Source organism: Pararhizobium capsulatum DSM 1112 (assembly GCF_030814475.1).
Taxonomy (GTDB): Bacteria; Pseudomonadota; Alphaproteobacteria; order Rhizobiales; family Rhizobiaceae; genus Pararhizobium; species Pararhizobium capsulatum.
In genome coordinates, this window is sequence record NZ_JAUSVF010000001.1 from 2,374,344 (window position 1) to 2,487,407 (window position 113,064).

Sequence of the window (113,064 nt, forward strand, 5' to 3'; positions counted from 1 at the left end):
TGATGATCGTCGGTTACTCGCTCAACGACACGGTCGTCGTCTATGACCGCATCCGCGAGAACCTGAAGCGCTATCCGCGCATGCCGCTGCCGATCCTGATTGACACGTCGATCAATCAAACGCTGTCGCGCACGGTGCTGACCGGCGCGACGACCATTCTCGCGCTTGCTGCCCTGTCACTGTTCGGCGGCGAGGCGATCCAGTCCTTTGCCTTCGTCATGCTCTTTGGCATCGCGGTTGCGACCTTCTCATCGATCTATGTCGCGGGGCCGGTGCTGATCCTGTTCAAGCTGCGCCACGGAACGCCGGATGGCAACGCGGATCACCATCCGACTTCTGGACAGACGACCACAAAAGGGGCATGAGGAGCCCATGCGCAGACCAATTGAAATTCGCAAGGCACATTACCCGGGCCGGGCTCCGATCGACAGCTATGGCAATGGCGGTTTCCGGTTCGCTGACATGTCGCATCGCGGGTCACTTCTCATGCTTCCATCAGGCATCTACGGATGGGATCTCGTCGAAGGCGATCCGCTGACACAGGATGCGTTCCAGCGTGTTTTCGAAGAAGCCGCCGACATCGAAGTGATGCTGGTGGGGACCGGACGCGAGATCCGCCCGTTGCCGGCCGATCTCAAGGCGATGTTCCGCGAAAACGGCATCTCCTCCGATCCTATGAGCACTGGAGCCGCGGTGCGGACCTACAATATCATGCTGGCCGAATCCCGCGCCGTTGCAGCCGCTTTCATCGTCGTGTGACATGACAACGCCGACAAACAACGCCGAGCCGATGGGCTCCTATGCCTTCAGCCTCGCCGCCTTGCGCGACAGCGACAAGGATCGTTACCTGGCTTGTCTCCTGTCGCCGGAGGACAAACGCGGCCCGCTGTCTGCGCTCTATGCCTTCCATGCCGAGATTGCCCGCGTGCGCGATACCGTACGGGAGCCCTTGCCCGGTGAAATCCGGCTGCAGTGGTGGCGCGATCTGCTCGACAGCCGCGATGACAGTCACGGCGAGGGACATCCGCTCGCGACAGCCTTGCTCGGCGCGATCCGCGAACATGCCCTACCGGTCGCCGTGCTTCATGACATGATCGATGCGCGTGTCTTCGATCTTTATGATGATCCGATGGAAAGTCGCTCCTCGCTTGAAGGCTATGCGGGGGAAACGGCGTCTGCGTTGATTCAGTTCACCTCGCTCGTTCTGGATCCGCAGGCAGCGTCTGCCTCGGCGGAAACCGCCGGTCATGCCGGCGTCGCCCAGGCGATCGCCGGCCTGCTCCTCCTTCTACCGCTGCATCGACGTCGAGGACAGGTCTACCTGCCGGCCGAGATTTTGGCCGCAACCGGGCTGGATCGGGATGGTTTTCTTGCGGGGGAAGATCGCGACGCCGTCAGTCGCGCCATTCGTGCCTTCACGGGTCTTGGTCGCGACCATCTCTCCAAGGCGCGTGCGGTCGCTTCCGGAATTTCCCGTGCAAACCGTGCGGCATTCCTGACCGTCGCCATGGCGCAGCCTGTATTCGATCGGGCTGAAAAGGCCGGCGCCGATCTTTTCGAACGCTCGATCCAGCCCACCCAATGGCGCAGGCAATGGTGGATGTGGCGATCCCTTCGAACCGGTCGCTGGTAACAGCGTGCTATAGAAGCTCGCCCGCCAACATCACGGTGGCGGCAAACTCGCGCAAGTTTGGCTGGTTAGGGTGCGATCCAAAGCTGCCCCTGCGGCGAAAGGATCGTCATGGCCTGGATCATCGTTATCGTGTGCGTCGTGCTCGCTCTGTCGTTCTACACGCGAATGAAAGCACGCGCCGAGGCTGACCGCCTTTCACCGGACGCCGGTCAGGCGCTTCTCGATTTTGGCCGTGCTTTTCCGAGCGAGGCGATCCGTGCCATCCATTCGACACGCAATGATCAGGCGTATTTCGTTCGATTGCACGATGGCAAGGCTGGCTTCATGGCATCCCACGGGACACACTTCGTCTGCCACCTGATCGAGCCGGGGCGGGTCCAGGTGACGACGACCGAAAGCGGACGCGGCCTGAAAGTGCATTTTTCGGAATTAGCCCATCTCGATGGCGACTTCGAATTTCGCTCGGGGGAAATTGCCGCGGAAGTTGCCCTATGGCTGCTCGGCAGTTTCCAGCCACGCTCGGAATTTACACCGCAAGCCTAGCCGGCTTTGCGGCGTATCTGTTCACTAGCTGCTCGTTGTTGCGAGCCATGCGGAGCAATCCGAAAGGGCGCGCGCCGCCGTCATCTGCTTCTTAACGATTGCCTTGTCCTTGCCGCGGAAACGCTTGACGCCTTCCGGTTTGGTGATCGAGCCGGGATCGAGCGGCGGAAACAGGCCGAAATTGACGTTCATCGGCTGGAAGGAGCGCTTTCCCGGCTCGTCGTCAGAAACGATATGCCCACCGGTGATGTGGTTCAGAAGAGCACCAAAGGCGGTCGTTGCAGGTGGCGCAGCAAGCGTTTCGCCTTTCCGGTCAGCCGCAGCGAAGCGACCGGCAAGCAAGCCGATGGCAGCGCTTTCCACGTAACCTTCGCAGCCGGTGATCTGGCCGGCGAAGCGGATATCCGGCCGCGATTTCAGGGCCAGCGTGCGGTCGAGCAGCGTGGGAGAGTTGATATAGGTATTGCGATGCAGGCCACCCAGTCGGGCGAACTCCGCGTTCTGCAGGCCGGGGATCATGCGGATGACCTCGGCCTGTGCGCCGTATTTCAGTTTCGTCTGGAACCCGACCATATTGTAGAGCGTGCCGAGCGCATTGTCCTGCCGCAGCTGCACAACGGCATAGGCCTTCACAGAAGGATTGTGGGCATTGGTAAGGCCCATCGGCTTCATAGGCCCGTGGCGCAGCGTTTCGCGCCCGCGCTCTGCCATGACTTCGATCGGCAGGCAGCCGTCGAAATAGGGGGTGCCTTCCCATTCCTTGAAGCCTGTCTTGTCGCCAGCGATCAGTGCATCGACGAAGGCATTGTATTGAGCTTCATCCATCGGGCAGTTGATATAGTCCTTGCCCGTACCACCCGGCCCAATCTTGTCGTAGCGCGACTGGAACCAGCAGATGTCGATGTCGATGCTCTCGGTATAGACGATCGGTGCGATGGCATCGAAGAAGGCGAGGGCATCGGCGCCGGTTTCGCTCTGGATCGCTTGCGCCAGCGATGCTGCGGTCAGCGGACCGGTCGCAATGATCGAGAGGCCCCATTCCTTCGGCGGCAGACCGGCAACCTCTTCGCGAACGACGGTGATCAGCGGGTGACCATCAATCGCACGGGTCACGGCCGCAGCAAAGCCTTCCCGGTCAACGGCAAGCGCTCCACCGGCCGGCACCTGGTTGGCATCCGCAGACGCCATGATCAGCGAACCTGCCAGCCGCATTTCGGCATGCAGGACGCCGACGGCATTGGTAGTGGCGTCGTCCGAGCGGAAGGAGTTGGAGCAGACGAGTTCAGCGAGATCATCTGTCTTGTGCGCATCCGTGCCGCGCACGCCGCGCATTTCGTGAAGAATGACCGGAATACCGCCCTGTGCGATCTGCCAGGCAGCTTCAGAACCGGCAAGACCGCCGCCGACGATATGGATTGGGGAAAAGCTTGTCTCTGTCATGCGGCGTTCTTACTGCATAATTTCGCAAACCGGAATCAATTTCCGGACAAATTCCGCTGAATATGAAGATGCGTCGGAGCCTCTGTACGGAAGTGAGGGCGCGGGCTCTGCCGATGAGGCGATCGGCTATGCGGTCGCCAGAAACGAAAACGGCACCAGATTGGTGCCGCTTTGGGTGTTTGAAGCTCGGTGTCCGATTAACGGAACGAGCGGGCCGCAATGTTGCGGATGTCGAAACGGGTGATGCCGATGTCCGACAGCGCGTGGTTCGAGAGGTTGCCGAGTTCGGCAACGGTGCGACGGTAGTTGATCCAGCTCTTGGCAATGCGAATCGGGTTCATGATGATTTCCTCAGATAAAGATGAGCGCGACAAGATCGTCCGCTTCGTTGAGGGTGTTATACGCCCGAGTGCGTTAATGTTGCAGTGCAAAGAAAAGGCACCTGCTATGCATTTGTGCAGACGTCTGCACGTTTTGAGGGCACTATTGGCGTCTGCTGACAAAAGCGCCATGAGTTAATGATGGATTAAAATCGAGACAAGGGATTGTTTTCGAATAATTTATTCTCGAAGCGGGATTTGGGTGTTCATAAGCTGAGCCGATAGTTGGGCGGCAACGGGTTGGTGCTCATATAAGCAGCAAACGGGAGTGCGTCGTTGGCGCGGGCGGTCTGCATTCTCGCCCGAGGGCCCGGCACAACCGTGGACGGAGATGGGAAGAGGTGTCGCTACTCTTCGTCAGTTAGACCAGTGCTTTTTCTGTCGGAATAGAGTTCTGGACAAAAGAAAACGCCCGCCGGGTGGGTGCCGGAGGGCGTTTGTCAAACACACTGACCAGACAAACTGGTTCATGCGGCTGAGGTTGTCGCTGGCTTACTTGACGGCCTGGCGAGCAACGTAGGCGATATCACCGCGGCCAATGCCGAGATCACTGAGTTCGCGGTCGGTCATGCGGCCGAGTTCGCTGACGGTATGACGATACTTGCGCCAGTTATTGAAAGAGCGGGTAAGGTTCATGGTCGTGTCCTTTGGGATAGCAGATCGGCGATCGGTTCGCCGTGTTGATTTCATGATCGGAATATACGCTCGAAGCGATCCGTTTTGCAGACCTAATGCTGCATCGCACCCATGCGGTTGGTGCAACCCTCTCACGAACCGCAGCACGCTTCTGCGCAAAATCTGTGCGAATTCGCATCTGGGAGAAGAGAAAAAACAACAGCGCCCGTCGAGGGAGGAGGTCCGACGGGCGCTGCCTGTTCCGATTGGCAACTGGGAGGAGGAGTGTTGCCAATCCCATCAAGGTGCGCTGGGAGGAGGAGTGCGCTGCCTCGAAGTATGAAAAGTAATATAATTGAGAAAGCCGCACGTCGGTAGAGACAATGCCGAATGGCACCTATGCCGATGCCGCATGGCTGGCGAAAAAATGAGGCGCAAGGCTGGTCGAAAAATATGCATATGCCGACGCGGCGGGCGTATCCTGCTGAAGGATTTAAGGAAACGCAATCTCGGAAAAAATAACGCCCGCTGGGGGAGGAGATCCAGCGGGCGTCATTTGAAGTGACAGGCAACCGGGAGGAGGAGTGTCGCCTGTCGTATCGGGGAGCGCTGGGAGGAGGAGTGCGCTTGCCCGAATTCCTTGCATCAAGCCGTTATGGCTCCCAGACCTTTTTCTCATTAACGAGAAGGGTTGATCTGGCCCCTGGAGCGTCTGCCATTCCGGCGCCGTTCCGATGACTAAGATATAGAGACGGCACGTTCATTTGTGCAGTGCAATAATTTCATGGAAGCCATGCGCTCGTTGCATGAACTTTCAACTCTAATTCTGCACCTATTTTATCCCTCAAATATTCACGAAGCGTTAACGACGATGTCGGCTCGGCCAGCGCTAGGAAAGCGCCTCGACTGTGATATGTGTTTGCCCACTATCGCATGCAAGGAGAGGCCATGTACCGGGCGCGAATAGAGAAAGATTTCAATCTCTGGGTCGAAAAGGGATTGGTGGGACGCAGTGCCACGGATGCCATGCTTGCCGAATATGATGCTCGTCCTTCAAGCTTCAGCGCAGGCCGAGTGCTGATGACCCTTGCCGGCGTCCTGTTGGCGGCGGCGGTCCTTCTTCTTGTTGCCGCCAATTGGGAAGCTATTCCTCGTATCGCGCGTGTCGTCGGTATCATCGGGCTCATCTGGACGTTTTATCTTGGCGCTGCATTTGCGGTGACACGCGGCGCGAATGCGATCGGCGCAGCGCTGCTGGTGATGGCAACGATCAGCTTTGGCGGCGCGATCGCGCTGGTAGGGCAGATGTACCATCTCTCCGGCGATGCGGCAGACGCGCTGATCGTCTGGTTCCTTGCCGCCTGCGTGGCGACGGTTCTTTTCCGCTCGGCGCCGCTCGCTGTGATATCAGGCGTGCTCAGCTGGTGGATCTTTATCGAGCTGATCTTCGAAAGCGACGCGAGCCTGGAGGGCAACGGCTACATCTTCCTTGTGCCGATTCTTGTCGTGGTGACCGTGGCGCTCGTTCGCTACACTGGCGCAGGCTTGGCCCGCCATCTCGCCTATCTGCTGGCGCTCGGCTGGCTTGGTTGGCTTTATACCGAGGCTCCTGAGGCATGGCTGGCTGCGACCTACTTCATTGTCGGTCTGATAGCTTTCCTGCTGGCCGCACTTCCGGTCTCGCCCTTGCGGCGCTTGGCGCTGGAAGCGGGGGCTGCCCCTGCCTTTTACAGTTTCGCGCTTGCTCTGCTGGGGCTTGTAGCCCTGCACATGGAAATGGAAGCTCTTTGGCAGGATGGCGTCATCGGTGCTGTAGCTCTGGGCCTTTCGCTTGTCGGTATCGGGGTCGCGGGTCGGTTGAATGGCGCGGTTCGCTTTCTCGGCTACGCAGCCTTTGCCGGCGAACTGCTCTTCCTTTCATCCGAAACTATTGGCAGCATTTTGGGTACCTCCGGTTTCTTCCTGATCTCCGGCGTGGTCGTCGCCGTCATCGCATTTGCCGTCATCCGGATAGAACGGAAGCTCTCGACAACGCCGGCTGCGACGGAGGTATGAGATGATCAAGGGACTTCTCTCCAAGCCATCCTTCTTCAATCCCTGGGTCGCTGCGGTCATTGTCGCTGTCATGCAGACGGCGATACTTGGTTACATGATCGAAAGCCGCGCCTCGATCCTGCGCGAGGGCAAGGATGTGGTGCTGAAAACAGTGCCGGTCGATCCACGCGATCTTCTGCGCGGCGATTATGTCGTGCTTTCCTACGAGATCTCCTCGATTCCGTTCGACAAGCTTGTCGATAAGCCGCCGACAGAAGAAGCGGACGCCCAGCTCTCCGTGCGGCTTTCCCAAGGCGCGGACGGTTTCTGGACCGTCGCGGAGGCTGCGTTTGGGGCGCTTGAGGCGAGGGACGACGGAACGGTGATCGCCAAGAGCCAGCCATTCTATTTCTATCCCCAACCCGGAAACGTCGAGGTGCCGCTGTCGGTGGAATACGGCATTGAGCGCTACTATGTTCCTGAAGGCGAAGGGAAGGTTCTGGAGGAGGCTCGCAATGCGCAGGCTCTTTCCGTTGCTGCGCGTGTAGACACCGCCGGTCGCATGCAGATTCGCACGATTTCGATTGATGGAAAGCCGCTCGACGAGGAGCCTCTCTACTGACAAACCGGTCGATAGCAGCAGATCTGGGCAAATTCACTGTGTTTCATGCCGTATTTTTCCTTTGATCCGCAGGAAACGGGTGATATAGAGACGCCGCGCTCGGGACGCCCTGAACCCGGTGGATGCTTCGCTTATGCTGTTGCTTTCCGCCGCCGAGATCAGGCGAGGCGGCTTTCTGAACGCGGGTATGGTGAAATTGGTAGACACGCCAGATTTAGGTTCTGGTGCCGAAAGGCGTGGGAGTTCAAGTCTCTCTACCCGCACCAGAATATACGGACGCGAAAGCTCTATCTTCGCGTCGATCAGGAAGAGTGCGCCATTTTGCTTGCAAAACGGTGACGGATTTGCGTAAAGCCACTCCCGGCAATTGGATCGGCTCACGTGCTCGATAAACGAACACCGACAGAGCCCTGTCAACGTGAAATGAAGGTTTGAACATGCAGGTTATCGAAACGCTCGCTGAAGGGCTGAAGCGCGAACTCAAGGTCGTCATTCCGGCCAAGGACATGGAAGCTCGTATGAACGAGCGCCTGGAAGATGCCAAGGGCAAGGTCCGTATCAACGGCTTCCGTCCGGGCAAGGTGCCCTTCGCTCATCTGAAGAAGATGTACGGCAAGTCGATCATGGCCGAGCTGGTCAACGAGATCGTCCGCGAAAAGCCGACCGAAATCCTGTCCGAGCGCGGCGAAAAGTCCGCGACGCAGCCGGAAATCGCCATGACCGAGGACGAGGCGGAAGCCGACAAAATCCTCAACGCAACGGCCGACTTCGAATTCACGCTGGCTTACGAAGTCATCCCGGCGATCGAACTCAAGGACGTTTCGGGCATCACGGTAACCCGCGAAGTCGTCGATATCGATGAAGCCGAAGTCAACGAGCGGATCCTCAAGATCGCCGAAAGCGCTCGTACCTACGAAACCAAGAAGGGCAAGGCCGCCAACGGCGATCGCGTCACCATCGATTACCTCGGCAAGGTCGACGGCGAAGCCTTCGACGGCGGCAAGGACGAGGACGCAGAGCTGGTTCTCGGCTCTAACCGCTTCATCCCCGGCTTCGAAGAGCAGCTGATCGGCCTGAAGGCTGGCGACGAGAAGGTCATCACCGTAACCTTCCCGGCCGACTACCCGGCCGCTAACCTCGCCGGCAAGGAAGCCACCTTCGACATCACCGTCAAGGACGTCGCTGCTGCCGCTGAAGTCGAAATCAACGACGAGCTGGCCACCAAGCTCGGCCTCGAATCGGCTGACAAGCTGAAGGAAGTCGTTCGCGGCCAGATCGAAAGCCAGTACGGCTCGATGACGCGCCAGAAGGTCAAGCGTCAGATCCTCGACCAGCTGGACGAAATGTACCAGTTCGACACTCCCGGCCGTCTGGTCGATGCCGAGTTCGAAAACATCTGGCGCCAGATCAACACCGACCTGCAGCAGGCCGGCAAGACATTCGCCGATGAAGACACGACCGAAGAAGAAGCCCGCGGCGAATACCGCAAGCTTGCCGAGCGTCGCGTTCGCCTCGGCCTCGTCCTCTCCGAAATCGGCGAGAAGGCCGGCGTCCAGGTTTCCGACGACGAGATGCAGCGTTCGCTCTTCCAGCAACTGCGTCAGTTCCCGGGCCAGGAAAAGGAAATCATCGACTACTTCCAGAAGACCCCGGGTGCCGCCGCTTCGCTGCGCGCTCCGCTCTTCGAAGAAAAGGTCATCGATCAGCTCCTTACCGAAGTGAAGGTCACCGACAAGACCGTTAGCAAGGAAGAGCTAATGGCCGACGACGAAGAAGAAGGCAAGGCTGACGCCAAGAAGGCTTCTCCGAAGAAGAAGGCTGCGAAGGCTGAAGCTGCTGAAGGCGAAGAAGCCGCAGCACCGAAGAAGAAAGCTCCGGCCAAGAAGAAGGCTGCTGACGACAGCGCCGAATAAGCCTTTTCCTCATCGAACCATTATCGAAAAGGCCGCCTTCGGGGCGGCCTTTTTGCGTTGCGGGCTTGATTGTTTTTGGGCTTGGGAGTTGGGTCCGTTCTCAGGCCGGCGCACCGATCCTTCGGGCCGCAAAGAGAGAAATGCCGGCAAGGGCGATCACGCCCGCCCCGAAGATATATGCGGTCTGCGCCAGGCCGATATCCCGCGCCAGCAGGCCCGCACCGATCGCCGGCAGGGCAAAGGCGAGGTAACTATGCACGAAAAAGGCGGAGAGAAGCCCCGCTCGGTCGTCGTTGTGGGCAAGCGGCAGGACGATCCGCAGGATCGCCGAAAAATTGCCGCCGAAGCCTATGCCGACGATCATCGTGCCCGCAAAGAGCAACACCACCTGCTGCAGGTTTACGCCGATCAGGGTCACGGCAACGCCGATCAGCAGTGAGAGCGTGCCAACGGGTAGCACCCGCGTTGCCGGAGCGTTTCTGGTCAAGAGCACCGTTGCCGTCGCCACCAGCATCAGCACGGAAACAACCGACGCGCCCACGAGGGGCGAGCGTATTCCGGTCGCTGCTGTGACCAGGGAGGGCATCAGCGACAGGTAGAAGCCGCCCAGCGCCCAGCCGGCGACATTCACCGGGCTGGTGCGCAACACTGCGGATCGCGCGCTGGCGGGGATTGCGACATGCGGGCGCAGAGACGCGAGCGCCCCCGGTCGCCTGCGCGTGGTTTCCGGCATGGCAAGAAGCAGCAGGATCTCGAGAAGCGTCATGACCAGCAGAACAACGAAGACGAGATGCGCCGGGTCCGGTGCGTAGGTCACCAACAGACCAGCGAGCAGCGAACCGGCCGTCAGTCCGATGAAAGGCGTAATGCTGTTGAGCATCGGGCCGCGCTCATTGTCCGTGTCGAGAATGGTGGCGCCCAGCGTCGGGATCGCCATTCCCATGGCAAGCCCCTGCATGACGCGCGCCGCAATCAGCATTCCACCGCCCTCCGCCAGAATGAACAGCGCCATTGCCAGCGCATTCATGGCGAGCGATGCGCAGATCGCGGGCTTGCGACCGATATGGTCTGAAATCGAGCCGAACGTCAGCAACGTTAAGAGAAGGCTTACGGCATAGGCCGCGAAAATGATGGTTACGACCAGCGGCGATAGGCCGAAGTGCTCCTGGTAGAAATGGTAGAGCGGCGTCGGCGCGCTCGAGCAGGCGGAAAACGTTGCGGCGGCGACGACACCGAAAGTCGTCATCCGCCGATAGGATGGAGAGGAGGGCATGGCGTTTCCTAACGCTAAAAATTTGCGTTAAAGCAGAATACTCGACTTTGACCTTAATGCAATATCTTTGCATTAACGCCGGATAATTCGTATGATACCGCTTCCGGCATCATAGCCGGAAAACAGGCCGGAGGTGTGACGGATGGTAAAAGAGATGCTGCGGCAAGGCGGACGGAGCGCCCGCATTCAGGTTGCGGTCCATTCTGCGGTTGAAGAGCTTGCGGTCGAAGTCGGACGCGAAGGGCTTGCCGTGCCGTTGATCGCAGAGCGGGCAGGCGTGACGCCCTCGACGATCTATCGGCGCTGGGGAGACCTCGCGGAGCTTCTGGCCGATGTGGCGGTACAACGACTGCGCCCGGTAAGCGACCCGGATGATACAGGTGCGCTCGCCTCCGATCTCGAAGCTTTCGTATTGCAATATGCCGAGGAAATGTCCTCCAAGGTGGGGAGGTCCCTGCTGCTCGACGTGCTCGCAGCGTCGGGAAACGATCCAGGGCCTGCCGGCCGCTGCTGCCAATATACGTCGCAGCATCTGGAAACCATTCGAGCAAGGGCGATCGCGCGCGAAGAAGATGTCTTCGAAGTCGATATCGTTATCGACGTGGTGATCGCGCCGATCGTCTATCACATCCTGTTCGGCGACCGGGAGCCGGACGCGGCCTATTGCCGGGCGTTGCTCGCCCGGCTCTGAGACGATCGATTATTTGCTGACCGGTTCGCCCATCCGGTTCCAGGCGTCGAGGCCGGCAATCTTGTAGGCCTCTGCAAGCGTCGGGTAGTTGAAGGTATTCTCGACGAAATATTCGACCGTGCCCTTCAGGTTAAGCACGGCCTGGCCGATGTGAACGAGTTCGGTTGCGCCTTCGCCGACGATGTGGACGCCGAGCAGGCGACGGGTCTTCAGTGAGAAGATCAACTTCAAGAGACCCGAATCGAGACCCATGATGTGACCACGCGAGGTTTCGCGGAAGCGGGCGATGCCGCATTCATAGGCAATACCGCGTTCCTTGACCTCTTCTTCCGTCAGGCCGCAGGTGGAGATCTCAGGAACGGCGTAGATTCCGTAGGGGAAGAACTTCGGCGGTTCCTTGGCAATGGCGCCGACGGCGACACGGGCCGCGACGCGGCCCTGTTCCATGGAGGTTGATGCAAGGCTCGGGAAACCGACGACGTCGCCGGCCGCGTAGATGTTCGGCACCGAGGTCTGGAAGGTTTCCGGATTGACCTTGAGGCGTCCGCGATTGTCGGCCTCAAGCCCGGCGGCTTCCAGGTTGAGCGTATCGGTTGCGCCCATGCGGCCAGCGGCAAACAAAACCATTTCGCAATGGATGATGCGGCCGCTATCGAGCTTGATCTCGCATTTGCCGTCAGGCGTGCGTTCGACCTTCTCGGCTTTCTGGCCGAGGTGAAGCTTCATGTTGCGATCGCGAAGCTGGTAGGTGAAGTCCTCGACAATTTCCTTGTCGATGAAGTCGAGCATCGTCGCCTTCGGGTCGATCAGGGTGATCTGCGTATCGAGCGCGGAAAAGATCGTCGCATATTCGATGCCGATGACGCCGGCGCCGATCACGGCCATCGAGCGCGGCAGGTCCTCGATTTCGAGAAGTTCATCGCTGTCGATGACGGTTTTTCCATCGAAGGGAATGTAGTCCGGACGGAACGGCTTGGTGCCGACGGCAAGCAGGATGCTGGTGCCCTGAACCTGAATGACCTCGCCATCATCTTTCACGACCTGCATCGTCGTCGGATTGACGAAGCTCGCCTTGCCGCGGATGTGCTGGACCCGGTTGCGCGCGAACTGATGTTCAAGGACCTCGACTTCATGGTCGAGCGTGATGAGCAGGCGCCGCCGCAGATCTTCCGCTGATATCTCCTGTTTGACGCGATAGGCGCGGCCGTAGAAGCCACGTTCACGCCAGCCGGAAAGGTTGAGAGCCGTTTCGCGTAGCGTCTTAGAGGGGATGGTACCGGTGTGAACGGAAACGCCGCCGACGCGTTTACCCTGCTCGATGACGAGGACCTTCTTGCCGAGTTTCGCGGCCTGGATAGCGGCGCGACGGCCGGCAGGTCCGCTGCCGACAACGACGAGATCGTATTGGTTCATGAGACGTGTCCGATAATGAAAGGAATCGTTGTGCGCTGCGGTAGGCAGATCATTGTCCTATATCGTCAATCTTACAATTTAATAAAGCCTTATGTGTCGTCCTTAAGGTTATGGATGCCGGTTTCCGACAATATGGGATATGCTGGAAGGAATGCGCTGAAACTGAGCGGCGCTTGCATGGGAGACTCTGATGGTCCGGCACGAAGGCAAGGAAAGCTTCGCCGTTGACAACAAGGCTGGCAAGAACGGCGCAGACAGCAATCGGCTGCACGCCCCCGAGGCACGGCCTGGTGTGATTGCTGCGGCGGTTTATCAGAACGGCAAGCGTATTTGCGATATTCCGATCGGTGATGCCCATCACTGGCGCCAGAAGGAAAACACCGTCATCTGGATCGGTCTGCATGAGCCCGACAGTGTCCTTCTTGCAGAGGTCCAGAGCGAATTCGATCTGCATCCGCTGGCGATCGAGGACGCCAGTCACGCGCATCAGCGGCCGAAACTTGAAATCTATGGGGATGCGATGTTCGTCGTGGCGCGCACAGCGCACATGATGGATGGCGAAATCATCTTCGGAGAAACGCATCTCTTCGTTGGCCGGGGTTATATGGTCTCCGTCCGCCACGGCCCATCGACGTCCTACAATCTCGTGCGCCAACGCTGCGAGGCATCGCCCGCTGCGCTCGCCCACGGCGAGAACTACATTCTCTATTCGATCCTGGATTTTATCGTCGACAACTACATGCCGGTGGTCGAAGGGATCCATGAGGAAGTAGAAGAACTGGAAGAAAGAGTTCTGCGCGACATGCTGGACAAGAAGGACATCGAGCGGCTTTACCTGCTGCGCCGAAGCCTTCTGCGTCTGCGCAATGCCATCGTGCCGCTCGTCGATGTCTGCCGACGCCATGAACATCTGGAACTGCCGGGCATGGACGCAACCTTGCACACGCTTTTCCGGGATGTGACCGACCACGTGCGACGCGTCCAGGAGGATATCGATACGCTGCGCGAGGTGCTGGCCTTCACTTTCGAGGCCAGCTTGATGATCGGTCAGTCGGAGCAGACGGAAATCACCCGAAAGCTTGCGTCCTGGGCGGCGATCCTGGCGGTGCCAACGGCAATCGCCGGCATCTACGGCATGAATTTCGTCGATATGCCGGAACTGCATATGCGATACGGCTACTTCGCTGTCCTCGCCACGATTTTCATCGTCTGCGGCGGACTATATCGCTTCTTTAAAAAGGCAAGATGGCTATAACCCCTCATTGGAGAGGCCTAGATAAGCCGCAATCCCTTCAGGCTGGCATGCCCGTCACGGCCGATGATGATGTGATCATGGACCGTAATGCCCAGCGGCTTTGCCGTGTCGATGATGGTCTTGGTCATGTCGATATCCGCCCGCGATGGTGTCGGGTCGCCGGACGGATGATTGTGGACGAGGATAAGGGCGGTGGCGGATAGTTCCAGCGCGCGCTTTACAACCTCGCGCGGATAAACCGGCGTGTGATCGACGGTACCAGTTTGTTGTACTTCGTCGACGATCAGGGCGTTGCGCTTGTCGAGGAAGAGAATGCGAAACTGTTCGCGGGTCTCATGCGCCATGGCGGCGTGGCAATACTCGATCACGGATGACCATGACGCGAGAACCTGCTTCCCGCGCAATTCGCTTTTGAGTGTCCGGTGTGCGATCGCGGCGATCAACTTCAGGTCGAGCGCAACGGCTTCACCGATGCCTTTAACCTCCTGCAGCAGGGCAGGTTGCGCGCCAAACACGCCGGAGAGGGTACCGAAGCGATCGAGAAGCGCCTTTACGATCGGCTTCGTATCCCGCCGTGGGATCAGACGAAACAACAGCAGTTCAAGAATTTCATAGTCGGCCAGCGATCCATCGCCGCCATCCCGAAACCGGTTGCGCAGCCTCTCCCGATGACCGTGGTAGTGAGCCAAGTCCGATGAGCCTGCGAGACCGGAGCCTTGGCCCTGCTGCTCGCTGAAGAATCCCGCCTGCTCCGGCGGTTGCCAATTGCTTTGGCCCGGCGGAACGGGAGTTTTCTTCATGCTGCGCTCAAAGGGGGAAGGCCTGGACGGTCGAGACCACTTGGAGAGAGGGTAAAAATCTCGCAGCCAGTGGCGGTGACGCCCACGCAGTGCTCGTATTGAGCCGAAAGCGAACGATCGCGGGTGACGGCCGTCCAGCCGTCAGCCAGCACCTTCACATGCGGGCGGCCAAGATTGATCATCGGCTCGATGGTGAAGATCATGCCCTCGCGCATTTCCGGGCCTTCATTGGCTCGGCCATAATGCAGGATATTCGGCGCGTCGTGGAAAAGCCGGCCGACGCCATGGCCGCAGAAGTCGCGCACGACCGAGCACCGCTCGGTTTCCGCATAGGTCTGGATTGCTTCTCCTATGGCGCCCGTGCGTGCGCCGGGCTTTACCGCCGCAATCCCAAGCATCAGGCATTCGTAGGTGACTTCGAGCAAGCGCTCGGCTGCGCGTTTGATCTCGCCCACCGGATACATGCGGCTGGAATCGCCATGCCATCCATTGATGATATAGGTCACGTCGATATTGACCACATCACCGTCGCGTAGCGGCTTGTCGTTGGGAATGCCGTGGCAGACGACGTGATTGATCGAGGTACAGGAGGACTTGGTATAGCCGCGATAGTTCAAGGTCGCGGGCAGGGCGCCGTGATCCATCCCGAAATCGAAGACGAAACGGTCGATCTCGTCGGTCGTGACGCCCGGCTGAACGCGGCTTGCCAGTTCATCGAGACAAAGCGCGGTCAACTGACAGGCGCGCTTGATGCCGGCGAAATCTTCAGGCGTGTAGAGGCGGATGACGCCGGTGTTTTTATAAGGCGCAGATTCGGCCTCGATGTAGGTGACCATGCTCTAAAGCTTTCAGTTGTCTTTGCCTGATGTCATAAACCGGCCGGGCCTGTTTCGTCCATGGCGATCAAGCTATCCGCAACGATTTGCGTCGCCGAAACGCGACAACGCAGTGCGAAAGCCTCGACGCCACGTGCCTGTGCTCTCTTGAACGCCCGCGCATAGTTCGGGTCGAGATCGTCGCAGATGCGCAGGCGGTCGCAATCGGCGCGCTGCACGAGGTAGATCATCACACCGCGATGACCCTCTGCCACCATGTCGCCCAGTTCTTCCAGATGTTTCGCTCCTCGAGCGGTGGGGCTGTCGGGAAATTCAGCCAAGCCAGGCGTGCGGCTGAAATGCACGTTCTTGACCTCGACATAACAGCGCCGTCCATCGGCGGGATCCGACAACAGGAAGTCGATCCGCGAATTCTTGCCGTATCGCTGTTCCCGCTGCAGCACCGGATAGTCTGCGAGATTGCCGACCAGCCCGGCCCGGACCGCCTCTTCGGCAAGCTTGTTGGGAAGGCCGGTATTGATACCGATTGCCACGCCATCGACCTCCACCAGTTCCAGCATATGCTGATATTTGCGGGTAGGACTGGCATGCTCCGAAAGCCATATGCGCGAACCCGGCGTCGTCAGGCCGCGCATCGAGCCGGTGTTCGGGCAGAAACCGGTGATCGTTCGCCCATCTTCGAGAAGGGCATCGAACAGAAAACGCTTGTAGCGTTGGATGAGCGTGGCCGGAACGAGCGGGCTTTCGAAATTCATGCCTTGGAAATCCGGCCGACCGCTGCTTCAGGCACGAACGCGCACATAGGAGCCGGGAGCATCCTCAATGGAATTCAGAGAACCACCAGTGTGCCGTGCCGGTACTCGGGTCTTATCCAGGTTCTCGATCCAGTTATGCCAGTGCGGCCACCAGGAGCCGGGCGTTTCTTCGGCGGACTTCACCCAGTCCTCGAATTCACCGGTTGGCTTGCCACCCGTCCAGAACTGGTATTTTCCCTTGGCGGGGGGATTGACGACGCCGGCGATGTGGCCGGAGCCCGACATGACATAGGTCACGTCGCCCCCAAAGAAGCCGCTGCCTACAAAGACCGACTTTGCCGGAGCAATGTGGTCTTCCTTGGCTGCGAGATTGTAGATCGGGATTTTGACGTCACCGAGGGACAGGCGTTTTCCGGCCACGACCATCTCACCCTGCGTAAGCTTGTTCTCCAGATAGCAATTGCGCAGGTAAAAGGAATGGTTGGCCGCCGGCATGCGGGTGGAATCGGAGTTCCAGTAGAGCAGGTCGAAGGGCGGCGGTTCCTGGCCTTTCAGGTAGTTGTTGACGAAGTACGGCCAGATCAGATCGGAGGCGCGCAGCATGTTGAAAGCCGTCGCCATTTTCGAACCATCGAGGTAGCCCGTTTCCTTCATGCGCTGTTCAAGCAGTGCAATCTGGTCGGCATCGACGAAGACCTTGAGGTCGCCGGCATGGGTAAAATCGACCTGGGTTGTGAACAACGTCGCCGATCGAATGCGGGTATCGCCTTCCTGCGCATGCAAGGCCAGCGTAGCAGCGAGCAAAGTGCCGCCGACGCAGTAACCGATCGCGTTTACTTCATCCTCACCCGTCGCCTTATTGATCGTATCGAGCGCGAAACCGACGCCTTCCTGCGCATAGGCTTCCCAATCCTTATTCGCATGACGCGCGTCAGGGTTGACCCAGGAAATCACGAAGACGGTATGTCCCTGTTCTACCGCCCAGCGGATGAAGGATTTTTCCGGGTTGAGGTCGAGCACGTAGAACTTGTTGATCCAAGGCGGGCAGATAAGGAGAGGGCGCTTGAGTACCGTCGCGGTCGATCCATCATATTGCAGCACCTGGCAAACGTCGTTCTGGGCAACGACTTTGCCGGGGCTCATGGCGATGTTTTCGCCGATGGCAAACTTGCTGGAATCTGTCTGGCGCAGCTTCAGATCGCCGTCACCGGCGATAATGTCCTCGGCCAGCATCTTCATGCCTTTGACCAGATTGGCGCCGCTGGAGGCGACGGTTTCCCGGTAGAGCTGCGGATTGGTCGTGACGAAATTGGCGGGCGACAAGGCACTCGATATCTGGCGCACGTAGAAGGCGGCCTTGTGCCGCGTATGGGCGTCAAGCCCCTCGGCATTGCTGACCATCCGGTCGGCCCAGTCCGATGTCACGAGATAGGCCTGCCGAAGGAAATCGAAGAATGGATTGGCAACCCAATCCGCATCGCTGAATCGTTTATCCGGGCGGACAGGTTCCTCAGCGGTTGCTGTCGGATCGCCCGTCATCTTCTGCAAGGTGCGGGTCCAGATCGAGAAGAAGCTACCCATCAACTGGGTTTGCGCCTCAAAGGTGCGTTTGGGGTCCGAGAGCCAGTATTCGGAGACTTTCGACAGGGTTTTCACCATATCGACAACGGGGTCAGCGATGAAATCTGTTTTGACACCTCTTTCACGGGGAGCGAGCCAAGCCGAGGCTGCCTGGCCCAGTTGCTCGACCGTCCGGGCCATGTTCATCGCAAGGGCTTCGGGATCCTTGACGATGTAGGGCTCGACCGATTTCGGGTCGAAACCCGCAAATCCCTCGCTCTTTCCATCGGCTTGGCCTGCGTTGCCCTTGCCTTCTGCCACCCGGATTCCTCCACAGATGTTTGTTTGTTTTGTCTTTTTACATTCTGCCTTAAAATGATTACAAGTGCCAGCGCGAGGCATGTTCTTCACAGCAGATGCCGCGAAAGACCGAACCGGACGGGGACGACATGAGACATTCGCTCAAGGTGGCGACACGACTTTGTACGCTGACGGCTTGCGCCGTTTCCATGGCTCTTGTTGCCGGTTGCTCCTCCACTACGCTCGACGATCGCTCGTCCACCTATACGACGACGATGGCCCGCCCGGTCGCGGCGGATGTCTATCCCGTTATTGAGGGCAAACGGCCCGCTGCTGCAGTACAGATGAGCAATGATGAGGCCGCGTCGCTCTCCGCACGGCTCACCTCCCTTTCCCACGCGCGCAGCTCCGGCCAGATTTCGGAAGCCGAATACCAGCGTCGGCTGAAGGAATTGCAGGCGCTTGCCGCCAACCACGGCAGCGACACCCTGAAAGAGATACAGAATTAGCACTTGCGTTTCGACGAGTTTGGACGCAAAGCCTTTGTGGCCGCGTGGGCCGATTGCACCGCGCGCGTTTCCTTGCACCCTTGATTCGCTGCTCGTGGGACGCGCAAGACGAGGTTTAGAGATGGAAGAGTTTCACAAAGTCCGGCGTCTGCCGCCTTACGTTTTCGAACAGGTCAACCGTTTGAAAGCAAGCGCGCGAGCGGGTGGCGCTGACATCATCGACCTCGGCATGGGCAATCCTGATCTTCCGACGCCCACAGCCATCGTCGACAAGCTCTGCGAAGTGGTTCGCGATCCGCGCACCCATCGCTATTCATCGTCCAAGGGCATTCCCGGCCTTCGCCGCGCCCAGGCCGCCTATTACGCCCGCCGTTTCGGTGTGAAGCTCAATCCTGACACCCAGGTCGTCGCAACCCTGGGCTCGAAGGAAGGCTTCGCCAATATGGCGCAGGCGATCACGGCGCCGGGCGATGTCGTGCTTTGCCCGAACCCCACCTATCCAATCCATGCCTTCGGCTTCCTGATGACCGGCGGCGTCATCCGTTCGATCTCGGTCGAGCCGGACGATACCTTCTTCCCGCCGCTCGAGCGGGCGATCCGCCACTCGATCCCCAAGCCGATCGCGCTGATTATCAACTACCCGTCGAACCCGACGGCGCATGTTGCGACGCTCGATTTCTACAAGGAAGTCGTGGCCTTCGCGAAGAAGCACGACATCGTCATCCTCTCGGATCTGGCCTATTCGGAAATCTACTTCGACGACAACAATCCTCCTCCTTCGGTTCTCGAAGTGCCGGGCGCGATAGACAACACCGTCGAGTTCACGTCGATGTCGAAGACCTTCTCCATGCCCGGCTGGCGCATGGGCTTTGCCGTCGGCAACGAGCGGCTGATCTCCGCTTTGACGCGGGTGAAGTCTTACCTTGATTACGGTGCCTTCACACCGATCCAGGTGGCGGCGACCCATGCGCTGAATGGCGATGGTTCGGACATCGCGGAAGTGCGCAGCATCTATCGCCGCCGCCGCGACGTTCTGGTCGAGAGCTTCGGCAAAGCGGGCTGGGATGTTCCGCCACCGGCTGCCACGATGTTCGCGTGGGCAAAGATTCCGGAGAAGTTCCGTCATCTCGGCTCGTTGGAGTTTTCCAAGCTGCTGGTGGAGAAGGCCGATATCGCTGTTGCTCCGGGTGTTGGCTTTGGTGAACTGGGCGACGATTATATCCGCATCGCGCTCGTCGAGAACGAACACCGGATTCGCCAGGCGGCGCGCAACCTGAAGAAATTCCTTTCGACGGCGGATGATACGCTTCACAACGTCATCTCGCTCAACGCCCGTCGCTAAGCATCAGCGACAGTACAACTCAACTGTCTCAGTCTCAATGCCCCGTCAGCCGACGGGGGCGCTTTCGATATGTTAGGAAATTACAATGGCAGATGCCCTTAAAATCGGCATTGCGGGCTTGGGTACCGTCGGTGCCTCGCTCGTGCGTATTCTCCAGGAACGTTACGATTCACTCGCCACGACCTGCGGACGCGCCATTGAGATTACCGCCGTTACCGCCCGCGATCGCACACGCAACCGCGGCGTGGATATTTCTGATTTCGCCTGGTTCGATGACGCGGCAAAGCTTGCCGCCGAAGCGGATGTCGACGTTTTCGTCGAGCTGATGGGGGGTTCAGGCGACCCGGCCTATTCTGCGGTCAAGGTAGCGCTTGCGCGTGGCGTGCATGTCGTGACAGCCAACAAGGCGCTTCTGGCCGCGCATGGCGTTGAACTCGCCGAAATCGCCGAATCGCATGGCGCTCTGCTGAACTACGAAGCGGCCGTTGCAGGCGGCATCCCGATCATCAAGGCACTGCGCGAATCGCTAACCGGCAACACGGTTTCCCGCGTCTACGGGATCATGAACGGTACCTGCAACTACATCCTGACCAAAATGGAGAAGGAAGGCCTGTCCTTCGAGGCTTGCCTCAAGGAGGCCCAGCGTCTCGGTTATGCCGAAGCCGATCCGGCCTTCGACATCGAAGGCAACGATACCGCCCACAAGCTGTCGATCCTCACGAGCCTCGCCTTCGGAACGACGATTGCCGCCGATGATATCTATCTCGAAGGCATTACCAATATCTCGATCGACGACATCCATGCGGCGGCAGACCTTGGTTACCGCATCAAGCTGCTCGGCGTTGCCCAGCGTACCGACAGCGGTATCGAACAGCGCGTGCACCCAACCATGGTGCCGCTCGATTCGGTTATTGCTCAAGTGGATGGCGTGACGAACGCTGTTGCAATCGAATCCGACATCCTCGGCGAGTTGCTGATGGTCGGCCCCGGTGCCGGCGGCAATGCGACGGCATCTGCAGTGCTTGGTGATATCGCAGACATCGCCAAGAGCCGCCCCGGCGCCCAGCATGTTCCGGCCTTCGGTCGCCCGGTCACAGCACTTCTGCCCTACACACGCGCCCAGATGCAGAGTCATGAAGGCGGCTACTTCATCCGCCTCAAGGTTGTCGATCGCGCGGGTGTTTTCGCGAGCATAGCAACGCGCATGGCGGAGAACCGGATATCGCTTGAATCGATCGTCCAGCACTCCAAGCATCCTGTCGAAGCCGACGAACCGCAGACCATCATTCTCGTCACCCACGCGACGATGGAGGATTCCGTACGCAAGGCCGTAGCCTCGATCAAGGGCGAGGGCTATCTGGTCGGCGAACCGCAGGTTATCCGCATCGAGCGCCCCAAGGCTGCTTGATCACGTCTGATACAATCAACACGGCCCCGTCCGGCTTCAGCCAGGCGGGGCCGCTTTCGTTTCCGGTTTGTCGATGACGCGCAAACACGCTACGAACAGGCCGGTTTCAAGGATAACGACATGAACGAACTGCCAGATCCGGTCCAGCGTGCGTTTCTCGGTGTGGAAGTGTCGGCCAGCGGCCAGCGCTGGATATCCCGGCTCGATCAGGCCGGCCAGAATCGCGCGCTTGCCATCAGCCAAGTTCACGGTTTATCCGATCTCCTGTCGCGTGTGCTCGCAGGCCGCGGCGTCACACAGGAAAACGCTGTTGCATTTCTCGATCCGACTATCCGCTCGTTGATGCCGGATCCGGACACGCTGACTGACTGCGCCAAAGCCAGCGACCGATTAAAGCAAGCGATCGAGCGCCGCGAGGCCGTGGCTATCTTCGGCGACTACGACGTCGATGGCGCGTCCTCCTCGGCGCTGCTCTATCGCTTCCTCCATCATTTCGGCATCGATGCAACAATCTACATTCCCGACCGGATTTTCGAGGGATACGGCCCCAACCCCGCAGCCATCAACCAGCTCATCGATAATGGTGCGACGCTGATCGTGACCGTGGATTGCGGCTCCGTCAGCCACGAATCGCTTGCCGTCGCTCGGGATAGAGGCATCGACGTCGTCGTGATCGACCACCACCAGGTCGGTACAGACCTGCCTCCGTGCCATGCACTCGTCAATCCGAATCGGGAGGATGATCTTTCTGGACAGGGGCATCTTTGTGCCGCAGGTGTCGTCTTCATGGTGGTCGTCAACACGCTGCGACGGCTCCGCCAAAGCGGCGACCGCCGCGTCGCGGATTTAGATCCCTTGGCCTTGCTCGACCTCGTGGCGCTTGCGACGATCTGCGACGTCGTTCCGCTGAAGGGCTTGAACCGCGCCTATGTCGTCAAGGGGTTGATCGCAGCGCGGCACATGAACAATCCCGGCCTGTCGGCTCTGTTGCGCAAGGCGGCCATTGGCGGGCCGGTGACGGCCTATCATTTCGGTTTTCTGGTCGGGCCGCGGATCAATGCCGGCGGGCGCATCGGTGATGCGGCGCTCGGCAGCCGTCTCCTGACCTTGGAAGATGGCGCAAAGGCGGACGAGATTGCAACGCAGCTCGATATCCTCAACCGCGAGCGGCAGGCAATTGAGGTCGCGATGCTTGCGGAGGCCGAGGCCGAGGCGCTTGCCGAATATGGAACGGGTGAGGGGGCGTCTGTCATCGTGACGGCGCGCGAAAACTGGCATCCCGGCGTCGTCGGCCTGCTGGCGTCGCGCCTGAAGGATCGTTTCCGTCGCCCCGCATTTGCCATCGCATTCGATCCAAACGGCAAGGGAACGGGCTCCGGGCGATCGATCACGGGCTTCGACCTCGGCCGCATGGTGCGCGGCGCAGTGGACGCCGGGATACTGGTCAAGGGTGGTGGCCATGCGATGGCGGCGGGTTTAACTGTCGAGCGGTCAAATTTGGGCCGGCTTCGAAGTTTCTTCGAGGAGAAGGCCGAAGCACCCGTTGGTGAGCTCGTCTCATCGGAAACGCTGAAGATCGATGGCGCGCTCGGCGCATCCGGAGCGACGTTAGCACTGGTGGACCAACTCGAGCAGGCCGGTCCCTATGGTGCAGGCCATCCGCAACCAGTCTTCGCGCTCCCGGCACACAGGGTAAAGGATGTCCGGCCCGTCGGTGTCAACCACATAAAGGTCACGCTTGAGGGGCAGGACGGTTCGCGAATGGAGGCGATAGCCTTTCGCGCGCACGAGACACCGCTTGGTGATCTGCTGCTCTCGTCGCGAGGCGAAGCCCTGCACGTCGCGGGGTGCATTTCCGCTGACCATTGGCAGGGGACACGCCGGATCCAGCTGCGCATCCTCGACGCCGCAAGGGCGCTCTGACGCGCGATGCACGCGTTTTGCGGGATGCTTCGGCTAAGCGGAGAGATGGTACGCCCTAGGGGAGTCGAACCCCTCTTCCCAGAATGAAAATCTGGTGTCCTAACCGATAGACGAAGGGCGCACACGGTGGCTGCCTTATAGGCAGGTAACTCCAAAGTCGCAAGCGCCAATCTCTGGATTTTCAATGGTTTTTGCGTCTTTCGTAATCGAATTCGGCCAGCAGCCGAACTCCACGTAACCGCCGTCCATTTGACGACAGACTGCATGCGGATTACCGAACAAGGGTGGACCGCAACTTCATATTTCTTCGAGTAGGAAGGTCACAGGATGGTACGCCCTAGGGGAGTCGAACCCCTCTTCCCAGAATGAAAATCTGGTGTCCTAACCGATAGACGAAGGGCGCACGCGCTGTGTGGGCGTCTTATAGTCAGGAGGTTCCAAAGCCGCAAGCGCCAATCTTCGGATTTTCATGCTTTTCTAAAGATAATTTGACCCGCCGACAGTGCATGCAAGTCGTTGGGGGAGATCATACAAAAACCGGGTACACGACAAAATCCGGCTCTCGAAAAGCTACTTGAAATCATGTTTGGGGAAGTCACAGGATGGTACGCCCTAGGGGAGTCGAACCCCTCTTCCCAGAATGAAAATCTGGTGTCCTAACCGATAGACGAAGGGCGCACGCGCTGTGTGGGCGTCTTATAGTCAGGCGATCCGATAACCGCAAGCCGCAATTTTCATTTTTCTGTAAAAAAGTGGCTGGCTGGAGACAGCGCTGTGAAAACCTGAAAAACGATGTGAAAACATTGCTTTGTCAGGTCTTGGCTTGGCAGCCCCAGTTCCAGTCACGCGGCCGGCCGACGTCGACGTGGACAGATTGTGTGTGACAGTACGTGCCGACACCGCCGCGACCGGGGAGGGTGCGCAGATAGGAGGCAAGCTCCCATTTGGTGATGCCGGGCACCTGGATATCAGCGGCTTCGCAGGTAATGTGACGTGATCGCGGCGCGCCACCCACGGCGACATTATGCGCGACGTCCCGATGGCCCGAGGTTACGAGCACCTTCTGTCCGTAGCGTTTTTCGACCGACTTGAGGATGCCCATCAACTCCGGTTTGAAGCAGCCGGTCTCGACCTTTTCGGTCTGCAACCACAGACCGTTCGGCGCGAGGCGAGCAAGTCCGGGCAGCGAAGCCATCTCGATGGCAGGGCTCTCGTCGTCGTGACTCGGATCGTTATCGTCAACGGTCGCGAACATGGAAATCGCGCGGCTGCTCGGCCACGCCGTATAACCGAGTGCGGCCACCTGGTCGTGGGGCAGTTCCGTTTGTGCTGCGCCAGCACGCGCCTTTCGTTTTGCTCCGAAAAGCCCGCCGAGTGAAAGAGCTTCGGCAACGTCTGCCGGGGCTTCCCTACCGGTACCTCCTGTTTTCGGTTGAGCAACATGCTGAACCGTGGCGACCTCATTTTCCGCCGATGTGGTTGGGATAGGGGAGGCCGCGCTCACCTCGTCTTCGCCGGCGGTCTTGGATTGGCTCGATTCGCCGTCCTTGCCAGGAATGGGGCCGGCTTTCCCCGGCACGATAACCTTTTTGGCCGCACCATCATCGACGGAATCTGGCACGGGTTCCTGCGGCATCTGCCCGGTATTGAACAGGCTGTTGGAGGCGGGCGTCGCCCCTCCGGGCGTCTGTTGCTGCATCGGTACCAGTGCGCGGGCGGGCTGGGTGGAAAAAATGCTGTTGGAGGTTGCCTTGAGGCTCGTGCTTTGCAGGACGATCGGACCTGGTTGTCCATCGTTCCCCTGCATCATCGCGGTTTGCGTGGGATAGCCGGCTTCCTGCTGGGCGGCGCCGACTGCTGCAACCTGCTGGTCCTGAGGACCTGCGGCGGCTTGTGTTTCAGTGGTGCCGTCCGATGCAGTCGCAATATCCGCTTGCGCCACGTCTTCCAGCAGGGAATCCAGGCCTGCCTTGGAGGGCGTTGTCGTCGACGTGCAAGCGCTTACCATCAGCAGCGATGCAGCAAATGCCACGCCGCTACCAAGATGGCGCAGGCCTTTCATGGACCCATGAACTTGAAACACCGTCTGATCCCCGCTCTAAGCTGGAGTGTCTGCTGCCGGTTGCTGGATGACCGGCTGGCGAGCAGCAGGGCGCATCAGGCCGAACGATAGAGCGAGGTATCGCCCGGCCGGATTGTGCGGGGCTTACCAGACGCCGGTGTTACCCATGGAAAGCCATGGCTCCTGCGGCGCAAGGCTTTCGCCCTTCTGCAGGATTTCGATGGAAATACCGTCCGGCGAACGCACGAATGCCATGTGACCGTCGCGCGGCGGACGGTTGATTGTGACGCTGTTGTCCATCAGGCTCTGGCAGATGGCGTAGATATCATCGACTTCATAAGCGAGGTGACCAAAGTTCCGGCCACCGGTATAGTCTTCGGTGTCCCAGTTGTAAGTGAGTTCCAGGCAGGGTGAGAGAGCCGACTTTGCTTGGTCGAGATCGCCGGGTGCTGCAAGGAATACCAGAGTGAAACGGCCCTTTTCGTTCTCGTACCGCTTGATCTCGGTCAGCCCGAAGAGATCGCAATAAAAGTGAAGAGCGGCGTCCAGATCTTTGACGCGAACCATGGTGTGCAGATAACGCATTGTTATATCCTTGTTTTGGCGAAGGTGGCTATATTTAGCGGACGGCCAGCCAGAGGCAAGCCTCGGCAACTATGGTGAATCGAAGGCAAAATTCACCGAAACCCTTGCGCAGATGCGCCTGGTGGATGTTATCTTGCTTCAAGAATCAGTTAACCGTATTGATGTGACGCGTAATCGAGGGGCTGGCAGGGAATGGCGGACAGAATATCAGCTAAGGGCGTTACGCCGGGCGATGATTTTGGCAGCGATGCGCTCGACCTGATCGAGATTACCGGTGTTATCAAGTGGTTTGATGTCGCCAAAGGCTTCGGCTTCATCATTCCCGATAACGGTATGCAGGATGTTCTGGTTCATGTCACCTGTCTGCGCCGGGATGGATATCAGACTGTTCTCGAGGGCGCCCGGGTCGTAGCGCTCATCCAGAAGCGCGATCGCGGATATCAGGCCTTCCGTATTCTTTCGATGGATCAATCCACCGCCGTCCACCCCTCGCAGATGCCACCGGTGAAAACCCATGTTCAGGTTACCCCGACGAGTGGCCTTGAGCGTGTTCTCGTCAAGTGGTTCAACCGCACCAAGGGCTTCGGCTTCCTGACCCGCGGCGATGGCACCGAAGATATCTTCATTCACATGGAAACGCTGCGGCGCTTCGGTCTTACGGAGTTGCGTCCGGGCCAGACCGTGCTCGTGCGCTTCGGCGATGGCGACAAGGGACTGATGGCTGCCGAAATCCATCCGGATGTTCCGATGCCGACAGGGCGTTCGCACTGATGCGGCCGTTTGCCAAAATTGCAGCAAGCGCCCTCGCGGCGCTTTTTTTGTATCTCGCGGCGATGGCCGTGCTTGCTGCCGATGTCACCTTTGATGTTGCACCACTCACCATTGTCACCGCCGATGGCCACAAGCACGATTTCACCGTGGAGCTTGCCGTTGACAGTGATCAGCGAGCGCTAGGCCTGATGAACCGGCGCGAGATGGCTGATAATCATGGCATGCTGTTTGATTTTGGCCAGACGCGGCAGGTGATGATGTGGATGAAGAACACCTATCTTCCACTCGACATGCTGTTCCTCCGTCAGGACGGCAAGATCGCGACGGTCCGCGAAAATGCCGTGCCACTGTCCGAAACGATCATCGATTCCCGGGAGCCGGTCGCCTTCGTCGTTGAATTGAATGCGGGAACGGTGAAAAGGCTTGGCCTGGCGGAGGGCGACACGGTCGTTTCAGATCGTATCAAAGGGCAATAAGGTTCTCTCAGCCTGCTCGCGGTGCGAAAAGAATGATTGCGGATGCGACCAGCGCCAGCGCCGAACCGGAAAGATCCCAGCGATCAGGCTGTTGTCCCTCGACAAGCCAAAGCCATAACAACGACGCAACAATGTAGATGCCGCCATAGGCAGCATAGGCCCTGCCGGCGGCTGAGCTTGGAACCAGCGTCAGAAGATAGGCAAACGCGATCAGCGACAGCATGCCGGGTGCCAGCCACAAAACCGATCTCCCCAACTTCAGCCACGCCCAGAATGCGAAGCAGCCTGCGATCTCGCACAAAGCCGCGGCTGCGAAGATTGTACCGGTGGAAGCAAAAACGGGCATTCGACCTCGCGAGATTAGTGGCATGCGGCACAGCAACGTTTCGCGCCGCATCACATTCGCCGCGCGTCGAACGTAAACTATCGATCTCACGTACAGATAACGGGAAAATGGCGACCCCTGCTGGATTCGAACCAGCGACAACCTGCTTAGAAGGCAGGTGCTCTATCCAACTGAGCTAAGGGGCCTTGCGACAAGGTCTTTCCACCTCGCCGGAATGTCGATGACCTCAGTGGGTCCAGGGCTGCATGCGGCTGTAACGGAAGTTATCGCTGTAGGATACGTTCTTGCGGGTCGGTTCTTTCGGGGCGATGACGCGGTATTCTATGCCATTGCGTTCCGCATAGGCAACGGCCAGTTCTGCCGATTCAAAGGTCAGCTTGACCTGTTGGCGGGTGTCGCGCGAGCTCGTATAGCCCATCATCGGATCGATAGTCCGCGGTGTTTCCTGATCGAATTCGAGCACCCACAAATGCGTCTTTGCCTGGCCCGACTGCATGGCGGTTTTTGCCGGTCGATAGATTTTGGCGGACATATCTCGAACTCTTTCCAGCTTCCTTCTGTCGCCGGATCGCTGATCCGGTCGCTGATCAAGCCATAACGCAGAACAGGTTAAAACGGAATGGCTTTCATGGCGCCAAAACGCGGATTTTCTTACAAACCTGGCTGGTTGCACCGCGATGACGTGTGTTTCCCCGCGGGAGCAGGCTGCGTTCGGCGACAATGGCCTGTGGGTAGATAAGAACGATCCAGAATTGGCGCTTTTCTGTGCCGCGTTTTTTTGCTCAAACAACCCCGTCGGGGGAGATATGAAAATTTTTGGTTTCAGATTCGGCAAGCTCTTCTGGTGCGGGGCGGTGGTTGTTTCCGTTGCCTATGGGCTTGCTATCCATCATCTGCTGACAGCCGGTGGCATCTACGGTCGGGAAACCGGCTACCCGCTTTCCTTCTCCTTCATTGCTGTTATGGCGGCCCTTTCTTCCGCAGGCGCTTGGGTTTCCGCCAGCGGCGTGCGCCGCTCGCGCGTTTATGCCGTCGGTCCAACCACGCAGAATTGATTTGAAAACAAAGGCAAGGGCTGCTTAGTTGCCGGCATGAAGATATTGATTTTCGCTGTTGGCCTGCTGCTGCCCTCGACGAGCTTTGCCGCCGATGCGCTGAACATAAATGCGCGTGATCATGATTGCGCCGCGATCGGCAAAATTATCCGCGACAACAAAAAGGTATTTGTCCGCACCGGCTTTGGCGGTCGCAGCTTCCGTTATCCGCCTGCTCGTTGCAACCTCGGAGATATGTATACGACCGTTACCGTTCGCGATGCGAAAGGACAGCAGTGCGTGCTCAAATATGCCTGCATCAACGATCCGTCTTCGTTCTACAATTTCAGTTTCGATCGTTAGTTTTTCGCCTCAGCTTCGATCCGTGACGGCAGGCAATCCTAATCCGCTCATCGAAACGGGCCGGTAATAGGAATTGTAAAGCAGAAGCAGCGCCGCGGCGCAGAACATGCAGATCATCGCAAACAGGATATTTCTCGCGGTCATGGGGCAGAAGTCCTCGCTTGAATGCGCGCGGCAATGCCGCTTGTCACGAAGAGAACAATCGTTGAGGAGGAATGTTCCTCAACTGTGCGCTTGATTGCAGCGAGGGAATGCCATGCGGTGGCTGCCAGGAGCGTCGGTTATGGCTGGGCAAGGGTGAGCGGACGCTTCAATTCACCGCCCTTCGGGCCGTCTGCAGCGTTTCAGGGGAACTTTAAGATACAAACCAATTCAATGATGATGGTCGGAGTGGAGAGATTCGAACTCCCGACCCTCTGGTCCCAAACCAGATGCGCTACCAGACTGCGCTACACTCCGTATCTTTCGATGGCGGGGAGATACACGCTTCGCCGGGGTGCTGCAACCTATAAAGCGATTGCCCATCACAAAATTGCGCATCATTGAGACATGTGACACTTTGGACGGTGAAAAATCAGATTTTCTCCGCGTTAGAGGACGAAGAGACCGATGATGGCTGCGACGGGGACGGGGACGCCGACGACCCAGATCAGAAGTTCGCGAATCATGAATTGCCGGTAGTCTGAGGCCGCGGTGTCGTTTTGCGTCAGCGGCTTTATGGATTCTTTTCCAACTGTGTGCACACTCTGCATGCCGGCCTCCAGATGTCCGTTCTGACCAGGGTTTCCTGGCCGCGGAAGGTCGATCCGTTAGAGCATGCCAATGTCGGACTGCATGTGACAGGCATGCAAACTTATCAGGAGCCTGTGCACAACGCGTGACGGGCTCGGCGAGTTCATGATGTTTGGTATCAAGTGCTGCGTTTAAGCTCCCCAAACGTCCCAAAGCGGCAATCGTTCCAGGCCGTTTTTTTGAGGGAGATGGGGCGTCCGAAGTCTCGGTGGAACCAGGGGGTATATCGGGCGTTTCAAGGCTTATGGATGCCATTCTTGCTGATATTTTTCCCGAAACGCAGATTTCCTACCCTGTAATGATCGCGCGATTCTGTGGTGCGCTGTTTTTTGGTGCAGTCATCGGGTTTGAGCGGGAAGCGCGCGACAAGGCCGCAGGGTTGAGGACGCATATGCTTATCAGCCTGGCGGCCTGCTTGTTCGCGGTGATTTCTATTGAAAGCGTTCACATGCCCGGCCTGTCTGACGAGCAGGTTCGAATTGATCCCCTGCGTGTTGTCGAGGCGGTAACTGCAGGCGTCGCTTTTCTTGCGGCCGGCACGATCGTGCTTTCAAAAGGCGAGGTTAGGGGGCTGACCACGGGCGCGGGCATGTGGCTTGCAGGCGCGATCGGGCTCGCGCTTGGGTTCGGCCACTGGCTGATTGCCGCGTTTGCTGTGACGGCCGGTATTGTCGTCCTCTTTCTTGTGGCGCGTATTCAGCATGCTTGGCGTGTGGCAGATAAACGTCCAGAGCCCCAGCGTCTGAGGCGCCCCAAGAATCAGCTCGTATCCGCGAATAAAAAAACGGGCCGCCGGCGTTGCACCGTACGGCCCGGCCGGTAGATGGTCGGACTGGGGGAATTCGCTGCTCCGCAAATGAGCGGCATTGAAAGCAGCGTCTTTCGACATAAACATGATGCCTGAAGTCCCCATGCGCATTTGACATTGATCGCAGAAAATTTGACATTTTCCGCATGTCGTCTTTTACCAGCCCCTCAGAGGCACACTATGCCACGCAAGCCTTGGAGGTACTGGTAGTTTTGCTGCCGGAATCTTCTTTGATGTCGATGGCCTGCGTCTTAGATCCGATGCGCGCAGCAAACCGGGCGGCCGCTCGGCGGCTCTTCCGGTGGTCCATCAAATCGCCAAGCGGGGAGGCGGCCCTGTTGACGGCAGGCATAGACGTTCCGGTCGAAGGTGCATTCACGGGGCAGGAGCGTGGCGATCTGCTGATTGTCATCGGCGGCTTCAATCTGGATAGAAATGCTGGCCGTGGCTTCATTGCCCGGCTACAGACCGCATCTCGGCGATTTGCATGTGTTGCCGGCATCGAATCCGGGTGCTGGTTGCTGGCCCGCTCTGGCCTCGTGGATGGCAGACCGGCCACGGCCCATTGGGAGGAGATCGAGGATTTTACGGCCCGTTTTCCCGACGTGCAGGTCCAGGCCGACCGTTTTGTCGCGCAGGGGAAGTTTTGGACATCCGGAGGTGCTTCGCCAACATTCGACATGATGCTGCATCTCATCCGTCAACACTTTGGCGCGGCCGTTGCACTCGATGTCGCCAGCATATTTGTCTACGATGAAATCCATGCGGCAACGGATGCCCAGCCGGTCATATCTCTCGGACGAATGCAGCATCAGGCGCCGGATCTGGCCCAGGCCATTCGTCTCATGGAAAAGACGATAGACCGGCCTTTGTCGCTCGATGTGCTCGCCCGCAAGCTTGGCTACTCGCGGCGAAAACTCGATATGTTGTTTTCTCGCGGGCTGGAGACAAGCCCTGGCCGCTATTATCTGCGCCTGCGTTTGCAGGCCGCGCAAAGGCTGATTATCGATACGGACCTGGCGGTTAGCGAAATTTCTTTGCGATCAGGATTCGATAGCCTTTCGGCGTTCTCGCGCAGCTTTCGCGGCCATTACGGGCAAAGTCCATTGAAGCTGCGCCTCACGAAGCAGCGTATTCCGCGGGACGGAAGAGCGGCCTGGTAGCAACCGTCGCGCAATTCAGATGGATCTTCAGCGGATCAATGAACGATCGGATCGTCGCCGTCGAAGAATGAGCGAATCCCATCCCGGGCGACGGTTGCGAGGAATTCGTCGAACGCTTCACGATCCGTCGCAAAGGGCTCTTCCCACGTCGTGACGTCATCCTCTTCGGTCACGACTTCCAGTACCCAGTCGTTCTGGCTTCCGGCAGGGCGGTATATATCGACGAGCACCGTGACGCCGTCTTCGGCAAATTCGCCGGCAAGTTCAGAATGCTCCAGTTTTTGCTTCTTAGCCATTCATGACCCCCTGGCGCAGACGGACGTGGCCCAACTCTGCTATGTGTTTGATTGTGTGGGGAGCGCGGCGGGGCCCGAACCCACGACCTACTGGTTGAGAGTCAGGGCAGTTAACCCCTAAGTCTCTGTCTTCGTTTCTTTATTTCCGCTGCGATAAGCACTGTTCTTAAAACGGTGTGTGTGATTTAGGCGAGATTTGATGACCCGTCAATAAGTGCGAGTTCAAAGCCTTAAAGACTATAACCTGCGGTTATGCAGGGCGAAACGATGTGAAAGCAATTTTCGCTTGGCAGGATATATGTGCGTGTAAACTGAACGCTATCCCTCGAAGAGAGATTAAGAATGTTCTCCGACAAGAACTGATTAACTGGCGGACAGGTCAAATTCATCCTCGTGGGCAGGGGCAGCAGCGCTTGCAGTGATTTCGGGAGGCAGGGCGAATTCACAAGGAAGAGGCGGGCAGAGATTTAGTCAAGTAGAAAACGGTCTTGAATTAATGTCTGACAAGCTAAACTACTTCTATCTGGCAAACGAGTGTAATCAATTGAACGGTAATGACTGTGGTGCGCTAGTCGCAGGGAATGCCTCGGTACCAACAGCCCTTTTTTGAAACCCGATCTGGCTTTTCCTTCTAATCGACGGTGACCCTCTCTAGGGAAGGTCAGCCGCCATTTTCCTCAAGGCTTGCAGGGAGAGCTCTTCTGCGGCGCTGAGAAGCTTGGCAACGGGCTTTTTCGGCTGCAGATGATTGGTGAAGTAGCAGGAGATGACGGGAGGTTTCTTGTCGTAGCTCTCGCGGAGTGTCGGCATTTTCATGGACTTGATCACCTGTCTCCTGAATGTAACGGCATCGCTTTGGCAGAACCCGTTGCGTCCGTTCAGGAAATCTTCGACCGTCGTTGTCGGGTCGTTGGAGAAGTGAATGACGTCGGCCTTTTCGCTGAGCGTGATCATCAGGTCATGCAGCGGCCTGTTTTGAAGTTCGGGATCGTCGTAGAACAGGGCTGCGATCAAAAGGGTGACACAGGAGTTCAGAATATAGTGGGTACCGGTGCTCAGAGGTGAGCCCTTGTCGTTGCTCTTTTTGACCAGGCTCGCCACGGCGATGAGATGGTGAAGCCTTTCTGGTGAAAGGTTCTGGAACTCCAGGACGTTCCTGACATGCCAGAAGGGCCGTCCTTCTTTCTCGGCGTCCCAACCGAAAGCCTTCTCGGAATTCACTGCGTAGGTGCTTTCGGGTTCGTACTCGCCGCCAAGCGTCATGTCCTCAGGGCCGATAGCTGTGCCGCCGTGGAACCGCTGGAAGGTCGTGTCGGGTGCGGGCATCCTCTTGAAGTTTTTAGTGACGTCGCCGTACAAATCGGCGAGTAGCTGCTCGTCCTTGTTTGCGGTCTCGATCGAGTACAGGTTCCAGACGCCCTCAAGAAAGTACCTCTTGCCGTCATCCGTAATGATGATGAGGGGCCAATGCCATTCGGTCAGCGAGCCATCGCGTCTTCTCGTTTTCAACTCCTCGATAAAATAACCCCTGCCACCAGTGGGAAGGGGGATGTTCTTCGCTTCCTCGATGTCGGCTCTCGTCAAGACCGGAGATTTGGCGAGAAGATTGTCGAAGATGTCCTTGTAGGCGAGAGACGACTGCCAGGGAATTGAGGCGCTGGTGCCGGGCTCGTCGGGGCCTAGACGGCCCAGGATCTTCGCAGTCAGCTCCTGTTTCTCCTTGAGCTGCTGATCTTTGGCAAGGCAATCGGCGAGGAGTGGAAGGCCAGGAACCTTGCTTGCCAGAAGCTCCATGCGGTCCTCGATATCGTCTTCGGGAATGGCCTCCAATTCACGCGTAAGCGCGCAGGCGACCCCACGTAGCGGGGGGGGGGCGTAAAATGGCTCATTTTCGGCATGAATCATGCGGAGAATCCTATGAGCGACAGTGTGAATCAGGCTCGTGCCTTTGAGGTTTTGACAGCAACACCGGTACGGTCGAGACGTAAGCCGCGCGATTGGCCGGATGACGAGAAGGCGCGGCTGATTGCCGAGACGTTTCTGCCGGGGGCGAATGTCTCGGCTATCGCACGCGCTGCAGGACCAATGCCGACTTGAGGCTCACTAGTCATCTTGACAACAAGTTTAAATCCGTTATTCTGGATATATGGATGAGACTAATACGATCGCCGCGCTTGCGGCCTTGGCGCAGCCGACCCGGCTCCAGACCTTCCGGCTCCTCGTGGAGCGGGAACCCGAGGGTGTTGCAGCCGGGGAGCTGGCCCGTCTGATCGGCGTACCCCAGAACACAATGTCCGCTCACCTTTCAATCCTGGCCACCGCCGGGCTCATTTCGGGAGAGCGCCAAAGCCGCTCCATCATTTACCGGGCTGATCTCGATCATTTTCGTCAAGTTACCCTCTACCTCCTTCAGGACTGCTGTGGCGGCAACGCCGAACTTTGCGCTCCGTTGATCAAGGAATTGACCCCGTGCTGCCCTCCCAAGGAGGCTTCCCACTTAACCTGAGTCAACCGTCGAGAACCAAGATGACAGATCAAATCTACAACGTGCTGTTCCTGTGCACGGGCAATTCCGCACGATCCATCATCGCCGAGGCTATCCTGAACAGGGTGGGCCGCGGCAAGTTCAAAGCCTACTCCGCCGGGTCGCATCCCAAAGGAGAGGTTCATCCATTTACGCTCCAGCTTCTGAAGGGCTTGAACTACGACACGAGCTTCGCCCGCTCGAAGAACTGGGACGAATTCGCTGCACCCGGCGCGCCGCGGATGGATTTCGTTTTCACTGTCTGCGACAGCGCGGCCGCTGAGGCCTGTCCTGTTTGGCCCGGTCAACCGATGACTGCCCATTGGGGTCTACCCGATCCGGCGGCGGCGGAGGGTACGGAAACTGAGCGGCACCTGGCGTTCGACGATGCCTATCGAATGCTCAACAACCGCATCTCGATTTTCGTCAACCTGCCGATGTCCTCCATCGATAAGCTTGCGCTCCAGACACACCTCCATGAGATCGGCCGCAACCCGACTAAGGCAGGCTGACGGTGATGTTCGATATCCGCCGACGCCTCGTCGCCGAGGCGCTGGGCACCGCTGTTCTGGTCACCACTGTCGTGGGGTCTGGAATAATGGGCGACAGGCTCTCGGACGACACTGCGATCTCGCTCCTCGGCAACACCATTCCGACCGGCGCGATCCTTGTCGTTCTCATCACGATCCTCGGCCCGCTCTCCGGCGCACACTTCAACCCGGTCGTAACACTGGTCTTTGCGCTGCGCCGGGAGATCACTGCTTCGGGTTCCATCGGATACGTCTTTGCCCAGATCGGGGGAGGCGTCCTTGGAACATGGATCGCTCATCTCATGTTCGACCTTCCGGTCCTCCAATTGTCCGAAACGGTCCGGAGTGGCATGTCGCAATGGACGGCCGAAGCCGTCGCTACTTTCGGCCTTGTCTTCACGATTCTTGCGGGCGTTCGCTTCCGCGGAGATGCCGTGCCATGGCTTGTCGGCCTCTATATAACGGCAGCCTATTGGTTCACGTCATCGACCTCGTTCGCCAACCCAGCGGTTGCGATAGCCCGCTCGCTGACGAACACCTTCTCGGGCATCCGGCCGATCGACGTGCCGGGCTTTGCCGCAGCGGAGGTGGTGGGCGCTCTATTGGCGCTCGCGCTGACCGGATGGTTGCTCGCCGACCAGTCTCTCCCTTCCAAAATCCAGATCAATCCCAAAGGTGCCGAATGACCTTTCCAGTCACGATCTACCACAACCCCGCATGCGGGACGTCACGCAACACGCTCGAGCTTATCCGCCACGGCGGGATCCAGCCGACCGTTATTGAATATCTTTCACACCCGCCCACTCGCGAGAAGCTGGTCACCATGATCGCTGACGCGGGCCTGACCGTCCGGCAGGCGATCCGCGAAAAGGGCACGCCTTACGCCGAACTCGGCCTCGCCGACCCTTCGCTGACCGACGACCAGCTTCTCGACGCGATGCTCGCTCATCCCATACTGATCAACCGTCCCTTTGTGGTCACCCCCATGGGAACGCGAATGTCCCGGCCGTCCGAAGTCGTTCTCGACATCCTGCCCGACGACATCTTCCATGGCCCGTTCACGAAAGAAGACGGCGAACGTCTTCTTGACGAGGAGGGCAAGCGCATTGACTGATCTCCCGGCGGCCGACGGACGCCATCTGCGCGCGCTCGATCTCGAAGCTTTGCGTCCGGCATTCTCCACCCATCCGCCTCGCATCCTGATACTCCACGGCTCGCTACGGCAGGTTTCTTACAGCCGTCTCCTTGCGCAGGAAGCGGGACGGCTTCTCGAACGTTTCGGGGCCGAGGTCCGGTTCTTTGATCCCTCCGGCTTGCCGCTCCCCGACGACGCGCCCGCGAGCCATCCCAAGGTCCAGGAACTCCGCCAGCTCTCCGAGTGGTCGGAGGGGCAGGTGTGGGTCAGCCCAGAGCGGCACGGGGCGATCACCGGAATCATGAAAGCGCAGATCGACTGGATACCGCTTTCCATCGGCGCGGTCCGACCGACGCAGGGCAAGACTCTCGCCCTAATGCAGGTATCTGGCGGCTCGCAGTCATTCAACGCGTTGAACACCATGCGGCTGCTCGGGCGCTGGATGCGGATGATCACGATCCCAAACCAGAGTTCGGTCGCCAAGGCATTCCAGGAGTTCGATGCCGACGGCCGGATGAAGCCGTCATCGTACTATGATCGAGTCGTCGATGTCTGCGAGGAACTGATGAAGTTCACGCTGCTGACACGCGACGCCTCGTCCTATCTGACGGACCGCTACAGCGAACGCAAGGAGGAGGCGGTCAAGTTGGAAGCGCGCGTCAACCTCACGTCGGCGGTGTGATGCTATTTCGGTAACTGTCGAAATAGCAATTGACGACGCGGCCCCTCGAAGTTATCTTATTTCCATGGATATCGAAAAAGCGGCAGCGCAGTTGGAAGCTCTCGGCAACGTCACCCGTCTGCGGATTTACCGGACGCTGGTGCGCGCGGGCGAGGACGGTCTTGCCGTCGGCCGTCTACAGGACAAGTTGGACATCCCGGCTTCGACCCTGTCGCACCATCTCAAGCGCCTGATCGACACCGGGCTTGTGGTGCAGGACCGCCAAGCCACAACGCTCATCAGTCGCGCCAACTACAACGGCATGCACGGCCTTGTCGGCTATCTGGTCGACGAGTGCTGCGCCGACGCCAACTGTGTCAAACGTCCTGAGGTGGCGGCCGTGTGACCGTCCCTTTTTTTGCAAGAATACTTCGAAACTTCTGGAAATACGAAAGGAGTGGCGTATGACAACCTCCAAGAATTTGCTTCCCGTCGCCGTCATAGGGGCTGGACCTGTTGGCCTCGCCGCAGCCGCTCGGCTCGTAGAACGTGGAATCCAACCGCTCGTCTTTGAAAAGGGCGTGTCGGTCGGCGCGGCACTGCTTGAATGGGGCCATGTCCGGGTTTTTTCCCCTTGGCGCTACAACATCGACGACGCGGCGCGGGCATTGCTCGAAGCCACTGATTGGACCGCGCCCGCTCCGGACTTTCTGCCGAACGGGAGGGAGATCGTTGAACGTTATCTCGTGCCGCTATCGAGGGTTCCTGGCATCGCGGAGGGCCTCATGCTGGGCGCGATCGTGAAGGCCGTCACCAGGAAGGGACTGACCAAGCTCGCCTCGGCTGGAAGGGAGGACGCGCCCTTCGTCGTTCGATACACCGACGGGCAGGGCGAACGCGATGTCGTGGTCAGCGCCGTGATCGACGCCTCCGGAACGTGGAGCCAGCCGAACCCCATGGGACCGGACGGGCTTCCCGTCGCGGGAGAGGAAGCATCAACAAAGGTCTCGTATGGCATTCCAGACGTAGTCGGTTCGCTCAGGCAAGAGTTCATCGGCAAGCGGACACTCGTGGTCGGGAGCGGCCATTCCGCGATCAACGTCGCCATTGCGCTCATGGACCTGCAAGACACCGATCCGAACACCGAAATCTTCTGGGCCCTCAAGCATCGGGGTGTGGATCGTCTGCTCGGTGGAGGCCTGAACGACCAGCTGCCGGAACGGGGCGCTCTCGGACTGGCAGCCAAGAAGGCGATGGATGATGGTCGGTTGAACATGCTGACGTCGTTTTCGGCCGAATCGATCGTGTCCGATGGCGGTCAAACGACCGTGTTGGCGCGGACTGGAGACCAGCAGGCCCAATTGACGGTCGACCAAATCGTCGTGGCGACAGGGTTTCGTCCGGATTTCTCGTTCCTCAGAGAGCTCCGCATCGAGGTCGATCCCGCTGTCGAAGCGCCGCCGGCACTGGCTCCCCTCATCGACCCGAACTTCCATTCCTGCGGGACAGTGCCGCCGCATGGCGTCGAGGAACTCAAGCATCCGGAGAAAGACTTCTACATCGTCGGCTCGAAGAGCTACGGCCGCGCGCCGACTTTCCTCATGATGACCGGGTATGAGCAGGTCCGTTCGGTGGTTGCCGAGATCGCGGGAGATCATGAAGCCGCCCGGCGGGTGGAACTTGTTCTCCCGGAAACCGGGGTATGCTCGGTATTCATCGCGACAGCATCTGGCGGCTGTTGCGGCGGTCCGGCTCCAACGCGCGAGGACGCCTGTTGCGTCTCCGACGCCATCGCAAAGGACGAAGGAAAGCCTGGATGTGGATGTGGCTCGGTCGCCGCACCGAAGAGAGTGGTCGAGAGCGTTTGACGATGATGGAAGCGAAACTGCCAGTGTGGGTGCTCTTCGGATTGGGGGCGACACAGATCATCGGCTACGGCACGCTCTATTATTGCCTGAGCATTCTGGTTCCCGACATCGCGCATGATCTGGCGGTGTCTGAACAATGGGTATTCGGAATCTTCTCCGTGGCGTTGCTGATTGGAGCTTTCGCCGCTCCCATGTCCGGCAAGCTCGCCGACCGATGGGGGGCGGGAAGGGTGATGGCGATGGGATCAATAGGTTCGACGCTAACGCTAGTCCTGACTTCGATCTCGTCGGGACCGGTGGGCTTCGCAGTATCGCTCACGCTGATGCAGGTGGTCTCCGCCGGGGTCCTCTATTCGACTGCCTTCACCGCGATCGTGCAGGCTGGAGGCAGGAAATCGCGGACCTCGATCGTTCATCTCACCTTGATTGCGGGTTTCGCATCCTCCCTGTTCTGGCCTCTAACAACATGGTTGCACGGCTGGATTTCCTGGCGGGAAGTTTTGATGGTGTACGCCACCATGCACATTCTCGTCTGCCTGCCAGTCCACGTCGGACTTGCCCGGCTTACCTCCGGAGCAGTTCAGGCGGCTCGCGCCGTGCGTCCGGAGGAAACCGCGACCCCGATGCGAAACGGCACTTTGATCTTCGTACTCATGCTCCTCGGCTTCGCGATCGAAGGCTACGCGCTCTCGGCAATGCTGGTCCACATGGTGCCCCTCACGCAGGCGCTTGGCCTTGGGACTGCGGGCCTGCTTATAGCCTCGCTCTTTGGCCCGGCCCAGGTAGCAAGCCGCCTGATCAACCTGGTGTTCGGCGGCGGCCTTCCACAGATGTGGCTGGCGGTCATCGCGGCCGTGCTGATGCCGATTGGGATCGTGATCCTGCTTTCCACAATTCCATGGTTCGCGGGAGCCGTGCTCTTCGCCGTCTGCATGGGTTTGGGGTCTGGGCTGACGAGCATCGTCGGCGGAACTTTGCCCCTCGAGCTATTCGGCCGCAATGGCTACGGCAGCAGGCTCGGATGGTGTACGTCCGCGAAGCAGGTGACGTCCGCCATTGCGCCCGTGTTCATGTCGATGTCCATGGCGGGGATCGGCGTACATGGCTCGCTGTGGGTCGTCATCGGAGCAGGATTGGCAGGAGCAGTGGCGTTCGCATTGATCCCCCTTGTGATCAAGATGTCGACAGTTGAAGGAACCGCATCATTTAGAACGAACTTCTGAATTCTCACCGCGGTTGACGCGCAGCTGCCGACTTTTGTCGCCTCTCGACCCAAAGGAAGGGGCCAAAATGAGTCGCGTCCGCTTTGTCCAATATTCCTCATATCTCGGCTTGGCCTTCCAGGTAGAAGACACAATGACCAACAAGGTTAACCCGGTCCCCGACGAGTTGGCAATCGATCTCACCGCCGCGACGGGAAGCCTGATAACCATGAAAGGTCGTCTTCTTGAGCCTGGCGGCCCAAAATGGTGCCAGCATGCAGTGGGCTGCGCCGGTGACGGGGTCTTCAGGAATACCTTTGGCGGGCGCAAAGTAACGGCTAACGAAATCATATCCGTCGTCACCCGGGGCCGTAACAATTATCCCTGGGCGGTCAAGGCCCGCTATGGCCACGAAGTCGGGCGCGAGGTCGCGGACTGTTTTGGCATGATCGAGAACTGCGAGATAATTGTATTGGTTGACGTGGACCTCCATGGGAGCCACGCCCAACGCTTTAGCAATTCCATGCGGAGGGGCAACAATGTCCGATGGCCGGGAAGGAAAATCCATCACGTAGCCATCGCTCGATCGTGTCACGGGAAGGGGGCCGCTCGCCGTTTGGAAGACCACCTCGTCGAGGCCAAGGTTCAGACGTTCCATGATTACCGCCGCCGTGGCAAGTGTCGCGTGGCCACACAGCGGGACCTCGACCGTTGGCGTAAACCAGCGCAGGTGATACTGACCCAATTGCAAAACCAGGAATGCGGTTTCGGCCAAGTTGTTTTCTGCAGCGATCGCCTGCATCGTCGCATCGTCGGGGAAACTCGGAAGAACCATCACCGCAGCGGGGTTTCCCGCAAAGCGTTGACTGGTAAACGCATCGACTTGAAAAAAGGGTACGCGCACCTGCTGGATACTCCTCGACTGACTTTCGGACACGTTAAGGGACCTTGCCTGCCGCCTTCATTCCGCGCAAGCTCCCGAACGCGATGACGGCTTTTGGCGGCGCGAAGCTGCCGAGCGTTTGACGCCTTCCGGCCCAAAGCGAACTTGGTGAGTTGTCCGCAACCTATAATGGTCAGAGTGGTCGATGAGCTATCGACGTTCTCCATTTTCTTGCCAAATACGAGAATTGCCTTCATCAACTCACGATTTCCATCCGGGTAATATTGACGTGGGATTATTACCCGGATAATAATAGGCATCGTCCACGGGTGCTTAACGTGTCAAGCTCAATTTCCAAATTATTTATGGCTTTCGTTGGCCATCGGCTCATCCTATCCGGCTCGCTCGTCGAGGTTACACTCGCCGTTAAGCAGGCAGCGGAGGCGGACGGGTCGCAGGCTATCCTTGTTTTCGACGATGCGACTGGCCGCCTCGTTGATGTGGATTATCGCGGTACCGAGGCTGACATCGCTGAAAGGGTGTCGCAGCCTGCCCTTTCCTATGTCGGTCGCTATCGCCAGCCACCTGAGGAGCCGCTCGATACTGCCGAACCGGCTGCGAGGCCCAGCGCCCGAGGTAAAGGACGGCCGAAAATGGGCGTGGTGGCGCGGGAAGTTACGCTGCTGCCAAGACAGTGGGAATGGCTCGCAAGTCAGTCTGGCGGTGCTTCCGCAACGTTGCGAAGATTGGTGGATAACGCCAAACGAAGCGGAAACCCCCGCCAACAACAACGCGCGGGTCAGGATGCCGCCTACCATTTTATGCAAGCTATCGCTGGAGACCTGCCAGGATACGAGGAGGCGATCCGCGCCGTGTTTGCCAACGACCGCCCGGGCGTCGAGCGATGCGTTGCCGCCTGGCCGCACGACATTCGCACGCAGGCCATCCGGCTGGCTTTCCAAGGCGATGCAAGCCAATCTGATCAGGAAGATTGATTGTGAAGATCGTCGCAGCCAATGGGATCAACCTCGCCTACGACAGCTTCGGCGATGAGGACCAGGACTCTATTCTGCTGATTTCCGGGTTGGGCACGCAGATGATCCGTTGGACGGTTCCGTTCTGTGAGGAACTGGCCGGGCGTGGCTACCGCGTGATCCGCTTTGACAACCGCGATGCCGGGTGTTCAAGCCATTTTCGCCACTACCCGCCGTTGGATTTCAACGCGCTGGCGGCGGCGCTGATGTCGGGGCAAAGGCCACAGGTTTGTTACACTCTCAACGACATGGCTGCGGACGCAGTCGGCCTGCTCGATGCTCTGGACATAGACAAGGCACATGTCGTGGGTCGGTCGATGGGCGGCATGATCGCCCAGATCATGGCCAGCGATCATTCGGACCGGGTGCTTTCCTTGTCTTCGATCATGTCCAGCACAGGCAATCCTACGCTGCCCCAAGCCGCACCGGATGCGATGGCGATGATGGTGCGGCCAGCACCCGATCCTTTCGTCGACGAAGCCGCCTTCCTCTCCCGTCATCTCGCTTTCGCACGCCGTATCGCTGGTTCGGGTCACCCTTTCGACGAGGAAGGCCATCGACGCCTGGTCCTCGAAGAAGTTCGTCGTGCCTATGATCCCGGTGGGTCCGGTCGCCAGATCGCCGCCATGGCAGTGACGGGCGACCGTCGACGTCGTCTGGCAACAATCGCTAAGCGGACGCTAGTCATCCATGGAACGGACGATCCGCTCTTCCCGCCCGAGTGCGGCGAAGACACTGCCACGTCGATACCAGATGCTGATCTGATGTTGATCGATGGCATGGGACATGATTTACCGACCGCTCTCTATTCAACAACGATAGACGCGATCAATCGAACTGCCCGGCAAGCATAGCAGGATAAGAAAATGTCTGCTCGTGGCGGATACTGTTGAAAAACTAACCGTTGTCGGCATTGGGATGTCATGATTCAATCGTCGCATTGATTTGCGGGGGATTGAGTGATGATGGGATGCCAGACAGCTCCAGCGCAGCTCTTCTACGACTTCTGCCTTGATGATCACGTTCCTGCCGACCACATGCTGCGCGGGATCGACCGCCATCTCGAACTCGACAGCGTACGAGCGCACTTGAAGCCTTTCTACAGCGCCACGGGTCGCCCCTCGATTGATCCCGAGCTTATGATGCGAATGCTGATCATCGGCTATTCCATGGGCATTCGCTCGGAGCGACGGCTTTGCGAAGAGGTCCACCTCAATCTCGCCTATCGCTGGTTCTGCCGCCTCGGTCTGGACGGCAAGGTCCCTGATCACTCAAGCTTCTCGAAGAACCGCCATGGCCGGTTCCGGCAAAGCGACATCCTGCGGCATATGTTCGAAACGGTAGTGGAGCGCTGCCTCTCTCAAGGGTTGGTTGGTACGGAAGGATTTGCAGTCGATGCCAGCTTGATCGCGGCGGATGCAAACAAGCAGCGCTCGGTACCAGGATCGGAATGGGAAGCCAAAGAAGATGCGGGACGCTCGGTACAGGAATATCTGGCTGTTCTCGATGATGCTGCTTTCGGCGCTGCCTCGCCGGTCACGCCGAAGTTCATCTCCTCGTCTGATCCGGCCGCCCAATGGACCGGTGCCCACAAAGGCCACGCCTTCTTCGCCTATGCGACCAACTATCTGATCGATACAGACCACGGCGTCATTCTGGATGTGGAGGCGACACGGGCGATCCGCCAGGCGGAGGTCGGTGCATCCCGCACAATGCTCGGCAGGACCGAGAACCGCTTCGGCTTGCGGCCCGATTACCTCGCGGCCGACAGTGCCTACGGTTCTGCCGACAACCTCGCCTGGTTGGTCAACGAGAAGGAGATCGCGCCGCACATTCCGGTCTTCGACAAGTCGAAGCGGACGGATGGCACCTTCTCGCGTTCCGACTTCACCTGGGAAGCCGAGAAGGAGCAATACCTTTGCCCTGCCGGAAAGGAGCTGAAACAATTCCACCGCACTTACGACCCACCCAGATCGGGGATCACGGCCGAGGGAACCCGGCTTTATCGTGCCAGCAAGAAGGACTGTGATCAGTGTGAACTGAAGCCTCGATGCTGCCCGAACATGCCTATGCGCAAAGTACCGCGCGATCTCAACGAGGATGCACGCGATGTCGCCCGAGCGATTGCCAAGACACCGGAGTATGAGCAGTCACGGCATCGTCGAAAGAAGGTCGAAATGCTCTTCGCTCACCTCAAGCGCATACTACGGATGGCACGTTTAAGGCTTCGAGGGCCGTGTGGTGCGAGAGACGAATTCCTGCTTGCCGCAACCGCACAGAACCTGAGGAGGCTGGCCAAACTCAGGCCTCAGATGCCGCCATGCGGTGCCATCGCCGCTTGAGGGCGGCATCGACCGATACCCTGCGCTAAGGCGTGGGCAGATCGCAGCATAGTGCACCGCCCAAAAGACCGAAAAGGGCGTGTGAGCGGATAATCCGTCGAGTTTTTCAACGATATCGGCGCGCAGGAGACGTGACGTCGGGATGTCTGCTTTCGGGTGCATGTCAGAGCGGCGTGTCTGACCGACATAAAGGTGAAGCTGCCATGACGCCCCAACGCCCTCTGTGCGGGTGGAAACAGCCCAGCCTTGACTATTCCGGCTTCCGATGGTGAGGCGGGCTTGGTATAGGCCGCTTGGAATTCTGAATTTGCTGGGGTCTCACTATGGAAAAATTTTTCTACGCAATTGTCGGCGAACATACGAATGTCAACGCTGGGCTGGGCCGCTTCATACTCCTGTTCATTGCGTTTATGGTGATTGGCGGCGGCGCGTTCTGGTTCTTGAGGCAGTCGTAATCCCCTCCCATGATGAAGGGGTGTGGGGGTGGGCGGCCGCTATTGGGCCGATACTGTTGAAAAACTAACCGTTGTCGGCATTGGGATGTCATGATTCAATCGTCGCATTGATTTGCGGGGGATTGAGTGATGATGGGATGCCAGACAGCTCCAGCGCAGCTCTTCTACGACTTCTGCCTTGATGATCACGTTCCTGCCGACCACATGCTGCGCGGGATCGACCGCCATCTCGAACTCGACAGCGTACGAGCGCACTTGAAGCCTTTCTACAGCGCCACGGGTCGCCCCTCGATTGATCCCGAGCTTATGATGCGAATGCTGATCATCGGCTATTCCATGGGCATTCGCTCGGAGCGACGGCTTTGCGAAGAGGTCCACCTCAATCTCGCCTATCGCTGGTTCTGCCGCCTCGGTCTGGACGGCAAGGTCCCTGATCACTCAAGCTTCTCGAAGAACCGCCATGGCCGGTTCCGGCAAAGCGACATCCTGCGGCATATGTTCGAAACGGTAGTGGAGCGCTGCCTCTCTCAAGGGTTGGTTGGTACGGAAGGATTTGCAGTCGATGCCAGCTTGATCGCGGCGGATGCAAACAAGCAGCGCTCGGTACCAGGATCGGAATGGGAAGCCAAAGAAGATGCGGGACGCTCGGTACAGGAATATCTGGCTGTTCTCGATGATGCTGCTTTCGGCGCTGCCTCGCCGGTCACGCCGAAGTTCATCTCCTCGTCTGATCCGGCCGCCCAATGGACCGGTGCCCACAAAGGCCACGCCTTCTTCGCCTATGCGACCAACTATCTGATCGATACAGACCACGGCGTCATTCTGGATGTGGAGGCGACACGGGCGATCCGCCAGGCGGAGGTCGGTGCATCCCGCACAATGCTCGGCAGGACCGAGAACCGCTTCGGCTTGCGGCCCGATTACCTCGCGGCCGACAGTGCCTACGGTTCTGCCGACAACCTCGCCTGGTTGGTCAACGAGAAGGAGATCGCGCCGCACATTCCGGTCTTCGACAAGTCGAAGCGGACGGATGGCACCTTCTCGCGTTCCGACTTCACCTGGGAAGCCGAGAAGGAGCAATACCTTTGCCCTGCCGGAAAGGAGCTGAAACAATTCCACCGCACTTACGACCCACCCAGATCGGGGATCACGGCCGAGGGAACCCGGCTTTATCGTGCCAGCAAGAAGGACTGTGATCAGTGTGAACTGAAGCCTCGATGCTGCCCGAACATGCCTATGCGCAAAGTACCGCGCGATCTCAATGAGGATGCACGCGATGTCGCCCGAGCGATTGCCAAGACACCGGAGTATGAGCAGTCACGGCATCGTCGAAAGAAGGTCGAAATGCTCTTCGCTCACCTCAAGCGCATACTACGGATGGCACGTTTAAGGCTTCGAGGGCCGTGTGGTGCGAGAGACGAATTCCTGCTTGCCGCAACCGCACAGAACCTGAGGAGGCTGGCCAAACTCAGGCCTCAGATGCCGCCATGCGGTGCCATCGCCGCTTGAGGGCGGCATCGACCGATACCCTGCGCTAAGGCGTAGGCAGATCGCAGCATAGTGCACCGCCCAAAAGACCGAAAAGGGCGTGTGAGCGGATAATCCGTCGAGTTTTTCAACGATATCGGGCCCAAAGCAGCCATTAACGCTTCCATTTAAAGAAGGGTTGCTGCCTTGTTATGCGTCAACTTCTCCAGGCTTTCTAATGCTCGGGAGCTGCGCAATGCCCACGGTGGCGAACGGAACGAGGATTAGGCCGATCGGAAGCCAAAGGTACCATCGTCGCTTCTTAACTGCCGCAATCCGTGCTGCTCCAATGCCCGAGGACAACCACAGCAGGATTCTTCCATAATCCAACCAAGTCATAGACGCCTCAGAGTTTGCAAGATGTTGCAATTTCTGTCGCACTTAGTCGCCGTTGTCCACCCCTCCGGCTCGAGTTCATCTCCAAGTTCAATTCTATTCTCGGCCTTTCCCTTGTTCGATGGATAGAGGACGCAGCCTTCCTATTTTCCAAACAAACCAATGCCGTCAGTATATCAACGACCGCGAGGGACGGGGGAATGGTCGGGAAATGGCAGCTGTTGAGCCATGACGCCTACCGGCCCCTAAGCAGCCGTACCTGGACGTGGAGCCCGGCCAACCAGCCGGGATTTGCGATTTGACGGTGCTGGTTTGAAAACCCCGACCGACCTCACCTCATTTCGCAGGCGCAACGAGCGGTTCCCCTTTGCGAACAACATAAGTCGCCAGCTCCGATGCACTGCCAGTGCCCATATTCTTGGCCGCGTGAACAACACCAGCGGGAATGAAGAGCGTCTGTCCGGCAGAAAGGGTCACCGATTTGTGCCCCTCAAGTTCGTACTGCAGCGTCCCTTCGAGTACATAAGCTACCTCTTCTCCCGGATGCGAATGTCTCGGAGCTAGCGAACCTGGGGCAAAATCGACGCGCACCTGCACAATCTGGTAGCCCGGAACCTCAATGTCATTCTTGAGAAGATCGGTGCGCTGTAACGGATCAGCCCAAGCGGCGGTTGAGGGTAACGCAGTCGCGATTAATGCGAGTGCGCAGACAATATTGCGAAGCGTTTTCATTGAAACGTCCTTTCGTGACTGGACTTATTTTCAGTTTTCTCGGGGGCTTAGAGAAATTGAGGAGCTATCGGAGCATTTCCGCAGCCTTTGTGTACCCGCCACCCATGCCGTCCAGGAAATGTAGGTGAGAACCCTTGTTGCTGGATGGGACAAGGCAGGTCATAAGGGCGTGGGTCTGCCGGTGCAGGCCAAACTTGATCTCTCCGCGATTTCTGGCACGGACAAGCAGGGCCTCAACCGATTCGATCTGGTCTGACGTGCAATCCAACGTCAGGCGTAGAACATCGTCGTATCTGCGATAGTCGGAATTCGAGACGACATCCGCCCAATCTCCACCGCCGAGATATTCTGCGACATCCTCGGTGATGACAACGTCGCTCGGCACAGGATGGGAGCGCCGTTCGCCCTCGTCGAACACTGCTACGATCTGTTTCGCCAGCGTCGCGAACATTGCAGACTTTGTATGATCCACGGGTTCTACCAAGAGGGAGAGTATCTCGCCGCTCTGGCTGGGGATGGGGGCCCACTCGCAGGTTAGTCCTATTAGGTCCGGGGCGCTGCGTGTGAGATTGTGTTCTATCATATATTTTCCGGCCTTTATTTGCCGGTTCGCCCAGTTCAGCCCGCCGCCAGCAAACATGGCATACGTAGCCGCCTTGGAGGCGGAATATCGGGCGGTTCTGACGTCGTTTCCGGACGCTCGGACTTCTTTCATTGAGATCAGGCCTGCACGCAGGTCTAGCTGGAAGACGTGGCGGATGTACTCGACTGTCTGCCGGAGAGCCGCTGTCGCCGTTTCCAACCTCCCAGGATGAAGGGCGAAGGCGGCACCATCGCCGCGAAAGACGAATGGAAAGTCGAAGCTGTTCCAGGCGTTTCCGAGTGCCGCGATTGCTGATGCGCCCGCAAAATTGACGTCCTTGTATCGGCCCGAAGCCACCGCCGAAGTGGAGTCGACGACATCCGTTATTCCGACGAGCCACTCGTCAGGCAGCGGTTGGTAAATCGTCGTGTCAAGCAGATCGGCAAAATCATCGTACGCGCGGTCATGCGCTTTGGACTTAAACATTGAATTGCCTCCAGACCTTTCACGCCATCATTGATGGCTCGATCTCATTGTTGTCGGGTCTGCCCGCCTGATGCGGTCAGACCCGAGAAACGGAGCTCAAACGAGGTTGGTCACAACATTGACGTTGCCGTGCGTTGCCTTGGAGTAAGGGCAGATCGTATGAGCGGCGGCGATCAACTCACGTGCGATCACAGGATCAATGTCGGGCACGCTGACATTGAGACGGGCGCTCAGGAAGTAGTTGCCATCATCGGCGTTCAGATCAATTTCAGCATCAACTGCCGTCCCTGCCGGGAGCTTGATCTGTCTCTGGGAGGCGGCAACTTCGATAGCACCCATATAGCAGGCGGACCATGCGGCACCGAAGAGGTTCTCGGCGGCCGGATGCGGCTGCTTCATCTTGATGTCAAGAAATCCATCGCTGCTGCGGGCTCCGCCTTCGCGGCCGTTTGTGTTGTGTGTCTTACCAGTAAAGAGAACCTTGGCGGTCATAACGAAATCCTTTTCGGTAGCTGTTGATGATTGCGTCTGCACCGTTGTGCTGACCAAAAACCTACTGCTCCCGGACGGAAACCGCACGTTATGCGTTGTTAGCTGTCATTAGCTGTCATCAGCGACGCCTGCGAACAGAATGCGTTTGAAGCCGCCCAACCCCTTTGCGTAAAGGAGTTTTGATCTGGATGGTGGTGGCCGTGGCGCAACTATGAACATCTAACAACGCCTAACGTGCCCACCAAACTTTCTAGGCGTACCTCTTGGAGCAGCACAGTCGTGCAAACGATCAACCTGTATCCGAGGAGAATGATCATGACCGCTATCAAGACTGACGTTATCGATCAAGACCGCCGTCGCCTTTTGGCTGCCGCAGCATCCGGCATCGCCGCACTCGGCGTTGCTAGCTTGCTACCCTCATATTCCGAGGCAGCGCTGGCATCTGATACTATCCGTCCGTTCCTGGTGAACGTTCCAGAAGCCGATCTCGATGACCTTCGCTATCGTCTTGCTCACACACGGCTCCCTGAAAGAGAGACTGTAGGCGACTTCACCCAAGGGGTACCGCTCAAAACCACCAAGCAGGTGCTGGATCACTGGCAGAACAAATACGACTGGCGCAAGGTCGAGGCACGGATCAATGCCGTCCCGAATTTCATCACCGAGATCGATGGCCTAGACATCCATTTCATCCACGTCCGCTCTAAGCACGAAAACGCACTTCCCCTGATCGTAACGCATGGATGGCCCGGTTCGATTATCGAGCAGTTGAAGATCATCGGGCCGCTCACCGATCCCACTGCCCACGGCGGCAGCGCCTCGGATGCATTCCATATCGTCATCCCGTCGATGCCGGGGTACGGCTTCTCCGGAAAACCCGAAGCGACAGGATGGGGACCTGAACGCATTGCATCGGCCTGGATCACCCTGATGCGACGCCTGGGCTATCAGCAGTTTGTCGCTCAGGGCGGCGATTGGGGTGCGGTGGTGACCGATATGATCGGCGTGCAGGCTCCTCCGGAGCTGCTTGGCATCCATACCAATATGCCTGGGGCCATCCCCGACGAAATTAACAATGCCTCGTTTGTGGGAGCGCCTGCGCCAGAGGGGCTTTCAGACGACGAGAAGGCCACGTACGATCAGCTGGTCTCCTTCTACAAGAATGTCTACTACGCATTTCTGATGGGCACGCGTCCCCAAACCCTTACTGGATTGTCGGACTCTCCTATCGCGCTTGCCACCTACATGCTCGATCACGACCGGGCGAGCCTCGAAATGATTGCCCGGTCGTTTAACGGCCAGGACGAGGGACTCAGCCCTGACGATGTCCTCGACAATGTGACGCTGTTCTGGCTGACAAACACAGGCGTATCGTCCGCTCGCCTTTATTGGGAGAACAAGCTCGCATTCTTTGCTCCGAAGGGTGTCAAGGTGCCTGTCGCGGTCAGTGTGTTCCCGGACGAGCTTTACCAAACGCCGCGTGCGTGGGCCGAGAAAGCGTACCCGAACCTCGTGCACTACAACAAGCTTCCCAAGGGCGGACATTTTGCAGCTTGGGAGCAGCCGAAGTTTTTCACGGACGAAGTTCGGGCTGGATTTCGCAGCCTCCGGAAAACTGGCTGAGCTTTGGACTGGAGCCCAACGGGCTCCAGTTTCCTCGAAGGGATATGCGCGTGAACAAGACCAAGACCATGCATCTCATCTATACAGCGATTACAGAAACCAAGGGCGGACGCAAAAATGGCTTCGCCCGCAGTGCCGATGGTGTGCTCGATGTCAGGCTCTCAGACCCGAATTCGGACCGCATTGGAACCAATCCAGAGCAACTTATGGCCGCCGCTTGGTCGGCCAGTTTCGCAAGCTCTGTTGCAAATGTGGCCCGAGAGACCGGCGTGAGCCTCTCCACCCAAGTAAGGATTCATGCCGAGGTCGACCTCTCTTCCGATGAGTGTGAAACACTGCTTGGTGTGCGGCTTGCCATTTACCTCCCCGGTCTCGAACGGGACGTGGCGTGGAGGTTGATTGAAGATTCTCGACGGATATGCCCATTCTTCCGAGCCACGCAGGGCAACATTGAAGTTGTCTTCGAGATCGTCTGAACGAAGGGGCTGAGCGACACGTTGGTCCTCAATAGCGCCGGAAGCACCGTTGGAGTATAATGAGCAAGTAGGGGCGCTGGGGCGAAACTCATGAACGGGGTTGGCGACGCTAGAGAGGATATGCTTTCCTTCGGCCCGTTCAATTTGAGCGTCGGCCAGCGTCTTCTCGCGAAAGACGGTGTTCCGGTCGATCTCGGTTCCCGTGCTTTGGACTTGTTGGTCGCTCTCACGCTCGCCCCCAATGTCGTCGTCAGCAAACAGGAGCTGATTTCCCGGGTCTGGCCTGACGTCATCGTTGATGAAGGCAGCCTGCGTTTTCACATGACCGGACTGAGGAAGGCGCTTGGCGATGGCCATGACGGCGCGCGTTACATAACGACCGTCGCCGGGAGAGGTTATTGTTTCGTTGCGCCCATCTCGCGCTCCACCCACCTAAGGCAAGACCACGCCGCGTCCGATTTCCGTCACGCCCTCCTGCCGAGTCGACTTGATCGCATGGTCGGACGTGAGCAGGATGTCTTGGCTCTTTCGGAAAAACTGATGACGTCGCGGATGGTGACCATCGTCGGTGTCGGCGGTGTCGGAAAGACAACCGTCGCCACAGCCGTTGCACATCACCTTGCTCCGTCATTCAACGGCGCGGTAGTGTTTGCGGACTATGGCATGTTGAGCGATCCCGGATTGGTCCCGGCCGGAATTGCCTCGATGCTTGGCTTGTCCGTCGGCTCCAACGATGTAAGGCCAAGCTTGATTGCCTATCTCCGGGAAAAGCAAATCATGCTGGTTCTTGATACCTGCGAGCATCTGATCGATGCCATTGCCGATCTCGTGGCCACCATTATCGACGCCGCGCCAAACGTCTTCCTCTTGGCGACAAGCCGGGAAGCATTGAGAATTGAAGCGGAAAGCGTCTACAGACTCGACACACTGGCTTGCCCGCCGGATGATCCGGAGCTTTCGACCGATGCCGTTCTGGCATTTCCAGCGACGAAACTGTTCGTGGAACGCGCTGCGGCGAGCGGAGCCACACTTAAACTCAACGACCAAGATGCCCGCGTCGTTGCCGGCATTTGCCGAAAACTCGACGGGATGGCGCTTGCTTTAGAACTCGCTGCCCGGCGCGTCGAGAGTTATGGTCTACACCAGACCGCACGGCTGCTCGGACAGCATTTGACTCTGGGGTGGGCGGGATCGCGAACGGCACCGCCGCGACAAAAAACGCTGCAGGCCACCCTCGACTGGAGTTTTGGGCTTCTTACCGACATCGAGCGAACCGTGCTTCGACGTCTGGCGGTGTTTGTAGGCAATTTCACGCTTGATGCCGCGCTGGAAGTGCTCTCAGGTTCCGACATTGCTCCTTCGGTAGTCTTCGGTGCAATTGACAACCTCGTCGCCAAGTCCCTCCTCGCTACCCATCCCCTGGGGGCGACGATGCGCTACCGACTACTGGACACAACACGGGCATACGCTATTCAATGCCAGACGGACGAAGATCGTGCAGGTTTGAATGCGCGTCATGCGGCGTACTATCAGCGATGGCTGGAGCAATATGGACCGGATTGGCCGACATTGTCGACGGGTCCGGAGCGACTGCCGTATTTTGTCAGCATCAACAATGTTCGAGCGGCATTGGAGTGGGCTTTTGGGGAGCAAGGCGATATCGCCGTCGGCATCAGGCTTGCTGCGGCCGCCGTTTCTGTCTTCCAGGTGATGTCGCTTTTCCCCGAATGCCAGCGCTGGTCGCAACGCGCACTTTTGGCTCTGAATGAGGAGTTCAAGGGAAGCGCTGAAGAAATGCACCTGCAAGCGGGTCTCGGAATATCCCAAATGTATTTGCAGGGCGGTCTCGAGGCCCCGCAGATCGCTCTCGGTCGCGGGCTTTCCATCGCTGAAGACCGGGGTAATGCGATTGATCAGTTGCGCATTCTGGGCCTGCTGCACATGTTCAACCTTCGCACGGGCGACTTTTATGCTGCCCTTGCCTATGCACGCCGCTGCTCGTCGATTGCCTCCACTCTGGACGATCCCTCGACCGTTGAGCTAGGCCACTTCTTCCTCGGAAATTCGCTGCATTTTACAGGCGATCTCGGCAATGCCCGAAGTGAACTTGAGGCCGCCGCGAGGGGCGAGCCGCAGCCACAGCGAACCCCCGCGAGCTACGTCGGCTTTGAAGGAAAGCATCTCGCTGGCGGAATTCTCGCTAGAAACCTATGGCTACAAGGCTATTCAGACCAAGCCGACATCCGGGCGCGGAAGACGATCGGCGACGCGGCGAAACTAGATCATTCGCTTACACTGTGCATCGCGCTGCTGGGGGGGATAGCCGTCTTTCTTTGGCGGGATGACGTGCGAAGTGCAGAGGAGCATATAGAGTGGTTAATCTCCCGCGCCGGGCTCAACTCTCTGTCTCCGTACGTTTCGGTTGCTCGGGGCTTTGAAGGTGAACTGGCTATCCGACGCGGAGATGTAAAGCTCGGGATCGACACCTTACGAAGATGCATCGAGAGACTTCATAATTCCACCTACGAAGTGTTCACGACGATGCTTGAACTGTCTCTCGTAAAAGGACTGGCGGTAGTCGGCGAATACGAAGAGGGCTTTTCCAGGATCAATAAGGCAATCGAACTGGTCGAGAGAAACGGAGACCTCTGCTATTGGCCGGAATTGCTTCGCATTAAAGCGACCCTGCTATTGTCGACACAATCGATTGGTGAGGCGGAAGCATGCCTGGTTTCATCAATTGAGAAAAGCACCAAAATGGGCGCACACGCTTGGGAGCTGCGGACTGCGACAGACCTCGCTGCGCTCTGGATCGCGGATGGGAGGCTACGCGATGCGCTGAAGTTGCTGCAGGCGGTCCTGGAGCCCTTTGATGAAGGCTTGGACACGGCGGATGTGATAGCTGCAAAGAGTTTGTTAGCAACAGTCTTATAACATTCGGGCCACGCTATTCAGTCTGCGGCGGCAAAGCTAATCGAGTTGGATTAGTAGTTCCTGTGCTCGCATCAGGTCCATTGTGTGGGAGCCTTCAACAAAGTTGTCGAACACCGGCCGTAATATTTTGGCCGCCACGCCGATCTCACCGCGACTTGCTTCAAGCCGCGCCAAGTCGATCGCGGTACGCAGCTCCCAGGCTCTTGCGCCCTGCCGACGGCTCAAGTCAAGTGACTGGGATAGGCAATCCTTAGCCTCGTCTTCCCGCGGTTGCGGCATCTTCAAGAGGACGGCCCCCCTCACACGAAGTAGTTCCGGCAAGTACAATTCGTCGCCATTCGCCGCTACAGCGCTTATTGTCTGATCGACCAACTCCATCGCTTCGGCGAACTGCCCGATCATATTCAAGCCGTGAACAAGCGAGATGCTAAGTTCAGTAGTAAGCGTTTCGTAGCCCACAGCATGGATCGCTCGCAGGCTCGCTCGCAGGTCTTCAACGCCGGTTTGCGCCGCACCGCGTAGGATTGCCAGTTCCCCTCTGCGTGCCCGACCTGCCGCTATGAAGGGGCCCAACGAATTAGACTCGGCGTGATAAACGATTGCCTCGATGTGTTTTTCAGCAAGGTCCCAGTTTCCAGTCCATAAATATACTGATGCTGCCCATCCCAGCACCACAGCGAGTGCGGCAGGGCGGTCGATCATCGTGGCAGTCTCGATAATATCATGGGCGCGTTGTTCGGCCTGAAGGGGATGGCCCTGTAGCCAGAGGTTTCGCGCCAACGTCACTTCACTCGGATAATGAAGCTCGTGGGATAGATATATCGTCGTGCGGCGCACCCTCGACCACAGGTCCAAGCTTGCTTCGAGTTCAACACGGGCCGACGCTAAGTCGCCCATCAGATGCAGTGACCGCCCCAGGATTGAACGGGCCTGCGCGGACGCCGCGACATCGTCAACCGTTTCGGACACGGCCCGGCAACGTTGAGCGTAGAGCAGGGCGGTCCTGAAATCGCCACTTCGAAAATAGAACGTGCGGAGCATGCCTAACAGTGCGACTTGATTGACGGCCTCATCGAGGTCTTCTGCGATTTTCAGGCTTCGGCTTAACGCCAGCAAGGCCGCTTCACTTTTTCCCTGCAAATGGGTAGCCGCAATCCCGAAGACTGCTTGAAGATGCATCTCGTGAGTACTGCCCGCGTCACGTCGTCGAGCGCCTCGATTGCTCGTTCCGACCAGTGATGACATTCAGATAGCAACGACATGGCCAAGAATGCGGGGGCCGCTGTGGCTGCGAGTATTACTCCCGCATTGAGGTCGCCAGTATCACCAAAGCACCATTCAAGAGCCGCACGAACGTTCCCAACCGCGTCGAAATGCGACGCCCTTTCCGTACCCGATGCTAAGTCCACCCAATCGGGTGCTATCTGCTCCAGCCAGCGCCCACAATATACAACATGTCGGAGTGCTAGGTCGAAGCATTCGGCTTCGCCTATAGGTATTTCGAGAGCGTAGGAACGCGTTGTATCCAGCAGGCGGTATCGGAGCATGGCTCCGATAGGCCGGACCGCAACCATCGATTTGGCGATCAGGCTGTCTATCGCGCCAAACACGGACTGCCGATCCAAGTCTGCGCTCGCTACGATCTCGCCCGCCGCATCGAGGGTAAAGTTCCCAACAAATATGGCCAGTCGGCGGAGGACAGTGCGCTCCAGTTGAGAGAGGAGTTCATAGCTCCAATCAAGTGTTGCCTGGAGGGTCCTTTGGCGAGGTGGTGCTGTTCGAGAACCAGGCCACCGGAGTGACAAATGTTCGTTCAAGAGGACGGAGGTCTGGTGAAGACCGTAAGCTTCGACATGCCTCGCCGCCAACTCAATCGCCAAAGGCACGCCCTCGAGTTTCCGGCATAGGTTTCCGATCAAGGGGGCATCGGTATCCGCAATGTCCAAGTGCGCGTCGCTTGCTACCGCCCGCTCCACGAACAATCGCGTTGCCGGATATTCTTGAATGACCGCTGCGGTGACGGCAACATTCTCCGATGGATAGCCGAGGGAGTCCAACCTGTAGACGCGCTCGCCATCGGTCCTAAGAGCCTCCCGACTTGTTGCGAGGATGTGAACTTCTGAAGCGGCTTCAACCAGACCAGCCGCCACGGTAGCGACCGCGTCCAAGACATGCTCACATGTATCCAGTATCAGGAGAATTCGCTTGTCACGCAAGAACGCAACTATGCTTGAGGTGGCATCTCCCGCACCCACCGATAAGCCCAGCAGAGACGCAACGGTGGTGGCCACGAGGTTTGCATCGCCTATCATTCCAAGATCAACAAACAGCGTTGCTCCGGCGAATGTCTCGTTCAGATGGTGACCGACAGCAACTGCGACTGTCGTCTTTCCAATTCCGCCCGGACCTACGATCGTCACGAAGCGCGAGGCAACAACCTGCGCTGACAGCTTCAGAACATCATCATTCCTGCCGACCATCCTGGATAGGCGACTTGGAAGGTTGGCGTGTTGGAAACCGGTTTGAGTGGAGGCTTTAGCCTTTAGTCTATCGCTGCGCGCCAGTGGCGCTACGAAGCAATAACCTCGCCCGGCGACGGTGGTGATGTATCTAGCACCGGCTAGCCCATCACCCAGCGCCTTTCGAAGGCTATTCATCTGAAATCGCAGACTGCCTTCTTCCACAATAACGTCGGGCCAAACCAGCGAAATCAAATCCTGCTTGCTGACAGTCTTGTTGGGCGATGCCGTGAGGACAATCAATATATCCAGTGCGCGCGCGCCCAGTTCTACCGGCGCGGAATCCTTGGTTAGCAGCCTTTGGGCAACATGCAGATTGAACGGACCAAACGATAGTTCGTCAAAGGCTGGCTCCTCAGCTATCGCCATCTGATTAACTTCCAGCCGCCAATTTTACGCAAATATAGCTGAAACCGGGCTCCTGCGCCAGATTTCGAAGAGACCGCAAAGCAGAGGTCCTCGCCCCATTAGCGAGGAGCGACGGGGCACCGGTGGCCATGATCGTCACCTCTGGTGGCCATAACGCGGCCGACATCGAGGGAGACCAGGTCTGCTTTCTGGCGAAACCCTTCCGGAAGGAGACCCATCCTGATGGAACTGGAAGACCGGATGTCGTCAGTCCGATATCCCACGAATGCTCTGGCGGGCTGACCAGTTTTCGCAAAGACTTTGAAATCACTGCGGTACCATCACGTCTATCGGTCATTACCCGTTTCGATGGCAGCCTGCAGCGACCCTGTCGTGCGTTCGTTTCCGTCCGGGTATGCGAAGAGCGCTCTCCTAGTTGATTGAGCGCCCTTCGTGCTTTGAAGGCTAGATTAGATTCGACCTAAACGCTCATCGCGAAACGAGATGAGGCGTTGCCGAGCCTCGTCCCATAGGACCAGCTTAACGGCACGGAGGCTGTCCATTATCGTTATCCGGCCCATGTCGCTCAGTTCCGGATGATCTCTCAGAACTTCCGGCAACCTGTAGAAAGGCACTTTGCTCGACAGGTGGTGCACATGATGGATACCAATGTTTCCGGTGATCCAGCGTAGCGGCAAAGGCAAGACGTAGTGCGACGACCCATGGATCGCGGCGTGCGCAAACTGCCATTCCGGCGGCTTCGACCAGTGCGTCTCCTCGAATTGGTGCTGGATGTAAAACAGCCAGATTCCCGCAGCGCCTGCAAGAAGCACGATCGGCAAATGAACGATCAGAAACGGAACGACGCCGAGCGACCAGATCAGCAAAACGGAGATGGTTGCCACCACAGCGTTAGTCGCCATCGTAGACACCCAGGGCAGGGACCCCGAGCGCATCATTCCAATCGGCAAGCGCTGCTTGATCAGGAATACCCACGCTGGCCCTATCCCGAACATAATCAACGGATGCCGATACAGGCGATAGCCGAAACGGCCCCAACCTGACAGCGCCCTGTACTCCGACACGGTCAGTGTGGTGATGTCGCCCATGCCGCGCTCATCCAGGTTTCCGGCCGATGCATGGTGCTCGGCGTGCGCCCGCCTCCAATAGTCGTACGGTGTCAGCGTCAGTATCCCGATCGCGCGACCTGTCCAGTCGTCGAACCTGCGTCGGCCGAAAAACGAACCGTGGCCGCAATCGTGCTGGATCATGAAAAGGCGAAGCAGAAACCCGGCGGCAGGGATGATGAGGATCAGTCCAATCCAGTAGCCATAATGAACCGCGGCCCACGCTGATAACCAGAAGAACGCAAACGGGATGGCGCTGACTAGAAGTTCGAAAAGGCTGCGTCGGGGAGAGGGTTGACGGTATTTCGAGAGGGTCTTCAGCCAAGCCTTTTCGGCGCTGCCAAAAGCCACCTCAGGAGCGGGTGAGTTCATCAGTTGTCGTGTTCCTTAAATCGCTGGGAGTATATTGCGTCGCGTGTGTACACGGGGTTCATGTCCGGAGCTAGGCGAAAAGGAATTCGGATTTCAGCGCAGCCGCCCTAGCCTAGCTTGCCTAGTCCAAATATTTGAAAGCCAAGGATCGGCGGCAAAATCTTGTGCGGTCTGCTCTGTAGACATGTCCGCTTTTGGCGGATATCGTTGAAAAACTCGACGGATTATCCGCTCACACGCCCTTTTCGGTCTTTTGGGCGGTGCACTATGCTGCGATCTGCCTACGCCTTAGCGCAGGGTATCGGTCGATGCCGCCCTCAAGCGGCGATGGCACCGCATGGCGGCATCTGAGGCCTGAGTTTGGCCAGCCTCCTCAGGTTCTGTGCGGTTGCGGCAAGCAGGAATTCGTCTCTCGCACCACACGGCCCTCGAAGCCTTAAACGTGCCATCCGTAGTATGCGCTTGAGGTGAGCGAAGAGCATTTCGACCTTCTTTCGACGATGCCGTGACTGCTCATACTCCGGTGTCTTGGCAATCGCTCGGGCGACATCGCGTGCATCCTCATTGAGATCGCGCGGTACTTTGCGCATAGGCATGTTCGGGCAGCATCGAGGCTTCAGTTCACACTGATCACAGTCCTTCTTGCTGGCACGATAAAGCCGGGTTCCCTCGGCCGTGATCCCCGATCTGGGTGGGTCGTAAGTGCGGTGGAATTGTTTCAGCTCCTTTCCGGCAGGGCAAAGGTATTGCTCCTTCTCGGCTTCCCAGGTGAAGTCGGAACGCGAGAAGGTGCCATCCGTCCGCTTCGACTTGTCGAAGACCGGAATGTGCGGCGCGATCTCCTTCTCGTTGACCAACCAGGCGAGGTTGTCGGCAGAACCGTAGGCACTGTCGGCCGCGAGGTAATCGGGCCGCAAGCCGAAGCGGTTCTCGGTCCTGCCGAGCATTGTGCGGGATGCACCGACCTCCGCCTGGCGGATCGCCCGTGTCGCCTCCACATCCAGAATGACGCCGTGGTCTGTATCGATCAGATAGTTGGTCGCATAGGCGAAGAAGGCGTGGCCTTTGTGGGCACCGGTCCATTGGGCGGCCGGATCAGACGAGGAGATGAACTTCGGCGTGACCGGCGAGGCAGCGCCGAAAGCAGCATCATCGAGAACAGCCAGATATTCCTGTACCGAGCGTCCCGCATCTTCTTTGGCTTCCCATTCCGATCCTGGTACCGAGCGCTGCTTGTTTGCATCCGCCGCGATCAAGCTGGCATCGACTGCAAATCCTTCCGTACCAACCAACCCTTGAGAGAGGCAGCGCTCCACTACCGTTTCGAACATATGCCGCAGGATGTCGCTTTGCCGGAACCGGCCATGGCGGTTCTTCGAGAAGCTTGAGTGATCAGGGACCTTGCCGTCCAGACCGAGGCGGCAGAACCAGCGATAGGCGAGATTGAGGTGGACCTCTTCGCAAAGCCGTCGCTCCGAGCGAATGCCCATGGAATAGCCGATGATCAGCATTCGCATCATAAGCTCGGGATCAATCGAGGGGCGACCCGTGGCGCTGTAGAAAGGCTTCAAGTGCGCTCGTACGCTGTCGAGTTCGAGATGGCGGTCGATCCCGCGCAGCATGTGGTCGGCAGGAACGTGATCATCAAGGCAGAAGTCGTAGAAGAGCTGCGCTGGAGCTGTCTGGCATCCCATCATCACTCAATCCCCCGCAAATCAATGCGACGATTGAATCATGACATCCCAATGCCGACAACGGTTAGTTTTTCAACAGTATCGGCGCAAACCGGACATAGTTCTCCGTGTTGGGATCGTACCCACGTTTGGAGACTAGTCATGCCCGCGCGGTAACCGAGGAACTCACCCGATCGACGACCATGAAGAATGTCTTCGAAAATAGGTTTCGACTGGAGAAAATTGTCGAGCTATGTTGGAGGTCACGGATCGGCCTTGCATTATAAACTCTAACCTATTCGCCGCCGTTAATTAACCTGTGACCGGTCGCCATGTCAGTCGCGTTGGGTCGTTGGTCATTTTGATAGCTCAGGACATTCGGGAAACTCATTCACGTGGACATTCAATCACAGCCCTCGCTCATCGCGCGGATTCGATCTCATGCACCAAACATGACCCGCGCGCTTGAAAAAGTCGCCGCATTCGTATTGGTCGATCCTCAGACGGTGATCTACAAGAGCATCACCGAACTGGCGGACGAGGCGGAATCATCGGAAGCGAGCGTGATCCGGTTCTGTCGCGAACTTGGATACCAGGGTTTCCAAAACTTCAAGCTGGCCCTCGCGCATGAGCTGGCGACCTTTCAACAGCCCGCAACGAATGCGCCTGGGGACATGGTTCAGGAACTCGTCGAGACCGCGCGAATGGCGTTGGAGGAGACGGAGCGGTTACTTGACCGGGACGTTATTGAGCGCGTGTCGGCGCTGTTGCTGGCCGCTCGACGTATCGAAATCTTCGGTGTGGCGGCCTCCGCCATCACGGCACAATATTTGGAATACAAACTCGCGCGCCTCGGCATCCAGGCGCATATTCCCCGAGACTCGCATCTCGCGACCATGGCATCTGCGACTGCTTCTCCGGACGATCTCTATATCCTCGTTTCAAGCTCTGGATCGACGATAGACACCTTACGCGTGGCGGAAAGCGCCCATGCCCGGGGGGCAAACGTGGTTGCGATTACCAATCGAACCAAAAGTCCTCTCGCTGCAATCTGCGATTTTAAGCTCCTAGCGTCGTCGCCGGAGACACCTCTGACCGGCGGGGCCTTTCCTTCGAAAATCAGCCAGCTCCTTATCGTCGATACCTTGGCTAACACCATAACGAAGCTGGACCCGGCGCGCCTTGAGACGATCAAGGAAACAGCCGAAAGTGTGAGCGATCGGAACATCTGAAGATAATCTTTGAAGAAAATCTTCAACTGAAAAAAATTATTGACGAAAAGTGCCAACGAGATTAACGTCGCGTCCATAGGGAGATGCGACGTTCATGAAAACCATTGAAAAAATGCGCGGCAGGCTCGTCGTGTCGTGTCAAGCGGCGGAGACCAGCCCCCTCAACGCCACGGTGCATATCGTGGCACTTGCCCGCGCGGCCGTTCTAGGCGGCGCTCAGGGCGTGAGGATCGAAGGGGTGCGGAACGTCCAAGCTGTCCGAAGCGCCATCAGCGAGCCGATCATAGGTATCACGAAAATCAACCAAGCGGGCTCTGACGTCTACATCACGCCAACGCTTGAGGATGTACGGAGCCTTGCGGAGGCTGGAGCGGATGTTATCGCCTTCGACGCAACGGATCGCTCGCGACCTGTTTCCGTTGAGGAAATGCTGTCGGAAATCAGACGCCTGGGGAAATCCAGCATGGCGGACATCAGCACCTTGGAGGAGGCCCAGCATGCGGTCGCCTCGGGCGCGGATTTCGTAGGCACCACGTTGTCGGGATACACGGCCTACACGACGTCTATCACAGATGCTCCTGACTTCACGCTCATGGCTGACCTGGCGAAGGCGAATATCCCCTTCGTCGCGGAGGGTCGGATTTGGGAGCCGGCGCAAGCGCAACGTGCCATGGCCCTCGGCGCAATCTTCGTCGTCGTCGGTTCGGCGATCACACGTCCTGACGAAATTACCAAGCGCTTCGCTGACGCGATTGTCGGTGAACGGCGCTGACATTTGGAGATTTGGAATGATCAAGACAGTCAAAGTTGCCGTTATCGGTGCCGGGTTCATGGGCTCGATGCACGCTTCGATCTTCGCGAGCGATCCACGCGCGGAACTGGTCGCGGTGGTAGACCGCGACACCACGCGCGGTCAGGCCTTAGCGGAATCCATAGGTAAAGGCGTCCGAGTCTATGCCTCGCACGAAGAGCTGCTCGCTGCGGAGACGCTTGACCTTGTCAGCATCTGCACGCCAGACCACTTGCATCTGGAGCCCGCGCTGGCGATCGCCGCCAAGGGCGTCAATCTTTTTATCGAGAAGCCGATCGCCTCGACGCTCGAAGACGGACGTCGAATCGTCGAAGCCTGCAAGGCGGCCGATGTGAAACTCGGCGTCGGGTACCTCCTTCGTTTTGACCCACGCTACTACAAGGCGCGCGAACTCATTGAAGCCGGGAAGATTGGCAAACCGATCCACCTCTACGCCCGCCGCAACAGCGCGCGCACCGAGGGTCCCAAGCGCTATGCTGGCACTCTCCCACTGGCCATGCACGTTACTGTGCACGACGTCGACATGGTGCTGTGGATGCTCAAGGGGCAGGTTCCCGTGACGGCCTACGCGCAACAGACTGATATTCTGCTGGGCGAGATGGGCACACAGGACACCATCGCCGGCGTGGTACGTTTCTCCGGGGGAACGGTGGTGACGTTCGAAAGCGCGTGGTCGCTGCCCGCTGGGGCCCGCCACATGATCGACGCCCGCCTCGAATTGATCGGCACTGAGGGTTCGTTCGAGGTGCAATGCGGCGACAGCGGCCTCTACTTTGCCGACAACCAGAGTTCGCAGGAAATCGACACCCAGCATTGGCCGGAGATCGGCGGCAAGGTCGGCGGCGACCTCCGCCAGCAACTCTCCAGCGTGCTTGATTGGGTCAATGGCGTCGAATGCCAGGTCGCCACGGGCGAGGAGGCGCTGCTCTCGCTTGAGTTGACCCAGGCGCTCGTCAAATCCGCAGAAACCGGGGAGGTACAACGCCTCTAATCAAAACAGGGAGATACAGCGCGCGTATCGGCGCTGCGAAGTGTGACCAATGGTTCGTTTTTGAAAACGATATCCTGAAAAAAAGGGGAATGACATGAATAGACGTCAATTTGTTGCATTAACGCTTGCACTGGCCACCTCCGTGGCGATGCCTGCCTTCGCTCAATCCGCGGAACAGCCCTATAAGGGAACCCGGCTCGCCGTGTTGATGGAAGGCCACCCGACCACCGACGGCATTCAAGCGCTTTTGCCGGAGTTCACCAAGGAGACCGGTATCGAGGTCGAGCTCGAAGTGATTCCGGAATCCGACATCACCGCCAAGATGCTCCTGGAATTCTCATCGAGCTCGGGTCGTTATGATGTTGTCCAGAACAACATCATCTTCATTCCGGGTTTCGTGAAGGCCGGCTACATCGCGCCGCTCGACGAATTCGCGGGCAAATTTCCCGCCAACTATGACAAAGCGGACTTTGTGCCCGGTTACCTCAATACGAACATCGTCGATGGCAAGCTCTACGGTCTGCCCGTCTATGGCGAAAGCACCTTCCTAATGTACCGAAAGGACCTCTTCGAACAGTACGGCATCTCTCCTCCCAAGACTTTCGCCGAGGTGGTCGCCGCGGCGAAGGCTGTCAAAGAGAAGTCGAACGGCGAGATGGTCGGCATCACGATGCGAGGCGCGCAGGGCATCCAGAACGTCTACGTCTGGGCTGGCTGGTTGTGGGGATACGGCGGCGAGTTCATCACGAAGGACGGCAAGTCGGCGCTTGGCACGGACGAAGCGGCAACCTCGCTCGAGGCATTCGCCAGCGCGTTGCGCGACTACGGCCCTGTCGGCGTGGCAAACTTCGGCTGGGAAGAGAACCGGGTCCTCTTCCAAAGCGGCAAGGCGGCCATGACGATGGACGCGACAGTGAACGGTGCCTTCAACGAAGACCCTGCGATTTCTTCCGTCGTCGGTAAGGTGGGCTACGTACCCGTGCCTGTCGAAACCGACAAGCTGAAGGGCGGCTCGTCTTCTCTCGCCGTGCACAGCCTCTATGTCGCTTCGGGGTCCCAGAACAAGGAAGCAGCGTGGCTGTTCGCGTCCTGGGCGACCGCGAAGGAGCAACAGATGAAGTCATTCGCCATCGCGCCGAACTCTGGCGTGACGTCGCTTGCGGCGTTGAACTCCGAAGACTTCAACAAACGGTATGGCGCTTTCAAGGATGCCATGCTTGCCTCCATCAACGCAGGCAACCCGCAATATCTCCCGACGGTCGAAGCAGCGAACGAAATCATCAACAACGCGGGCATCGCGGTTTCGAAGGTTCTCGCGGGCACAGCCACGGCGAAAGACGCGCTCGCTGAAGCGAACGCGGCAAATGACGCCGCGCTCGGTCGTTGACGATAAGCGCCATGCCCGGTTCGCCGGGCCTGGCCTCTCTTGAGGAGGAATGAAATGAAGGATGCGACGACTTATTTCTATCGTCCTGTCGTACTAGCATTCGGGACGGTCTCGGCCATCCTCACGATCTACGTGCTCTGGCTGACATTGCAGAACATCAGCCTGATCCGGCCAGGTCGAGAGAGCTTCGTCGGCCTCGACAACTACTTGCGGCTTCTGCTGGATGTGCGCGCTTTGAACGCGCTTGGACGAACGATAGTGTTCACAGTCGCCGCGACTGCCATTGAGGTGGCCTTGGGTTTGGCGATCTCGCTCTTGGTGGACCGGGAGTTCGCCGGGAAGCGCATCGTACGCGGCATTCTGCTCGTTCCCATCGTCATGACACCCGTTGTGGTGGGCCTCACCTGGCGCTTCCTGCTCGACCCGTCCAACGGGATGATGAACTATCTGCTGTCGACCTTGGGACTTGGTCCGGTCGACTGGCTCGGCAGCCCGAACGTCGCTCTTCTCTCCCTCCTCATGGCAGACGTCTGGCAGTGGACCCCCTTCGTCGTGTTGTTGACGATGGCTTCGCTCGAGTCGCTGCCGGGCGACCCTCAAAACGCCGCGCGCGTGGACGGCGCTCGGGAATGGCAGGTTCTCTGGTACATCACGTTGCCCGCGCTGAAGCGGGCGCTGCTGGTCGTCGCTCTGATCCGCGGCATCGATGCGGTGAAAGCGTTCGACATCTTCTACATCATGACACGCGGCGGACCGGCCTTGTCGACGGAGACGCTCAATCTCTACGGCTACATCTCAGCGTTCACAAACTTTGACATTTCCTACTCGCTGACGATTGCGATGGTCCTGACCATCCTGACGAACGTAGCCTTGCTGTTGCTCTACAACCTCGCCTTCAAGGCACCTAAGCAGGGAGGCGTCTGATGCGCCGTATCGCCTTCTGGATCGCTCTCGTCATCCTTCTCATCTGCGTGCTCTTCCCGCTCTATTGGGTGGTGGCGACCTCGCTCAAGACGCAGCGCGACGCATTCTCGATGCCTCCGCTCTGGCTGTTTGTGCCGACCTGGGAAAACTACGAGAAGGTGTTCAACAACGGCCTCTTCGTTCGCGCCTTCTTCAACAGCGTCATCATCTCGTTCTCGGCGAGCCTGATTTCGGTCGCGGTCGGTGCTATCGTCGCCTACGGGCTCGTGGCGCAGGACGAGCCGACCAAACGGCAGAACGAGAAGTTCATCTTGAGCCTGCGCATTGCGCCACCGCTCATCTTCATCATCCCGACCTATTTCCTCGCGGCGCAGATGAAGCTTCTAAACAACCATTGGGTCATTATTGGCGTTTACGCCTTCGTAAACATCCCCTTTGCGATCTCCCTGCTGATCACGTTCTTCGAGGACATTCCGCGCGAGCTCAGAGACGCGGCTAAGGTGGACGGAGCGCGTGAGTTCACAATTTTCCGTGAAGTCTTCATGCCTGTGGCGCTTGGCGGCATCATCGCGACGTTCATCCTGTGCGTGCTTTTCACCTGGAACGAGTTCTTCATTGCGCTTGTGCTGACAGGGCGCGACACGCAGACCCTGCCAGTCAGTATCACTTCCTTCCTGACCTTCCAAGGCGTGCAATGGGGACCACTTACCGCGGCTGCGACTCTTGTGATGTTGCCGATGCTGGTTCTCGGAATGCTTGTTCAGGGCCAGGTCGTGCGCGGCATGTCACTCGGCAGCATCAAGGGGTAGGAACCATGAAAGAAACGAACATTATGAAACGCTCCCTTCTGCTGAAGAGCATCCGGAAATCCTATGGTCCGATCGACGTGCTGAAAGGCATCGACATCGACGTCGACGAAGGGGACTTTGTTGTCCTCCTTGGTCCATCTGGTTGTGGCAAGTCGACGCTCCTGCATGCAATAGCGGGGCTGCATCCGATCGACGGAGGCTTGATCGAGATCGATGGCCGTGATGTCACGAAGGTGCCGACTCGCGAGCGAGATATCGCCATGGTCTTCCAGTCGTACGCGCTCTACCCGAATATGACGGTCCGGCAGAACATCGCCTTTCCATTGCGGATGCGGAACGCGAGCGCTCACGAGAAGGAGACAAAGGTCGCGCAGGTCGCGAATCTGCTCCAAATCGAGCAGCTTCTCGACAGGAAACCGCGCGAGCTTTCGGGTGGTCAACGCCAGCGCGTAGCGATAGGACGGGCTCTGGTGCGCGACCCCAAGGTCTTCCTATTCGACGAGCCACTCTCGAACCTCGACGCCACTCTCCGCGTCGAGACAAGAGTGGAGATCAAGCAACTACATGAGCGCATCGCCAAGACGATGATCTACGTGACCCACGACCAGATCGAGGCAATGACCCTCGCCACGAAGATCGTCGTGATGAACAAAGGTGAGGTGCAGCAGATTGGCAGCCCGCACGAAATTTACCATCGTCCGGCCAACCTCTTCGTCGCCAAATTCGTCGGTTCGCCCGCCATGCATTTTATCCCCGGTTCCGTTTCAACGATCGAGGGAAAGGTCGCCTTCAACGACGGAAAGGGTTGGACGCTGCCGCTCTCCTTCCCGGAAGGAGGCAATGCCTCGGGCGATGTCTTGCTCGGAATTCGTCCGGAACACATTCGGCCGGCGCGCGACGGGCAAGAGGCGCTTGAGGCGCGGGTCGATCTGGTCGAGTCGACCGGACCCGAAGATAACGTGACGCTGTCCTTCCACGGACATTCGCTGGTCGCTCGATTGGAGACCGGAAGCGTTGCCCAAGGATCGACCTTGCCGGTCTCCATCGCGGTCGACAAGGTTTCGCTGTTCGATGCCGCCAGCGGCCGCCTGATAAGCTAGGAGGGCCAGATGGATCAGGATAGGGCAATCCTAGCGGTAGACATCGGCGGCACCAAGACGCTTGTGGCGCTTGTGGCGGCGTCCGGCATCATAGGAGAAGTGACGGTGCCCACGCGGCGCGAAGACGGCCCGGACCACTGGCTGGATGCTGTGGCCGCCGCCGCCTTGCCCTGGCGGGGGCAGTTCGTCGGCGTCGGGTTGGCCGTCACGGGGTTCGTGCGCAATGGGCTTTGGTCGGCGATGAACCCTGCGACCTTGGGCATCCCGGCGGACTATCCGCTCATCGCCAAAGTCGAAGCCCTGTTCGGGCTCCCCGCCATCGCCTTTAATGATGCGCAGGCTGCTGGCTGGGGCGAGCATGCTCTGGGAGCGGGCCAGGGCCATGACCTTGTCTTCCTCACCATATCCACTGGAATCGGTGGTGGTATCGTGCTGCAAGGCCACCTGTTGGAAGGGCTGGCCGGGCATTTCGGTCTTGCGGTCGATGGCGACGACAACTTGTTCCTCGAAGATCGGGTTTCCGGCCGCTGGATGGCTGCAGAGGCCCGCCGCCAGGGTCAAGAGGTCGATGCCCGGCAGGTTTTCGCCGCCGCGGCGGCTAGTGAAACCTGGGCGTTGGATATCGTCGAGGGGGCGGCACGTCGTGTGGCCCGGTTATGCCGAAACATCCAACTGATGCTTGATCCACCGCGGATCGTAATCGGTGGCGGAATCGGCTTGGCGAATGGCTTCATCGAAAGGGTGCGTGGTTTGGTGGCTCCACCCGGCCAAGTGCCTCCAGTGTCCATTTGCCGGGCAGAACTCGGTGTACATGCAGGCATTCTCGGCATTGCGGATTTGGCCCGTGCCAAATTGCTTCACGCAGGCGGCTAAAGCCGCCCCATAGGAAAAAGAGGACCCGGTTATGGTAGTTCGCAAAGCCGCGAAAGCGGACCTGTCATTGATTGTCGACGCCTATCGTCTCGCTTTCGCCTGGGACGAAGAGCGCAGCCGCCGCTACGTCGAAATGACGGGGCTCGATTGCTTCCGTGTCCTCGAAAAAAACGGACAGTCCGCGGCGGTTTGGGCAGTGGTTCCATGTGGCCATTGGTTCGGCGGCCGGGTTGTTCCGGCCGCCAACATCGCTCATGTCGCCATCCAGCCAGAGTTCCGTGGTGGAGGGCTCGCGGCGGAAATTCTGGACCTTTCCTGCGAAGATGCTCGGCGCGACGGAGCCATTCTTGCCAGCCTCTTCGCGTCGACGCGCCCAGTCTATCGGCGTGCCGGCTTCAATCTGGCTGGCCACGAAATGATCTACGAGGCCGACACTTCGGAGCTCTACAAAATCCGGCAAGAGCTTCGCTCGCGACGCGTGCCGCTCACTGGTGCGCGCGCCGCGTTGGAACCGATCTACCGCGCCGCCAGCAGCACCGAATGCGGCCTCCTCGATCGCCATGACGCCCATTGGAACGCGCATTTCGATGCGACGACGAGCGTGCCCTCGGTCTTTGTCTTCGGCGAGGATGAAGGGTACGCGGTACTCGACACGTCCAGTCCTGGAACGATCGGAGTCCGGGACTGGACGGCCATCAATGGCGCTGCCGCCCGCCAGATACTGAGGTTCATCGGGACATTCTCCACGGTGTTTGAAAAGACGCGTTGGCATGGAGCGCCGCAGGACGCGCTCGTATTCGCCATGCCCGACAAGGGCTGGAGGCTTGTCCATCAGGAAGAATTTCTGATCCGTGTTCTCGATCCGGGGTCGGCGCTGAGTGCGCGCGGTTATGCCTGTGCGGACGCCGACCTGACACTCGCAATCAAAGGCGATGACCGGGTCACGCAGCGGATTTCGATTAAGGGCGGTCGCGCGACTTGCGCGCCCGGGGCCAACGATAGCGAGTATGCCCTGACCGTCCAGTCGTCGCATTTCGCCAGTCTGTTCTCGGGCTTCCGATCCGCCAGCTTCCTGCGCCGAGCTGGCTATGCCGACGGCAACTCCGAGACAGTGGCGCTCGCCGACAAGGTATTTGCAGGTCCGCCGCCTTGGGTGGCCGAGCACTTCTGATCTTTCCGCTAAGACAAAGCCCAAATACCCACGAGACTGAGGACGATGAAGATGGCTGAAACTACGAAGATGCGGCGCGAAATCGAAGAGATTCCTGACGCCGTAGAGCGGCTTCTTGACACTTCGGCCGCACAGTTGACGGTCGCAGGCAGGGCGCTGGCCCGGAAGAATCCCGCATTCATAGCCACGATAGCGCGGGGTTCGTCTGATCACGCATCCTTGTTCCTGAAATACGCGATCGAGCTTGCCGCAGGGAAGGCTGTCGCGTCCCTTGGACCGTCACTCGCCTCCATCTACGCTCGCCCAATCGACCTTTCGCAGGCGGCGGCATTCGCTATATCCCAATCAGGAAGCAGCCCGGACATAGTCGAAATGTGCGCGTCGGCGAGACGCCAGGGCGCTCTGACCCTCGCACTTACCAACACACGACACTCCCCGATCTGGAGCGAGGCAGAGGTTCCGATCGACCTCAGCGCCGGTCCAGAACTCGCCGTTGCGGCCACGAAGACTTTCGTGAACTCTGTCGTGGCAGGTCTTGCCGTCCTGGCGGAATGGATCGACGATGGCGATCTGAAATCGGCGCTCAATATGCTGCCGGACCAGCTCCGCGCCGCGCTCGCCGTCGATTGGAGCGGCATGCTGCCGTCGCTTGAGAATGCGACGTCACTCTATGTCCTCGGACGTGGCCCAAGCTTCGCCATCGCTTCGGAAGTCGCGCTCAAGTTCAAGGAGACGGCGAATCTCCATGCGGAAGCCTATTCGACGGCAGAGGTCATGCACGGGCCACTCGCGCTCGTGTCGCGAGGGTTTCCCGTGCTTGTGTTGGCCGGCCGGGACGCCTCGGAATCGGCAGCCGTCCTGCTCGCCGATGATTTCGCCGACCGGGGCGCAGACGTCTTTGTGACGTCGGCGAAAACCATTTCGGCGCGGTCGCTGCCGGTTGTTGAGACCGGGCACACGCTCACGGACGCGCTCGCTCTAATCGTACCCTTCTATCTCATGGGCGAGCACCTGTCGCGCCGTCGCGGCCTGAACCCAGACCAGCCCGTGGCCCTCAAGAAAGTGACACAGACACGATGAGACCGACGATCGCGATTGCCGCTGCCCGAATTTTCGATGGCACCGAATGGCATGAAGAATCCTGCCTTCTTGTGGAGCGCGAGCGTGTCTGCGGAATCGTCAGGAAATCGGATATCCCGCACGGCGTCAGACGTGTCGACTATGACCAACAACAGATCGTTCCGGGCTTCATCGATCTTCAGGTCAATGGTGGCGGTGGCGTCCGTTTTGGCGAGGAAACGTCAGTGGAGGCGATCCGGGTGATCACGAGTGCCCATGCTCGCTTCGGCACCACCAAACTTCTGCCGACCCTGATCACGGACACACCCGAGATCACGGCCCTCGCACTTGAAGCGGGTCGGCAGGCTCGGACCGCCAAGGTGCCCGGTTTCCTTGGTCTCCATCTCGAAGGGCCGCATTTGTCCTTGGAGCGGAAGGGTGCTCACGATCCCTCCTTCATTCGCCCGATGATGGCAGGGGATTTGGCAGCGATCTGTGCGTATCGGATGAACGCCGGATTGGTGCTCACGACGATAGCTCCGGAGAATGTCACGACGGAGCAGGTTGCGGCGCTTGTCGCATCGGGGGTAGTGGTCAGCATCGGCCACAGCAACGCGACGGCACAAACGGCCAGGTTATACTTCGACGCTGGCGCGTCGATGGTCACCCACTTGTTTAACGCCATGAGCCCCTTGGGCAACCGAGAGCCTGGGATAGTAGGGGCTGCATTGGATGACGGCAGGGTTTTTTCCGGGTTGATCGCGGACGGCGTCCATGTCGACCCGTCGACGATGAAGATCGCGTTGCGATCAAAGGCCCCACCAGGTGATATTTTCCTCGTCACCGATGCCATGCAGACGATCGGCACAAAGCTTGCGGGATTCGAGTTGAACGGCCGGGCCATCCATCGCAGCGAGGGAACCCTAAAGCTGGCGGATGGCACTTTGGCCGGAGCCGACATCGACATGGCGTCGAGCGTCAGGTTCGTCCATCAAGTTCTCGGGTTGCCGCTTGAGCAGGCGCTGGCGATGGCATCCAGCGTTCCCGCGAAGGCCTTGGGCCTGGATGGACAATACGGACAGCTCAAACCGGGATTTGCGGCCGATTTCGCTGTTTTGAACGCGCAACTCGAATGCACCCAGACGTGGGTGGAGGGTCAGGAATTGATTCCGCTGGGATGCCCTCAATAGGCCCGCATCATCTTCCGTCCCCCTTCCAAGGACCCGTTGGCAACAGTCGGCAGCAGTCGACCGTAGCCACTTTCGACGAACAGGCGGCAGGGAGGGACTCAACGAATAGGTGTACTGCAATTTGGGCGTCAGTTCTGAGAGAGATTTGGTGAAGGGTCGGCAATAGGAAAAGGCCCCTGCCGCTGATCCTGACAAGAGCCCTATTGCCAGAGCGTTCGACTTCTACCGGCATCTGCAGCAAATCACAGCAATCAGACGCCGGTCAATGATTCTAGATTTTGTGAGGGGGGGAGGGGCCGCTATAAGGCCGATATCGTTGAAAAACTCGACGGATTATCCGCTCACACGCCCTTTTCGGTCTTTTGGGCGGTGCACTATGCTGCGATCTGCCTACGCCTTAGCGCAGGGTATCGGTCGATGCCGCCCTCAAGCGGCGATGGCACCGCATGGCGGCATCTGAGGCCTGAGTTTGGCCAGCCTCCTCAGGTTCTGTGCGGTTGCGGCAAGCAGGAATTCGTCTCTCGCACCACACGGCCCTCGAAGCCTTAAACGTGCCATCCGTAGTATGCGCTTGAGGTGAGCGAAGAGCATTTCGACCTTCTTTCGACGATGCCGTGACTGCTCATACTCCGGTGTCTTGGCAATCGCTCGGGCGACATCGCGTGCATCCTCATTGAGATCGCGCGGTACTTTGCGCATAGGCATGTTCGGGCAGCATCGAGGCTTCAGTTCACACTGATCACAGTCCTTCTTGCTGGCACGATAAAGCCGGGTTCCCTCGGCCGTGATCCCCGATCTGGGTGGGTCGTAAGTGCGGTGGAATTGTTTCAGCTCCTTTCCGGCAGGGCAAAGGTATTGCTCCTTCTCGGCTTCCCAGGTGAAGTCGGAACGCGAGAAGGTGCCATCCGTCCGCTTCGACTTGTCGAAGACCGGAATGTGCGGCGCGATCTCCTTCTCGTTGACCAACCAGGCGAGGTTGTCGGCAGAACCGTAGGCACTGTCGGCCGCGAGGTAATCGGGCCGCAAGCCGAAGCGGTTCTCGGTCCTGCCGAGCATTGTGCGGGATGCACCGACCTCCGCCTGGCGGATCGCCCGTGTCGCCTCCACATCCAGAATGACGCCGTGGTCTGTATCGATCAGATAGTTGGTCGCATAGGCGAAGAAGGCGTGGCCTTTGTGGGCACCGGTCCATTGGGCGGCCGGATCAGACGAGGAGATGAACTTCGGCGTGACCGGCGAGGCAGCGCCGAAAGCAGCATCATCGAGAACAGCCAGATATTCCTGTACCGAGCGTCCCGCATCTTCTTTGGCTTCCCATTCCGATCCTGGTACCGAGCGCTGCTTGTTTGCATCCGCCGCGATCAAGCTGGCATCGACTGCAAATCCTTCCGTACCAACCAACCCTTGAGAGAGGCAGCGCTCCACTACCGTTTCGAACATATGCCGCAGGATGTCGCTTTGCCGGAACCGGCCATGGCGGTTCTTCGAGAAGCTTGAGTGATCAGGGACCTTGCCGTCCAGACCGAGGCGGCAGAACCAGCGATAGGCGAGATTGAGGTGGACCTCTTCGCAAAGCCGTCGCTCCGAGCGAATGCCCATGGAATAGCCGATGATCAGCATTCGCATCATAAGCTCGGGATCAATCGAGGGGCGACCCGTGGCGCTGTAGAAAGGCTTCAAGTGCGCTCGTACGCTGTCGAGTTCGAGATGGCGGTCGATCCCGCGCAGCATGTGGTCGGCAGGAACGTGATCATCAAGGCAGAAGTCGTAGAAGAGCTGCGCTGGAGCTGTCTGGCATCCCATCATCACTCAATCCCCCGCAAATCAATGCGACGATTGAATCATGACATCCCAATGCCGACAACGGTTAGTTTTTCAACAGTATCAGGCCCATAGCAGTCGTTCGGGAGGCGACCGTTTCTGGCGGTGGCTCACTGAACGGCGCACTTGTGGCTGCGCTCAGCGGTCAAACGGCCTAGCTGGAACAAATTCATGCGGGTTTCCCTTTGTCCGCGAGGTGATGAAACGGTCGATCCAGAGCGCCAATATTGTTGTGCCCAAGTTGGCAAGCACAGCGAGAACAAGTGCGACGGTAAGTCCGTATGGAATGAGCGTTAGTCCGATGACAAGGAAGGCACTTACAAAGCCGATCCACGAGAGAACGGTGCCACGCAACATGGCGATGGCAACCTCGCGCCCAGATTGGTGATGTGTGAATGTCATGATCACAGTAGTGACCACCGGATATGTTCCGACGATGCCGCTGAACGTCGGGCCAAGTCTCTCTGCGGCCGTTGTAATTGCCAACGTTAGACCGGCGGCGGTGATCATGCGAAACCATATATCCCACCACCGCGACACCGGTTTGGTCGCTCCTGGCTGAGGTCTCTTGATCAACCATGCGACCAACAAAAGCGCTGCGTAGGCAGCAAGGGCGGCCCCAATCATTCTGTTTAGCGCTAAGCTGTTGACCGCTCCGGAAACCACGAAGTAGGCGGCGGCAGAAGCCATGAGGGAAACGACCCCTCCTGCGCGTCGAGACACGGCCGCGTACACCAGCGCGAAGCCCGCAAGCCCAACCAGACCGAATAGGATGCCGACGCACGCTCTTGCGCCAAAGTCCAAACCCTGATCGAGAGCAAGGAAGAGAAAAATCGGGCCGGTAGTTAAGGGTAAGCCGACAACAATTCCGCCAATCTTGGGACCCCAACGCCGAGCCACGAGCGTAGCAAGGGCGACGAGCAACGGGGCCAGGATCAGCTTGAGCAACAGGAGCATTCCGACCACTTCTCGTTGGCTTTCACGGGCAGAAATGAACTAATTCGTCCAGAGTGGATCAGTCCCGATTTTCGCTGGCCGGCCCTGAATATTCGTGATGGGTCGATAGGCCGTGGCCCACGATGTCGGTGGCCATGATTGCAGCCAACCGCCGCTCCACCCCAACAATTGGCAGAAGATACGTTCCTGCTATGTCCGACACGTGAGTGCTGAATATTCGCAGCTTCCATGGCGACAAGCAACTTGAGCACATCGTCGCCGCTGCGCGGCATGACTGGCGACATGGAGGCCTTGGCACTCTACGCTGGCCAGGTTTGCGGCCAGGTGAAGCGTGTTCGGCCGGCTGGCGATGTCGTGCGAGAGATGATGGACGAAGCCAGATCAGTACTCGTCCGGCTGAAGCTGCTGAAATAGATGTGCCGAAGCACTGACTGTTGATGTCAGGTGTCCACGAATGTAGTGCACGCCGTCTGACTCACGCGGCCCAACGCCGCCATTCATAGTTAGGACTTTGTTGAGCCCATCTTCCGACATTCGTTGAACTAAGTCTTGATCAGATCGCGGCGCGACGATTATCGCTTGACGACCGGGTTTGCCGTTCTTCATTGTTCACTCGGTGTAAGAAGGGCGAGCCGTAAGGCTGCGAGGCCTCGCGGCTCCGCTCGGTTGGTCTTCAATTCTTGTGGAGATGTCAGCATTTTTTCGTGCTGACCCTATGCTGACCCTAGACGCATCCGACCCTCGGAGGGTCAGGTATTCTCATAATGCTAACTTATTGAAAAATATGAAGGTATATGGTGAGCGCGCAGGGGTTCGAACCCTGGACCTACTGATTAAAAGTCAGTTGCTCTACCGGCTGAGCTACGCGCTCCCGTGCCCGGCCTATACTGCCCGGCGGAAGTGGGCGGACATATGCACAGTGGGCTCGTTTTGGTCAACCCAAAAAACGGGCTGGGACGGGAAATTCCGGTAATCCGCAACGGATCGCCAAAAGGTGATTGGTTTTGCCGGGCTCATGCGGATAAGTGAGCGGCAACAATGCGTGGTCGCGCGGAACGAACCGCCGTCGGCGCATTCATTGTGTCGTGGGAGTGCAGGGGCGATGATGTCCTTCGCGACGACCAAAGCCTGCCGGAGTTTGATTGGTGTCGATTGCCGATATTTCCCTATGGACCGCAGTGCTGGCCGGTGCCCTGTCGTTTCTGTCTCCATGCGTCCTGCCATTGGTTCCGCCCTACCTCTGCTATATGGCAGGTGTCTCCGTTGATCAGTTCCGCGGCGGGGAAAGCGGCGTTGCGGTCGCTTCCACGCGGCGTGCGGTGTTCGGCGCGGCGTTTCTGTTCACGCTCGGCTTTGCCACCGTGTTTGTTGCCCTTGGAGCCGGTGCCTCAACGATCGGCCTTTTGCTGCGCCAGCACATGGATCTGCTCTCCAAGGTCGGCGGCGTCATCATTATCATCATGGGGCTTCATTTCCTGGGGGCGTTCCGCATCGGTCTTCTTGCCCGCGAGGCTCGTTTCCAGGGCGGTGGCAAGCCGGCGACGCTTTCCGGCGCCTATATCATGGGGCTTGCCTTCGCTTTCGGCTGGACGCCCTGCATCGGTCCGGTGCTCGGTGCTATTCTCGGTGTTGCTGCGGCCCGTGAGACCGTCGGCGACGGTGCTATGCTGCTTGCGGTCTACTCCCTGGGATTGGCGATACCGTTCTGGATTGCGGCGGCATTTTCCGGCGCCTTCATGGGCTTTCTGTCGCGCTTTCGCCGGCATCTCGGCCTTGTCGAGAAGATTATGGGCATTCTCCTCGTGTTGACCGGTCTTGCCTTCCTCTTCGGCCTTGTCAGCTCGGTCGCGATCTGGTTTCAGGAAACCTTCCCCATTCTGATGCAGATCGGCTGACCGCCGTTCTGGCGGAGCAGCTTTTGCCATGGCCGAAATTTCCGGACTCGTTCTGCCCTTTTTCGGCCTGATCTTCCTTGGCTACCTGACTGCGAAACTGGCAAGGAGGCATGCCGCAAACAGCCAGTCTGCCGGTGGCGACGGCATGGCATGGCTGAATATCTTCATCATTTACCTCGCCTTGCCGGCCTTGTTCTTCAAGCTTCTTTCAAGAACGCCGATCCAGGAACTGGCCCGTTTCGATTTCGCCATCACCTCGATGGCGACCACCTACACGATCTTCGCCCTGATTTTTGCCGCCGGGCTTTGGCTGCGTAAAAACGGGATCGCCGAATCAACGATCCAGGCGCTTGCCGCCGCCTATGGCAATATCGGCTATATGGGGCCGGGCCTTGCGCTCATCGCCTTCGGGGAGAAGGCGGCAGTGCCGGTGGCATTGATCTTCTGTTTCGAAAATGCGCTGCACTTCATGATGGCGCCGGCGCTGATGGCGATTGCGGGTGACGAACGCGGAAGCCCGGGGAAGCTGGCTCTGGCGGTCGCCCGCAAGATCCTCCTGCATCCCTTCATCCTTTCGACACTGGTGGGCGTGCTCGCGGCCGCCGTTTCTTTTCAGCCGCCGGTCCCGGTCCAGCGGCTGATCGATTATCTCGCCCAGGCGGCGGCACCGTGCGCGCTGTTTGCCATGGGGGTGACGCTCGCCTTGCGGCCGCTGAAGCGCATTCCCGTGGAGATCGGTTATATCGTTCCGGCAAAGCTGCTGCTTCACCCGGCACTGATGTACCTCACGCTTGGCCTTGTCGGCAATTTCGACCCGGTCTGGGTGCAGACCGCCGTGCTTCTGGCATCCCTGCCGACGGCAACAAATGTCTTTGTCATCGCCCAGCAATACGGCGTCTGGCAGGAGAGGGCATCGGCCACGATCCTGATCACGACCGTGCTTTCGGTCGCAACCGTGACGCTTCTGCTCTATCTCATTGCCTCAGGCACGCTGCCGGCTGATCCATTCCCGTAAGCTTTGGCCAAAGGCGCGGAGAGCCGATCCCGGATGCAGGCCTTCGCGCATCACCAGATTGCGCAGCGGTCCCGCACTCGCCAGGACTTGCAACCCCGCAGCGCGCAGGAGCTGCGTCGGCAGGAAATCGGAGAGCAGTGAACGATTGAGGAGATCGACGCTTGCTGTGCGGGTCAGGATATCGGCGCGACGCTTGCGATTATAGCGGTTGCCAAAATCGGCTGGGATTGATTTTCCGCTATTCTCTCCAAGAAGCGATACCAGCGTCATGGCGTCGCGCAGGCTCAGATTGAGGCCTTGCGCGCCGATTGGCGGAAAAGCATGGGCTGCTTCACCGAGCAGCACGACGCGGTTCTTCCCGAACGCATGGGCGGTCATGCCCGATAGCGGAAAGGATTGCACGCCGGGTTCGACGGAAACCTTGCCCAGCATGGACTGCATCTGGTCTTCCACTGTACGCGACAGGGCGTCGGAAGCCAGTGCGAGTGTCGCTTCGGCATCGGCCGGTTTGCGCACCCAGACAAGACTTGAGCGCTGGCCGGGCAGGGGAACCTGCGTGAACGGCCCGTCGGGTGTGTGAAACTCCGTCGAGATATTCTGGTGCGGCAAGCTGTGGGAGAAATTCAGCACGATGGCAGTCTGCGGGTAGGACCATGTACGAACGTCCACCCCCGCCGCCTCCCGCACTTTCGACCGGCGACCATCGGCGCCGACGACGAGATCGGCTGATATCACAGTGCCGTCACCGAGTGTGAGAATAGCCTTTTCGTTATCGAGCATCAGTGCATCGAGCGTCGTTTCCAATCTGCGCAAACCTGATTGCTGGCGTATCTGTCGGTCCAGCAAATCCAGGAAGGCCGTGTTCGGAATATTATAGCCAAAGGCGGTCAGCCCGATTTCGCTCGCGTGAAAGGTAACGACCGGCGCGCGCAACAATCTTTCCGTTCCATCGACGATTCGCATCGTCGCAAGGGAAGCCGTCTGCGACACAAGCTCATCCCAAAGTCCGAGATCGCGGATGAAGCGGATGGAGTGCTCCATCAACGCCGTTGTGCGGCCATCGGCATGCGTTGCCTTCGGGGCGATGAGGGCGACGCGACGGCCGGAATCGGCGAGTGCAAGCGCCGCCAGCGAACCAGCCAGGCCTGCACCCACCACTGCGATGTCGACATGCTCCATGGTCAGGTCTCCTTCAATGCTGTCGTTTCGAACTTTCTAGCGGGCGAATGAGACGAAATAAATGGGTGTGAGTGACGCAGTGCCGGTCTGCGCGTCCACAGCCGATTGCGTAGCTTTGGCAAATCCTTGTTGATTTTCGCTGGCAGCCCGTCTCAAAGGGTGCATATTACGCCCATACCGCCGATGAAGGCGGAGATGCAGGTCGCGTTCTGTCGTGTCTTGCACGTTTCGGGAGAAGCGCGGAAGGACAGGTAGCGGCCGGCTATGAAGTTTTTTAATTACAAGCGCGTGCCTTATGCGGAAATCCGGGCATTCTCCGTTCATATTCTGACCGCATCCGGATCTTTTCTGGCGTTTCTCGGCGTCGTCGCTGCGGCAGAGCATCGGTTTGTGGACATGTTCTGGTGGCTCGGGCTGGCGCTCGCCGTCGATGGCATTGATGGGCCGATCGCCCGCAAGGTGCGTGTGAAGGAAGTGCTGCCGAACTGGTCGGGCGACACGCTCGATAACGTCATCGACTACGTGACCTACGTCCTGTTGCCAGCTTTTGCGCTTTATCAGAGCGGCATGATCGGCGAGCCGTGGTCTTTTGTTGCGGCCGGCGCAATCGTTGTATCGAGCGCCATCTACTATGCCGACATGGGCATGAAGACGGATGAATATTTCTTCTCCGGCTTCCCCGTTGTCTGGAATATGGTGGTCTTCACCCTGTTTGTCATAGAAGCCAGCGAAACGGCTGCATCGGTCGTGGTTTTCGTCTCTGTGATCCTGACGTTCCTGCCCATCAATTTCTTGCATCCGGTGCGCGTCCAGCGTTTGCGACCGCTTAATCTTGCAGTCTTTGCCATATGGTCGGTGCTTGGCGGCTACGCCTTGCTTCTTCATTTCAACACCCCGAGCTGGGTGGTCGCCGGCGTCGTCGGTTCCGGCATCTATCTTTACGTTATCGGATTTGTTCTGCAGCTTGTTCCAAGCATCGGACGGAAATGAGGAGAAATAACATGGCCCAGGCCATCGTCGTTCGCGCCCTTGGAGGGCCTGAAGTCCTGAATCTGGAAGGCGTGACGTTGACCGAGCCAGGCCCGGGCGAAGTTCAAATCCGTCAGGTCGCAATCGGTGTTAACTTCATCGACGTCTATTTTCGCACCGGTCTGTACAAATCGGCCACCGGCCTGCCGTTCATTCCTGGCAAGGAAGGCGCCGGCATCATCACGGCCATAGGCGACGGCGTGAATGGTTTTGCTGTCGGTGATCGCGTTGCCTATGCGTCTTCGGATGGCGCCTATAGCAGCGAGCGCAACGTCGAAGCCTCGCAGATCGTCAAAGTGCCGGACGAAATCCCCTTGGAAACGGCGGCCGCGATGATGCTCAAGGGCATGACGGCGCAGTATTTGTTGAACCAGACTTTCAAGGTTGGGCCGGAAACGACATTGCTGTTTCACGCCGCAGCCGGCGGCGTTGGTCTCATTGCCGGCCAGTGGGCCAAGGCGCTCGGCGCAACCGTCATCGGCACCGCCGGTTCGCAGGACAAGATCGATCTGGCGCTCGCCCATGGCTACGATCATGTCATCAACTACCGCACGGAAGATTTTGCCAGTCGCGTCAAACAGATCACCGGCGGCAAAGGTGTAGATGTGGTCTATGATTCTGTCGGCAAGGATACCTATCCGGCCTCGCTCGACTGCATCAAGCCGCGCGGCCTCTGGGTAAGCTTCGGCAATTCCTCCGGCCCGGTCGAAGGCGTCAATATCGGCATCCTTGCCCAGAAGGGGTCGCTGTTTGCCACGCGCCCGACGCTCTTCAGCTACGTCGCGACACGTCCGGCACTGGAGGCATGTGCAAATTCTCTCTTTGATATTGTGCGCAGCAACAAAGTGCGTATCAATATCAACCAGACCTATCCGCTGGCCGATGCAGGCCAGGCGCATACGGATCTGGAAGCAAGAAAAACGAGTGGAACGACTTTGCTGTTACCCTGATAAGCCGGAGAGGCGCGGGGGCGGCAAAAAGCAGGAAAGAGGGGCGCGTGGCGGTCCAGGAAGAAACCGTCGACGGATCGTTGCTGGCCGTCGATAAGCTGACGAAGTTGTTTGGCAATTTTGCAGCCTGCGATCATATCGATCTCGCCATAAGGCCCGGCGAAATCCATGCTTTGCTCGGGGAAAACGGCGCCGGAAAATCGACGCTGGTGAAGATGCTGTTCGGCGTGCTTGCACCGACGAGCGGCCGCATCCTCTGGCAGGGTGAGCCTGTTCGCATCGCCAGCCCCAATGCCGCAAGAAAACTCGGCATCGGCATGGTTTTCCAGCATTTTTCACTGTTCGAAGCTTTGACGGTTGCGGAAAACATCGCACTGTCCATGGACCCTGGCATTTCGCTTGCAAAAATCTCCGAGGAAGCTGCTGCGCTCTCGCGCAGCTACGGTCTGCCGCTCGATCCCAAGGCGCATGTTGCCGATCTTTCTGTCGGCGAACGCCAGCGGATCGAGATCGTTCGCGCGCTGTTGCAAAATCCACAGCTGATCATCCTCGATGAACCGACATCCGTCCTGACGCCGCAGGAAGCCGATCGCCTGTTTGAGACGCTTGCAAAGCTGAAATCGGAGGGGCGCTCGGTCCTGTACATCAGTCACCGTCTCGAGGAAGTGCAGCGCATCTGCGATCGAGCCACCGTGCTGCGTCACGGCAAGGTGACCGGCGCCTGCGATCCGCGCCAGGAGACGCCGGCATCGCTGGCACGCATGATGGTTGGCAGCGACGTGGCGCATGTCTCGACCGAAGGAACCGGTTTGAAGGGCGAGGTGCTGCTGGAGGCCCGCAATCTCGCAGCTGCCGCGCGAACCCCATTTGCTGTGTCGCTAAAGGACGTCTGTCTGAAGGTTCGCGGCGGTGAGGTTCTCGCTATCGCGGGTGTCGCCGGCAACGGCCAGAGCGAGCTTTTCGATGCGCTTTCCGGCGAATATCCGGTTGCAAATGGCGATGCCGTTCATATCCGCAGCAAACCGGCCGGCACGCTCGGTATCAACGCCCGGCGCCTGATGGGCGGCGGTTTCGTGCCCGAAGAGCGTCACGGTCATGCAGCAGTGTCGGCACTGCCCTTGTCGGACAATCTGGTGCTTGCCCGTAGCGCTTCAGACCGCAAGACCTTCATTGGCGGCGGTAAGCTCGGCATCATTCGGCAGGATGCCGTCAAACGTGCCACCAAGCGCATCTGCGAGGTCATGGATGTTCGCAAGAGCGGCGAGGATCCGGCCGCGGGCTCGCTTTCGGGTGGCAATCTCCAAAAATTCATCGTCGGTCGCGAGCTCGATCGCCAGCCGGCCGTTCTTGTCGTCAACCAGCCGACCTGGGGTGTGGATGCGGGTGCGGCAAGCCGCATTCGTCAGGCGCTCGTCGATCTCGCCAAATCGGGCTCCGCCGTGTTGGTGATCAGCCAGGATCTCGACGAGATCTTCGAGGTGGCGACGGAGATCGCCGTGATCAACGATGGCCGGTTGTCGGATGCCTATCCGGCCGGTGAGTTGTCACGTGAGAAAATCGGATTGCTGATGGGTGGCATGCACGTCAACAAACAGACGGCGGAGAGCCTTGATGCGCATTGAGCTTGAAAAACGACCGAAGGTTTCGGCGCTCTTCTCCATCCTGTCTCCGTTCATCGCACTGGTCCTGACGCTCATTGCCGGCGCGCTCATGTTTGCGCTGCTCGGCAAGAGCCCGGTAACGGCACTCTACAGCTTCTTCGTCGAACCACTGATGGAGGTCTGGTCGCTGCATGAACTGGCGATCAAGGCCGGGCCGCTCATCCTGATCGCTGTCGGTCTGTCGGTCTGTTATCGCTCCAACAACTGGAATATCGGTGCCGAAGGCCAGTTCATCATGGGTGCGATTGCGGGCTCGATCATTCCCGTAGTGTTCTACCAGTGGCAGTCGCCACTCGTCCTGCCGTTGATGCTGCTGCTTGGTATGGTAGGTGGTGCTCTGTTTGCCGGTATCCCGGCGTTTCTCAAAGCTCACATGAATACCAATGAGATCCTGACCAGTCTGATGCTGGTCTATGTAGCGCAGCTCTTCCTCGATTGGCTGGTTCGGGGACCTTGGCGCAACCCGAACGGCATGAATTTTCCGGAAACGCGCACGTTTTCAGCCGATGCCATTCTCCCGGAAATGATCGCCTCGGGGCGCGCCCATTGGGGTTTTGCCTTTGCCATTATCGCGGCCGTGCTCATCTGGCTGATGATGCGGTTCACGCTGAAGGGGTTCGAAATCTCGGTGCTCGGGCAATCGGAGCGGGCAGGGCGGTTCGCCGGTTTCTCCTCCCGCAAGATGATCTGGTTTTCCATGCTGCTTTCCGGCGCTATGGCCGGACTTGCAGGCATCTCCGAGGTTAGCGGTGCAATCCAGCAGCTGCGCCCGGTGATTTCGCCCGGTTATGGCTTCACCGCCATCATCGTCGCGTTTCTCGGCAGGCTCAATCCCCTTGGCGTTGTCGCGTCAGGCCTCGTGCTCGCGCTTACCTATCTCGGCGGGGAGGCGGCGCAATTGTCACTCGGTGTTTCCGACAAGGTGACGCGGGTATTCCAGGGCCTCCTTCTCTTCTTCGTGCTCTCCTGCGATACGCTGATCCATTACAAGATCCGCATGGTCTGGGCGGATATCAACCGAACGGCCAATGACGGAGGAGCGCACTGATGGGCATCGTAGAAGCCATCCTGCTTACCGTCATCACGGCAGCAACCCCGTTGGTCATAGCGGCCCTTGGTGAACTGATCACCGAACGGTCCGGCGTCCTCAATCTCGGCGTCGAGGGCATGATGATCATGGGCGCGGCCTGCGCCTTCGTTGCGACGCAGCTTACCGGCTCGCCCTATATCGGCATCCTCGCCGGCATCGCGTCCGGCGCGCTGTTCTCGCTGCTCTTTGGCTTCCTGACCTTGACGTTGGTCGCCAATCAGGTCGCCACGGGTCTGGCGCTGACAATCCTGGGACTGGGCGTTTCCGGCATGATCGGCGAACCCTATGTCGGGCAGTCCGGCACCAAACTCCCGCAGATCGTTTTCCCGCTGCTGGCAGATATCGCTTATCTCGGGCCGCTGCTGTTCAAGCAGGACCTGATCTTTTATCTGTCGATCGCGCTGGTGGTCGGGGTCAACTGGTTTCTGTTCAAGAGCCGGGCCGGCCTCATGTTGCGCTCGGTCGGCGACAGCCATTCGTCAGCCCATGCGCTTGGCATCAACGTCATCCGCACGCGCTATCTGGCCGTCATGTTCGGTGGCGCCTGCGCCGGATTGGCAGGTGCGCAGCTATCGCTCGTCTACACGCCGCAATGGGTGGAAAACATGTCGGCCGGCCGGGGCTGGATCGCTCTGGCGCTGGTGGTGTTTGCTTCCTGGCGGCCTTGGCGCGTCGTGGTGGGCGGTTATCTGTTCGGAGCGGTGACGATTGCCCAATTGCATCTCCAGGCCTTTGATCTGGAAGCATTTTTGCATTCTATTCTATCTCTTTCTTCCGATTCGATGTCTCAGACACTTCTGAACATTGTGGTGGGCGCTCTGAAAACGCCGCAGTTCCTTTCCGCTCTTCCCTATCTTGCGACAATTGCTGTACTAATCGTCATCTCGCACAACCGTCGTACGACGCTGATCAACACGCCGGCGTCTCTCGGCAAATCCTTCGTGCCGGATCGATAAAACAACAAAATTTCAAAACCAAACCACAGGGGTCAATATGAAAAAACTTCTTTTCGCGCTTGCAACGACTGCGGCCGTTCTCGGCTTCACAGCTGCCGCCAGCGCCCAGGACAAGGCCAAGATCTGCTTCATCTATGTTGGCTCCAAGACCGACGGCGGCTGGACGCAGGCTCATGACCTCGGACGCCAGGAGCTGGAAAAGGCTCTCGGCGACAAGATCGAGACCCAGTTCCTCGAAAACGTTCCCGAAGGCCCGGATGCGGAACGTGCGCTCGAGCGTCTTGCCCGTTCCGGCTGCGGTCTGATCTTCGCGACCTCCTTCGGCTTCATGGATGCAACGGTCAAGATCGCCGAAAAATTCCCGGACGTGAAATTCGAACATGCCACCGGCTACAAGACAGCGCCTAACCTCGCGACCTACAACAGCCGATTCTACGAAGGCCGCTACATTCAGGGCCAGATTGCTGCGAAGATTTCGCAGAAGGGCGTCGCCGGCTACATCGCGTCCTTCCCGATCCCGGAAGTCGTCATGGGCATCAACTCGTTCCTGATCGGCGCGCGCTCGGTCAATCCGGACTTCAAGATCAAGGTTGTATGGGCCAACACCTGGTTCGACCCAGGCAAGGAAGCGGATGCTGCCAAGGCGCTGATCGACCAGGGCGTCGATGTAATCACCCAGCACACCGACACGACCGCCCCGATGCAGGTTGCCGCCGAGCGTGGCATCAAGGCTTTCGGTCAGGCTTCCGATATGATCAAGGCTGGCCCGGAAACCCAGCTGACGGCGATCGTCGATACCTGGGGCGCTTACTACATCAAGCGCACGCAGGCCTTCATCGACGGCAAGTGGGAAACCACCTCAAGCTGGGACGGTCTGAAGGACGGCATCCTGACCATGGCGCCCTACACCAACATGCCGGATGACGTGAAGGCGATGGCGACCGAAACCGAAGCCAAGATCAAGTCTGGAGAACTGAAGCCCTTTACCGGCCCGCTGAAGAAGCAGGACGGCAGCGAGTGGCTGGCAGCCGGCGCGTCATCGGATGACGGCACGCTGCTTGGCATGAACTTCTATGTCGAAGGCGTGGATGACAAGCTGCCGCAATAAGGCCTGAAGGCTTTTCTGAAACACGAAAGGGGCGGCTCTCAGAGTCGCCCCTTCCTGCGTTTTCACGGGCTTTAAAAGCATTGAGAAAATATGCTTCTCGGTCACAAATAGCCGTTTACATAAATCATATAGTATGATTTTTTACACCTGCTGCTGAGGAGCAGCGTTCTTTGGGAGGAAATCATGAAATTGAAAAACGCACTCGCGAGTGCCACGATTCTTGCTGCCTGCATGTTCGGTTCGGCGCATGCTGCCGATCTGACCATCGGCTTTTCGCAGATCGGTTCCGAATCCGGCTGGCGTGCGGCGGAAACCACGCTGACCAAGCAGCAGGCCGAAAAGCGCGGCATCGACCTGAAGTTTGCTGACGCACAGCAGAAGCAGGAAAACCAGATCAAGGCGCTTCGCTCGTTCATCGCCCAGGGCGTGGACGCAATCCTGGTCGCCCCGGTCGTTGCAACGGGCTGGGATGAAGTCCTGACCGAAGCCAAGGACGCTGACATTCCGGTCATTCTTCTCGACCGCACCGTCGATTCGTCGAAGGACCTCTACCTGACCGCGGTCACGTCCGACCTCGTCCATGAAGGCAATGTTGCCGGTAAATGGCTGGTTGACAATGTTGCGGGCAAGCCTTGCAACGTTGTCGAGCTTCAGGGCACCACCGGTTCTTCTCCGGCTATCGACCGCAAGAAAGGCTTCGAAGAAGCTCTTGCCGGCCATGATAACCTGAAAATCATCCGCAGCCAGACCGGCGACTTTACCCGCACCAAGGGCAAGGAAGTCATGGAAAGCTTCCTGAAGGCGGAAGATGGCGGCAAGAACATCTGTGCGCTCTACGCCCACAATGACGACATGGCCGTTGGCGCTATCCAGGCGATCAAGGAAGCCGGCCTGAAGCCGGGCAAGGACATCCTCGTCGTTTCGATCGATGCTGTTCCGGACATCTTCCAGGCAATGGCGGCTGGTGAAGCGAACGCGACTGTCGAACTGACCCCAAACATGGCCGGCCCGGCGCTCGACGCGCTCGATGCCTACCTGAAGGACAAGAAGGAGCCACCGAAGTGGATCCAGACGGAATCGAAGCTCTACACGCAGGCTGACGATCCGCAGAAGGTCTACGAAGCCAAGAAGGGTCTCGGTTACTGACCATCGGCAAACGAGCGCCGCGCGAATGCGGCGCTTTGCTGATACTGGAGATGAAGCCGTTTCTGCTTTTCCAATATCTGCAAGCGCCTCAGAATCCGGCAGTTTGCTGCCGGATTTCCTAAATGGTAAGTAATCATTAACCCAGTGCCTGTTGCCCAGGACTGCTTCGGCGGTCTTGGCGTCTTGTGCTACGCCGTGCATGCGCGGTACTGCCTCCGGAAGCCGGAATGATGCAAAGCAATGACGAAATTCTCTCCGCCTCGGGCATAGTCAAACGGTTTCCCGGCGCCATCGCCCTAGACCATGTCAATTTTTCCCTCCGGCGCGGCGAGGTTCACGCGCTGCTTGGTGAAAATGGCGCAGGAAAATCCACCCTTATCAAATGCATGACCGGCGCCTACCGCCGTGACGAGGGCTCGCTTCGCCTGGATGGCGTTGAAATCGACCCGCGTGACCCGCTTAATGCCCAGGCACTCGGCATCGGTACCGTTTATCAGGAAGTCAACCTGCTCGGTAACCTCAGCGTTGCGGAGAATCTTTTCCTGGGACGTCAGCCGAAACGGTTCGGTCTCGTCAACACAGGCGAAATGAACCGCCGCGCGCGGGCGCTGCTCTCGGACTACGGCATGGATATCAACGTATCACGGGCGTTGGAGAGCTACTCGGTCGCCGTTCAGCAGGTGGTGGCGATCGCCCGTGCCGTCGATCTCTCCGGCAAGGTTCTCATTCTCGATGAGCCAACAGCCAGCCTCGACGCGCAGGAAGTCGAAATGCTCTTCGGGATCGTTCGCGGTCTGAAGGCGAGAGGCCTTGGGGTCGTTTTCATCACCCACTTTCTTGAGCAGGTATACGCACTCTCTGATCGCATTACTGTTCTTCGCAACGGCCAGTTCGTCGGCACGCGTGACACGGCATCGCTGCCGCGTAAGGATCTGGTAACCATGATGCTCGGTCATGAGCTTCTGGCGGCCGAGAAGGAAGCCAATGCCCATGACGCGGCGACAGGCGATGTTCGCTTCCAGTTCCACAATTATGGCAAGACGGGAAAGATCAAGCCGTTTGATCTTTCTGTCCGCAAAGGCGAAGTGGTCGGGATTGCCGGACTGCTTGGCTCTGGCCGCACCGAAACCGCGCAGCTTCTGTTTGGCGTCGACAAATCCGACAGCGGAAAGGCTGAAGTTGGCGGTCGGTCCGTCAATCTTAACTCGCCACATGCCGCGATCGCGGAAGGGTTTGGTTTCTGTCCGGAAGATCGCAAGATGGAAGGCATCATCGGCGACCTCTCCATTCGCGAAAATATAGCCCTTGCGCTTCAGGCCAGGCGTGGCTGGGCCCGTCCGCTCTCGCGCTCGGAGCAGATTTCGCTCGCGGATCGCTACATCAAGGCGCTCGACATCCGCACCACCGACCGGGAAAAGCCAATCAAGCTGCTCTCAGGTGGAAACCAGCAAAAGGCCATTCTTGCCCGCTGGCTTGCAACAAACCCGCAGTTTCTCATCCTGGATGAACCGACGCGCGGCATTGACGTGGGCGCCCACGCCGAAATCATTCGGCTGATCGAGGAACTCTGCGCGCAAGGTATGTCACTGCTGGTGATCTCATCGGAGCTGGAGGAACTCGTCGCTTACAGCGCCCGCATTCTGGTGCTTCGCGACAGGGAACATGTAGCCGAGTTGACCGGCAGCGCCATCACCACCCAAAACATCGTCAACGCGATCGCTGCCGGATCTGTCGAAAAGGGAATACAATGATGGAAAGCGCGCAACGCCTCCTTTGGCGACTGCTGCCGCAGGTGGTGGCTCTCGTCCTTATTCTCATCCTGATCAGGCTTGTTTTCCCGGGATTCTATTCGATAGAGTTTCAGAATGAGCGGCTTTACGGCAGCCTGATCGACGTTCTCAATCGCGGTGCGCCCGTCGCGCTTCTTGCCGTGGGCATGACAGTCGTCATTGCCACCAAAGGCATCGATCTATCTGTCGGTGCAGTCATGGCCATCTGCGGCGCTGTTGCAGCAGCCTCGAGCGTGCGCGGCGACCCGTTGGTCCTGACGCTCGTACTGACCGTCGGCGTTGGTCTGGTCTGCGGCGTGTGGAACGGTTTCCTGGTCTCGGTTCTCAATATTCAGCCGATCGTGGCGACGCTGGTGCTGATGGTTGCAGGACGCGGTATCGCGCAGCTGGTCACGGAAGGTGCCATTCTGACCTTCAACGATCCAGGCCTGATCTTTATCGGAAGCGGGTCTTTTGCGGCATTGCCCATGCCGGTCGTTATCTGGTTTGTGTTCGGCATTGCTATTGCCGTTCTTCTGCGGCGAACGGCGCTGGGACTGTTGATCGAGGCTGTGGGCATCAACAGGCGGGCAAGTACGTTGGCGGGTATCCGCACGCCCGTTCTGTTGATGGCGGCTTACATGCTTTCCGGCCTTTGCGCCGCGATTGCCGGCATCATCGTTGCTGCCGATATCCGGGGTGCCGATGCCAACAATGCCGGCCTCTGGCTCGAACTCGATGCGATCCTGGCGGTTGTCGTTGGCGGAAATTCGTTGCTGGGCGGCCGGTTCAGCATCATCGCCTCGCTGATCGGCGCCATGATCATTCAGGCTGTCAATACCGGCATCCTGCTGTCCGGGTTCCCACCGGAGTTCAACCTCATCATCAAGGCTGCGATCATCGTCATCATTCTCGTAATCCAGTCCCCGAAAGTGCAGGCCGCCCTGACCTTCCTGGCTGCCAGGTCCACGCGTAAGCGTGAAGTGGAGCAAACGGCGCGATGAACCAGAAATACCTTCCTCTGATTGCAACGATCGTCATCTTCATCGTCGCCTATGCGATATGCGCGCTGCAATACCCCAACATGCTGTCGACCCGCGTGATCGGCAACCTTCTGACCGACAACGCCTTTCTGGGTATCGCCGCGGTGGGCATGACCTTCGTCATCCTTTCCGGCGGGATCGACCTGTCGATCGGGTCGGTGATTGCATTTACCGGCATTTTCCTGGCCGTCATGCTGGAAACCACGAGCATCCACCCGCTTCTGGCTTTTGTTCTGGCGCTCATCATCACCACGGCTTTCGGCGCAATCATGGGCGCGATCATTCACTATCTGGAAATGCCGGCCTTTATCGTCACGCTGGCCGGCATGTTCCTCGCGCGCGGCATGGCCTTTGTAATCTCGATCGACTCGATCCCCGTGCGACATCCGTTCTATGCAACACTCAAGACCTTCTACTACAAGCTGCCAGGAGGCGGGCGCATCACGCTCATCGGTGGATTGATGCTTCTGGTTTTCCTCGCTGGCATCATCATCGCGCAGCGCACCCGTTTCGGCACAAATGTCTACGCCCTTGGCGGTGGCACGCAGACTGCGGCATTGATGGGCGTGCCGGTCGCACGCACGACAATCCTGATCTATGCGCTTTCGGGCTTTCTGGCGGGACTATCGGGAATCGTTTATTCGCTTTACACATCAGCAGGATATTCGCTCGCCACCGTTGGTGTGGAGCTCGATGCCATCGCTGCGGTCGTGATTGGAGGCACGCTGTTGACGGGGGGAGCCGGGTTTGTTGGAGGCACACTCGTGGGCGTTCTCATTCAGGGGCTTATCCAGACCTACATCACCTTCGACGGTTCGCTGTCGAGTTGGTGGACGAAGATCTTGATCGGCGGTCTGCTGTTTGCGTTCATTCTGATGCAGAAGGCGATCCTGTTCGTGTCACGACGCAGCAGAAGTTATGCGTAAGGGGGAGTAATTGCGTAAAGGTTTGATGGAAACGGTGATTATGGGGGCAAGCGCCCGCACCAGTCATGCCCAGGTGGTGGGCGAGCTCGGCAAGGCAATTGTTTCGGGCCAGTTTCCAGTCGGATCGATTTTGCCGGGCGACGGTGAATTGGCGATGCGCTTCAAGGTGTCGCGCACTGTTTTGCGCGAGGCGATGAAAACGCTCGCGGCCAAGGGGCTCATCGTGCCACGCGCCCGGATCGGTACGCGAGTGACTGAGAAGAGCCAGTGGAACCTGTTCGACAATGACATTCTGACCTGGCATTTCAACGGCGGCGTCGATGAGGAATTCCTCTATCACCTGAGCGAAATCCGCCTCGCCTTCGAGCCTCACGCAGCGGAACTTGCGGCACGGAACGCCACGGAGGCCGAGATAAGCAACATGATGCGGCTCGCCGTTGCCATGGGCGATGAAAACCACAGCGCCGAGACGCTTGCCGGCGCCGATTTGAAGTTTCACATCGCGGTACTCGAGGCGTCAGGCAATCCATTCATGCGCACGGTTGGCGGGCTTATCGAGGCTGCACTTGTCGGCGTGTTCAAGCTGAGCTCTCCGGTGGAGGACAAGAGCGGTATTGCCGAGATTTCCCGCAATCATATCCGTATCGTCGAACAGATCAGCCGGCGCGACGAGCCTGCCGCCCGCGCCGCGATGGAACATGTCATTCGCGTCGGGCGTGAAAGAGTGCGAGAGGCTTTTCGCCAGGACGAGGGAAGCCGAGCTTAAAGAGACCGTGTTCCCTTGCTATCGGGCTGCCCACGCACTTTTGCCCTCATAAGCCTTAAATCGCCATGGATTGTCTTGCCGTTCCGGGCTCTTCCGCCTATCTGGTGGAACATCGCGTGGCGCAGCCTGTCGGTCTGTGCTTGTTCCAACGGTGATTGAGGGCTATGGCCGAACTGATTGTCATTTTCGTTCTTTTATTGATCAATGCATTTTTTGCTCTGTCTGAAATGGCAATCGTCTCGGCAAGCCGGCCTCTGCTCCGGCAAATGGCCCGGCAAGGAAATCTCCGCGCGGACAAGGCGCTCAAGCTTGCGGAAGATCCGGGAAAATTTCTCTCCACCGTCCAGGTCGGCATCACGCTGGTCGGCACATTGGCAGGCGCCTACGGTGGCGCAACCATCGCTGACAAGCTGGCGCCGCTTCTAAATGAAATAAGCTGGATCAACCCTTACGGCAGCACGGTCGCCGTTGCCGCCGTTGTCACGTTGATCACCTATCTTTCGGTTGTCATTGGTGAGCTTATTCCCAAGCAGCTTGCCCTGAAGAATTCCGAGGCCGTCGCGATGTTCGTCGCAGGTCCGATGTCGTTCCTGTCCAGGCTCGCGGCTCCGGTCGTCTATCTGTTCGAAAGTTCGGCTGCGATCGTGCTGCGGATATTCGGCGCGAAAAGCGACAGCGACCGAGTCACGGAAGAAGAAGTCCAGGCCATCATGGCTGAAGGCGTCGAGAGCGGCGCAATCGAAAAGTCGGAACATGAGATGCTGCGACGGATTATTCGGCTCGGCGATCGCAACGTGAAATCGATCATGACCCACCGAACCGAGGTCAGCTTCATCGATATCGACGACACGCTCGAAAGCATCCGTGCCAAGGTCACCCAGTCCGCCCACTCACGCTACCCGGTCATCGAAACGTCCTCCGGTGAGGTTGTTGGTGCGGTGCTGGTCAAGGAAGTCTTGAATGCTCCCACACGGGGAGGTGCCTTCAGTGTCCGCGATTTCCTGAAGGATATTCATACGCTTCCGGAAACCGCTTCATGCTTGAAGGCGCTGGACGCGTTCAAGACATCCCGCATCAACATGGCGATGATCGTTGACGAGTATGGCAGTATCGAAGGTATCATCACCATCGCTGATATTCTGGAGTCCATTGTCGGCGTCCTGCCGTCAAACTACGATGACGTCGAACATGTGCTTATCCGCGAGCGTGAGGATGGATCCTATCTGGTCGATGGCCGCACGCCGATCGACGAGATAAACCTGACCATTGGCATCGATGATATCGATGCGGACGGTGGCTACGAAACGATTGCCGGCTTTCTTGTCCAGGAGTTGCGCAAGACACCCGAGGAAGGCGACATCACGCAAGCGCATGGTTACCGCTTCGAAGTAATCGACATGGACGGCCGCCGGATTGACAAGATCCTTGTGTCGAAGGTCGCTCAAAGCGACTAGGAAATGGTCGCGGCAATGAGAAAAGGCCGGGGTGACCCGGCCTTGTTTGATAGTAGGAGCTGCTAGTACATCCGTAGTCAGCTTCACTATCTGAAGTCTGGCACGGCAAGGTTAACGATTTATTAAGATCACGCGGGCAGCGATATTTTCGCGCCTACGACATCGTTTGGCCAGGCCGAGAAACATATCATCTTGGTCATTCTCGAGCGGGACTAGTCATTGACGTCACAACGACCGCCTGCAGCCAACGGAGGGAGGAGTAGTCGCCGATCGGCAAATACTCATGTTAGCACATCGGGGTGAAATCGCAGTTCAAATTTCCCCAAGCCAGCTCTATCAAGCGTCGTAGCTGAAGACTGATGGCAGGATATATAAGGATGTAAATCTTTTCCTGGCCTTAACCTGCGAAGCGAGATCAGAAGTGTTATCAGACAAGATGCGGTTTTCTGGTGAGGCAGGTCAAACTCATCATCGTGAGAAGCCGCATGCCGTGCTTGCACGGATTGTCGGAGGCAGGTCAGATTCACAAGGCAGATGCGGGCAGGAATTTAGTCAAGAGGAAAGCGCTCTTTGAGTTGATGTCTGACTGGCTGATACTTCGTTTTGGCAAACGAGTACAATCAATTGATCGGTAATGAGTGTGGCCACTATTTCCTCTGGCGCTGAACTGAAAGCTACGTCTGCCGCTCTTTCCGGATATGAGCTCACCCCTTTGCCAGCCGCCCTTGGCGTCGCACAATTGAACGGCTAGATAAGCACTTGACCAACCACCGCTCGCCAACTGTGCTGCATTGCTGACCGCAATTTCCGAGTTGCTAATAAAAATTCAAACCTCTCCAGCTGAGCGCCACATCAGCAAACAATCAGTCCACCGGCGCGAATCACTCCACTTCCGCGTTTCGCATGGATGCGCCAAGTCGCCGACCATTCCCGAATATCTCGCTTCCGCTCAGTTGACGCGCCGTCGTCCCAACGCGTCTCCGAGGGGAACACGGAAAAACCAAGTACAAAGGAAGCCGCCGCCGACCAGACGGCGGCGGCGCAGCGGATTATCGACAGCAAGAGCTTCGACAATTCCGTGCTGTGCACCAATGAAAGCGTGCTCCTGACGCTGGACAGCAATCGCCAGCGCTTCGAGCGGGCCTTGCGGGCGGCGGGCGGCTATCTGTGCAACGAGGCCGACGTGGCGCGGCTGCGGGACTTCCTGTTCCCGGGCGGGCATTTGAACACTGCGGCCGTCGGCAAGAGTGCGGTGTGGATCGCCCGGCAGGTTGGCATTCGCGTCGTGCCGGGCACCAAGGTGCTGATCGCGCCGGTCGATCGCGCCGGCATCGAGGAACCGCTGACCCGGGAAAAGCTCTGCCCGGTCCTGGCCCTGATGTCGGTCGGCACCTTTGAGCGGGCCAAGGGCGTGGCGCAGATGATCCTGCGGATGTCGGGCGCCGGGCATTCGGCCGCCTATCACGGCGAGGATGCGCAGCAGGCGCTGGATTATGCCGCAGCGCTCTGCGTCTACCGCGTGGTGGTCAATGCGCCCTGCTCGCAAGGGGCGGCGGGTTTTGCCACGCATCTGGCGCCGTCCTTCATGATCGGTACCGGTTATGCCGGCCGCTCCTCGGTTGGCGAGAATATCGGGCCGCAACACCTCGTCCATTGGACGCGGCTTGCCTGGAACAGCGATGCGGCCGTGCCCTTCGGCGATTTCTCCCATGTGCGGGCGCCCTTCGAGGGACCGGACGGTTCCAGCCGTCCCACCACACCGTCCCCCACCGCTGCGGCGCCGACCGTACCGTCGCCCACCATCGCACCATCGCCCACCACCGCACCATCGCAAGGGTTCGAGAGCGGGGCCGACCGCGAGTTGCTGCGGCACCTCATTCTCCAGGAACTTCGCCAGCTGACCGGGGGCCAGCCATGACAGATCTTCGCGCTTTCATCTTCATTGACCAGCTTCAGCCGCAGACGCTGGCCTATACCGCGACCTGGATGCGCGGCACCCTGCCGCGCGCGCATGGCAGCGCAGATCATCGAGATTGCACCGGGGCTCGACATCGAGGCTTTGACGGATACGGTCCTGAAAAGCGCCGAGGTGCGCGCCGGTTTCCTCGTGGTCGAGCGACAGTTCGGCACGCTGCAATTCCATGCCTATTCCACCGCCGAGGTCCAGGCGGGTGCGGCAGCGGCACTGCAGGCGATGGGCAAGAAACCAGACGAGGCCGAGAAGCCGAAAATCATGGCGTCCAAGATCGTCACGCGGGTCGACGAACAGCATGCCTTCCTGATGAACCGCAACAAGACCGGTTCCATGGTTCTCAGCGGCGAAAGCATCTATCTGCTGGAATGCCAGCCGGCGGCCTATGCCATTCTTGCCTGCAACGAGGCCGAGAAGGAAGCCGACATCAAGGTCATCGACATGCGGATGATCGGCGCCAACGGCCGACTTTACCTGGCGGGCACCGAAGCGGATGTGCGCAATGCGCGCGATGCCGCCGAGCGGGTGCTGCGTGAGGCGGGAGCACGCTGATGTCGGACATTCGCGCCCTCATCCGCGACGTGCTGGCCGAGGAGATCGCCGCCATCCGGGCCGAGCTTCTGGGCGCGGCCGGGAGCCGTGAGGAGCGGGTGCGGGTGGACGATGCCCGGGGGCTGACGGAGTTTGCGCTTTCGGTGCTGCGCCGCGCCGCCGATCCGGGCTTTGCTGCAGCGCTTCAGGAGGGGCGCCTGATATTCGTGCCGGCGGGTGCGCCCACACTCGCCGCCGCCGGACCGGCGATGCCGATGGCTGCTTATGCGCCCGCATCGCCGTCCGTGCCGGTTTCTTCCCCGCCGCTTTCCTCCCTGCCGCTTTCCCAGGCTCAGCCTGTGCAGCAACAGGCATCGGTGCTGGTGACGACAGTGCCGTCGGCCGTGCCGCAGGTGACGAAAAGCCTGATCACCGAGCGCGATATCACAGGCCTCGGGTCGGACACGACGCGGCTGCGCATCGGCCGGCAAAGCAGATTAACGCCCCTTGCTGCGGACGAGGCTCGCCGCCGGGGCATCAGAATCGAAAGGAGTGCGACATGATTAAGGCCCGCGTCAGCGGCAGGCTCTGGTCGACGCGCCATATCGGCACGCTTCCGACCGGCGCCCTGCTCGAGGTGGAAACCGAAACGGGGGCAAGGCTCATCGCCTTTGATCCCCTGGGCTGCGCCGAGGGCGAGACTGTCCTTGTGACGCAGGGCTCGGTGGCCGCCGCCTACTTTCCCGAACGCTCCGCGCCGATCGATGCGCTGATCGTCGGCTCGATCGACGAACAACCCACGAATATCAACCCAAAAGCACAAAAATGAAGGAGCTTTGAAATGGCAAATCTGGCAATCGGCATGATTGAAACCAAGGGCTACGTGCCGGCCCTCTCCGCCGCCGACGCGATGGTAAAGGCGGCCAATGTCGAGATCATCGCCCGCAACGAGGTCGGCGGCGGTCTGGTGTCCATTGTCGTGCGCGGCGATGTCGGCGCGGTGAAGGCGGCAACAGAAGCCGGCGCGGAAGCCGCAGGACTGGTCGGCGAAGTCACCGCCGTCCATGTCATCGCCCGTCCGCATGCCGATCTTGGCCGGCACTTCGACCCTCAAGGCCTGAAGCCGGCCGGTATCCCCGCGCAAAATTTAACAGCCCGGGCAAGATTGAACAGCCCGCCCAAGATTAACAGCCCGCCCAAGATTAACAGCCCGCCCAAGATTAACAGAAGGAGTGGGGCATGACAGAGCTTCGCGTCTATCTTCCCATCGAGGATCTTCAGCCGCAGTTCGCAGCATATCTGTCCTCGCCCACCCGGGCGAGGGGATATCCGCCCTTTGCCGGGCAGAACTCCCTGATCATCGAGGTGGCGCCGGCGCTGGCGATCCACCGCATCACCGACCTGGCGCTCAAATCCGCGCCCTCGATGGAGCCGGGCATCCTCTACACCGAACGGCAGTTCGGGCTGCTGGAGCTGCATTCGGACAGAATGGAGGAACTGGTCGCGGCCGGCGAGGCCATCCTCGCAGGCATCGGCGGCCGGAGGAACAGCTCAAGCCGCAGATCCTCTATCACGACATCATCGAGGATCTCTCCGACCAGCACGCGATCATCCTCAACCGCTCCCGCGATGCCTCGATCCTGGTCCCGGGCGTGGCGCTGCTGATCTACGAGATGGCGCCGGCGCTGTTTGCCTGCGTCGCGGCCAATGAGGCCGAAAAAGTCGCCCCAAACGCCGTCATCAACGACGTCCAGATGATGGGCGCAACCGGCCGACTGTTCATCTCTGGCACGCGGGAAGACATGCAACTCGCCCGCGACACAATCACCGCAAAACTCGAAACAATCAAAGGACGGTAAAAACGTATCAAAAACAGGCGGTCGGTAGGTCGAAAGGGTTCCGTTCTATTTTGATACCAAGTCGTCGCATATGTATCTATAAATGTTATGCTTTGCCTCAGGCGACGCGTGCCGGCGCAAACGTCCAGGAGGAGCGTCGCTACTCGATCCCTTCCCATAGCATCGCCAGTTGTGCCGCCGTAAGCTGCGCCGTGCCATCGCTTGCCGATATCTAAGGAAAGCGGCCATTCTTCAGGGCTTGGTAATAGAGACAGAAGCCTTGGCTGCGCAAGAACAGCAGCTTGATCCGATTACCTCGTTGTCCATGGAATACGAATGCCGAACCGGACGCGGTTTTCTGTCGTAACGATGACTTCAACAGTGCCATCAGCTCGTCGATCACTTTGCGCAGGTCGGTCACGCCGCAGGCGAGGGGATAGACCCGCGCGTTTGCGCCCCCAGCGATCATGCTTCTTGCACCAGGCGGATCAGCGCCTTCAGCAGGTCAGGTGCAACATCGGCATTGACCTGCAAAACACGACCGCCCACACCGCCAATTTCGATTCGAGTAGATTGTGCCAACCGCCTCGCGGCAGCAGATTTGTCTGTCCGGTTCGGTCGGTTTGCTTGACTGGTTGGTTCCGTAAAGTATCGCGGCGCAGCACATCGTAAATTCCATTTCGCTGCTTGACGAGTGAACAAAAATAGAACAAAATAAAAACATAACGGAAAAGGAGCTTTGAAATGACCGATTTTCTTCGTGATCTTGCCGCCTTCACCTCCATGATTATGTTCATCGCCAGTTTCTCCATCCTCGTTATGGGGATGTAATCATCCTTCTTCAGCCCATTTTATCTGTTCGCGCTCTGTGGACAAATTCGCAGCTTGCGGAAAAATCGGAGCGGTGAAGGATGAAAAGTGGACATCACCGATCCGAAGCAGGATATCGTTCCGTTGACAGGAATCGGAGCGAGCCATGGCCGAAGCGACGAAGCAAGATGTAGGGACGCAGGCAGGCGAGGGCGGTGATCCGCTGTTCGTGCATCTGCGGGTTCATTCCGCCTTTTCTCTTCTGGAGGGCGCGCTTCCCATCAAGAAGATCATCGGCAAGGCTGTCTCCGATGGCCAGCCGGCGATCGGCATTGCCGATACCAATAATCTCTTTGCTGCGCTCGAATTCTCTCAGAAGGCCATGGACGACGGTCTGCAGCCGTTGATCGGCTGTCAGCTGTCGATCGACATGGAGGATGAGGTTGATGGTGAGAAGCGCGGTCATGCGCAGCATCTGGCGAAGCTGCCATCGATCGTGCTGATTGCATCCACCGATGCCGGATATGTTCGGCTCGTCGATATAGTCAGCCGCGCCTATCTCGATGGTGAGAGCGGGCAGGCGGTGCGCATTGCTTTATCGTGGCTACGTGACGGCGGCACGGAGGGGTTGATCGCCTTGACTGGTGCTTCCGGTGGTCCGGTGGACATGGCGGTACGCTCGGGTCACGGCGCTCTTGCGGAGGCGCGATTGAAGACACTGGCGGCGCTGTTTGGCGATCGGCTCTATGTCGAGCTGCAGCGGCATGGGCGCTTCGATCGGCGCCACGAAGGTCGAATGATCGAGCTTGCCTATAAGATGGATTTGCCGCTGGTCGCGACCAACGAGCCTTTCTTTCCATCGCCTGCCGAATATGAGGCCCATGACGCATTGATGGCGGTGGCGCACAACGCCATGGTCTCCGACGACAGCCGGTTCCGACTGACACCCGATCACTATCTGAAAAGCCGCAAGGACATGGTGGCGCTGTTCAAGGATCTACCGGAAGCGCTCGAAAACTCTGTGGAGATCGCGCGCCGCTGCTCCTTCGTCCTGAAAACGCGAGGCCCTATTCTGCCGCGCTTCACCGGTGCGTCCGACGATCCGCAGGAAGCTGAGCGCGCCGAATCGCAGGAACTCCGGCGCCAGGCCCAGGAGGGCCTTGAGGAGCGTATGGAGAAGCTGGGCCTCTCCGCCGGCTATACCGAAAAGGACTATCGCGAGCGGCTGGATTTCGAGCTTGGCGTCATCGAACGCATGAAATTTCCGGGCTACTTCCTGATCGTTGCGGACTTCATCAAATGGGCAAAGCAGCAGGATATCCCCGTTGGTCCGGGCCGCGGTTCCGGTGCGGGCTCGCTGGTCGCCTATGCACTGACGATTACCGACGTCGACCCACTACGCTTCTCGTTGCTGTTCGAACGCTTCCTCAATCCTGAACGCGTTTCGATGCCCGACTTCGATATCGACTTCTGCCAGGATCGGCGCGAAGAGGTCATCCGCTACGTTCAGCGCAAATACGGCCGCGAGCAGGTGGCGCAGATCATCACCTTCGGTTCGCTTCAGGCACGCGCCGCGTTGCGCGACGTTGGTCGCGTGCTGGAAATGCCTTACGGCCAGGTCGACAAGATCTGCAAGCTCGTGCCGAACAACCCGGCCAACCCGACGCCTCTGTCGAAGGCGATCGAAGAGGAGCCGCGCTTCCAGGAAGAAGTCGACAAGGAGCCGGTTATCGGCCGCCTGCTCGATATCGCCCAGAAGATCGAAGGCCTTTACCGTCACGCGTCGACCCACGCCGCCGGTATCGTGATCGGCGACCGTCCGCTGTCGCAGCTCGTGCCGATGTATCGCGACCCGCGCTCCGATATGCCGGTCACCCAGTTCAACATGAAGTGGGTGGAACAGGCCGGCCTCGTCAAGTTCGACTTCCTCGGCCTGAAGACACTGACAGTACTGAAGACCGCCGTGGACTTTATCGCCAAGCGCGATATCACCGTTGCGCTCGAGGCTTTGCCGCTCGACGATGAAAAGACCTACGAGATGCTGTCGAATGGCGACACGGTCGGCGTGTTCCAGGTGGAAAGCGCCGGGATGCGCAAGGCGCTGATCGGCATGCGACCGGACTGCATCGAGGATATCATCGCCCTCGTGGCGCTTTATCGACCGGGTCCCATGGAGAACATCCCGGTCTACAACGCCCGCAAGCATGGCGAGGAAGAGATCGAATCGATCCATCCGACGATCGATTATCTGCTCAAGGAAACGCAGGGCGTTATTGTCTATCAGGAACAGGTGATGCAGATCGCCCAGGTTCTTTCAGGCTATTCGCTCGGAGAGGCCGATCTTCTGCGCCGCGCCATGGGTAAGAAGATCAAAGAGGAAATGGATAAGCAGCGGGCCCGCTTCGTCGATGGCGCGGTTGCCAACGGCGTCTCGAAGCCACAGGCCGATATGATCTTCGATCTCCTGGCGAAGTTCGCAAACTACGGCTTCAACAAGAGCCACGCGGCAGCCTATGCCATTGTGTCCTATCAGACCGCCTATCTGAAGGCGCATTATCCCGTCGAGTTCCTGGCAGCGTCGATGACGCTCGATATGTCGAACACCGACAAGATCAACGATTTCCGGCAGGACGCCGCCCGGCTGGGAATCAAGGTCATTCCGCCATCGGTGCAGACATCGTTCAGGCGCTTCGAGACCGGCGACAACTGCATCTACTACTCATTGGCGGCCATCAAGGGCGTCGGTGAAGCTGCAGTCGATCATATCGTTGCCGTGCGTGGCGATGCACCTTTCGAAAGCCTTGAGGACTTCTGCCTGCGGATTGATCCGAAGCTTTTGAACCGCCGCGTCTTCGAAAGCCTGATTTGTGCCGGTGCTTTCGATTGTTTCGGCTACGATCGTGCTGAACTGGTTGGTGGGATGGACCGAATTCTCGGTCTTGCGCAGCGTGCCCAGGAAAACAAGGTCAGCGGCCAGAGCGACATGTTCGGTGCGGGCTTTGCGACAGGGCCTGAAAAGCTGGCCTTGCCAGCCTATTCACCTTGGCTCGCGTCGGAGAAGCTGCACCGCGAGTTCCAGGTTCTGGGTTTCTATCTCTCGGCTCACCCGCTCGACACCTATAACGAGTTGCTCGCAAAGATCAGGGTACAGACCTTTGGTGATTTCGCAGCCTCGGTAAAAAAAGGTGCGACAGCCGGCCGTCTCGCCGGTACGGTCACGTCCAAGCAGGAGCGCAAGACCCGCACAGGCAACAAGATGGGCATCATCGCCTTTTCGGATTCCTCCGGGCAGTTCGAAGCCGTGCTGTTTTCCGAGGCGCTCAATCAGTACCGAGACCTGCTGGAAGCGGGCAAATCACTCGTCATGACCGTGCAGGCGGAAGAGCGGCCGGAAGGTATCGGCTTGCGCATCCAGACGCTGCAATCACTGGAAGAACGCTCTCTACAGATGCAGAAGGCGCTGCGCGTCTATGTGCGTGACAGCGGCCCTCTGCGATCGGTTGCGACCCACCTCAACACCAAGGGCGACGGACTCGTATCGTTCGTTGTCATCAAGGACAATGGCCAGCGGGAGATTGAGGTCGAGCTCAACGAGCGGTATCGGATTTCGGCGGAAATTGCCGCCGCCATGCGCGGAACGCCCGGTGTCATAGACGTCGAACTCGTCTGATCACGAATCCAGGGACGGTCTCAGCCCTTGGGGCCTGCATACGTAATTGTGACGAAATCCGTGCCCTTTCCGGTTTCCTGACCAAGGCCATTATCCGTTATGGTCAGAGATGAACCGTCAGCGAGCATCTTCTCGATCTTCTGGCGCGTCTCTGCATTGAGGCTTAGTCGATCAAGTGTGCGTTCAGCAGCATTGAAGGCAAGCGAATCGCTGTCGTCCGTCAAACCAAGACGCGCCTTAATCGTCTTTGGAAGCGCGTTGTCGAGTGTGGTCGCAAACCAACTCCCGCCGCTTCCATTGTTGTCGGCGTCAGCTGCAGAATGAAACTGGAAGAAATGTGTGCCCAATGCCGCATGCGGCTCGGCAATGGTGATCGGGGCTTCGAAGACCGGCGCGAAGTCCCGGCGAACGAGGATTTGGCCATTGGCAGGCGTTCCCCGGTTCGTTTTCTTGTAAAGCGTAGAAAGCAGTTCGGCGGTCACCCGTCCGTCCGGTGGAAGATTTTCGCTTTTCTGAAACGCCGCGATCGCCTCAACTGTTTGGGAGCCGGAAACGCCGTCGGGAAGGCCGGGATTGAAGCCGAGATCAATCAGAATGTTCTGTGCGTCCATCGTCGTTTCCCGCTGTCCACGCCAGGTGATCAGCATGCGAACAGGCGGCCCGGAAGGTAGTGCGCTTTCTGCCGGTTTGTCTGCCGGTTCGCCCATCGCGATCTCGACGGGTTGCGTAGACGAGGGCAGCTGCGAGCCTGTCGGCCGCAGCTCTACATCTGAAAGCAGTGGCGGCGCCTCAGCTTTGGGTTGGAAGAGAAACGCGTGGGAAACAGGCGTCGGCAGCACCTGCTTATCAGATATGAGGACATGCATGCCGTGTTCAGTCATTCCAAAAAGTGTCTTCGCAAAATCGTCGGGCATGCGCACGCAGCCATGGGAGGCCGGGTAGGGCGGCACCTGACCGGACGCATGAAGCGCGATACCGGACCACGTCAACCGCTGCATGAAGGGCATCGGTGCATCTGAATAGATGTTGGAGCGATGATGGCGCGCCTTCTGCAGGATCGAGAAGATGCCTGTTGGCGTGGCGTGCCCCTTCTTGCCCGTGGAGACGTGTGACGTGGCGACCACCGTGTCGCCGTCGTAGACGACGAGCGACTGCTGATCCTTGGAGACGATGATCTGCAGTGGGCGTTCTGTCGCACCGAGGACGTTTCCCGTGCCAAGTGCCGTACTGGCCGCAAGGGCAAGAGCAAGAAGACTGGACCGAAAGGCGATACGCTGAACCATGACGACATCCGGAGCTACTAAAGTCCGCGCGCCGGTTCGTGCGGCTTCATGCGCGGCAAATACAAACGTCCGGTTTCGTCCTCGCGCGTCCCGCCAAGGCATGAACCAGATGAAAGGCCAGCCTAGACAAAGGGATTTAACGAAGTTTTGCGGGAGTTGGCAATCTTGAGCCATCCACTTTGCAAGCGCGTTCAAATTTCCGTGTAAAGCTGCTACGCCGGAGAAGACTTGCAGTCGCTGGCGGTCGGTTTATGGGGCATTTAGCGATCCCGCCGACCCTTTCCGAAGGTGTAGCCCGTCTCGACGCTGGCTTTCCCGAACTTGTCCCGCAGGATGTTCATCGCTGCCTCGGCTGCCGCTCTTCGACTGGCGTTGCGATCGACCAGATCCGGGGGATCTGCCAGCGCCGGATCGCCGAGATCGCTGACGCCGATACCGATCAGCCGGAACTTGGTTCCATCCGTTTCCCGGTCCAGCAGCTGCATACCGGTCTGAAAAATCCTGTCGGCAAGCTGGGTCGGGTCCTCCAGACGGCGATTGCGGGTCCGGGTCTTGAAGTCCGCGGTTTTCAATTTGAGGACAACTGTCTGGCCGGCAATTTCTGATTTGCGCAAGCGCGCGCTGACCTTCTCGCTGAGACGGCGCAGGTGGACGATGAGCTGGTCATAGTCGCAGAGGTCATCGTTGAAGGTCGTCTCAGCGGAAACGCTCTTTGCTTCGCCGTTGATCTCCACCTGTCGGTCATCCTTTCCGCGCGAAAGCCGGAAGAGACGCTGTCCCATGGTGCCATAGCGCCGCATCAGATCGGCTTCCTCCATGGTTTGGAGCTGGCCTATGGTGCGAATGCCGTCACGCTCCAGCGTCGTCGCAAAGGCTTTGCCGACGCCCCAGATGAGCGTTACCGGCTTTTCGCTGAGAAAGCTCAGGGCTTCCTCCTCGCCGATCACCGAAAAACCACGGGGCTTCTGCAGGTCGGATGCGACCTTGGCGAGGAACTTGCAATAGGAAAGACCCACGGAAACAGTGATGCCGATCTCGTTCTCGATGCGACGGGCGAAGCGTGCCAGCGTCAAGGCTGCCGCCGCGTGATGTAGCCGCTCGGTACCCTTAAGCTCCAGAAAGGCTTCATCGATCGACAGCGGCTGCACGAGAGGTGTCAGTTCCTGCATCAACGTCCTCACCTGACGGCCGACGGTGACATACTTCTCCATGTTTGGTTTGATGACGATCGCTTGGGGACAGGCTTCCAAGGCCTTGAACATCGGCATGGCCGAGCGCACCCCATGGATACGAGCGATGTAGCAAGCCGTTGAAACCACTCCGCGCTTGCCTCCGCCGATGATCACGGGCTTGTCGGCAAGCTCGGGATTGTCTCGCTTTTCAATGGAGGCGTAGAAGGCGTCACAATCGATATGCGCGAGCGTCAGTTTGTTCAGTTCCGGATGGCGGAGCAAACGCGGGCTGCCGCAGGCGCGGCAACGCCTGTTATCGGCCGCCTGTTCGCTGAGGCAGTCGCGGCAAAAACCGGAGGCGGAGGGATGATGATCGACCATGGCTCGGAACAAAACTTGAACATCGCTACCCTACTGCAAAATTCCGCAATCCGAAATGGGGCGGGGCGCGCCGTCCAAGATGTTCTTGGAGCAAGCAGATGTAGAGTGTTCCGCTTCTGGTTCTCTAGAGGATGTCTGGTTCAGATTGAACCAGACATCCTCTAAATTCTTTTGTTTCCGGTTGTCTTTTCGGGAAAACCGGTTTCCATTTTCCCCTGATAAACTCTAGCGACGATCAGAATTTGTCTCGCCGAAGAAATGCTTGCGGATGAGAACCTCGGCTTCGTCCCAGCTTTCGGCGAGCAATACACCATCTCCGGCGGGAGGCGCCATGCGCCGGAAGCCCTCATTAGCCATGAGATGGATCAGCAGGCAGTCGGGGACGCTGTCCCGCACGGAATGAAGGTTGCGGGCGATATCGTCGAGGAAGGCTGTGGGGACAGGTGCCTGGGCCGTTAGCTGTCGGATCACCGGTCCCTTGGCGTCTTCTGTCGCCAAGAGCGGATAATGGAGGTCATGGCGATCAAGCAAGGCGCGGCGAATAGCTGTATGCCGCGGCGGCATTGCGGTTAGGAAGATGAGGTCTGCGTCGCGCGCGAGCGATTCCAGCGTTTCGACTGCGCGGGGCGCCGGGACTTGCCATGATTCCTGTACAAGAAAAAAGGCCTCAAGCAGGGCTTTCACATCGCCTTCTGCGACCGGCTCTCCTGTATTCTCAAGCACGACATTGCCGGTGAGGCGGAAGGAGCGCGGAAGAAGGTCATGTCCTTGTGATCGCAGGAAGTCTCGGAACGGCGTGACGAATTCCAGCACCACTTCGTCGATATCACAAACGATGAGCGGGCGGCCTGTCAGCTTTATATCATCGAAGTCGGGCATTCCCGCCATGGTCAATAGTCCGCGGGGCCGGAGAGAGCGGCATGAGCGCGCACGACCTCCTCTGGTTTCATGCCCGTCGCCTCGCAAAAGGCGAGTAGCGTCGGCTCGTGTTGCATTAGGAAGTCGACCAGCCCGGCCAGGAAGCCCGGGTCGTTCATGGCGTGACGCAGCGACGATGGTTCTGTTCCGGTCAAGGCCATGAAACGCCCCATAAGCTCTGGTTCACCCGCAAGCCAGCCGAGAATGGCGATCGGAACTTCGTCTGGTGACGTCATGGATTATATCCTTTCTGGGTGCCCGCGTTTTTCCAACGAATATTTCCGCTTTTTCAACCAAATAGCGTTACAGTGCCAATCTGGCCAAGGTGAAAACGGCAGCGCGGCACCTTATATACATAAGATGGTGCGCAGCCCGGAATGCGTGACAAGGGATACCAATGCCCAAACAGGTTATGATTGTCGAAGACAACGAGCTGAACATGAAGCTCTTTCGCGACCTTATCGAGGCCACTGGATATACCACAATCCAGACCCGGAACGGCATGGAGGCTCTCGAGCTTGCGCGCAAGCACCGGCCCGACCTTATTCTCATGGACATTCAGTTGCCCGAAGTCTCCGGGCTCGAGGTGACCAAGTGGCTGAAGGAAGACGACGAATTGCACGTCATTCCAGTCATTGCGGTCACCGCCTTTGCCATGAAGGGCGACGAGGAGCGCATCCGTCAGGGTGGCTGCGAAGCCTATGTTTCCAAGCCGATTTCCGTTCCAAAATTTATTGATACCATCAAGACTTATCTGGGCGACGCATGATGTGTTCGTCAGTGCGGCCGGGCGACAGCCCTGGCTACGCACCGGCAATCCGGAGAACTGACAGGAAGTTGATATGACTGCGCGCATCCTTGTCGTTGACGATATCCCCGCAAATGTGAAGCTGCTGGAAGCACGGCTGCTGGCGGAATATTTTGATGTCCTCACGGCAAAGGATGGCTATGAGGCGCTGGGGATCTGCGAGAACCAACCGGTCGATCTCGTGTTGCTTGACATCATGATGCCGGGCATCGACGGCTTCGAAGTCTGCGAGCGCCTGAAGGCAAACAGCCGGACGGCCCATATCCCGGTGGTCATGGTAACGGCGCTGGACCAGCCTTCCGACCGTGTCCGCGGCCTGAAGGCGGGGGCCGATGATTTTTTGACCAAGCCAGTCAATGATCTCCAGCTCATGTCACGTGTCAAAAGCCTTGTGCGGTTGAAGAACGTTAGCGATGAACTACGTTTGCGAGCTGAAACGGCGCAGAGCGTCGGTTTGCAGGACTTGAACCGGAGCGATCGTCCGGACGAGCTTGGCAACGTGCTGCTGGTCGACGGCCGGGCAGGGTCCCAGGATCGGCTGATCAGAGCCTTGAAGCCGATTGCAGAGGTCGTTGCGATGTCTGACCCTCAGGCGGCCCTTTTCGAGGCCGCGGAGCGCAGCTTCGATCTCGTCATCGTCAACAGTAATTTCGATGATTACGATCCGCTGCGTCTGTGTTCGCAGCTTCGCTCGCTGGAGCGTACCCGATATATCCCGGTCCTCCTGATTGCCGAGCAGGGGCACGATGAAATGGTTGTTCGTGCGCTCGATCTTGGCGTCACGGACTATCTGGTGCGTCCGGTCGACCCCAACGAGCTCGTGGCACGCAGCCTCACGCAAATTCGCCGCAAGCACTACAATGACCGTTTGCGATCCAGCGTTCGCCAGACGATCGAGCTGGCCGTGACAGACGGGCTGACGGGGCTGCACAATCGCCGCTATCTCGACAACCATCTGAAAGTGCTGATCGAGCGCGCGATGGCGCGAGGTCGCCCACTTTCGGTTTGCATTACGGATATCGACCGGTTCAAGAGCGTCAACGACACTTACGGTCATGATGCCGGGGACGATGTACTGCGAGAGTTTGCTCGTCGCGTGCGTGCAACGGTACGGGGTGCCGATCTTGCCTGCCGTTACGGGGGCGAGGAATTTGTCGTCGTCATGCCGGATACGACCGCTGAAATGGCTGCAGTGATTGCCGAACGACTTCGCGGCATTGTTGAAGGCCAGCCGTTTGCATTGAGCGAGTCGTCGGCTGCCTTGAGCATTACGGCGTCGCTCGGTATTGCGACGCTGAGCCTTGCAGGCGATACGCCGGAAACGTTGCTGAAGAGAGCCGACACTGCGCTATATCAAGCCAAGAGCAACGGCAGAAATCGGGTCGTGGCCGCAGCTGCTTGAGCAAGCGCGACGCTCGTTCGCAGACATTTGCAGCTAGTTTTCCACAGTAATCGGCGAGAGACCGACGAAACGTGCGGTTTCTCGGTCGGGTGGCCATTCTGCAAATATATTCGCAAGTTTATGACGGCGGAATTTGCGCTGGCACAAACGGGTAGCAGTCTTTGAAAAATTCGATAAAATTAATATATTGCAAAGACTTGAATGGAAATCTTTACGTGGAAGCCGACGTATAGAGTTCCATTGCCGCAAGTCTATGAATTTATTATGAACATCTGATATTTTCAGTGCATGCCGTTGCATTTATTGACCCGTTCCCAGCGTACTACTTCCTTCGGTTGCATGAATTAACCATTCGGGTCGTCCAACTATTGTTGAGGTTAAGAATTCATTGATTTTTTTTTCGTTTCAGGCAATTCTCATATGTAAGGGAGAATATTACTCTCACAGCTTACCCCATGATGCTCAGGTCCGCCGCATCTCCTGGGTCGTGGGGTTTGTCGGCTGATCAACGACCAATGCGGTTCCTCGTGCCGCGGTCGCGATCAGCCGACGCCCATTAAAAACGCCGCCCTGCAAGGGGTGGCGTTTTTTTGTGCCCGTGCGGAGCCGGCATCTGTAAAGCTCTCCACTGGCGCATGCGGCAGAAAATAGAAAGTATGTCGCGCAAAAGTGTGTGCGGTTTTGTGATAACGACATGCGCACAAACAAAGCGCCGAAGCGTGGGAAGCGAATCTGGAAGATCGCGACACGCTTTGGCCAATAAAAAAGGCGCCTGTGGCTTCGCAGCCGGCGCCTTTTTGGTGCCGTGGTTCCGTCTCGCAGAACCACGTTGATTGCCGCAACGATCTGTTGGATCGCGTGCGGCGCATCAAGATCTTACTTGATCTTGGTTTCCTTGAATTCGACGTGCTTGCGAACGACCGGGTCGTACTTGGTCTTGCTCATCTTGTCGGTCTTCGTGCGGCTGTTCTTGGTGGTTACGTAGAAGAAACCGGTGTCGGCCGTCGACAGCAGCTTGATCTTGATTTTTGCAGCTTTCGCCATGGTCGTCCTGCCTTTTAAAAAAACAAAGCCGGGAAGGTCCGTTATGGGGCCCGGCAAACTTGGCGCGAAACTACAAATCGCGCCCGAAAAGTCAAGTCCGTTTTGGGTTTAAAACGATTCTGACGATGGAGAGTATAACATAAAGCCCGAAGAAACCGGCGATTGCCCAGGCAAAACCGTGGTTTCCTGTGACATCCATCGCTGCTCCGATCGCTTGCGGGCCGGCGACGGTTCCCACGGCATAGGAGAAGATGAAGGCTGCATTGGCGGCTGCGAGGTCAGCGCCATGCAATCGCGAGCCTAGATGGCTCAGGCCCACGGTGTAGAGCCCTGATACGCAGCCACCCCAGAAGAGGAGGACGACCGCCATCAGAATCCAGCTTTCGCTCAGGATCGGCAGACAGAGGGCGCCTGCAAGACCGATGAGTGTAAGCAAGGCCAGAAGGTTTCGGCGGTCCTTGATATGATCCGAGAGCATGCCCAGCGGAATCTGGAAGATAAAATTGCCGATCCCCATCACCGTCAACAGCAGGGCTGCCTGCGATTCGGTGAAACCGGCACGTGTCCCATAGATCGGGAACAATGATAGGCCACCCGATTCGACGGCACCGAAGATAAACACCGCTGCTGTCGCTGTCGGAACAAGGAAGACGTAGCGCATGAAATGCAGCTCAGGCTTCTCATCGAGAGCCGGACTTTCGTCACGGGCGAGGTAGATGGGGATCGCGGCCAGGAGGATAACGCCGGCGCCAACTGCGAAGGGAAGAATGCCTTCGCTCCCCAGGATCGAAAACAACAGCGGACCGGTGGCAAAGCCGAGCGACAGAACTGTCCCGTATATACCCAGCACAAGCCCGCGACGGGACGGTGGTGCCGTTGCGTTGATCCAGAACTCGGAGAGCACGAACAGCACGGTGATGGCGCCATGGAAAACGACACGCAGCGGAAACCACAGCCAGAAATTCGTGATGTAGTAGAAACCGAGTGCGCTCACGGACGCAAAGGCTACGGCCCACAGCATCGTGCTGGCAACGCCGAACCTGTGGGCAAGTTTCGTGGTGACAGGTGCTGCCGCCATCGAAGCCAAACCCGCCATGGCAGAGTTCAGGCCGATCAGGGTCGGCGAAATACCCCGCTTTTCCATGATGATGCTGAGCAGCGGCAGACCAAGGCCGATAGCGATACCGACAGCCGTGATGGCCGCAATCGCTGCGATCAGCGAGGGCCAGTGGATTTCCTCAACCGGCGCTGACGTGCCGGACGGCGGCTGTGACATGCAGGCGGTATCCTTAGAAAAGGTCGCGAACAAATTGTCCGCGTCGGGTATGGAAGAATGGCACCGGTCGATCGAAGGCAAGCGAGGTGTCCGCTTCGAGCGCCGATCTCAGCTCGCCCAGGATGATCTCGGTGATATCGGGTACCTGCACCACTGAAACGTCATCGACATCGATCCAGCGCAAATCCTCAAGCTCCTGACTGTCGCGGACGGCGGCGGGATCGATCTCCGCTTCATCCGCAAACAGGGCGAAGAAGTGGGTATCGAACCGTCGCGCCAATCCTGGCGGTGTAATGGCCCGGGCGATATAGCGCAAGTTTGTGAGATCGGGAAGAAAGGCGAGGGGGCAATGGCTGGCTTCCACCGGCTTGCCCACGGCCACGTGGGCCTCTTCATGCAATTCTCGCAGCGCGGCCATCGCAATGGCCCGCAGGCGCGCAGGCGAACTCTGTCCTCCTGTCGCGGTCATCAGACGCTGCTGCACGGCGGAATGCAGTTCTCCCGCCCAGGGAAGCCGGTGGTCGCCGGGGTCTCGACGTCCGCCCGGAAAGACATGAAGATCGGGCATGAACACATGCGCATTGCTGCGCTTGCCCATCAGCACGCGTATCGGGCCTTGAGAGCGGTCCAGAAGCATCAGTGAAGCTGCTGCACGCGGTCTCAGCGCACGCGGCCGCGTGGCACCCGGCTCTGTTTGACCTGGCACGGCGGCCTTCGTCACGCAGAGGTATCCCGCGCAGCAGGAAGAACATCTTCCGGGCTATCGTCGTGGTCGCCGAAACCATGCATGCGCAACGCCCATTGCAGGCCGATCACCCCGCCCTTGACGGGCTGCAGCAGCGCCAGAGATCCTGCGATGGTAATCGGGACCCAGATTGCCAGATGCGCCCAGTTCGAGAGCGTCAGCATCATCTCTGTCGCCATGAAGCCGCCGAGAACAAGATGACCCATGATCGTCACGACTATATAGGGTGGAAAATCGTCGGCGCGATGGTGATCGAGCCGTTCGCCGCAGGCAGAGCAGTTATCGACAGCCTTCAGGAATTTGCCGAACAACTTGCCGCTGCCGCAGGCGGGGCAGGTGTTGAAAATACCGCGCCTGATCGCGCGGCCGACAGGACGCTCAACCTCTTGGCTCTGCTCGAAACGAACTGTCTCTTGGGTGTTGCCAGTTGCCTGCATCGGTCAATCCTTTACGTTGGACGCAGCCTATGGTGCCCTTGCGCGCTTTGAACGACGCCGACGCCAAAGGCTCCATCCGTCTATCGTTTGCCGCGCACAGGTCGCGTTCCCGGTTGCTTGCGAGCACCTGCCCGGTCCCGGCGCCCCGATTTGTGGAACGAGCGCGTTGCCGTCGGCATCTTTCGCCCTTCGCTAACCATTTCGAAACGCAAGGCCCCGGCAAGCGGAACCGCTTCCACCAGCTTCACTCTTACATCATCACCAAGACGATAGCCGAGCCCGGTTTTTTCACCCGAAAGGGCCTGATGCGCCTCGTCATAGATGAAATAGTCGCGCCCGAGCGTAGATATAGGCACGAAACCATCGGCACCATAGGTTGGTAGGGTGACAAAAAGTCCCGCCTTCGTCACGCCGGAGACACGCCCATCGAATTCCTCATTGACCCGGCCGCTGAGATGATGGGCGATTAGCCGATCGACCGTATCGCGCTCGGCGGCCATTGCCCGGCGTTCGAAGGTCGAAATTTCAGCGGCGATATCGTTCATCACGCCTTCTTCGGCTGGCGTCAGGCCGCCGTCACCAAGTTTCAGCGAAGACACCAAGGCGCGATGCACTATCAGGTCGGCATAACGACGGATTGGTGAGGTGAAGTGAGCGTACTTCATCAGGTTCAGGCCGAAATGCCCGATGTTTTCCGGGCTGTAAACGGCCTGGCTCTGCGAGCGCAGCACCATCTCGTTGACCATCGTCGCGAACGGCTTGCCCTCTGCCTTCGACAGGATACCGTTGAAATGATTGGAGCGGATGCTGCCGCCCTTGACCAGGGAAAGATCGAGTGTGACCAGGAATTCGCGGAGCGTTTCCTGCTTGGCGAGAGACGGTGCGTCATGCACCCGGTAGATCAGTGACTGGCGCTTGAGTTCAAGCGTTTCAGCGGCCGCAACGTTCGCCTGGATCATCATCTCCTCGATAAGCTTGTGGGCATCGAGGCGGTCGGGAACGAACACGCGGTCAACCGTGCCGTCCGCATTCAGAATGATCTTGCGTTCCGGCATGTTGAGTTCGAGCGGTTGGCGCCGGTCGCGTCCACGCGTAAGGACGGCATAGGCGTTCCAGAGCGGCTTCAGGACGGGCTCGAGCAGCGGCCCCGTCTTGTCGTCCGGATTGCCGTCGATCGCAGCCTGGGCTTGGCTGTAGGAGAGTTTGGCGGCACTGCGCATCATGATACGATGGAAGGTGTGGCCAGCCTTGCGGCCTTCCTTCGAGAAACGCATGCGCACGGCAAGCGCCGGGCGGTCGACATTCTCCTTGAGTGAGCAAAGTTCGTTGGAGATGCGCTCCGGCAGCATAGGTACGACCCGGTCCGGGAAATAAACCGAGTTACCGCGCTTGAGCGCCTCCTGGTCGAGTGCCGATTTCGGTCGCACATACCACGACACATCAGCGATCGCGACGGTGACGATCACGCCATCCGGGTTGTCCGGTGACGGGTCCGGCTCAGCATGCACGGCGTCGTCATGGTCCTTGGCGTCGGCAGGGTCGATGGTGATCAGCGGCAGACTGCGCCAATCTTCGCGATGGTCCATTGTTGCCGGGCCGGCGGCGTCGGCTTCGCGGATCACGCTTTCGGGGAAGATGTAGGGAATGCCGTGGGCGTGAATCGCGATCATCGAGATCGCCTTCTCGCTGGCAACCGAACCGACGACGGCTTTCACGCGCGCCCGCGGCAAGCCGAAGCGACCGATACGCGCGACTTCGACCTCGACCAGATCGCCATCCTTGGCATCGGCCAATCCGTCCGTCTCGACCTGCAGCTCCTCGCCACGCTTGTCGATCGGCATGATCCGCGCGACACCATCCGGCAGGAGACGAACAACACCCATGGCGGCATTGTTGTTGCGGCGCCTGTCGAGAACCTTGATTATACGCGCGGTATAGGCCGGCCCGCCGCGATCCTTGGCCGGGAATATCTTGGCCAATACCCGATCGCCGAGCCCGCCGACAGGCATCTTGCCCTTGGCCTTGCTGACGGTCGACTGGCGGATCGAGACGGCGGGCGCAACACCGGCATCTTCCGGCCATTCGGCCGGCCGGCCGATCAGTTCGCCGTCCTTATCACGGGTGGTGATATCAAGAACCGTAACGGGCGGCAGAGCGCCGGGGCGCACCAGCGAGTTGCGCTTCTTCTCGACATATCCATCCTGCTCAAGCTCGCGCAGTAGGGCCTTCAGTTCTATACGGTGCTCACCTTTCAGCCCGAAGGCCTTTGCGATTTCCCGCTTGGAAGCCCGATCCGGATTTTCGGCGATGAAGTTCATCAGCACATCACGCGGCGGAACCGCGCCATGGATGATGGCAGCGGTGTCTTTCGGTGCGGTGGACAGCTTGGCGGCACGGCCGAGCCGAACCGTCGATTTGACCGGTCGTTCGGTTCGATCGCGTGGTGGTCGTGTCACAATCAGCCCTTCTTGGCCTTTGCCGCTGTTTTCGTCTTGGCCGTGGCAGCTATTGCCTTGGGCTTGGCGGCCGCCTTGGCTTTTTCCGGCTTGTCCGTCTTTGCTGCGGCCGTCTTGGTGGCCTTCGGCTTGGCTGCAGCCTTGGCCTTGGGTGCCTTTGCTCCACTCTTTTCAGCGCGTTCGGCAAGAAGCGGAATGGCTTCTTC

The 113,064-nt window shown here is 58.6% G+C and carries 112 protein-coding genes, 7 tRNA genes and 1 pseudogene (2 of these 120 running past the window's edge); 74 read left to right on the forward strand and 46 right to left on the reverse strand.

From position 1 onward, the window contains the following. The 4 genes from secD to QO002_RS11600 form a co-directional block, all read left to right on the forward strand. Positions 1-365: the end of a protein translocase subunit SecD gene (gene secD / locus QO002_RS11585; protein ID WP_307229760.1), read on the forward strand. It extends 2,188 nt beyond the left edge of the window; the window shows 365 of its 2,553 coding nt (coding positions 2,189-2,553); the start codon falls outside the window, past its left edge; it ends in the stop codon at positions 363-365. 7 nt (positions 366-372) lie between these two features. Then, entirely contained in the window at positions 373-759 is a 387-nt protein-coding gene (locus QO002_RS11590; RefSeq protein WP_307229761.1) for an Mth938-like domain-containing protein, read from the forward strand. 1 nt (position 760) lies between these two features. Next, a complete protein-coding gene (locus QO002_RS11595) occupies positions 761-1,633 on the forward strand; it encodes a phytoene/squalene synthase family protein (protein WP_307229763.1) in 873 nt (290 codons plus the stop codon). Positions 1,634-1,741: 108 nt separating this feature from the next. Next, the gene (locus QO002_RS11600; protein WP_307229764.1) at positions 1,742-2,176 is read left to right on the forward strand and encodes a hypothetical protein; all 435 of its coding nucleotides are present in this window, start codon (positions 1,742-1,744) and stop codon (positions 2,174-2,176) included. 24 nt (positions 2,177-2,200) lie between these two features. On the opposite strand, the gene trmFO is transcribed toward QO002_RS11600, so the two are convergent. The 3 genes from trmFO to QO002_RS11615 form a co-directional block, all read right to left on the reverse strand. Then, on the reverse strand, positions 2,201-3,616 hold the full coding sequence (gene trmFO, locus QO002_RS11605) for a methylenetetrahydrofolate--tRNA-(uracil(54)-C(5))-methyltransferase (FADH(2)-oxidizing) TrmFO (protein WP_307229766.1): 1,416 nt from the start codon (positions 3,614-3,616) through the stop codon (positions 2,201-2,203). A 197-nt stretch (positions 3,617-3,813) separates the two neighbouring features. After that, positions 3,814-3,957 carry a DUF1127 domain-containing protein gene (locus tag QO002_RS11610; protein WP_075288901.1) on the reverse strand — a complete coding sequence of 48 codons (144 nt, stop codon included), beginning with the start codon at positions 3,955-3,957 and terminating at the stop codon, positions 3,814-3,816. A gap of 531 nt (positions 3,958-4,488) precedes the next feature. Continuing rightward, positions 4,489-4,632, reverse strand: a complete 144-nt coding sequence (locus tag QO002_RS11615; protein WP_307229771.1) for a DUF1127 domain-containing protein — start codon at positions 4,630-4,632, stop codon at positions 4,489-4,491. A 927-nt stretch (positions 4,633-5,559) separates the two neighbouring features. Between QO002_RS11615 and QO002_RS11620 the strand changes: the two genes are divergently transcribed. From QO002_RS11620 to tig, 4 genes are all read left to right on the forward strand, one after another. Next, positions 5,560-6,666, forward strand: coding sequence for a DUF2157 domain-containing protein (locus tag QO002_RS11620; RefSeq protein ID WP_307229773.1), 1,107 nt, complete (start codon positions 5,560-5,562; stop codon positions 6,664-6,666). A 1-nt stretch (position 6,667) separates the two neighbouring features. Next, positions 6,668-7,267 (forward strand): GDYXXLXY domain-containing protein, encoded by a 600-nt coding sequence (locus QO002_RS11625; RefSeq protein ID WP_307229775.1) that lies wholly within the window; start codon positions 6,668-6,670, stop codon positions 7,265-7,267. Between the two features lie 181 nt (positions 7,268-7,448). Beyond that, positions 7,449-7,533: transfer RNA gene (locus QO002_RS11630), tRNA-Leu, on the forward strand. 171 nt (positions 7,534-7,704) lie between these two features. Then, a complete protein-coding gene (gene tig, locus QO002_RS11635; protein ID WP_307229777.1) occupies positions 7,705-9,180 on the forward strand; it encodes a trigger factor in 1,476 nt (491 codons plus the stop codon). Positions 9,181-9,280: 100 nt separating this feature from the next. Here the strand turns inward: tig and QO002_RS11640 are convergent, their stop codons facing one another. After that, positions 9,281-10,453 carry an MFS transporter gene (locus QO002_RS11640; RefSeq protein ID WP_307229780.1) on the reverse strand — a complete coding sequence of 391 codons (1,173 nt, stop codon included), beginning with the start codon at positions 10,451-10,453 and terminating at the stop codon, positions 9,281-9,283. A 142-nt stretch (positions 10,454-10,595) separates the two neighbouring features. Here QO002_RS11640 and QO002_RS11645 point away from each other — a divergent pair, with 142 nt between their 5' ends. Continuing rightward, on the forward strand, positions 10,596-11,144 hold the full coding sequence (locus tag QO002_RS11645; RefSeq protein WP_307229782.1) for a TetR/AcrR family transcriptional regulator: 549 nt from the start codon (positions 10,596-10,598) through the stop codon (positions 11,142-11,144). Between the two features lie 9 nt (positions 11,145-11,153). Here QO002_RS11645 and sthA read toward each other — a convergent pair whose 3' ends face one another. Continuing rightward, the gene (sthA, locus tag QO002_RS11650) at positions 11,154-12,557 is read right to left on the reverse strand and encodes a Si-specific NAD(P)(+) transhydrogenase (protein ID WP_307229784.1); all 1,404 of its coding nucleotides are present in this window, start codon (positions 12,555-12,557) and stop codon (positions 11,154-11,156) included. A gap of 190 nt (positions 12,558-12,747) precedes the next feature. Between sthA and QO002_RS11655 the strand changes: the two genes are divergently transcribed. Next, a complete protein-coding gene (locus QO002_RS11655; protein ID WP_307229786.1) occupies positions 12,748-13,812 on the forward strand; it encodes a magnesium and cobalt transport protein CorA in 1,065 nt (354 codons plus the stop codon). 17 nt (positions 13,813-13,829) lie between these two features. On the opposite strand, the gene radC is transcribed toward QO002_RS11655, so the two are convergent. From radC to phaC, 4 genes are read right to left on the reverse strand one after another with little or no spacing between them, the layout of a single operon-like run. After that, on the reverse strand, positions 13,830-14,612 hold the full coding sequence (gene radC, locus QO002_RS11660) for a RadC family protein (RefSeq protein WP_307229788.1): 783 nt from the start codon (positions 14,610-14,612) through the stop codon (positions 13,830-13,832). Further along, entirely contained in the window at positions 14,609-15,448 is an 840-nt protein-coding gene (gene map, locus QO002_RS11665) for a type I methionyl aminopeptidase (RefSeq protein WP_307229790.1), read from the reverse strand. Before map ends, radC begins: the two co-directional genes overlap by 4 nt. Before the next feature lie 32 nt (positions 15,449-15,480). Beyond that, positions 15,481-16,203 (reverse strand): DNA/RNA nuclease SfsA, encoded by a 723-nt coding sequence (gene sfsA / locus QO002_RS11670; protein ID WP_307229792.1) that lies wholly within the window; start codon positions 16,201-16,203, stop codon positions 15,481-15,483. A gap of 27 nt (positions 16,204-16,230) precedes the next feature. Beyond that, the gene (gene phaC, locus QO002_RS11675; protein WP_370878545.1) at positions 16,231-18,165 is read right to left on the reverse strand and encodes a poly(3-hydroxyalkanoate) polymerase subunit PhaC; all 1,935 of its coding nucleotides are present in this window, start codon (positions 18,163-18,165) and stop codon (positions 16,231-16,233) included. 47 nt (positions 18,166-18,212) lie between these two features. Between phaC and QO002_RS11680 the strand changes: the two genes are divergently transcribed. The 4 genes from QO002_RS11680 to recJ all read left to right on the forward strand — a co-directional run bounded on the left by QO002_RS11680 (position 18,213) and on the right by recJ (position 23,245). After that, positions 18,213-18,572: an SHOCT domain-containing protein gene (locus tag QO002_RS11680; RefSeq protein ID WP_307229796.1), complete on the forward strand. Its 360-nt coding sequence runs from the start codon at positions 18,213-18,215 to the stop codon at positions 18,570-18,572. 121 nt (positions 18,573-18,693) lie between these two features. Beyond that, the gene (locus tag QO002_RS11685) at positions 18,694-19,914 is read left to right on the forward strand and encodes an LL-diaminopimelate aminotransferase (RefSeq protein WP_307229798.1); all 1,221 of its coding nucleotides are present in this window, start codon (positions 18,694-18,696) and stop codon (positions 19,912-19,914) included. 85 nt (positions 19,915-19,999) lie between these two features. After that, positions 20,000-21,322, forward strand: a complete 1,323-nt coding sequence (locus QO002_RS11690; protein WP_307229800.1) for a homoserine dehydrogenase — start codon at positions 20,000-20,002, stop codon at positions 21,320-21,322. Positions 21,323-21,442: 120 nt separating this feature from the next. Next, a complete protein-coding gene (recJ, locus tag QO002_RS11695; protein ID WP_307229802.1) occupies positions 21,443-23,245 on the forward strand; it encodes a single-stranded-DNA-specific exonuclease RecJ in 1,803 nt (600 codons plus the stop codon). A 46-nt stretch (positions 23,246-23,291) separates the two neighbouring features. On the opposite strand, the gene QO002_RS11700 is transcribed toward recJ, so the two are convergent. From QO002_RS11700 to QO002_RS11720, 5 genes are all read right to left on the reverse strand, one after another. Next, a tRNA-Glu gene (locus tag QO002_RS11700) sits at positions 23,292-23,366 on the reverse strand. A gap of 207 nt (positions 23,367-23,573) precedes the next feature. Continuing rightward, positions 23,574-23,648: transfer RNA gene (locus QO002_RS11705), tRNA-Glu, on the reverse strand. Positions 23,649-23,848: 200 nt separating this feature from the next. Then, positions 23,849-23,923: transfer RNA gene (locus QO002_RS11710), tRNA-Glu, on the reverse strand. 133 nt (positions 23,924-24,056) lie between these two features. Next, the gene (locus tag QO002_RS11715) at positions 24,057-25,307 is read right to left on the reverse strand and encodes a D-Ala-D-Ala carboxypeptidase family metallohydrolase (RefSeq protein ID WP_307229804.1); all 1,251 of its coding nucleotides are present in this window, start codon (positions 25,305-25,307) and stop codon (positions 24,057-24,059) included. A gap of 144 nt (positions 25,308-25,451) precedes the next feature. Beyond that, complete coding sequence (locus tag QO002_RS11720; RefSeq protein ID WP_307229807.1) at positions 25,452-25,892, reverse strand: VOC family protein; 441 nt, start codon at positions 25,890-25,892, stop codon at positions 25,452-25,454. Positions 25,893-26,084: 192 nt separating this feature from the next. Between QO002_RS11720 and QO002_RS11725 the strand changes: the two genes are divergently transcribed. Both QO002_RS11725 and QO002_RS11730 read left to right on the forward strand, forming a co-directional pair. Continuing rightward, complete coding sequence (locus QO002_RS11725; protein ID WP_307229810.1) at positions 26,085-26,663, forward strand: cold-shock protein; 579 nt, start codon at positions 26,085-26,087, stop codon at positions 26,661-26,663. After that, positions 26,663-27,139 carry a DUF192 domain-containing protein gene (locus QO002_RS11730; protein WP_307229812.1) on the forward strand — a complete coding sequence of 159 codons (477 nt, stop codon included), beginning with the start codon at positions 26,663-26,665 and terminating at the stop codon, positions 27,137-27,139. Before QO002_RS11725 ends, QO002_RS11730 begins: the two co-directional genes overlap by 1 nt. Before the next feature lie 7 nt (positions 27,140-27,146). Here QO002_RS11730 and QO002_RS11735 read toward each other — a convergent pair whose 3' ends face one another. The 3 genes from QO002_RS11735 to QO002_RS11745 form a co-directional block, all read right to left on the reverse strand. Beyond that, positions 27,147-27,485 carry a YnfA family protein gene (locus tag QO002_RS11735; RefSeq protein WP_307229814.1) on the reverse strand — a complete coding sequence of 113 codons (339 nt, stop codon included), beginning with the start codon at positions 27,483-27,485 and terminating at the stop codon, positions 27,147-27,149. A 108-nt stretch (positions 27,486-27,593) separates the two neighbouring features. After that, positions 27,594-27,670 (reverse strand) — tRNA-Arg (locus QO002_RS11740). Positions 27,671-27,711: 41 nt separating this feature from the next. Next, entirely contained in the window at positions 27,712-28,017 is a 306-nt protein-coding gene (locus QO002_RS11745) for an ETC complex I subunit (RefSeq protein WP_307229818.1), read from the reverse strand. A 274-nt stretch (positions 28,018-28,291) separates the two neighbouring features. Between QO002_RS11745 and QO002_RS11750 the strand changes: the two genes are divergently transcribed. Next, a complete protein-coding gene (locus QO002_RS11750; protein ID WP_307229821.1) occupies positions 28,292-28,540 on the forward strand; it encodes a hypothetical protein in 249 nt (82 codons plus the stop codon). 36 nt (positions 28,541-28,576) lie between these two features. After that, positions 28,577-28,882: a hypothetical protein gene (locus QO002_RS11755; RefSeq protein WP_307229823.1), complete on the forward strand. Its 306-nt coding sequence runs from the start codon at positions 28,577-28,579 to the stop codon at positions 28,880-28,882. A gap of 9 nt (positions 28,883-28,891) precedes the next feature. On the opposite strand, the gene QO002_RS11760 is transcribed toward QO002_RS11755, so the two are convergent. The 3 genes from QO002_RS11760 to QO002_RS11770 all read right to left on the reverse strand — a co-directional run bounded on the left by QO002_RS11760 (position 28,892) and on the right by QO002_RS11770 (position 29,634). Beyond that, a complete protein-coding gene (locus tag QO002_RS11760) occupies positions 28,892-29,026 on the reverse strand; it encodes a hypothetical protein (RefSeq protein ID WP_307229825.1) in 135 nt (44 codons plus the stop codon). Between the two features lie 238 nt (positions 29,027-29,264). Next, a tRNA-Pro gene (locus QO002_RS11765) sits at positions 29,265-29,341 on the reverse strand. 131 nt (positions 29,342-29,472) lie between these two features. Continuing rightward, entirely contained in the window at positions 29,473-29,634 is a 162-nt protein-coding gene (locus tag QO002_RS11770) for a hypothetical protein (RefSeq protein WP_307229827.1), read from the reverse strand. Between the two features lie 284 nt (positions 29,635-29,918). On the opposite strand from QO002_RS11770, the gene QO002_RS11775 reads away from it, so the two are divergent. Then, positions 29,919-30,497, forward strand: coding sequence for an MgtC/SapB family protein (locus QO002_RS11775; protein WP_307229829.1), 579 nt, complete (start codon positions 29,919-29,921; stop codon positions 30,495-30,497). Between the two features lie 131 nt (positions 30,498-30,628). Beyond that, positions 30,629-31,645, forward strand: coding sequence for a GlxA family transcriptional regulator (locus QO002_RS11780; protein WP_307229831.1), 1,017 nt, complete (start codon positions 30,629-30,631; stop codon positions 31,643-31,645). 35 nt (positions 31,646-31,680) lie between these two features. On the opposite strand, the gene QO002_RS11785 is transcribed toward QO002_RS11780, so the two are convergent. After that, positions 31,681-31,941: a hypothetical protein gene (locus tag QO002_RS11785; RefSeq protein WP_307229833.1), complete on the reverse strand. Its 261-nt coding sequence runs from the start codon at positions 31,939-31,941 to the stop codon at positions 31,681-31,683. A 651-nt stretch (positions 31,942-32,592) separates the two neighbouring features. Continuing rightward, complete coding sequence (locus QO002_RS11790; protein WP_307229835.1) at positions 32,593-33,846, reverse strand: hypothetical protein; 1,254 nt, start codon at positions 33,844-33,846, stop codon at positions 32,593-32,595. Between the two features lie 12 nt (positions 33,847-33,858). Here QO002_RS11790 and QO002_RS11795 point away from each other — a divergent pair, with 12 nt between their 5' ends. The 9 genes from QO002_RS11795 (at position 33,859) to arsK (ending at position 39,882) form a co-directional block, all read left to right on the forward strand. Beyond that, positions 33,859-34,038 carry a transposase gene (locus QO002_RS11795; RefSeq protein WP_307229837.1) on the forward strand — a complete coding sequence of 60 codons (180 nt, stop codon included), beginning with the start codon at positions 33,859-33,861 and terminating at the stop codon, positions 34,036-34,038. Positions 34,039-34,087: 49 nt separating this feature from the next. After that, positions 34,088-34,447 carry an ArsR/SmtB family transcription factor gene (locus QO002_RS11800; RefSeq protein WP_307229839.1) on the forward strand — a complete coding sequence of 120 codons (360 nt, stop codon included), beginning with the start codon at positions 34,088-34,090 and terminating at the stop codon, positions 34,445-34,447. Positions 34,448-34,467: 20 nt separating this feature from the next. Further along, entirely contained in the window at positions 34,468-34,977 is a 510-nt protein-coding gene (locus QO002_RS11805) for an arsenate reductase ArsC (protein ID WP_307229841.1), read from the forward strand. Positions 34,978-34,982: 5 nt separating this feature from the next. Continuing rightward, positions 34,983-35,681, forward strand: a complete 699-nt coding sequence (locus QO002_RS11810; RefSeq protein WP_307229843.1) for an aquaporin — start codon at positions 34,983-34,985, stop codon at positions 35,679-35,681. Beyond that, entirely contained in the window at positions 35,678-36,109 is a 432-nt protein-coding gene (gene arsC, locus QO002_RS11815; RefSeq protein WP_307229845.1) for an arsenate reductase (glutaredoxin), read from the forward strand. Before QO002_RS11810 ends, arsC begins: the two co-directional genes overlap by 4 nt. Next, entirely contained in the window at positions 36,045-36,812 is a 768-nt protein-coding gene (gene arsH, locus QO002_RS11820) for an arsenical resistance protein ArsH (protein ID WP_307229846.1), read from the forward strand. The genes arsC and arsH overlap by 65 nt, the downstream gene beginning before the upstream one ends. A gap of 64 nt (positions 36,813-36,876) precedes the next feature. Next, on the forward strand, positions 36,877-37,197 hold the full coding sequence (locus QO002_RS11825; RefSeq protein WP_307229848.1) for an ArsR/SmtB family transcription factor: 321 nt from the start codon (positions 36,877-36,879) through the stop codon (positions 37,195-37,197). Between the two features lie 58 nt (positions 37,198-37,255). Continuing rightward, on the forward strand, positions 37,256-38,659 hold the full coding sequence (locus tag QO002_RS11830; protein WP_307229850.1) for an FAD-dependent oxidoreductase: 1,404 nt from the start codon (positions 37,256-37,258) through the stop codon (positions 38,657-38,659). Then, entirely contained in the window at positions 38,614-39,882 is a 1,269-nt protein-coding gene (gene arsK, locus QO002_RS11835) for an arsenite efflux MFS transporter ArsK (RefSeq protein ID WP_307229852.1), read from the forward strand. The genes QO002_RS11830 and arsK overlap by 46 nt, the downstream gene beginning before the upstream one ends. Positions 39,883-39,979: 97 nt before the next feature. Here arsK and QO002_RS11840 read toward each other — a convergent pair whose 3' ends face one another. Beyond that, entirely contained in the window at positions 39,980-40,765 is a 786-nt protein-coding gene (locus tag QO002_RS11840) for a PhzF family phenazine biosynthesis protein (RefSeq protein ID WP_307229855.1), read from the reverse strand. Positions 40,766-41,109: 344 nt separating this feature from the next. On the opposite strand from QO002_RS11840, the gene QO002_RS11845 reads away from it, so the two are divergent. From QO002_RS11845 to QO002_RS11865, 5 genes are all read left to right on the forward strand, one after another. After that, positions 41,110-41,739 (forward strand): DUF2239 family protein, encoded by a 630-nt coding sequence (locus QO002_RS11845; RefSeq protein ID WP_307229857.1) that lies wholly within the window; start codon positions 41,110-41,112, stop codon positions 41,737-41,739. A gap of 2 nt (positions 41,740-41,741) precedes the next feature. After that, entirely contained in the window at positions 41,742-42,632 is an 891-nt protein-coding gene (locus QO002_RS11850; protein WP_307229859.1) for an alpha/beta fold hydrolase, read from the forward strand. Between the two features lie 108 nt (positions 42,633-42,740). After that, positions 42,741-44,120: a transposase gene (locus QO002_RS11855; RefSeq protein ID WP_307228781.1), complete on the forward strand. Its 1,380-nt coding sequence runs from the start codon at positions 42,741-42,743 to the stop codon at positions 44,118-44,120. Between the two features lie 323 nt (positions 44,121-44,443). Then, on the forward strand, positions 44,444-44,575 hold the full coding sequence (locus tag QO002_RS11860; RefSeq protein ID WP_307229861.1) for a hypothetical protein: 132 nt from the start codon (positions 44,444-44,446) through the stop codon (positions 44,573-44,575). Positions 44,576-44,704: 129 nt separating this feature from the next. Beyond that, entirely contained in the window at positions 44,705-46,084 is a 1,380-nt protein-coding gene (locus QO002_RS11865; protein ID WP_307228781.1) for a transposase, read from the forward strand. Positions 46,085-46,774: 690 nt separating this feature from the next. Here QO002_RS11865 and QO002_RS11870 read toward each other — a convergent pair. The 3 genes from QO002_RS11870 to QO002_RS11880 form a co-directional block, all read right to left on the reverse strand. Continuing rightward, on the reverse strand, positions 46,775-47,170 hold the full coding sequence (locus QO002_RS11870; RefSeq protein ID WP_307229863.1) for a cupin domain-containing protein: 396 nt from the start codon (positions 47,168-47,170) through the stop codon (positions 46,775-46,777). 64 nt (positions 47,171-47,234) lie between these two features. After that, positions 47,235-48,239 (reverse strand): DUF3095 family protein, encoded by a 1,005-nt coding sequence (locus tag QO002_RS11875; protein WP_307229866.1) that lies wholly within the window; start codon positions 48,237-48,239, stop codon positions 47,235-47,237. A gap of 96 nt (positions 48,240-48,335) precedes the next feature. Continuing rightward, positions 48,336-48,731, reverse strand: coding sequence for an Ohr family peroxiredoxin (locus tag QO002_RS11880; protein WP_307229868.1), 396 nt, complete (start codon positions 48,729-48,731; stop codon positions 48,336-48,338). Between the two features lie 315 nt (positions 48,732-49,046). Between QO002_RS11880 and QO002_RS11885 the strand changes: the two genes are divergently transcribed. The 3 genes from QO002_RS11885 to QO002_RS11895 all read left to right on the forward strand — a co-directional run bounded on the left by QO002_RS11885 (position 49,047) and on the right by QO002_RS11895 (position 53,764). Then, positions 49,047-50,354: an epoxide hydrolase family protein gene (locus tag QO002_RS11885; protein ID WP_307229871.1), complete on the forward strand. Its 1,308-nt coding sequence runs from the start codon at positions 49,047-49,049 to the stop codon at positions 50,352-50,354. A 50-nt stretch (positions 50,355-50,404) separates the two neighbouring features. Beyond that, entirely contained in the window at positions 50,405-50,830 is a 426-nt protein-coding gene (locus QO002_RS11890) for an Ohr family peroxiredoxin (RefSeq protein WP_370878481.1), read from the forward strand. Positions 50,831-50,920: 90 nt separating this feature from the next. Further along, positions 50,921-53,764 carry an ATP-binding protein gene (locus tag QO002_RS11895; RefSeq protein ID WP_307229872.1) on the forward strand — a complete coding sequence of 948 codons (2,844 nt, stop codon included), beginning with the start codon at positions 50,921-50,923 and terminating at the stop codon, positions 53,762-53,764. Positions 53,765-53,800: 36 nt separating this feature from the next. On the opposite strand, the gene QO002_RS11900 is transcribed toward QO002_RS11895, so the two are convergent. From QO002_RS11900 to QO002_RS11915, 4 genes are all read right to left on the reverse strand, one after another. After that, complete coding sequence (locus QO002_RS11900; protein ID WP_307229874.1) at positions 53,801-54,904, reverse strand: ATP-binding protein; 1,104 nt, start codon at positions 54,902-54,904, stop codon at positions 53,801-53,803. Next, a complete protein-coding gene (locus QO002_RS11905; protein WP_307229875.1) occupies positions 54,868-56,652 on the reverse strand; it encodes an ATP-binding protein in 1,785 nt (594 codons plus the stop codon). The genes QO002_RS11900 and QO002_RS11905 overlap by 37 nt, the downstream gene beginning before the upstream one ends. Before the next feature lie 449 nt (positions 56,653-57,101). Further along, positions 57,102-58,109, reverse strand: a complete 1,008-nt coding sequence (locus QO002_RS11910; protein ID WP_370878482.1) for a fatty acid desaturase — start codon at positions 58,107-58,109, stop codon at positions 57,102-57,104. A 338-nt stretch (positions 58,110-58,447) separates the two neighbouring features. Further along, entirely contained in the window at positions 58,448-59,827 is a 1,380-nt protein-coding gene (locus tag QO002_RS11915; RefSeq protein WP_307228781.1) for a transposase, read from the reverse strand. A gap of 371 nt (positions 59,828-60,198) precedes the next feature. Here QO002_RS11915 and QO002_RS11920 point away from each other — a divergent pair, with 371 nt between their 5' ends. The 11 genes from QO002_RS11920 (at position 60,199) to nagA (ending at position 71,350) form a co-directional block, all read left to right on the forward strand. After that, positions 60,199-61,035, forward strand: coding sequence for a MurR/RpiR family transcriptional regulator (locus QO002_RS11920; RefSeq protein WP_307229879.1), 837 nt, complete (start codon positions 60,199-60,201; stop codon positions 61,033-61,035). A 94-nt stretch (positions 61,036-61,129) separates the two neighbouring features. After that, the gene (locus QO002_RS11925; RefSeq protein ID WP_307229881.1) at positions 61,130-61,807 is read left to right on the forward strand and encodes an N-acetylmannosamine-6-phosphate 2-epimerase; all 678 of its coding nucleotides are present in this window, start codon (positions 61,130-61,132) and stop codon (positions 61,805-61,807) included. Between the two features lie 16 nt (positions 61,808-61,823). After that, positions 61,824-62,837, forward strand: coding sequence for a Gfo/Idh/MocA family protein (locus tag QO002_RS11930; RefSeq protein WP_307229884.1), 1,014 nt, complete (start codon positions 61,824-61,826; stop codon positions 62,835-62,837). Between the two features lie 94 nt (positions 62,838-62,931). Then, the gene (locus QO002_RS11935; RefSeq protein WP_307229886.1) at positions 62,932-64,224 is read left to right on the forward strand and encodes an ABC transporter substrate-binding protein; all 1,293 of its coding nucleotides are present in this window, start codon (positions 62,932-62,934) and stop codon (positions 64,222-64,224) included. Positions 64,225-64,278: 54 nt separating this feature from the next. Continuing rightward, positions 64,279-65,148: a carbohydrate ABC transporter permease gene (locus tag QO002_RS11940; protein WP_307229888.1), complete on the forward strand. Its 870-nt coding sequence runs from the start codon at positions 64,279-64,281 to the stop codon at positions 65,146-65,148. Beyond that, complete coding sequence (locus QO002_RS11945; RefSeq protein WP_307229890.1) at positions 65,148-65,957, forward strand: carbohydrate ABC transporter permease; 810 nt, start codon at positions 65,148-65,150, stop codon at positions 65,955-65,957. Before QO002_RS11940 ends, QO002_RS11945 begins: the two co-directional genes overlap by 1 nt. 23 nt (positions 65,958-65,980) lie before the next feature. Further along, positions 65,981-67,057, forward strand: a complete 1,077-nt coding sequence (locus tag QO002_RS11950) for an ABC transporter ATP-binding protein (RefSeq protein WP_307229892.1) — start codon at positions 65,981-65,983, stop codon at positions 67,055-67,057. A 9-nt stretch (positions 67,058-67,066) separates the two neighbouring features. Continuing rightward, on the forward strand, positions 67,067-67,930 hold the full coding sequence (locus QO002_RS11955) for an ROK family protein (RefSeq protein WP_307229894.1): 864 nt from the start codon (positions 67,067-67,069) through the stop codon (positions 67,928-67,930). Positions 67,931-67,961: 31 nt separating this feature from the next. Continuing rightward, complete coding sequence (locus QO002_RS11960) at positions 67,962-69,101, forward strand: GNAT family N-acetyltransferase (protein ID WP_307229896.1); 1,140 nt, start codon at positions 67,962-67,964, stop codon at positions 69,099-69,101. A 51-nt stretch (positions 69,102-69,152) separates the two neighbouring features. Continuing rightward, positions 69,153-70,181 (forward strand): SIS domain-containing protein, encoded by a 1,029-nt coding sequence (locus QO002_RS11965; protein ID WP_307229898.1) that lies wholly within the window; start codon positions 69,153-69,155, stop codon positions 70,179-70,181. Then, positions 70,178-71,350, forward strand: coding sequence for an N-acetylglucosamine-6-phosphate deacetylase (gene nagA / locus QO002_RS11970; protein WP_307229900.1), 1,173 nt, complete (start codon positions 70,178-70,180; stop codon positions 71,348-71,350). The genes QO002_RS11965 and nagA overlap by 4 nt, the downstream gene beginning before the upstream one ends. Positions 71,351-71,776: 426 nt before the next feature. Here the strand turns inward: nagA and QO002_RS11975 are convergent, their stop codons facing one another. Then, a complete protein-coding gene (locus tag QO002_RS11975) occupies positions 71,777-73,156 on the reverse strand; it encodes a transposase (RefSeq protein ID WP_307228781.1) in 1,380 nt (459 codons plus the stop codon). Between the two features lie 153 nt (positions 73,157-73,309). Then, entirely contained in the window at positions 73,310-74,119 is an 810-nt protein-coding gene (locus tag QO002_RS11980) for a hypothetical protein (protein ID WP_307229902.1), read from the reverse strand. Between the two features lie 237 nt (positions 74,120-74,356). Here QO002_RS11980 and QO002_RS11985 point away from each other — a divergent pair, with 237 nt between their 5' ends. Further along, the gene (locus QO002_RS11985) at positions 74,357-74,542 is read left to right on the forward strand and encodes a hypothetical protein (protein WP_307229904.1); all 186 of its coding nucleotides are present in this window, start codon (positions 74,357-74,359) and stop codon (positions 74,540-74,542) included. Between the two features lie 381 nt (positions 74,543-74,923). On the opposite strand, the gene QO002_RS11990 is transcribed toward QO002_RS11985, so the two are convergent. Next, positions 74,924-74,999, reverse strand: a tRNA-Lys gene (locus QO002_RS11990). A gap of 274 nt (positions 75,000-75,273) precedes the next feature. Here QO002_RS11990 and QO002_RS11995 point away from each other — a divergent pair. Next, positions 75,274-76,023: a cytochrome c biogenesis CcdA family protein gene (locus QO002_RS11995; RefSeq protein ID WP_307229906.1), complete on the forward strand. Its 750-nt coding sequence runs from the start codon at positions 75,274-75,276 to the stop codon at positions 76,021-76,023. A gap of 28 nt (positions 76,024-76,051) precedes the next feature. Next, positions 76,052-77,038, forward strand: coding sequence for an AEC family transporter (locus tag QO002_RS12000; protein WP_307229908.1), 987 nt, complete (start codon positions 76,052-76,054; stop codon positions 77,036-77,038). Here QO002_RS12000 and QO002_RS12005 read toward each other — a convergent pair. Further along, on the reverse strand, positions 77,006-78,217 hold the full coding sequence (locus QO002_RS12005; protein ID WP_307229910.1) for a UbiH/UbiF family hydroxylase: 1,212 nt from the start codon (positions 78,215-78,217) through the stop codon (positions 77,006-77,008). The two genes, QO002_RS12000 and QO002_RS12005, sit on opposite strands and share 33 nt — an antisense overlap. 264 nt (positions 78,218-78,481) lie before the next feature. Between QO002_RS12005 and pcsA the strand changes: the two genes are divergently transcribed. The 20 genes and pseudogenes from pcsA to QO002_RS12100 all read left to right on the forward strand — a co-directional run bounded on the left by pcsA (position 78,482) and on the right by QO002_RS12100 (position 96,477). Beyond that, a complete protein-coding gene (gene pcsA, locus QO002_RS12010) occupies positions 78,482-79,207 on the forward strand; it encodes a phosphatidylcholine synthase (protein ID WP_307229912.1) in 726 nt (241 codons plus the stop codon). A gap of 11 nt (positions 79,208-79,218) precedes the next feature. Beyond that, positions 79,219-80,196 carry a quinone oxidoreductase family protein gene (locus QO002_RS12015; RefSeq protein WP_307229914.1) on the forward strand — a complete coding sequence of 326 codons (978 nt, stop codon included), beginning with the start codon at positions 79,219-79,221 and terminating at the stop codon, positions 80,194-80,196. 47 nt (positions 80,197-80,243) lie between these two features. Further along, positions 80,244-81,818, forward strand: coding sequence for an ABC transporter ATP-binding protein (locus QO002_RS12020; RefSeq protein ID WP_307229916.1), 1,575 nt, complete (start codon positions 80,244-80,246; stop codon positions 81,816-81,818). Further along, positions 81,808-82,905 (forward strand): ABC transporter permease, encoded by a 1,098-nt coding sequence (locus tag QO002_RS12025; RefSeq protein WP_307229919.1) that lies wholly within the window; start codon positions 81,808-81,810, stop codon positions 82,903-82,905. The genes QO002_RS12020 and QO002_RS12025 overlap by 11 nt, the downstream gene beginning before the upstream one ends. Then, entirely contained in the window at positions 82,905-83,903 is a 999-nt protein-coding gene (locus tag QO002_RS12030; protein WP_307229921.1) for an ABC transporter permease, read from the forward strand. Before QO002_RS12025 ends, QO002_RS12030 begins: the two co-directional genes overlap by 1 nt. Before the next feature lie 37 nt (positions 83,904-83,940). After that, positions 83,941-85,011, forward strand: a complete 1,071-nt coding sequence (locus tag QO002_RS12035) for a BMP family ABC transporter substrate-binding protein (protein WP_307229922.1) — start codon at positions 83,941-83,943, stop codon at positions 85,009-85,011. Positions 85,012-85,194: 183 nt separating this feature from the next. Continuing rightward, entirely contained in the window at positions 85,195-86,157 is a 963-nt protein-coding gene (gene ytfQ / locus QO002_RS12040; protein WP_307229925.1) for a galactofuranose ABC transporter, galactofuranose-binding protein YtfQ, read from the forward strand. 227 nt (positions 86,158-86,384) lie between these two features. Continuing rightward, positions 86,385-87,908: a galactofuranose ABC transporter, ATP-binding protein YtfR gene (gene ytfR / locus QO002_RS12045; protein WP_307229927.1), complete on the forward strand. Its 1,524-nt coding sequence runs from the start codon at positions 86,385-86,387 to the stop codon at positions 87,906-87,908. Further along, positions 87,905-88,930, forward strand: a complete 1,026-nt coding sequence (locus QO002_RS12050) for an ABC transporter permease (RefSeq protein ID WP_307229929.1) — start codon at positions 87,905-87,907, stop codon at positions 88,928-88,930. The genes ytfR and QO002_RS12050 overlap by 4 nt, the downstream gene beginning before the upstream one ends. Beyond that, positions 88,927-89,895 carry a galactofuranose ABC transporter, permease protein YjfF gene (gene yjfF / locus QO002_RS12055; protein ID WP_307229931.1) on the forward strand — a complete coding sequence of 323 codons (969 nt, stop codon included), beginning with the start codon at positions 88,927-88,929 and terminating at the stop codon, positions 89,893-89,895. Before QO002_RS12050 ends, yjfF begins: the two co-directional genes overlap by 4 nt. 25 nt (positions 89,896-89,920) lie before the next feature. Next, positions 89,921-90,661 (forward strand): FadR/GntR family transcriptional regulator, encoded by a 741-nt coding sequence (locus QO002_RS12060; RefSeq protein WP_307233332.1) that lies wholly within the window; start codon positions 89,921-89,923, stop codon positions 90,659-90,661. A 164-nt stretch (positions 90,662-90,825) separates the two neighbouring features. Next, positions 90,826-92,115: a hemolysin family protein gene (locus tag QO002_RS12065; RefSeq protein WP_307229933.1), complete on the forward strand. Its 1,290-nt coding sequence runs from the start codon at positions 90,826-90,828 to the stop codon at positions 92,113-92,115. 907 nt (positions 92,116-93,022) lie between these two features. Next, positions 93,023-94,033 carry an aldehyde dehydrogenase family protein gene (locus QO002_RS12070; RefSeq protein ID WP_307229935.1) on the forward strand — a complete coding sequence of 337 codons (1,011 nt, stop codon included), beginning with the start codon at positions 93,023-93,025 and terminating at the stop codon, positions 94,031-94,033. Further along, positions 94,030-94,264, forward strand: a pseudogene (locus tag QO002_RS31170) (hypothetical protein); the annotation flags it as partial. The gene QO002_RS12070 and the pseudogene QO002_RS31170, both read left to right, overlap by 4 nt. A 156-nt stretch (positions 94,265-94,420) precedes the next feature. Beyond that, a complete protein-coding gene (locus QO002_RS31175; RefSeq protein ID WP_503128899.1) occupies positions 94,421-94,639 on the forward strand; it encodes a BMC domain-containing protein in 219 nt (72 codons plus the stop codon). Continuing rightward, positions 94,639-95,181, forward strand: a complete 543-nt coding sequence (locus QO002_RS12080) for a hypothetical protein (protein ID WP_307229939.1) — start codon at positions 94,639-94,641, stop codon at positions 95,179-95,181. The genes QO002_RS31175 and QO002_RS12080 overlap by 1 nt, the downstream gene beginning before the upstream one ends. Continuing rightward, on the forward strand, positions 95,178-95,447 hold the full coding sequence (locus tag QO002_RS12085; protein WP_307229942.1) for a EutN/CcmL family microcompartment protein: 270 nt from the start codon (positions 95,178-95,180) through the stop codon (positions 95,445-95,447). Before QO002_RS12080 ends, QO002_RS12085 begins: the two co-directional genes overlap by 4 nt. A 12-nt stretch (positions 95,448-95,459) precedes the next feature. Then, on the forward strand, positions 95,460-95,861 hold the full coding sequence (locus QO002_RS31120; protein WP_442417763.1) for a BMC domain-containing protein: 402 nt from the start codon (positions 95,460-95,462) through the stop codon (positions 95,859-95,861). Then, positions 95,858-96,283, forward strand: coding sequence for a hypothetical protein (locus QO002_RS12095; protein WP_307229945.1), 426 nt, complete (start codon positions 95,858-95,860; stop codon positions 96,281-96,283). The genes QO002_RS31120 and QO002_RS12095 overlap by 4 nt, the downstream gene beginning before the upstream one ends. Next, complete coding sequence (locus QO002_RS12100) at positions 96,271-96,477, forward strand: hypothetical protein (RefSeq protein ID WP_307229947.1); 207 nt, start codon at positions 96,271-96,273, stop codon at positions 96,475-96,477. Before QO002_RS12095 ends, QO002_RS12100 begins: the two co-directional genes overlap by 13 nt. Positions 96,478-96,688: 211 nt before the next feature. Here the strand turns inward: QO002_RS12100 and tnpB are convergent, their stop codons facing one another. Further along, the gene (tnpB, locus tag QO002_RS12105; RefSeq protein WP_307229949.1) at positions 96,689-96,925 is read right to left on the reverse strand and encodes an IS66 family insertion sequence element accessory protein TnpB; all 237 of its coding nucleotides are present in this window, start codon (positions 96,923-96,925) and stop codon (positions 96,689-96,691) included. Between the two features lie 28 nt (positions 96,926-96,953). Beyond that, positions 96,954-97,253 carry a hypothetical protein gene (locus QO002_RS12110; protein WP_307229950.1) on the reverse strand — a complete coding sequence of 100 codons (300 nt, stop codon included), beginning with the start codon at positions 97,251-97,253 and terminating at the stop codon, positions 96,954-96,956. A 179-nt stretch (positions 97,254-97,432) separates the two neighbouring features. On the opposite strand from QO002_RS12110, the gene dnaE reads away from it, so the two are divergent. Then, on the forward strand, positions 97,433-100,936 hold the full coding sequence (dnaE, locus tag QO002_RS12115) for a DNA polymerase III subunit alpha (protein ID WP_307229952.1): 3,504 nt from the start codon (positions 97,433-97,435) through the stop codon (positions 100,934-100,936). Between the two features lie 20 nt (positions 100,937-100,956). Here the strand turns inward: dnaE and QO002_RS12120 are convergent, their stop codons facing one another. From QO002_RS12120 to QO002_RS12135, 4 genes are all read right to left on the reverse strand, one after another. Further along, positions 100,957-102,219, reverse strand: coding sequence for a L,D-transpeptidase family protein (locus tag QO002_RS12120; protein ID WP_307229955.1), 1,263 nt, complete (start codon positions 102,217-102,219; stop codon positions 100,957-100,959). 260 nt (positions 102,220-102,479) lie between these two features. Then, complete coding sequence (locus QO002_RS12125; protein ID WP_307229957.1) at positions 102,480-103,772, reverse strand: DNA polymerase IV; 1,293 nt, start codon at positions 103,770-103,772, stop codon at positions 102,480-102,482. 225 nt (positions 103,773-103,997) lie between these two features. Beyond that, positions 103,998-104,660, reverse strand: coding sequence for a hypothetical protein (locus QO002_RS12130; protein ID WP_307229960.1), 663 nt, complete (start codon positions 104,658-104,660; stop codon positions 103,998-104,000). A 2-nt stretch (positions 104,661-104,662) separates the two neighbouring features. Next, a complete protein-coding gene (locus QO002_RS12135; RefSeq protein ID WP_307229962.1) occupies positions 104,663-104,926 on the reverse strand; it encodes a DUF3572 domain-containing protein in 264 nt (87 codons plus the stop codon). Between the two features lie 161 nt (positions 104,927-105,087). Here QO002_RS12135 and QO002_RS12140 point away from each other — a divergent pair, with 161 nt between their 5' ends. Together QO002_RS12140 and QO002_RS12145 are read left to right on the forward strand one after the other, a co-directional pair. Further along, positions 105,088-105,459 carry a response regulator gene (locus tag QO002_RS12140; protein ID WP_056326449.1) on the forward strand — a complete coding sequence of 124 codons (372 nt, stop codon included), beginning with the start codon at positions 105,088-105,090 and terminating at the stop codon, positions 105,457-105,459. A gap of 73 nt (positions 105,460-105,532) precedes the next feature. After that, positions 105,533-106,900: a PleD family two-component system response regulator gene (locus QO002_RS12145; protein WP_307229965.1), complete on the forward strand. Its 1,368-nt coding sequence runs from the start codon at positions 105,533-105,535 to the stop codon at positions 106,898-106,900. 876 nt (positions 106,901-107,776) lie between these two features. Here the strand turns inward: QO002_RS12145 and rpmG are convergent. The 6 genes from rpmG to topA all read right to left on the reverse strand — a co-directional run. Further along, on the reverse strand, positions 107,777-107,944 hold the full coding sequence (gene rpmG, locus QO002_RS12150) for a 50S ribosomal protein L33 (protein ID WP_307229966.1): 168 nt from the start codon (positions 107,942-107,944) through the stop codon (positions 107,777-107,779). 91 nt (positions 107,945-108,035) lie between these two features. Next, on the reverse strand, positions 108,036-109,220 hold the full coding sequence (locus QO002_RS12155; protein WP_307229968.1) for an MFS transporter: 1,185 nt from the start codon (positions 109,218-109,220) through the stop codon (positions 108,036-108,038). Between the two features lie 13 nt (positions 109,221-109,233). Next, positions 109,234-109,857, reverse strand: a complete 624-nt coding sequence (locus QO002_RS12160; RefSeq protein WP_307233334.1) for an NUDIX hydrolase — start codon at positions 109,855-109,857, stop codon at positions 109,234-109,236. Positions 109,858-109,937: 80 nt separating this feature from the next. Beyond that, complete coding sequence (locus tag QO002_RS12165; RefSeq protein WP_307229970.1) at positions 109,938-110,402, reverse strand: DUF983 domain-containing protein; 465 nt, start codon at positions 110,400-110,402, stop codon at positions 109,938-109,940. An 80-nt stretch (positions 110,403-110,482) separates the two neighbouring features. Continuing rightward, a complete protein-coding gene (rnr, locus tag QO002_RS12170) occupies positions 110,483-112,858 on the reverse strand; it encodes a ribonuclease R (protein WP_307229972.1) in 2,376 nt (791 codons plus the stop codon). Positions 112,859-112,860: 2 nt separating this feature from the next. Beyond that, on the reverse strand, positions 112,861-113,064 hold the 3' end of the coding sequence (topA, locus tag QO002_RS12175; protein WP_307229974.1) for a type I DNA topoisomerase. 2,481 nt of this gene lie beyond the right edge of the window; only the last 204 of its 2,685 coding nucleotides appear in the window; the start codon falls outside the window, past its right edge; its stop codon occupies positions 112,861-112,863.

Bases quoted from the DNA above. Each gene is read 5' to 3' on its own strand.
- QO002_RS11645 (WP_307229782.1), top strand. From the start codon at position 10,596: ATGGTAAAAGAGATGCTGCGGCAAGGCGGACGGAGCGCCCGCATTCAG.
- arsK (WP_307229852.1), top strand. From the start codon at position 38,614: ATGTGGCTCGGTCGCCGCACCGAAGAGAGTGGTCGAGAGCGTTTGACG.
- QO002_RS11985 (WP_307229904.1), top strand. From the start codon at position 74,357: ATGGCGACAAGCAACTTGAGCACATCGTCGCCGCTGCGCGGCATGACT.
- QO002_RS11975 (WP_307228781.1), bottom strand. From the start codon at position 73,156: ATGATGGGATGCCAGACAGCTCCAGCGCAGCTCTTCTACGACTTCTGC.
- QO002_RS11830 (WP_307229850.1), top strand. From the start codon at position 37,256: ATGACAACCTCCAAGAATTTGCTTCCCGTCGCCGTCATAGGGGCTGGA.
- QO002_RS12080 (WP_307229939.1), top strand. From the start codon at position 94,639: ATGTCGGACATTCGCGCCCTCATCCGCGACGTGCTGGCCGAGGAGATC.
- QO002_RS11855 (WP_307228781.1), top strand. From the start codon at position 42,741: ATGATGGGATGCCAGACAGCTCCAGCGCAGCTCTTCTACGACTTCTGC.
- QO002_RS11800 (WP_307229839.1), top strand. From the start codon at position 34,088: ATGGATGAGACTAATACGATCGCCGCGCTTGCGGCCTTGGCGCAGCCG.
- QO002_RS12155 (WP_307229968.1), bottom strand. From the start codon at position 109,220: ATGTCACAGCCGCCGTCCGGCACGTCAGCGCCGGTTGAGGAAATCCAC.
- QO002_RS12130 (WP_307229960.1), bottom strand. From the start codon at position 104,660: ATGGCGGGAATGCCCGACTTCGATGATATAAAGCTGACAGGCCGCCCG.
- QO002_RS11935 (WP_307229886.1), top strand. From the start codon at position 62,932: ATGAATAGACGTCAATTTGTTGCATTAACGCTTGCACTGGCCACCTCC.
- tig (WP_307229777.1), top strand. From the start codon at position 7,705: ATGCAGGTTATCGAAACGCTCGCTGAAGGGCTGAAGCGCGAACTCAAG.
- QO002_RS11690 (WP_307229800.1), top strand. From the start codon at position 20,000: ATGGCAGATGCCCTTAAAATCGGCATTGCGGGCTTGGGTACCGTCGGT.
- QO002_RS12165 (WP_307229970.1), bottom strand. From the start codon at position 110,402: ATGCAGGCAACTGGCAACACCCAAGAGACAGTTCGTTTCGAGCAGAGC.
- arsC (WP_307229845.1), top strand. From the start codon at position 35,678: ATGACCTTTCCAGTCACGATCTACCACAACCCCGCATGCGGGACGTCA.
- QO002_RS11905 (WP_307229875.1), bottom strand. From the start codon at position 56,652: ATGGCGATAGCTGAGGAGCCAGCCTTTGACGAACTATCGTTTGGTCCG.
- QO002_RS12110 (WP_307229950.1), bottom strand. From the start codon at position 97,253: ATGAACATAATCATGGAGGTGAAGGCGGCAAGATCACGAAGAAAATCG.
- QO002_RS11810 (WP_307229843.1), top strand. From the start codon at position 34,983: ATGTTCGATATCCGCCGACGCCTCGTCGCCGAGGCGCTGGGCACCGCT.
- QO002_RS11925 (WP_307229881.1), top strand. From the start codon at position 61,130: ATGAAAACCATTGAAAAAATGCGCGGCAGGCTCGTCGTGTCGTGTCAA.
- QO002_RS11655 (WP_307229786.1), top strand. From the start codon at position 12,748: ATGGTCCGGCACGAAGGCAAGGAAAGCTTCGCCGTTGACAACAAGGCT.
- QO002_RS11950 (WP_307229892.1), top strand. From the start codon at position 65,981: ATGAAACGCTCCCTTCTGCTGAAGAGCATCCGGAAATCCTATGGTCCG.
- dnaE (WP_307229952.1), top strand. From the start codon at position 97,433: ATGGCCGAAGCGACGAAGCAAGATGTAGGGACGCAGGCAGGCGAGGGC.
- ytfQ (WP_307229925.1), top strand. From the start codon at position 85,195: ATGAAATTGAAAAACGCACTCGCGAGTGCCACGATTCTTGCTGCCTGC.
- QO002_RS12095 (WP_307229945.1), top strand. From the start codon at position 95,858: ATGACAGAGCTTCGCGTCTATCTTCCCATCGAGGATCTTCAGCCGCAG.
- QO002_RS12140 (WP_056326449.1), top strand. From the start codon at position 105,088: ATGCCCAAACAGGTTATGATTGTCGAAGACAACGAGCTGAACATGAAG.
- QO002_RS11965 (WP_307229898.1), top strand. From the start codon at position 69,153: ATGGCTGAAACTACGAAGATGCGGCGCGAAATCGAAGAGATTCCTGAC.
- QO002_RS11610 (WP_075288901.1), bottom strand. From the start codon at position 3,957: ATGAACCCGATTCGCATTGCCAAGAGCTGGATCAACTACCGTCGCACC.
- QO002_RS12050 (WP_307229929.1), top strand. From the start codon at position 87,905: ATGATGGAAAGCGCGCAACGCCTCCTTTGGCGACTGCTGCCGCAGGTG.
- QO002_RS12070 (WP_307229935.1), top strand. From the start codon at position 93,023: ATGCGCCAAGTCGCCGACCATTCCCGAATATCTCGCTTCCGCTCAGTT.
- arsH (WP_307229846.1), top strand. From the start codon at position 36,045: ATGGCCCGTTCACGAAAGAAGACGGCGAACGTCTTCTTGACGAGGAGG.
- QO002_RS12120 (WP_307229955.1), bottom strand. From the start codon at position 102,219: ATGGTTCAGCGTATCGCCTTTCGGTCCAGTCTTCTTGCTCTTGCCCTT.
- QO002_RS12145 (WP_307229965.1), top strand. From the start codon at position 105,533: ATGACTGCGCGCATCCTTGTCGTTGACGATATCCCCGCAAATGTGAAG.
- QO002_RS11620 (WP_307229773.1), top strand. From the start codon at position 5,560: ATGTACCGGGCGCGAATAGAGAAAGATTTCAATCTCTGGGTCGAAAAG.
- QO002_RS11955 (WP_307229894.1), top strand. From the start codon at position 67,067: ATGGATCAGGATAGGGCAATCCTAGCGGTAGACATCGGCGGCACCAAG.
- QO002_RS11960 (WP_307229896.1), top strand. From the start codon at position 67,962: ATGGTAGTTCGCAAAGCCGCGAAAGCGGACCTGTCATTGATTGTCGAC.
- QO002_RS11640 (WP_307229780.1), bottom strand. From the start codon at position 10,453: ATGCCCTCCTCTCCATCCTATCGGCGGATGACGACTTTCGGTGTCGTC.
- QO002_RS11870 (WP_307229863.1), bottom strand. From the start codon at position 47,170: ATGAAAACGCTTCGCAATATTGTCTGCGCACTCGCATTAATCGCGACT.
- QO002_RS11915 (WP_307228781.1), bottom strand. From the start codon at position 59,827: ATGATGGGATGCCAGACAGCTCCAGCGCAGCTCTTCTACGACTTCTGC.
- QO002_RS12160 (WP_307233334.1), bottom strand. From the start codon at position 109,857: ATGCTTCTGGACCGCTCTCAAGGCCCGATACGCGTGCTGATGGGCAAG.
- QO002_RS11595 (WP_307229763.1), top strand. From the start codon at position 761: ATGACAACGCCGACAAACAACGCCGAGCCGATGGGCTCCTATGCCTTC.
- QO002_RS11770 (WP_307229827.1), bottom strand. From the start codon at position 29,634: ATGCAGAGTGTGCACACAGTTGGAAAAGAATCCATAAAGCCGCTGACG.
- QO002_RS11725 (WP_307229810.1), top strand. From the start codon at position 26,085: ATGGCGGACAGAATATCAGCTAAGGGCGTTACGCCGGGCGATGATTTT.
- QO002_RS12030 (WP_307229921.1), top strand. From the start codon at position 82,905: ATGGGCATCGTAGAAGCCATCCTGCTTACCGTCATCACGGCAGCAACC.
- QO002_RS12015 (WP_307229914.1), top strand. From the start codon at position 79,219: ATGGCCCAGGCCATCGTCGTTCGCGCCCTTGGAGGGCCTGAAGTCCTG.
- QO002_RS11685 (WP_307229798.1), top strand. From the start codon at position 18,694: ATGGAAGAGTTTCACAAAGTCCGGCGTCTGCCGCCTTACGTTTTCGAA.
- QO002_RS11775 (WP_307229829.1), top strand. From the start codon at position 29,919: ATGGATGCCATTCTTGCTGATATTTTTCCCGAAACGCAGATTTCCTAC.
- tnpB (WP_307229949.1), bottom strand. From the start codon at position 96,925: ATGATCGCTGGGGGCGCAAACGCGCGGGTCTATCCCCTCGCCTGCGGC.
- QO002_RS11750 (WP_307229821.1), top strand. From the start codon at position 28,292: ATGAAAATTTTTGGTTTCAGATTCGGCAAGCTCTTCTGGTGCGGGGCG.
- recJ (WP_307229802.1), top strand. From the start codon at position 21,443: ATGAACGAACTGCCAGATCCGGTCCAGCGTGCGTTTCTCGGTGTGGAA.
- QO002_RS12125 (WP_307229957.1), bottom strand. From the start codon at position 103,772: ATGGTCGATCATCATCCCTCCGCCTCCGGTTTTTGCCGCGACTGCCTC.
- QO002_RS12065 (WP_307229933.1), top strand. From the start codon at position 90,826: ATGGCCGAACTGATTGTCATTTTCGTTCTTTTATTGATCAATGCATTT.
- pcsA (WP_307229912.1), top strand. From the start codon at position 78,482: ATGAAGTTTTTTAATTACAAGCGCGTGCCTTATGCGGAAATCCGGGCA.
- QO002_RS11895 (WP_307229872.1), top strand. From the start codon at position 50,921: ATGAACGGGGTTGGCGACGCTAGAGAGGATATGCTTTCCTTCGGCCCG.
- QO002_RS11790 (WP_307229835.1), bottom strand. From the start codon at position 33,846: ATGATTCATGCCGAAAATGAGCCATTTTACGCCCCCCCCCCGCTACGT.
- QO002_RS11715 (WP_307229804.1), bottom strand. From the start codon at position 25,307: ATGAAAGGCCTGCGCCATCTTGGTAGCGGCGTGGCATTTGCTGCATCG.
- QO002_RS11875 (WP_307229866.1), bottom strand. From the start codon at position 48,239: ATGTTTAAGTCCAAAGCGCATGACCGCGCGTACGATGATTTTGCCGAT.
- QO002_RS12035 (WP_307229922.1), top strand. From the start codon at position 83,941: ATGAAAAAACTTCTTTTCGCGCTTGCAACGACTGCGGCCGTTCTCGGC.
- QO002_RS11780 (WP_307229831.1), top strand. From the start codon at position 30,629: ATGTCGTCTTTTACCAGCCCCTCAGAGGCACACTATGCCACGCAAGCC.
- QO002_RS12085 (WP_307229942.1), top strand. From the start codon at position 95,178: ATGATTAAGGCCCGCGTCAGCGGCAGGCTCTGGTCGACGCGCCATATC.
- phaC (WP_370878545.1), bottom strand. From the start codon at position 18,165: ATGCCTCGCGCTGGCACTTGTAATCATTTTAAGGCAGAATGTAAAAAG.
- rpmG (WP_307229966.1), bottom strand. From the start codon at position 107,944: ATGGCGAAAGCTGCAAAAATCAAGATCAAGCTGCTGTCGACGGCCGAC.
- QO002_RS12005 (WP_307229910.1), bottom strand. From the start codon at position 78,217: ATGGAGCATGTCGACATCGCAGTGGTGGGTGCAGGCCTGGCTGGTTCG.
- QO002_RS11880 (WP_307229868.1), bottom strand. From the start codon at position 48,731: ATGACCGCCAAGGTTCTCTTTACTGGTAAGACACACAACACAAACGGC.
- QO002_RS11730 (WP_307229812.1), top strand. From the start codon at position 26,663: ATGCGGCCGTTTGCCAAAATTGCAGCAAGCGCCCTCGCGGCGCTTTTT.
- QO002_RS11940 (WP_307229888.1), top strand. From the start codon at position 64,279: ATGAAGGATGCGACGACTTATTTCTATCGTCCTGTCGTACTAGCATTC.
- sthA (WP_307229784.1), bottom strand. From the start codon at position 12,557: ATGAACCAATACGATCTCGTCGTTGTCGGCAGCGGACCTGCCGGCCGT.
- QO002_RS11865 (WP_307228781.1), top strand. From the start codon at position 44,705: ATGATGGGATGCCAGACAGCTCCAGCGCAGCTCTTCTACGACTTCTGC.
- QO002_RS11760 (WP_307229825.1), bottom strand. From the start codon at position 29,026: ATGACCGCGAGAAATATCCTGTTTGCGATGATCTGCATGTTCTGCGCC.
- QO002_RS31175 (WP_503128899.1), top strand. From the start codon at position 94,421: ATGGTTCTCAGCGGCGAAAGCATCTATCTGCTGGAATGCCAGCCGGCG.
- map (WP_307229790.1), bottom strand. From the start codon at position 15,448: ATGGTCACCTACATCGAGGCCGAATCTGCGCCTTATAAAAACACCGGC.
- QO002_RS12060 (WP_307233332.1), top strand. From the start codon at position 89,921: ATGGAAACGGTGATTATGGGGGCAAGCGCCCGCACCAGTCATGCCCAG.
- sfsA (WP_307229792.1), bottom strand. From the start codon at position 16,203: ATGAATTTCGAAAGCCCGCTCGTTCCGGCCACGCTCATCCAACGCTAC.
- QO002_RS11590 (WP_307229761.1), top strand. From the start codon at position 373: ATGCGCAGACCAATTGAAATTCGCAAGGCACATTACCCGGGCCGGGCT.
- QO002_RS11860 (WP_307229861.1), top strand. From the start codon at position 44,444: ATGGAAAAATTTTTCTACGCAATTGTCGGCGAACATACGAATGTCAAC.
- QO002_RS12135 (WP_307229962.1), bottom strand. From the start codon at position 104,926: ATGACGTCACCAGACGAAGTTCCGATCGCCATTCTCGGCTGGCTTGCG.
- QO002_RS11945 (WP_307229890.1), top strand. From the start codon at position 65,148: ATGCGCCGTATCGCCTTCTGGATCGCTCTCGTCATCCTTCTCATCTGC.
- QO002_RS12000 (WP_307229908.1), top strand. From the start codon at position 76,052: ATGGCCGAAATTTCCGGACTCGTTCTGCCCTTTTTCGGCCTGATCTTC.
- radC (WP_307229788.1), bottom strand. From the start codon at position 14,612: ATGAAGAAAACTCCCGTTCCGCCGGGCCAAAGCAATTGGCAACCGCCG.
- QO002_RS11625 (WP_307229775.1), top strand. From the start codon at position 6,668: ATGATCAAGGGACTTCTCTCCAAGCCATCCTTCTTCAATCCCTGGGTC.
- QO002_RS11680 (WP_307229796.1), top strand. From the start codon at position 18,213: ATGAGACATTCGCTCAAGGTGGCGACACGACTTTGTACGCTGACGGCT.
- QO002_RS11795 (WP_307229837.1), top strand. From the start codon at position 33,859: ATGAGCGACAGTGTGAATCAGGCTCGTGCCTTTGAGGTTTTGACAGCA.
- QO002_RS11615 (WP_307229771.1), bottom strand. From the start codon at position 4,632: ATGAACCTTACCCGCTCTTTCAATAACTGGCGCAAGTATCGTCATACC.
- QO002_RS11600 (WP_307229764.1), top strand. From the start codon at position 1,742: ATGGCCTGGATCATCGTTATCGTGTGCGTCGTGCTCGCTCTGTCGTTC.
- QO002_RS11745 (WP_307229818.1), bottom strand. From the start codon at position 28,017: ATGTCCGCCAAAATCTATCGACCGGCAAAAACCGCCATGCAGTCGGGC.
- QO002_RS11805 (WP_307229841.1), top strand. From the start codon at position 34,468: ATGACAGATCAAATCTACAACGTGCTGTTCCTGTGCACGGGCAATTCC.
- QO002_RS31120 (WP_442417763.1), top strand. From the start codon at position 95,460: ATGGCAAATCTGGCAATCGGCATGATTGAAACCAAGGGCTACGTGCCG.
- QO002_RS11735 (WP_307229814.1), bottom strand. From the start codon at position 27,485: ATGCCCGTTTTTGCTTCCACCGGTACAATCTTCGCAGCCGCGGCTTTG.
- QO002_RS11785 (WP_307229833.1), bottom strand. From the start codon at position 31,941: ATGGCTAAGAAGCAAAAACTGGAGCATTCTGAACTTGCCGGCGAATTT.
- QO002_RS11930 (WP_307229884.1), top strand. From the start codon at position 61,824: ATGATCAAGACAGTCAAAGTTGCCGTTATCGGTGCCGGGTTCATGGGC.
- QO002_RS11825 (WP_307229848.1), top strand. From the start codon at position 36,877: ATGGATATCGAAAAAGCGGCAGCGCAGTTGGAAGCTCTCGGCAACGTC.
- nagA (WP_307229900.1), top strand. From the start codon at position 70,178: ATGAGACCGACGATCGCGATTGCCGCTGCCCGAATTTTCGATGGCACC.
- QO002_RS12025 (WP_307229919.1), top strand. From the start codon at position 81,808: ATGCGCATTGAGCTTGAAAAACGACCGAAGGTTTCGGCGCTCTTCTCC.
- ytfR (WP_307229927.1), top strand. From the start codon at position 86,385: ATGATGCAAAGCAATGACGAAATTCTCTCCGCCTCGGGCATAGTCAAA.
- yjfF (WP_307229931.1), top strand. From the start codon at position 88,927: ATGAACCAGAAATACCTTCCTCTGATTGCAACGATCGTCATCTTCATC.
- QO002_RS11720 (WP_307229807.1), bottom strand. From the start codon at position 25,892: ATGCGTTATCTGCACACCATGGTTCGCGTCAAAGATCTGGACGCCGCT.
- QO002_RS11885 (WP_307229871.1), top strand. From the start codon at position 49,047: ATGACCGCTATCAAGACTGACGTTATCGATCAAGACCGCCGTCGCCTT.
- trmFO (WP_307229766.1), bottom strand. From the start codon at position 3,616: ATGACAGAGACAAGCTTTTCCCCAATCCATATCGTCGGCGGCGGTCTT.
- QO002_RS11845 (WP_307229857.1), top strand. From the start codon at position 41,110: ATGGCTTTCGTTGGCCATCGGCTCATCCTATCCGGCTCGCTCGTCGAG.
- QO002_RS11755 (WP_307229823.1), top strand. From the start codon at position 28,577: ATGAAGATATTGATTTTCGCTGTTGGCCTGCTGCTGCCCTCGACGAGC.